Below are 115,343 nucleotides of genomic sequence, written 5' to 3'. Positions count from 1 at the left end.
ACGCTCGCACTGGCCGGCGGGGTCACCGTCCTGGCCACGCCGGCCGCGTTCCTCGAGTTCTCCCGGCAGCGCGGCCTCGCCCCGGACGGCCGGTGCAAGGCGTTCGCCGCCGCGGCGGACGGCACCGGCTGGGCCGAAGGGGCCGGGATCCTGCTGCTGGAACGGCTGTCCGAAGCTCGCCGCCGCGGTCACCCGGTGCTGGCGGTGATCCGCGGCTCGGCGGTCAACTCCGACGGCGCGAGCAGCGGCCTGACCGCGCCGAACGGACCCGCGCAGCAGCGCGTGATCCGGGCGGCACTGGCGAACGCCGGACTGTCCACTTCGGACGTCGACGCCGTCGAAGCGCACGGCACCGGCACGAAACTGGGCGACCCGATCGAGGCGCAGGCGCTGCTGGCGACGTACGGCCGGGACCGGCCGGGGGACCGGCCGTTGTGGCTGGGTTCGGTGAAGTCGAACATCGGGCACACGCAGGCGGCGGCGGGGGTGGCCGGGGTCATCAAGATGGTCGAGGCGATGCGCCGGGGTGTGCTGCCGCGGACGTTGCACGTCGACGAGCCGACCCCGCAGGTGGACTGGACCGAGGGGGCGGTGCGGCTGCTCACCGAGGCGGTGGCGTGGCCGGAGACCGGACGCCCCCGCCGGGCCGGGGTGTCGGCGTTCGGGCTGTCCGGGACGAACGCGCACGTGATCGTCGAGCAGGTGCCTCCGGACGAGGAACCGGCGCCGGGCCCGGAAACCGGGGTGGTGCCATGGGTGCTGTCCGGCAGGACCGCCCAGGCCGTGCGGGACCAGGCCGCCCGCCTGGCGTCCTTCGTGGCGGAGCGGCCGGAACTGTCCGTGGTGGACATCGCGCGATCACTGGCCGTCACGCGGTCCCGGTTCGGCTTCCGGGCGGTGGCCGCCGGAGCGGACCGGACGGCGCTGCTCGACGCGCTCGCGCGGGCGGAAGCCGAAGCGGCCGCCGAGGGCAAGGTGGCGTTCCTGTTCTCCGGCCAGGGCGCCCAGCGCGCCGGCATGGGCCGTGAGCTGTACGACCGGTTCCCGGTCTACGCCGAGGCCTTCGACGCGGTGTGCGCGCGGTTCCCGCTGCCGGTGCGGGAAGTCGTCTTCGGGGACGCCGAAGCCCTCGACCGCACCGAGTACGCGCAGCCGGCGTTGTTCGCCGTCGAGGTTGCCCTGTTCCGCCTGCTGGAGTCGTGGGGCCTGCTCCCGGACACGCTGGCCGGGCATTCGATCGGCGAGATCGCGGCCGCGCACGCCGCCGGGATCTTCTCGCTCGACGACGCCGCGACGCTGGTCGCCGCTCGCGGCGCGCTGATGCAGGCCCTGCCCGCGGGCGGGGCGATGACCGCCGTCGAGGCCACCGAGGCCGAAGTGCGCCCGCTCCTGGGGGCCACGACCGGGATCGCCGCCGTCAACGGGCCGCGGGCGGTCGTGGTGTCCGGGGCGCGGGCGGACGTCGAGCGGATCGCGGAGACGTTCGCCGGGCAGGGCCGCCGGACGAAGGCCCTCGCCGTGTCGCACGCGTTCCACTCACCGCTGATGGAGCCGATGCTGGCGGAGTTCCGCCGCGTCGTCGAAGGCCTCACCTTCGCCGAGCCGCTGATCCCGGTGCACTCGACGGTGTCCCGCGCCGCCGACATGGCCACTGTGGACTACTGGGTGACGCACGTCCGCGCGACCGTGCGCTTCGCCGACGCCGTCGAGCAGCTGCGGACCGCGGGCGTGACGACCGCCCTGGAACTCGGGCCCGGCGGCGTGCTGTCCGGGATGGGCCCGGCGTGCACCGGCGACATCCGCTTCGTGCCCGGGCTGCGGGGCGGGCGGCCGGAGCCGGAAACGCTCTTCGGCGCGCTCACGACGCTGGCGCCGGACTGGGCGGCGGTGGTCGCGGAGGGCCGCACTGTCGACTTGCCGACCTACGCCTTCCAGCGCGAGCACTTCTGGCTCCGGGAGCCGCCGCGGACGGGGGGCGTCGAAGCCGCCGGGCTCACCGCGATCGGGCACCCGCTGCTCACCGCGTGCGTGCCGGTGCCATCGACCGGTGCACTGGTGCTGACCGGGCGGCTTCCGGCCGCGGCGGGGTCGTGGCCTGCCGACCACGAGGTGCTGGGCAAGCGGCTGCTGCCGGGTGCCGCCGTCGTGGAGCTGGTGCTGCGGGCCGCGGCGGAAGCCGGGTACGGGCAGCTGGAAGAACTGACGCTCGAGGCCCCGCTGGTCCTGCCGGACGAGGCGACCCGCGTCCAGGTGGTGCTCGGCGCGCCCGAGCCGTCGGGCCGCCGCACGGTCGGCGTCCACGCGCAGACCGGCGAAGGGCCGTGGACGCGGCACGCGACGGGGTCCGTCGTCGTGGCGGCGGGCGAGGTGCCCGGCGAGGCACCGGACTGGCCACCGGCGGGCGAGGAGCTGTCCGTCCCGGAGCTGCACGACGACCTGGCGGCCGCGGGACTCGGCTACGGCCCGGCGTTCCAGGGCCTCGACGCCGCGTGGCGAGCGGGCGAGGAGGTGTTCGCCGAGGTGACGCTGCCGGTCGACGCGGACGGGTTCGGCATCCACCCGGCCCTGCTCGACGCGGCCCTGCACGCGGCGGCACGCCTCGCGTCGGCGGCGGAGCCGGGAGTACCCCGGCTGCCGTTCGCGTGGAGCGGCGTCCGCCTGCACGCGGAGGGGGCGACGAGCCTGCGGGTCCGGCTCGCCCCGGCCGGGGGAGAAGCGTTTTCGCTGGTGGCGTGGGATCCGGCCGGCCGGCCGGTGCTGACGGTGGAGTCCCTGGTCCTGCGCCCGGCCGGCCGGCCGGGCGACCGGCCCCGTGCGGGCGAGCTCCTGCGGGTCGACTGGTCCCGGCTGCCACTCGCGGCGGCCGAGCAGGCGGCGTGGCCGGTGGTCGGCCCGGCACCGGAACACGTGACGGTATCGGCGAAGTACGGCGACCTGGCGGAGCTGGGCCGGGCCCTCGACGCGGGGACGGCGGTGCCGCCGGTGGTGCTGGCCACGGTACCTGCCGGTGACCCGGGCCCGGCCGACGCCGGCCTGGGGGCAACGGTCCCGCGCGGTGCCGGCCCGGGCAGCGTCGGCTCGGCCGATCGCGGCGCCGCCCCGGCCGCGTCCGCCGTGAGCGCCGCCGCCGTTCGTGATGCCGTCCAGCGCACCCTCGCCCTCGCCCGTTTTTGGGTCGAAGAGGCGCGGTTCGACGGCTCGAAACTCGTGCTCGTCACCCGCAACGCGGTCGCCGCCCCCGCTCCCGATCTGGTCCAAGCTCCACTCTGGGGCCTGCTGCGGTCCGCGCAGGCGGAGCACCCGGACCGGTTCGTCCTCGTCGACAGCGACGCCACCGAAGCCTCCGCCGAAGCGCTCGCCGGCGCCGTGGCCACCGGTGAGCCGCAGCTCGTGCTCCGCGACGGCGCCGCCCGCGTGCCTCGGCTGACCGCTGCCGCCTCCGCTGCCGGGCCGGTCGCCTTCGACCGCGACGGAACCGTTCTCCTCACCGGCGGCTCCGGGGACCTGGCCCGCGTGCTCGCCCGGCACCTCGTCCGCGTCCACGGGGTGCGGCACCTGCTGCTCGCCGCCCGGCGGCCGGAACGGGCCGCCGACCTCGCCGCCGAGCTGACCGGCGCGGGCGCCGATGTGACCGCCGCCGCCTGTGACGTCGCCGATCGGGAAGCCGTTCGCTCGCTGCTCGCCGCGGTGCCCGCCGCGCATCCGCTCACCGCCGTGCTGCACACCGCCGGCGTGCTCGACGACGGCGTGCTCACCTCGCTGCGGCCCGGGCAGCTCGAAGCCGTCCTGCGGCCGAAGGTCGACGGCGGCCTCGTCCTCGACGAGCTGACCCGGGACCTCGGTCTGGCGGCGTTCGTCCTGTTCTCCTCGGCCGCCGGCCAGTTCGGCGCGCCGGGACAGGCCGGCTACGCCGCCGCGAACGCCTTCGCCGACGCGCTGGCCCGGCGGCGCCGGGCCGACGGCCTGCCCGCCACGGCCCTCGCCTGGGGCCTGTGGCAGCAGCACGACGGCATGGCGGGCGGCCTCGGCGCCGCCGACCGAAACCGGATGGCCCGCGCCGGCGTCGTCGCACTGTCCGAAGAGGACGGTCTGCGGCTCTTCGACGCGGCGCTCGCCGGTGAAGAGGCGGTCGTGGTGCCGATCGGGCTCGACCGGGCCGTGCTCCGGAACTCCGGCGAGCGGGTGCCGGCGCTGCTGCGCGGGCTGGTCCGGGCCCCCGTCCGGCGGGCGGCGAAAACCGCGCCCGATTCCGCCGGGTCGTTCGCCGGCGGGCTCGCCGAACTGTCCGAGGAGGACCGCCGGGCCCGCGTCCTGGAATTGGTGCGGCAGGAGGCCGCCGTCGTGCTCGGCCACGCGGGCGCGGACGCGATCACCGCCGGGCGGCCCTTCCTCGAAGCCGGGTTCGACTCGCTCACGGCGGTCGAACTGCGCAACCGCCTCGCCGCGGCGACCGGGACGCGGCTGCCCGTGTCGGTCGTCTTCGACCTGGCCACGCCCGCGGCGCTGGCCGGCCGCCTCGCCGGGGAGCTGGCGCCCGGCCGCCCCGCCGCCCCGGCGGACGCGGGCGACACCGTCAACGCCCTGTACCGCCAGGCCTGGGAACGGCGGGACATCGTCGCCGGCAACGAGTTCCTCCGCGCGGCGGCGCGGCTGCGGCCGAAGTACGACGACGCGGCCTACCTGGCGGAACTGCCGCCGCCGGTCACCCTGGCCACCGGCCCCGCGCGGCCGCGGCTGATCTGCGTCCCCACGCTGGCGGCGTCGTCGAGCCCGCTGCACTACGCGCGGTTCGCGGCCGAACTGCAAGGCGTCAGGGACGTCTCGGTCGTGTACCTGCCGGGGTACGCCGACGCGCGGGAGAAGCTGCCGGCGTCGTTCGACGCGATGGCCGGCCTGCTGGCGGATTCGGTGGAGCGGGCCGCGGACGGGGAGCCGTTCGCGCTGGTCGGCTATTCGGCGGGGGGCTGGCTGGCCACGGCGGCGGCCCTGCGCCTGGAGCACCGCGGCCGCACCCCTGCGGGCGTGGTCCTCGTCGACACGTACTTCTTCGACGCGGACCTGCCGCTGATCGAGCCGACCCTGGCCGACGAGATGTTCGCGCGCGAGGACTTCTTCGGCCGCATCGGCCACGCCCGGCTCACCGGGATGGGCGGCTACCTCAACGTGCTGGACACGTTCACCCCGCGCGCGACGAAGGCACCGATGCTGTTCGTCCGGGCGCAGGACCCGCTCCCTTCCGAGGGCGACGGCGTCGGTCCCGACCACCCCATCTGGCGGCACGAGATCCCCTTCGCCGACGAGACGGTCGAGGTGCCGGGGCACCACATGAACGTGATGGAACAGGAGAACGCGCGGGAGGTGGCACGCGCGGTCGACCGGTGGCTCGCCTGAGGAGGCCCGCTCAGTGCGGGGCCGGGGCGGGCGGGCCGGCCGGCGGGGCCTCGGCCCAGTTCGAGGGTGCAGGTGATGCCGTCCGGTGGTGTCGGCAGCGAGGCCGCGCGCCAGGACGAGTGATTCCACGACCCGGCCGCCGATCCGGTCCGCGCACGGTGCCGCCGCGTCCAGGTGCCCCCTATGCCGCGATCGTCACGGGCATGATCCTGCTCGGGCAGCGTTGTGAACCTTTCGAGTGCCTTCGCCGACTTAACTGGCGAAGGAGGGCAGATGAGCGATGGGACTTCTACGCCCCAGGTGAAACGCGGCTGGACCGGTGTTGACCCCGAGACGCGGAAGACTGCCGAAGTGGCCGGGTATGGGGGAGTTCGCACTCAGGACGGCTCCCATGCGGCCGGGCAGCAGCCGGCGACCGTGGTGCTGTCCGTCAACGCGCACGGAAAGGGCCGGAAGCCGGGGCTTCCGGCCCGTTCCGGGCTCAGTACCAGTGCGCGCGGCCGCCGATCCTGCGGCCGGTCCCGCCGAGGATCGCGAGGACGACGCCCGCGACGGCGAGCACGGTGCCGATCGTGTACAGCACCGGGATGCCGATGAGGAAGCCGATGATGATCAGGATGACGCCGAGGACGATCACGGTGGGGAACTCCTTTTCCGGGGGACCCGCCACCCCTGAGCGGGTGGCGGCTCGCTTCGAGCGCGGAGGTACCCCGGACCCCCTGCCGGTCAAACGGCCGTTCTCATCCGGAGGGCTGGACGGTGGGGACGATCTCGGCCCAGACCGTCTTCCCGGTAGGCCGCTGTTCCTGTCCCCAGGCGATGGTGCACTGCTCGACCAGTGCGAGTCCCCGTCCGCCGGTTTCCGAGGGCGGGCGCGGACACGCCGGGTCGCGGCACGAGTCGTCGACTTCGATGCGCAGCCAGCCCGCCCGGCGCAGCAGCCGCACCTGCCGCGGCGGGGTCCCGTGCCGGAGCGCGTTCGATACGAGCTCGTCCAGCACCATGATCGTGTCGGTCAGGTCTGCTTCGGACAGATCGCTCAGCGCGGAGCGGGCCCATCGGCGAACCCAGGACAGTTCGGCCAGGTCGTCCTCGACGTCCAGCACCCGGGTTTCGACCTGTTCGACAGTCGTCGGCGCGTATTCGGTCTGCATGGGACCCCCGCTTCCTTCGTCGGTCTTCGGTCTGCGGCTCGGGTACCCGTGATCGGTGCCACCACACCACGAAGGCTGCTTACGACATCCTGGCCCCGATGCTCAGGCGAGCATCTGCATGCCGGTGGCCAACGCGATGATCAGGACGCCGACTCCGAAGCCGACGAGCAGGGCGTCGCCGACTCGGGGGCGCAGCCGGACTCCCGCGTAGGCCACGCCCACGGCGAGGATCAGCCACGAGCATGAGGCCCTCGCCCGACCGAACGCATCCGCGCTCGGCCATCCGGGAACCAAGGCCCAAGCCGCGCAGCAGTCGAACCGCGTTCGGTCCCAAAGCGAGGCCGGCTCCGACCTCCTCGATGGCAGGCGCTTGCTCGAACACGGTCACCTCATGACCGTCCTGGGACATAGCGGCTGCGGCGGTGGCTCCGCCGACGCCGAGACCGACGATTCCGATCCGCATGGTCCTCATCTTTCATTGCTGCGGTTGACAGGAAAGGGCTCTGCCCAACCCGAGCCAGATTCAAGCTTGACCCCCTTGAGCAGCTTGATGTCCTGACCCCCTGCGAACACCAGCGCGACTAGCTGTCCAGAAGACGCGGCGACCGGGACGACCTCGTGCGCCGCCGCCGGACCGGCATGGAACGCCAAGCTAAGGGTCGGCGCCACAGCTCGGCGTTCCCGGGCGCATGACCCGGCGCCGCGACGGCCTACCCCCATGTGCAGGCAGATGCGCCCGGTGGGGCCGGCCTCACCCGGTGGTGGCATGGCCGGGCTTGATTCACAGCGCCGATGCGTGGGTGGCTGCGGCCTGGGGTCGCCGGATTCACCCGAGGTTCCCGGCTTCAGGGGGCGCGTACTCCGTCGGGGTGCACCCGGTGATCGCGCGGAAGTCGCGGTTGAGGTGGGACTGGTCGGCGTAGCCGCACCGGTGGGCGATCTCCGGCCACGGTAGCCGGCCGGCCAGTGACGTCGCGTGCTGAAGCCGGACGACGCGGGCGACGGTCTTCGGGCCGAACCCGAACGCCGCCCGGAAGCGGTTGGTGAGGTGCTGGCGCGTCCAGCCGGCTTCTTCGGCGAGGTCCTCGATCCGCACCCGGCCACGGGTGGCCAGGAGGCGGTGCCACGCGCCGAGCACCGGCCGCGGCGGCGTTGCCGGGTCGCGCAGCCGCGCGCCGAGGAAGGCGTCGAGGAGCCGGGGGTCCGGGTGTTCGCTGAGCCGCTCGGTCAGCAGTTCCGCCTCCCGGCCGAGCAGGTCGGCGAAGCCGGCGGTGGTGTTCGCCAGCTCCCGCAGCGGCATGCCGAACAGCGCGTACGCGCCGGGCGGCGTCAGGGCGACGGCGATCCCGCGGGACGGACCGGACTGGACCACCTCCAGGGGCCGGTCGCGCAGGCCGAGCACCGGTGATACCGGCAGGTCGTGTGTCGCGTCGACCACCCGTCGGATGGGCGCGGTGAAGTCGAGCGTCACGGTGACCAGGCCGAGCGGAGTGAACCGCCACGGCAGCGCGTCCGTGCGGTGGAAGTCGTGGTAGACGTAGCCGAGCACCGGCCCGGCCAGCCGGGGGTGGGGGCACGCGGAACGTCGTTCGGCGGGCGCGCGGACCGTGTCGCGCTGCGGCAGCACCAGCGTCCAGTTCGCCATGCCTCATCGTACTTTCGTCCGAGACGCTACCGGGAAGCTGCGCAAGGCCCAGCTGAGCGTGACACCATTGCGGCGGAACCAGAACTGGCAGAGCGCGCTCTCCTTGTCTGCGGCGGGCAGAGCGAGCCAGGTCGTGGCCGGTGTCGAGTTCCGCCGCCGGGGTCGGGGGCGACGGCGAGGCGGCCCAGCCGGGTCCTGGCGGACAAGGGCTACTCCAGCCGCGCCATCGGCATTTATCTGCGCCGACGCCGCGTCCCGGCGACCATTCCCGAACGCCGGGACCAGCGAGCCAACCGGCTGCGCCGCGGCCGGGCCGGTGATCGCCCACCCGCGGGGACGAGCGGGGGTGGAACGGCCTTCCCGGTGGTGATCGCCAAGAAGGCCGTTCTCGAACCTATTCGGGAAGGTCGTAGTCGGCGCTCACGGTTTCCCAGCCGGCCGGGCAGAAGGCCGTTGCGGGGTTGCGCGGCTGGTGCCAGTCGCTGAAGAAGACCTGCCAGTCACCGCGGGTTGACTTGCACCGGACACCCACCCGGAACGCGATGTCGTAGCAGTTGCCCCCGGCCCGGTCGGACAGCATCCAGATGGGATCGCAGCTCGCCATCACCTGGATCGGGGACGCCGCGCTGGTCGTGGTGGTGGCGGAGGCGGTGCCCGCACCCAGAACGGCCAGCGCACCGGCGGCGGGCAGCATGGCCAGCGCGAACAGGGACTTCTTCATCGTTCTCCCTTGACTTTTCTCGTTCTTCCTTGACTTGCGGATGGGTCTCGAAAGTCAGAAACCGACGTGTGGCTCCCTGCCGAAACACCCCCGGCGGACCCTGGTCACTGCCGGCCACGCCATATCCGCCGCGTCCCCGCACCGCGTGGCCCCCGCGCGCCCTTGATTGGGAAGTGACGGATTGCCATACCAACGATCTCGGGTCTGTTTTGTTGGATCCCCAGAACGCGTTTCTGGTACGACGAACTTTTCAGTCGAAACAATTCACATATTCAGGAATGTGCCGGATGTCGATGAGCGTAAAAGGGGCCCAAGGCGACGTCAACCCGTTTCAGGCCGGCCTGAAACGGGTTGACGGCGACGGCGAGCGCCCGCGAGCACCGGTCCCTGACGGGTCACCACCGGCGGAGGCGGTGGCCGGCAGCACCCCAGAACGAGGTGAGCCGGACCCCGTCTTCGGTGACGAAGAACCTGGCTCCCATCACCGCCGTGCCGAGGCCGAACACCGTGGCCAGCAGCGGCAGCACGTACGGCTGCGGGGGTGAGCCGCCGAGTGCGTCCAAGGCGAGCAGGCGGATGGTCGACGGCGTGGCGATCAACGCCCCCACCACGAACATCCCGGACCAAGCCAGCTTCCACCGCCGGCGCGTGGCGGGGCTGAACACCCGCACGGGCAACCGGCTCTCGCACGATCCGCAGGCCACCACGGCTTCGACGAGGCCGGTGGCGGGCCGCGGAACCGGGATGTCGCTCAGCGAGTACCGGACGGTGGTCGTGAACACGGAGGCGTGCTCGCGGTGCCGCTCGCCGTGGATGCAGGCCAGACGCACCTGTGGATATTCGCCTGTCTTGGCCACTGCTCCCCTCACGAATTCCCGTGCCGCGTGCCGCGTCCGCAGTATCGGGCGGGATCCGCGGGACCGGTCCCCGGCCGCGAGATCCAGGCCGTGGTGACGCGGCGTCAGCAGATCGATACGGCATTTCGTAGACTGCCCGGGTGACCAAGGGGCGAGTGGTGGCCGGCCGTTATCGGCTGGAAGAGGAGCTCGGCCGAGGTGGCATGGGCGTCGTCTGGCGGGCGGTCGATCTCGAGCTCGGCCGGCAGGTGACGCTCAAGCGGGCGCTGGGCGAGGACGCCGGGCAGATCCGGCGTGAGGCGCGGATCGGTGCCGGGCTGCTGCACTCGAACGTCGTCACCGTGTTCGACACGGTCGCCGACGGGGACGCCCAGTGGCTGGTCACGGAGTACCTGGCCGCCCGGAGCCTCGAGGAACTCGTCGACGACGGGGGGCCGCTGCCCGAGGACCGCGTCCGGCGCATCGGCGCGCAGCTCGCCGCGGCGCTCGCGGACATGCACGCCCGCGGCATCGTCCACCGCGACGTCAAGCCGGGCAACGTCCTGGTGACCGCGGACGACGTCGCCAAGCTGACCGACCTGGGCATCGCGCGCTGGACCGAGGTCACCCGCACCGGCGGCGCCCAGCTGACCGGCACGCTCGGGTACGTCGCGCCGGAGGTGGCCGACGGCGCCGAAGCCGGGCCCGCCTCGGACGTCTTCTCCCTGGGCGCCACCCTCTACGCCGCGATCGAAGGCCGGTCGCCGTGGGGCTCGGGCGAGGACGGCCCGTTCGCGCAGGTGCGCCGCGCCGCCGCCGGACGGCCCGCGCCCGCCGAGCGCGCGGGCCGGTTCGCGCCGGTGCTCGACGCGCTGATGGCCCGGCGCCCGGCCGACCGGCCCGGTGCCGCCGAGGCGGTCACGCTGCTCACGGCGGACGCGCCCGTGCCCCGGCGGCCGCGACGCCACCTGCGCCGCCGGTGGCTCGCCGGGGCCGCGGTGGCGGCGGTGGCCGCGCTGGTGGCGGGATTCGTCCTCGTCCGGCCGCTGTGGACCACCACTGACGGCTCCCCGGCCGGCCCCACCACCCACGGCGCACCGGCCGGCGCGAACACCCTCGGTGCCGACCCCGCCGGGACGGACCCGTGCGCGGCGATCTCGCTCAACTCGCTAACCGGGTTCGGGGAGCCGTTCGTCGACCCCGAGGTGCTGAACTTCGGCACCTGCGTGGTCACGACCACGCTGGCCGACAAGACCGGGCAGGTGCAGACCCGGCTCGAGCTGACCGGCCCGCTGCGGTACCCGCCCCGGCCGCCGGTGCCGGGCAAGATGGGCGAAATCGAGTATCCCGAAGCCCACGACGGCTCCTGCGAGCGTGCCATCTCGCTGGCCGACGCCAACCGGATCGTCGTCACCTCGTACCCGGTGACCCGCGCACAGGACGCGCCGCTGTGCAACTTCTCGGATTCGGTGCTCTCCGGCGTGCTGGCCAAGCTCGCCAACGGGCCCCTGCCCGCGCGCGAGCGGCCGTTTCCCGAGCGGTCGCTGGCCCGCGTCGACGCCTGCGGCCTGCTCGACGACGCCACGACGTCGGGTGTGCTCGGCCGGGCCAAGAAACCGGATCGCGGGTTCGGTGGCTGGGGCTGCACCTGGGAGCACGATCCCCGCACGATCACCGTGGAGTTCACCCGGGAATGGCCGATCGAGGCGGACGAGGAGGTGCCGGGCGACCGGATCCGCGTGGGGAACCGCAACGCCGTCGTCGCGCCGGTGCCGGGCGGGCATCCGGAGTGCGCCGTCAAGGTCGTGCACCGCCCGTACGTCCCGGCGTTGCCGGTGCTGCCCGGCACCCCCTCGGATCGGGAGGAGGTCGCCGTCGTCTCCGTCGAGGACACCACGGCGGCCGGTGGTGACGCGCTGTGCGCGACCGCGCGCTCGCTGGCGGAGGTCCTCGTCCGGCACCTGCCGTGAACCGGGGACCGGTCCCCGGCGGTCCCGGCTAGAAAGGGAGGGCCGAGGCCGGGTTCGCGGGCCGGAGGAGACGGGACGAGAAGTGGCGATACGGGTACTGGCCGGTGTGGCGCTCCTGGTGGGGGCCATGGCCGGTCCGACGGCCGAGGGGGCTGCCGGACCGGCGCCGCGCACCTGGCGGGTGGGGCCGCACGGGCAGTACGCCGCGGTGCAGGCGGCGGCCGACGTGGCCCGCCCGGGCGACACGGTCGCGATCGAGGCCGGCAGCTACCCGGGCGGGCTCACCGTCCGCCGCGACGGCGCCCCGGGCCGCCCGATCCGGTTCGCCGGCACGGGCGGCACCGCGGTGCTGACGGGCGCCGGCGGCCTGGTCGTCGGCGGGCACAGCTGGCTGGAGTTCACCGACGTGACCGTGTCCGGTTCGACCGGCTTCGGCGTGTACGCCGAGGGCGCGCACGACCTCGTGTTCGACCGCTTCGGCGTCGACGGCGCCCGTGACGGCGGGCTCGTGCTGGTCGGCACCCGGCGGGTGCGCGTCGCGCAGTGCGACATCCGCGGCACCAACTCCCGCGGCACGGCGGCCGACCACGAAGCGCTGAGCATCGCCTCCGGTTCGTCGGACGTCGAGGTGTCCGGCTGCCGCGTGCACGACAACGGCGAGGAAGGCATCGACGTGAAGTACGACGACGCCGCCCGGGTGAAGATCCACCACAACGTCGTGACCGGTAACCGGGGGCCGGACATCTACGTCGACTCATCGTCCACCGTGGACGTCTACGCCAACGTCGTCGGCGGTACCCGCGAGGCCACCAAGGCCGGGATCGGGCTCGCCGTCGAGGACTACTCGGAAAGCCGGCTGCTCTCGGACATCCGGGTCTTCGACAACCTGTCCACCGGCAACGCGCAGGCCGGGCTGAGCCTCTGGGTCGAGTCGGCCGGGACCATGCGGAACCTGACGATCGTCAACAACACCTTCGCCGGCAACGCCCGCGGCTCCCTGCTGATCGACGCCGACCGGTTCACCGGGAGGAACATCTTGCGCAACAACGTGTTCGGGGACGGGCCGGTCGACGCCGGGCCGTTCGCCGCCGACCACAACTTCGCCGGGAACCCGGGGTTCACCGATCCGGCCCGCGGCGACTACCACCTCGCCGCGGGCTCGGCCGCGGTGGACGCCGGCAGCCCCCGGCGCGCTCCCGCGTTCGATCTCGACGGCGTCGCCCGGCCCGCCGGCGCGGGCTTCGACATCGGCGCCTACGAACGGAGGTGGCCGTGAGCACCGGACGTCTCGACCCGCACCGCGGGCGCAGCCTGCGCCACGGCGTCGCCGACGCCGCGCCGGGCACGTTGAGCGCGCTCACCGTCACCGGCGGCATCGCGGTGCCGCCCTCGCCCGGCAGCCGGGTGACCTTCGGGCGCAACCGGCTCGAGGTCGACGTCTGCGTCGGCGAGGAGGACGTGCGGATCAGCCGGGTGCACGGGCTGCTCGTGCGCGAGCGGGGCCACTGGTGGCTGAGCAACACCGGCCGCTCGCCGATCCGGCTGTCCGACAACGTCCTGCTGCACCGCGACAGCGAACCGCTGCCGCTGGCCGACGGCTACACCGCGCTGTTCCTGCGCGGCACCCGTGAGCACGTGCTGGAGCTGCTCGTCTCCGGCGGCGAGGCCGGGGTGGCCACGCGCCGCCCGACGCAGCCGACGGCGCCGCCGAAACGGTGGCGGCTCTCTCCGGAGGAGCACCTCGTGCTGGCCGTGCTCGGGCAGCGCTACCTCGGCTACGACCCCCACCCGCTGCCGCTGTCCCGGCAGCAGGCGGCCGCCGAGCTCGCCGAACGGCGGCCGCACGAGAACTGGACGGTCAAGCGCGTCGAGCACCTCGTTTCCCGGGTCCGGCAACGGCTTTCCGACGCCGGCGTGCACGGGCTGCGGCGGGAGGAGGTGGGGGAGCCGGTGGGGCTGACCCTGACCGTGAATCTGCTGCGCGAGCTGGTGCTGTCGACGACGCTGGTGCCGATGGACCTCGAATGGCTCGAACTGCCCGAGCCACCGCCGTCCCCCGGATGAGGTGTGGCCGCCGCCTGAGGAGGTGAAATGCCGAAAACCCTGCGTCGCGCGTCCGTCATCTTGGCCCTGTCCGGACTGTGGCTGGCTGCCGTCTGGCTGATCGCCCTGTTCTTCCTGCCGTTGGACGAGACGATTCCCCAGACGTCCGGCCGGGTGGCCGAAGAACAGCGGACCGGGCTGCGGGTTTCGCCTTTGCTGGCCGCGGCCTTCGTGCATTGGATCCTCTGCGTGCTGGTGCGAACCGGGTTGAGGTCCGTCCGTGTCGTTCTCACGATCACGTCGGTCGTCCTGGGTCTGGTGGCGTTGCTGTCAACAGCCTTTTCCGTGCTCGAGTACCAGGACTTGATCGAGCGTGCGGCAGGGCGTGGCCGGCAGATGCCTCTCACGGGAGTGACTGTCTCCGTCATCGTCGTCGAGGTACTCGGCTTCGTGTCCACGGTGATCGGGGTGGTGCTGCTGTACTTGCCGGCGAGCAACGCCTACATCGAAGGTGTCCGCTCCCGCAGATCCCGGTCCCGCGAGCGGATGACCGAGTTCCTGGACTAGTGCGCCGGCGCGTCGGCGGTGAACCGGCGGTGAACCTGTCCCGGTCACCGTGGCTTGCGCGCGGCGGTCCTGTATGCGGCGCGCTGCGGTCCTAGGCGACCTCGGTGATGTTCCGGATGATTGTCCATCCCGGACTGCCGGAAGCGACTTCCGGTGGTTGAGCGGATGCAGCGCCGAGACGAGGAGGTCGCACGCTCGTGATCACCGGTGACGGATGGCATGCGGGGCAGACTCTGCCCGAACTCTTCCAGCGAACGGCGCTGCGGTGCCGGGAGCGGATTGCCCTGCGCAGTTCCGACGGCGCTGTGGAACTGACCTGGGGCCGGTACGCCGAGCACGTGGAGCGCATCGCCGGCGGCCTGGCCGCGCTGGGTGTCCGCAGGGGGGACGCGGTGGCGATCATGCTGACCAACCGTCCCGAGTTCCACCTCGTGGATACGGCGTCGCTGCATCTCGGGGCCGTTCCGTTCTCGATCTACAACACGAGCCCCGCCACGCAGATCGGGTACCTGTTCACCGATGCCGGCAACCGGGTGGTGATCACCGAACGGCAATGGGCGGACACGATCAAGGCGGCCGGTGGGCTCGTGGAGCACATCATCTGCGTGGACGACGGCGTCGAGGGCACCATCTCCTTGGCCGAACTCGAGGCACTGCGCCCCGACGAGTTCGACTTCGACGCCACCTGGCGGGCCGCCGGTCCGGACGACCTCGCCACGATCATCTACACGTCGGGGACGACCGGGCCGCCGAAGGGCGTGGAACTGGAGCACCGCGCGATCCTGGAGTCGCTCCGCAGCGGGCTGGCCTTGCCGGAGATGGCCGCCGGCGCCGCAGAGGGTCGGCTGATTTCCTACCTCCCCGACGCGCACGTGGCGAATCGCTACTTCAGCCACTACCTCGCGATGGCCGGTGGCGCCACCGTCGTCACCGTCGCCGACCTCAAGACGATCGCCGAGGTGCTCCCGGCCGTGCGGCCGACGGTCTTCCTGGGCGTCCCCGCGTTCTGGCACAAGATGCAAGCGGCGCTCGGTCAGGCGATCGCGGCTCAGCCCGCTTCGCGCCGTCGCCTGGTCGAGTGGGCCTTCGCCACGGGTCGTGCCGTTGCGGAGCGGCAGGCCGCCGGACGCCCGGTCTCCGCCCGGCTGGCCTTCCGGCGCGCGCTCGCCGACCGGCTGGTGCTGCGTCGGCTACGCACCCGGATCGGCCTGGACCGGTCGGGGCTGACCGCCACCGGCGCGGCCCCCATCGCCCCGGACATCGTCTGGTTCTTCCTCAGCTTGGGGATCGAGCTCTGCGAGGGCTGGGCGATGTCCGAGTCGGCGGCCGGGGGAGCGATCAACCGCCCGGGCGCGGTCCGGCCGGGGACGGTCGGGAAACCGATGCCCGGCATCGAGGTGAAGGTGGCCGAGGACGGTGAGCTGCTGATGCGCAGCCCGACCCTGATGCGCGGCTACCGCGGGAACCCGGCGAAGACCGCGGAAGCACTCGGCCCGGACGGGTGGCTCCGCACCGGCGACGTCGGCACGGTCGACGCCGCCGGGTACGTCACGATCGTCGACCGCAAGAAGGAGCTGATCATCAACGCGTCCGGGAAGAACATGTCGCCCGCCAACATCGAGAACGCCGTCCTGGCCGCGTGTTCGCTGGCCGATTCCGTCGTCGCGGTAGGCGACCGGCGCCCCTACGTGGTCGCCTTGGTCACCCTCGACGTCGACGCGGTCCGGAAGTTCGCCGCCGAACGGCGCTTGCCGGGTGAGCACGACTTGGCCTCCCTCGCGGCGATGCCCGAGGTGCACGCGGAAGTCGAGGCGAGCGTTCTGGCGGCCAACGCCACGCTGTCCCGCGTCGAACAGATCAAGTACTTCCGCATCCTGCCGGACAGCTGGTCTCCCGGCGGCGACGAGCTGACGCCGACGAACAAGCTGAGGCGGCACAACATCGTCGAGAAGTACGCAGCCGACATCGATGCGCTGTACCAGGCCAAGTCGCCTTCGGCCGGGTGAAGAGGGCCGATCAACGGCGAGCGGGTTCACCCGGGCGGTGAAACCGGCCCACCGGCGTCGGCGGCGCGGTACGCGCTGAGCGGCTGCCCCGTCCACCGACGGAACGCGCGGCGGAACGCACTGGCTTCGGAGAAGCCCAACCGTCGCGCCAGCGCCACGATCGACTCTTCACCGCGGGCCAAGCTCGCGATGGCGGCGTCGCGGAGGATGTCCTCCTTGATCTGGCCGATCGAGGTGTGCTCGCCGTGCAACAGCCGGCGCAGGTGCTGGGTGCTCACGTTGAGCTGGGCGGCGATGGTGTCCGGGGACGGCCAGTGGCCCCGGAGGCCACGCTCGAGGACCCGGCGCACGTGGTCGGCCGTCGACGATCCGTAGTCGCGGGTGGTGAACCAGACGTTCGGCTGATCGCGGAGGTAGTCCGCGAGTTCGTCTTCGTCCCGTACCAAGGGCAAGGTCAGCAGGCGCTTGTCGAAGGCGAAGCTGAGCCGGTCGGCGTCGAAAGCCGGGTGCCGGCCGAACACGCGCTCGTAGTCGGCCGCGTACTCGGGTGCCGGCCACGGCAGCCGCAGGTCCAGCAGGGCGATGCGGCGCCCGACGAGCCAGCCCAGCATGCGGTGCACGAGCGTGGCGAGGAGTTCGGCGCCGAGGTGATCGGGATCGTTCAGCCGGCTGACGTCGATTTCGACGTGCACGGTTTCGCCATCGACCGACACCGCCAGCCCGGGCATCCCGGGATGCACCTTGCCGGCCTCCGTCAGCCGCTGGAGAGCGGCCTGCAGGTCGGGCGCGTGGATCACCGACCGCATCACGAGCTGGAACAGGCCTCTCGGCGCGGCCGGGCCGAGGCCGAAGAGCTCGTCCCCGGTCAGGATCCACAGCTCCTGGGTCAGCTCGGCCACCTGCGTCGGCGTGGTCCTCGTGGTGAGCGGCTGACCCGACCCGTCGACCGGGATGCCCGTCCGGCGCAGCATCGAGGCGACGTCCAAACCTCGTTGCTCGCCGATGCGCGCCAATCGCCGGACGATGTCGCCCGGCAGCGTCGAACCGCTCACGCCCGCAATATAACTCCCGGTGGACCTGGCGACCTACGCGCCGGGCGGATGTCCTCCGCCGGGGTGACACGGCCCATGCGCACGAAGGTCCCCATATGCGCTAGGCACGGTTCTCGGAAAGAGCGCGGCCGGTCCTTAACGTACCGGACATGTTCACCACGAACCGAGTTGGTCTCTGGAGCGACCCGGCCGAGTTCCGCGTCAGTGCCGACCGGACAGTCGCCTATGCCGAAGCCACCAACGACCCGATTGCCGCCCACCTGGACGGCACCCTCGCTCCGCCGGTCTTCGCGGTCGTACCGGGCTTCTCGGCGATGGCCGGCCAAACCCTCGCGCTCGTGCCCGAGGAAGTCGCCGGCAAGATCCTGCACGGGCAGCACGACATCCACATCCGCCGGCCCATCGTGCCCGGCGACGTCCTGACGACCCGTGCGCAGGTCGTCGGCGTCCACTCGCGACGTTCCGGGGTCGTGGTGACCACGGTCGTGGAGACGCGCGACGAAGCAGCCGACCTGGTCAACGAACAGTACTTCACCGCGTTCTTCCGCGAGGCCGAGCACGAGGGCGACGTCGGGCGGACAGCGCCCGTCCACCGCACGCCGGAAGGGGTGCAGGACCTGGACGCCGTAGCCACCATCGTCCAGAAGTTCGACGATGACCAGACCTTCCGGTACGCGAAGGCGTCCGGGGACACCATGCCCATCCACCTCGACGAGGACTTCGCGCGCCGGGTGGGACTGCCCGGCATCATCGTGCACGGCTTGTGCACGATGGCTTTCGCTTCCCACGCGCTGATCAGGTCGTTCGCCGCGGACGACCCGAGCAGGCTGCGGCGGCTGGCGGTGCGGTTCAGCGCCCCCGGCCGGCCCGGTCAGGAGATCAGCACCTCTGTCTGGTCGCTCGGGGCGGACCGGTACGCCTTCACCACGGTCAACGGAGAAGGTGCGCGCCTCCTCACCGACGGCCGAGCCGAATTCGCTGCTTGACCGAGTCCGAAAGGCAGGAGATCGACATGCCACGCAAGGTGTTCGTCATCGGGGTCGGGATGACGAAGTTCGAAAAGCCAGGACGACGCGAAGGCTGGGACTACCCGGCGATGGTGGCCGAGTCCGGTACGGCAGCGCTCAACGACGCCGGCCTCGACTACTCGGCCGTCCAGGAGGTGTACGCGGGGTACGTCTACGGCGACTCCACCAGCGGACAGCGCGCCGTCTACGAACTGGGTGCGACCGGCGTGCCGGTCGTCAACGTGAACAACAACTGCGCCACCGGATCATCGGCGCTGTGGCTGGCCGCGCGGTCGGTCAAGGGCGGACTTGCCGACTGCGTTCTCGCGGTCGGGTTCGAGAAGATGGCGCCCGGCTCGCTGTCGGAGGTCTGGCCGGATCGGGAAGGGCCGCTGTCCCGGCACGTGCGCGCCCTCGCGGAGTCGCGCGGACCCGGGGCGCCGATGGCTCCGTGGATGTTCGCCGCCGCCGGGCAGGAACACATGGAGAAGTACGGCACGACCGCCGAGCAGTTCGCGAAGATCGCGCACAAGAACCACCGGCATTCGGTGGACAACCCGTTCGCGCAGTTCCGACGCGAGTTCTCGCTCGACGAAATCCTGGCCGCGCCGACGATCGTCGGCCCGCTCACCAAGCTGCAGTGCTCGCCGACCTCGGACGGCTCTGCCGCGGCGATTCTGGCGAGTGAGGAGTTCGTCGACCACCACGGCCTCGCAGCGCAAGCGATCGAGGTGGTGGGCCAGTCGGTGGTGACGGACAGGGAAGACACCTTCGACGGCACCGCGGCCGCGATCGTCGGAGCGCACATGTCCCGGACCGCGGCGCAGCGGGTGTACGACCAGGCGGGCCTCGGTCCCGAGGACGTGGACGTCATCGAGCTCCACGACTGCTTCTCGACGAACGAACTGCTGACGTACGAAGCCCTTGGGCTGTGCGCACCGGGCGAAGGCGGCGAGCTCGTCGACGCGGGACGGACGACGCACGGTGGCACGTGGGTGGTGAACCCGTCGGGAGGCTTGATCTCGAAGGGGCACCCCCTCGGCGCGACGGGACTCGCGCAGTGTGCGGAGCTGACGTGGCAGCTCCGCGGGACGGCCGGGAAACGGCAGGTTCCGGCCGCGGCGACCCGATCCGGTGTCGCACTGGCGCACAACATCGGGCTCGGCGGTGCTGCCGTGGTCACCGCCTACCGGCCGGCCGAGCGATGAACGCGCGACCAGGCGGCCGCCGACCGGCCCGGTACACCACTTCGGATTTCGCCTGCCCGGCAGGCCAGGTTGGGAGCAGCCATGTCGACCGACACCCTCGATAGCGCGCCGCCGAGCGGCGTCCGCCGCTTGCTCGGTTCGGTCCGCCGGACCGACGGCGGCCCGGCGCTCAGGCTTTCTCCGCACCGTCGGCACCTCTGGCTCGTCCTGGGGTTGATCTTTCACCTGTTCGCCGTCGGCGGCCGGTGGGACGTCGCGCTGGCCGTGTGGTTCTTCCCGGTTTTCCTGCTGAGGTTCCTCCGGGTCAGCCGGCCGGTGCGTGGCCTTGCGCCGGTGTTGCTGGTGCTGATCGCCGGCGGCCTCTTCTGGGCCGTGCAACTCGCCGTTCCGCTGACGTTGCTGGTGGTCGCCGGGGTGGTGTTCCTTTCGGCCGTGGTCGTGCTGCCCTACCTCACGGATCGCCTGGTGGCTCCCCGGCTGGGGTGGGTCGGCAGGCTGCTCGCTTTCCCCGTCGCGCTGACCACGGTCGCGTACCTGCTGGGCAGCTTCAACCCGTTCGGCACGGCCTACGGTCTGCTGGCGGTCACCCAGCACGAGAACCTCGCCCTGCTCCAGGTGATCTCGGTCTTCGGCCCCTACGTGATCACGTTCCTGGTCGGCCTGGTCGCCACCGCCGCCAACCACTTCTGGGAGCACGGCACGTCGTGGCGCAGCGCGAAGCCGGTCGCCGTCGTCGCCGCCGTGCTGGCCGCGGTCATCGCGCTCGGACAGGCATGGCTGGCGTTCGCGCCCGCACCGAGCTCGCCGACCGTGCGCGTCGCGGGCATCAACCCGAGCTCGGCTTCGTTGTCCTCAGCCGAACGGATCCTGGGTACGGCTCCCACCGATCTCGAAGCCGTGTCCAAGCTCGACGCGGCGAAAGTGCGCGCGGCCTCGGACGTGATCAACGCCCCGCTCTTCGCCGACACCCGGAAGGCGGCGCGGTCCGGCGCGAAGATCGTCTTCTGGTCGGAGAACTCGGCGCGGGTGCGAGTCGAGGACGAACCGGCGTTCCTCGCGCAAGCGGGCGCGCTCGCTCAGCAGGAAGGCATCTACCTCAACGTCGCGGCGAACGTCTACACCCATGACGCGCCGGCTTACGGACGCGACCAAACGGTGCTGCTCGGCCCGGATGGCCGGGTGTTGTGGACTTACCAGAAGCACCACCCGATTCCCGGTCTCGAGCGGTACGTCGCCGGCACCGGGCCGGTACCGGTGGTCGACACCCCGTACGGCCGCCTGTCCAACATCATCTGCTACGACGCGGACTTTCCCGCTGGGGCGCACGTTGCGGCGGACATCATGCTCGTTCCCGGGGGCGACTGGCCCGAGATGGGCCGCATCCACACCCAGATGGCGAGCTTGCGCGCGGTCGAAAACGGCTACGCCCTGGTCCGGTCGGACGTGAACGGCTCGTCGCAGGCCTTCGACCGGCAAGGGCACGTGCTGTCCCAGCAGGACACCACGACCGGGGACAACCTGCCGTGGATCACGGATGTGCCGACGAGGGGGACGGTGACGGTGTACCGGGTGATCGGCGATGCCTTCTCCTGGCTGTGTGCGGCGCTGACCGTGGTGGCGATCGGCTTGGCCATCCGGCGGCCGCGGACGGTCAGCTCGGCTGCGCGGAGGAAAACGACGTGAAAGAGAGGACTCGACCCATGGGGAAATTGGACGGCCGCACCGCACTGGTGACCGGAGCCGGACGGGGAATCGGCCGGGAGATCGCGTTCAAGCTGGCCGCGGACGGCGCCCGCGTCGTGGTGAACGACTTGGACCACGAACCGGCACTGGAAGTGGCCAAGGAGGTGGAAGCCCGCGGCGGGGTGGCGGCCGCGTGTGCCGGCAGCGTCACCGACCCCGCGTTCGCCCAGAGGTTCGTCGACACGGCGGTCGACACCTTCGGCGGCGTGGACATCATCGTCAACAATGCCGGTTACACCTGGGATTCGGTCATCCAGAAGATGACCGACGAGCAGTGGGAAGCCATCATCGACGTGCACCTGACCGCGCCCTTCCGCATCCTGCGCGCGGCCCAGCCGGTGATCGCGGCGGCGGTCCGCAAGGCCAAGGAGGCCGGCGAGCCCGTCCTTTGCCGCAAGGTCGTCAACGTCTCCTCCCTCGCCGGTACCGGAGGCAATGCCGGGCAGGTCAACTATTCCACCGCGAAAGCCGGAATCCTCGGGATGACCAAGACGCTCGCGAAGGAATGGGGCCGGTACAACGTCACCGTCAACGCCGTGGCCTTCGGCTTCATCCGCACGCGGTTGACGGACGCCTCAGCCGGCGGCGACAGCACGATCACCGTCGCCGGCCGGGACATCAAGGTCGGGGTGAACCCGCAACTGCTCGCGGCCGCCGAGCAGATGATCCCGCTGGGCCGTACCGGCACACCCGCCGAGGCCGCCGGCGCGGTTTCCCTGCTGTGCCTGCCGGAATCGGACTACGTGAGCGGGCAGACCGTCGTCTGCGGCGGCGGTATGACTCTCTGAAAGCGATCACAACCATGCGACGCACCTTGTTCGAAGCCGATCACGAAACGTACCGCGAGAGTGTGCGGACGATGCTGGAGAGGGAAGTCGTCCCGTACTACCCGGAGTGGGAGCGGGCCGGCATCGTCCCGCGTGCTCTGTTCGTGACGGCCGGTTCCCTCGGCATGTTCGCCGCGGTTCCGGAGACCTACGGCGGTGCCGGTGTCAGGGACTTCCGCTTCAACGCGGTGGTCCTCGAAGAGTCGGCGGCACTCGGCGTCGCCCCCGCCATGGCGGGTCCGTCGTTGCAAGCCGACGTCGTCCTGCCCTACCTTCTCCACCTCACGACCGAGGAACAGCGCGGGAGGTGGCTCCCCGGGATCGCGACCGGGCAGGTGATCGCCGCGGTGGCGATGACGGAGCCCGGCACCGGTTCGGACCTGTCCGGAATCCGGACCACGGCCCGCCGGGAGGGTGACCACTACGTCGTCAACGGGACGAAGACCTTCATCACCAACGGGATCAACGCCGACCTCGTCGTCACGGCGGTGCGCACGGGAGACCATCCCCACCGGGGACTCAGCCTGCTGGTGCTCGAACGGGGGATGGACGGGTTCACGCGTGGGCGCAATCTGGACAAGATCGGCCAGCACGCGCAGGACACCGCCGAGTTGTCGCTGGCCGACGTCCGGGTCCCCGTGGCCAACCGGCTCGGCGCCGAGGGGGCCGGATTCGCCGGGCTCACCGGCAATCTGGTGCAGGAGCGGCTTTCCGTGGCGATCGGGGCGGTGGCGCAGGCACGGGCGGCGTTCACGGCGACGGTCGGCCACGTCCGGGACCGGCACGCTTTCGGCGCCCCGATCGGCGCGTTGCAGAACACCCGGTTCCGGCTGGCCGAGATGGACACCGAACTCGACCTGGCGCAGCACTTCCTCGATCGGTGCGTGGAAGAGCTGAACGCGGGGGAGCTCTCCGCGGTCGACGCGGCCAAGGCCAAGTGGTGGAGCACCGAGCTGCAAGGACGGGTCGTCGACGCTTGCGTGCAACTGCACGGCGGCTACGGGTACATGCTCGAATACCCGGTCGCCCGGGCGTATGCGGACGCCCGGGTCTCGAGGATCTACGGAGGTACCACGGAAATCATGAAGGAGATCGTCGGTCGTGCCCTGGAGCTGGCGCCGTGAACGAGGCTGAGCCGGAGCCGGCCGGCGGCCCTCTCGCCGGTGTTCGTGTCGTCGAGCTGGCCGGTCTGGGGCCCTGCCCGTTCGCCGCCATGATCCTCGCCGAGATGGGCGCCGATGTCATCCGCATCGATCGCCCGTCCCGCGGCTTCCTGGAGATGGCGGGCCCCGGCTCCGACCTGCTGGGCCGCGGCAAACGGTCGGTTCTGCTCGACCTCAAGCGCCCGGAGTCCGTCCGGACACTGCTCGATCTCTGCGCCACGGCCGACGTGTTCCTGGAAGGATTCCGCCCCGGAGTCGCCGAGCGGCTGGCCCTCGGTCCGGAGGATCTGTGGGCCCGCAACCCCCGGCTCGTCTACGGCAGGATGACCGGCTGGGGCCAGAGCGGCCCGGCGGCCGCCACCGCGGGCCACGACATCACCTACATCGCGCCCACGGGTGCGTTGCACGCGATCGGCGAGGCCGGCGGACCGCCCCAAATCCCGCTCAACGTCGTCGGCGACATCGGCGGCGGCGCGACGTACCTGGTGATGGGCGTGTTGGCCGCGCTGTGGGAAGCGAGATCCACCGGCCACGGGCAAGTCGTCGACGCGGCGATCGTCGACGGGACAGCGCACATGCTGGCGATCGTCCACAGTCTGCTCGCCGAGGACCGGTGGACCGACCAGCGCGGAGCCAACCTGATCGACGGCGGCGCGCCGTTCTACTCCGTCTACCGCACGGCGGACGGCCGGTACATGGCCGTCGGTGCCCTGGAACCTGCGTTCTTCGCCGCTTTCGTGCGGCTTCTGGGTGTCGAGGCAGAGCCGGCAACCCAGTACGACCGCACTCGCTGGGACGACCTGCGCACGACGATCGCCGACGCCTTCGCCACCCGTACCCAGCAGGAATGGACCGATATCTTCGCCGGAAGCGACGCCTGCGTGGCCCCGGTCCTGTCCATGCGCGAAGCCGCTGGACACGCACAGCTGACCGAACGCCGCACCTTGCTCGAAGTGGACGGTGTCCTGCAGGCGATGCCCGCTCCGCGGTTTTCCCGTCACCTCGTGACCATGCCGGGCCGAGCGCCGAAACTCGGGGAGCACACGGAAGAAGTGCTTGCCGAGATCGGTGGTTCCGGCGAGCTCGACCGGTAGCCTGCTCCCGCCCGGCGCCGGCCCGAGCCGGTGGAGGCCGGCCACGGGCCGGCCGGAGATGCGGTCCAGTTCGGCGAAGGTCAGCCCATCGCGTCCTGACCAACGGCGACTTCGTCGGCGAGCTCACCCCGGGTGTGGCGCCACCAGCGCGCCGTTGCCGTCCGTGTCGGCGCGGAGGCCGGCGAACTTTTCTGGTGGACCTCTGTTCTATTAGATGTAGATCAGATAGAGTGCCTGGTGTGCACCTCATCCTGGACCTCGACAGCGAGACGCCGATCTACCAGCAGATCCGCGACCGCATAGTCGAGGCCATCGCCGACGGAGAACTGGCGGCCGGCGCCGACCTCCCCTCGACCAGGCAGTTGGGCGTCGATCTGGCGGTCAACTTCCACACCGTGAGCAAGGCGTACGACCTGTTGCGCCGCGAGGGGATCATCCGGATCAACCGGAAAAGTGGTGCGGTCGTCCGGCCGGACGTCAAGCAGCCGTCCGGTGACGCGGGGGCCGACGCCGACTGGAAACAGCGTGCCCGGACCCTGCTTGCCGAGGCCGACGTCCGTGGGCTGCCGAAGGCGGACGTCCTGGAGTTCGTCCGCGCGACCCTGTCCGGCTTCCCCGGTCGCGGCGGGGGCGGTGATCCGGGTGAACGGTGAACCGAGCACCACGACAAGGGCGGCCGCGGCAGGCCGCGTTCCCTCCCGCGATCTCCCGTCAACCGAAACAGGTGAACGTTGTGCTGATCATCGGAGCCTTCGACTTCGGCATCACCGCGATGGTGGGCGCCGTTCTCCAATTCGTCCCGCGTTCAGGCCTCAGTTCGCCGTCCATCGCCTTCGGAGTCCGGATCCCTCCGGACCTGAACGACGATCCGGTGATCCTTCGGCAGCGCCGCCGGTACGGCGGCACCCTCCTCGTCATCACCTCGGTGGTCTCGCTGCTCGCCGGTCTCGCCGGGGCGTTGCTCGACAGTGCTGCGCCCGTGGGCGTAGGTGTCGCCGTCCTCTGCTTCGCCGCCGCCGCCCTGTGGGCACGCGCTCACCGCGCGGTCAGCCAAGCCAAGGACGCGGGGAACTGGTACGGAGACCTGCGGCAAGGCGTAGTCACCGACACCTCGCTGCGCACCAGCCCGGTTCGCTTTCCCTGGTGGTGGACAATCCCCTCGGCGCTGATCATCGCCGTCACCGCGCTAGCCGGCGTCGTCGTGTACCCGGACCTGCCCGTCACGCTCAACCTGCCTCGGTATTCGCTCGGAGAAACCGGTTACCTGGAATATCCCACCACGGTCTGGAGTGCCTTCGGTTTGGTCTTCGGTCAGGTGCTGCTCACCGTGCTCACGGCCGGCATGGTCGTCTTGGTGTTGCGCGCCCGGCCGGAGCTGGACCCTGCGCGGCCTCGCGAAAGTGCCGCGCGATACCGCGACTATCTCGGCGGCACGGCTCGCGCCATCCTGGGAATAGCCACCCTGCTCGACCTCATGCTGTCAGGCCTTTCCGCCGCGATCTGGAGTGGCAACCGCTCCGGCTGGCTTCTGGTGACAATCGTCGGCGTTCCCGTGGCGGCGTCGCTCGCGGTGGCTGCGCACCTGGTTCTGCGGGTCGGAGGCGGGCGGCGCAGGGTGTCCATGGCGGACGCGGAGGCGCCAACCGGTTTCGTGCGCCGAGACGACGACCGTCACGCGATGGCTGCTGGGCTGTTCTACGTCAATGCCGACGACCCGGCGGTACTGGTGCCCAGCCGGGTGGGCGGTGGCTGGACCGTCAACCTCGGTAACCCGCGCTTCCTCGCCGGCGTGGCGGCGACGCTCGCCGCGGCGGGCGTCGCAGCAGGAATACTCGCCCTTTTGTAGAAACAAAGGGTAACTCTGGGTCTGTTTCCCGTAATTTCACCTGTGGTCATCACGGTTTGAGGCGTCTAGAAAGCGCTTTCGCGATGTAAACAGGACGAACAATGGTGTCAAAAATTCCATTCACGAAAGGAAAACCAATGGTTTCGCACGCAAATTCAACCCCGGTCAGTACCAAGAAGAATTTTGCGCTCGCCTCGGTTGCGACTGTAGTGGTGGCATCGGTTCTGGCCGCCGGAACCCCGATTTCGGACGCAACCACCCGCCCGTCGTCCGACACTCCCCGCGTCGTCGCACAACGCGACGCCGACGCGTTGTTGAAGTTCGGCGCCCCCGGGGTGCTGGTCGGCCTGGACGGCAAGAACGGCGACGTCAAAGTCCGCAGCGGGGTGGGGAACCGCATCACCCGGATGCCGGTGCCCTGGGAGGCGAAGTTCCGGATCGGCAGCTTCACGAAAACCTTCGTGGCGGCGACGCTGCTCCAGCTTGTCGGCGAGGGAAGGCTTTCACTCGATGACACCGTGGACCATTGGCTGCCTGGTCTGGTCGCGGGCAACGGCAACGACGGCGCCAAGATCACCGTCCGGCAGCTTCTGCAGCACACGAGCGGGCTGCCCGACTACACCCACTTCATGCCATGGCTCGGCGACAAGGAAAAGTTCCTGACCGAGCGCGCCACGACCATGACGCCCCGAGAGGCCATGGCCTTGGCCATGAAGTCCGCGCCGCTGTTCGAGCCGGGGGCGTCATGGAGTTACTCGAACACCAACTACCTGCTCGCCGGCATGATCATCGGTGCGGTCACCGGCAACAGCTGGCGCGACGAGGTGACCAGGCGCATCATCAAGCCGCTCAAGCTCGACAACACCTCCATTCCCGGAACGAAAACGACGCTTCCCGCCCCCCACGCCGTCGGCTACCAGCGATTCCCCGGGGACGGGGCCACGGCCGAGGACCCGAAGTTCGGTGCCGAGATCGACGCGACCGTGATGAACCCGTCGTGGGCGAACGCGGCGGGGGAAATGATCAGCACCGTCGACGACACCAACCGGTTCCTGCGCGCTCTGCTGGGCGGCAAGGTGCTCAAACCCGCCCAGCTCGCGCAAATGCGCACCACTGTCGACACCGATGACGTCTTCCGCAAGATCCTGCCGGGCGTGCGGTACGGGCTGGGTATCATGTACGTCCCCAACTCCTGCGGCGGTGCGTGGACGCACGGCGGCGACATCCACGGCTTCAAAACCCGCAACGGGGTGACATCAGACGGTTCTCGGAGCGTGGTCGTGTCCATCAACACCGACTCGCCGAAGCCGGATCCCGGCGTCAACCTGCCGGCGACGGACCTCGCGTACGACCTCGTCAACCACGCGCTCTGCGGCCCCGACACGGCGTCGGCCCGTTGACGCCGGCGTTCTGATTCCTCCAGCGTCGCCCTGGTTCACTTACCGCCACCAGGGGCGGTGGCGCTGGGCGGCCACCACGCCGGCCGGCTCGACGAGTTCGGCGAGACGGGCGGAGATGTGCTTGATGTGCTCGTGGACCCACAGTGCGCAGGCGAGGTCGCGCACCGAGGCGCCGGGTTGCCGGAGGAGGTCCGGGAAGACGGGTGGGGCGAGCATGGGGACGTCGCCGTGGTCGGTGCGGTCCAGGCGGGAGGCCAGGTGGTCGTACCAGGCGGCGAGCTGGCCCGCCTGGTCGCCGAGGAGCCGGCGGAACGGGTCCGGCTCGACGTGCGGGTTCGGGAGCCCGGCCAGCGAGTGCGCGGTGAGTCGCGCGCGGACGGTTCCCATCACCAGCCGCCACAGGTCGGGCTTGGGGACGTGCTTGGTGCCCTGCTCGCTGAGGAACCCGCGGAGTGCGTCGTCGAGGCGCGCTCCGGCCGCGGTCGCCGCGGCGGGGGAAGGTTGGTCGTGGCGGAGGCCGAGCGCCCAGTTCGCGGCCGCCGACAGGTACGCGCCGCCGGCGCGGAACGCGTCGGCGAGGTCGTCGGCGACCACGGCCCGGGCGCCGCGGGGCCAGAACAGCGCGCCCACCACCAGGCACACCGCGCAGCCGATCGCGACGTCCTCGATCCGCACGACCCCGATCTGCCAGCCGGCCGGGGCGAGCAGGTTGAACAGCACCGAGACCGTCACGGTGAAGGCCGCCTGGCCGGCGGTGAAGGGCAGCGCGCCCGGCGCGTAGCCGGCGACCAGCACCGCGATCGGGAGGGCGATCCACAGCGCGGGCGCGCTGGTGCCGATGACCAGCAGCAGCACCGCACCGGCGACGACGCCGAGCGCGGTGCCGATCAGCGCCCGCAGCGCGGTCGACCCGGTGGCCGCCGCGTTGCCGCGCAGCACGGACAACGTGCCCAGCACCACCCAGAACCCGTGCTCGACGCCGCTCGCCCCGGCGACGACGACCGCTGCGGTCAGGGCCACCGCGCCACGGAGGCTGTTGACGAACCACACCGACCGCAGGCTCGTGTGCGGCGAGGCGACCCGGGCCAGCGTGGCCATGGAGAGCCCGCCGGGAAGGCGCGATCGTCGTCCGCCGGGCACCGCGGCGCGGGCTTCGGTCACGGCCTCACGGACGGCGAAAGCGCCGGTGCGGGCGTGGAAGGAGAGGTGCACCGCGTCGACGTAGCCGGGGGTGCCGGAGCCCAGCGTGCGCAGCCGTTCCACGCTCGCCTGGATCCTGCGGTCCAGTTCGCCGGCGTCGAAGGAGCCGGGGCGACCGGCCATCAGCCGGGAGACTTCGCGCAGGCCGGCGCTGGTCTCGACGAGGAGCTCCCGTTCGACTTCGGGCGCTCCGCTCAGGTCCGGGTACTCGCTCGTCGTGTCGGCGATGACCGAAGCGCACCATTCGAGCAGGCCCACCAGGGTGTCGAGGGCCTGGTCTTCGGCGGCCAGCCCGGTGGGGCGGTAGGGCGTCGCGGTGAACTCGTCGATCAGGTGGTGCTTGGCTTCGACCGCCGCCTCGTGCGCCGCGTCCACGCCCGTGCCGCCGCGCAGTGCCGCGTCGAGGTGGTCGGCCAGCGCGCCGGCCGCCCGCGACGCCGCGTCCCGCAGCGCCGTGGCGGGGGACCGGGGCGACAGCAGCAGGACGGCTGCGGTGCCGACCACCGAGGCCAGCCACCAGCCGCCGAGGCGGGCCGGCACCATGCTCATCGTGCCGGGGGAGGCGGCCGGGAGGACGTAGGCGAGCAGCGCGGCGACGCCCCCGGCGGCCGCGTTCGGCCCGACGACTCCGCCGAAGAGCACCAGGAAGGTGACGACGAGCGTGACGACCGCCGCCAGCAGCAGCGACGCGCTCGCGGCGGTGCCGATGACCAGCAGGACGCTGCCGGTGACGGCGAGTCCGAAGTGGGCGCGCAGCTTGTCCCGCCGATCGCCGCCGAACGAGGCCATGACCAACGTGGCGAACCCGCCGAAGGCGGCGAACGTCGCCACCTGCAGGTCGCCGATCACCGTGATGCTGACCGCGAAGAGGACGGGAACCACGAGGGTGGCGCGGACGGCGCGCAGGGCGGCGGTCGACGACCACCGCGGGATCCAGTCCCGGGGCGCTGCCCGGCGGGTGTTCAGAGCGGGGGAGTCGATCGCCACCGGCCGAGCATAGACGGCGGTGGCGTCGCGAATGCCCTGGTGGCGAGACCGCGGCCGATCAGCCGGTGAAGCGGTCTTCGGCCCGGTTCCGCGGGTGTCCGGACCGCGGCTGCCCGGAACCGAAGCCGACGGCGGCACCGGCCGAGCGCGGGGTGAGCGCCACTGAGGGGTGCTTCGTCGCGTGCGCTGCCGCGATCACCGGCGCGGGTGGTGTTTCGGCCGGGTGGATGGGGTATCCGGCCGGCATGACGTCGATCGGCTACTTCCTTTCGTGCGAGCAGTACGGCCCCCGCGAGCTCGTCGCCCAGGCCCGCGCGGCCGAGCGCGCCGGGTTCCAGCGGCTGTGGATCTCGGACCACTTCCACCCCTGGAACGACGCGCAGGGCCAGAGCCCGTTCGTCTGGTCGGTGATCGGAGCGCTGTCGGAAGCCGTCTCGCTGCCGATCACGACGGCGGTCACCTGCCCGACCGTCCGGATCCACCCGGCTGTGCTCGCCCAGGCCGCCGCCACGGCCGCGGTCCAGCTGGACGGCCGGTTCGTGCTGGGCGTGGGCTCGGGGGAGGCGCTGAACGAGCACATCCTCGGCGACGCCTGGCCCTCGGCCGGGCAGCGTCTGGAGATGCTGGAGGAGGCCGTCGAGGTCATCCGCAAGCTCCACGAGGCGGGGGTGCGCGGCGAAGCCGTGAGTCACCACGGGAAGCACTACGAGGTGCAGGACGCGCGGATCTACACCGTGCCGGACCGTCCGGTGCCGATCTACGTGTCCGGGTTCGGGCCACAGGCCACGAAGCTCGCCGGACGGATCGGCGACGGGTACTGCACGGTCGTCCCGGACGCCGACCTGGTCCGGGCCTTCCGCGAAGCCGGCGGCGGGGACAAGCCGGTGCAGGCCGGGATGAAGGTCTGCTGGGACGCCGACGCCGAAGCGGCGCTGGACCGGGCGCACCGGCTCTGGGCCAACGACGTCCTGCCCGGGCAGCTGGCCCAGATCCTGCCGCGGCCGGAGGACTTCGAGGCGGCGACGTCGTTCGTTCCGCGCGAGGACGTCGGGGAGGCGATCGTGTGCGGCGACGACCCGAAGGCGCACGCGGAACGCGTCCGCCAGTACGTCGACGCCGGGGTCGACGAGATCTACGTGCAGCAGGTCGGCGACGATCACGAGGGCTTCTTCCGCGGCTGGCAGCAGCACGTCCTGCCCGAGTTCCACTGACGGCCACGCGTTCCTGCCCCTGCTGCGGGCGGCCGACCAGCCGCGGGTGGTCATGGTGTCCAGCGGCGTCGGTTCCTTCGCGGTCGTGACCGACCCGAACCAGGCCCAGGCGTTCCCGGACATCAGAGAAAGCGAGGGTGGTGCGTCAGGCCGCGGGGGAGCGCACCACGGTGAGGGTCGCGGGACCGACCCGCAGGATTCCGTCGTCGAGAGGAGCGCAGCGCACGCCGCCGCGCCCGCGGAGCCCGCGGAACGCGCCGGGCGCCAGCACCACGTCCATCCAGGCGCACGGGTGGGCCGGGCGGTAGGCCTGGAACCGGACTTCGCCCGCTCCGCAGTCGAGGCTGAAGACGGCTCCGGTCCCGCGACGCGGCGCGGCCAGTTCGTCGACGGGAAACCCGCGCACGACGATGTTGCGTCGCGGCAGGTGGGGGCCCGGGACCACGGCGAGGTCGAGGTCCCGGGCGAGAATGTCGAGGGACTCGGCGGCGAAGAGGGTGACGGCGGCCCGGCGGTGGGCGGGCTGGTTGAAGTACCGGTCACCGACGAGCCCGAGCGTGGCGCGCACGGTCACCTCGTCGCGCTCGGCGGGTTCCGGGTCGGGCCGCGGGCCGTCCGGGGGGCGGCCTTCGAAAGCGTGTGTGGAGGAGACCAGCAGCGCGACGATCTCCACGGGGGCTGAGATCGTGTCGGGCATGGGGTTCTCCTCGATCGGGCCGGCGCGCGAACTCCGGGTTCGCGCGCCGGTGTTCTCACTGGCCGTCGGTCTCGTCGGTGAACAGGGTGCGGTAGTCGCCGTAGCCCGCGTCTTCCAGGTCGTCGAGGTGGACGAAGCGCAACGACGCGGAGTTGATGCAGTAGCGCATTCCGCCCTTGTCGAGCGGGCCGTCGTTGAAGACGTGGCCGAGGTGGCTGTCCCCGTGCAGGGAGCGGACCTCCGCCCGGATCATCCCGTGGCTGAAGTCTTCCCGCTCGACGACGTTCGACTCGGCGATCGGCTTGGTGAAGCTCGGCCACCCGGACCGGCTGTCGTACTTGTCGACCGAAGCGAACAGCGGCTCGCCGGACACGACGTCGACGTAGATGCCCGGCTCGTGGTTGTCCCAGTACGCGTTCGCGAACGGACGTTCCGTGCCGTCCTGCTGGGTCACGCGGTACTGCTCCGGGTCCAGCCGCGACACGGATTCCGGATTCTTGTGGTACTCGGCCTGCTGAGGCACAGCTCTCCCTTCCCCGCCTTGCGGCGCGAAGCTGGGGCACCAGGTGGAACGCACCTGGACGTGCGGAGGTACAGACGTGCGGCGTGCCCGCGCTATTCCGCTGGGCGGCTGATCCACAACGCACAGACAGACCGGGCACGTAGTATCCGGATGTGCAGACACCGACCAAGCGGACCGGCACCCCGTCCCCGGCGGCCCGCCACCACGTGTGCTGGGGCTACCGGCGGCCGGCGGAGTTCGTTGCCGAAGCGCGGGAGTTCCTTGCCGAGGGCTTGGCCGTGGGGGAGCGGGTGCTTTACGTCGCCCCTGGCGACCAGAGCTTCCTCGAAGCGCAGTTGCGGACGGACGGGCGGTTCGACGAAGGCCTGCGACGCGGAGCGGTCCAGGTCGCGTCCGTGGACGCGACCTACACCACCGGCACCGTCGTCGACCCCGCCGGCCAGGTGGAGCTCTACGCCACGGCGACGGCGGAGGCGCTGGCGGCCGGGTTCAGCGGGTTTCGGGTGGCGGCCGACGCGACGTCGCTGGTGCGTACCCCGGCGCAGCTGGACGCTTTCGCCCGCTACGAGCACCTGGTCGACCGGTTCATGGCCACCCAGCCGATGTCGGCGATGTGCGGCTACGACCTGGCCGAGCTCGGCGGCGACGCCGTCGCGCAGCTGGCCTGCATGCATCCCCGGGCCCACGAGGTCGCGACACCGTTTCACCTGCACGGCCACACGCGGGACGGCAGCGCCGCCGCGCTGGAGGGAGAACTGGACATGGAAGCTCGCCAACTGTGGCCGCTGGCGCTGGAGCGGGCCGACCTGCGACCGACGGCGGGGGCGACCGTGATCGACGCCGCCGGGCTCGGTTTCATCGACCACCGCAGCCTGTCCGCACTGGCCGACTACGCCGGGCGGCGTGGCACCGAAGTGGTCTTGAAGACGCGGTTGTCCACTCCGGCGCGCCTGGTGGAGCTGCTGGACCTGACCGGTGTGCGCGTGGAGCGCGTGTGATGAGCACCGAACTGAACACCGCCCAGCGGGGCTACGACCACGCCGCCATCCACTACGCCTCCGACGCCGAACTGCTCGCCGTCGTCGTGCCGTTCCTCACCGCCGGGCTCACCGCGGGCGAGCCGACCGTGGTGTCCTTGGCGCCGGAACGGGCCGAGCTGGTGCGCAGGGCTCTTCCGCCGTCCGCGAGCACGCGGTTCCTGTCCACCGACGACCTGTACGCCCGGCCGGCCGCCGCGATCAAGTCCTATCGCGAGCTGATGGCCGGTTTCGTCGCCGACGGTGCCTCGGGTATCCGGATCGTCGGCGAGGTGCCGCCCGAGGCGATCGACACGTCCTGGGACTGGTGGGCCCGCTACGAGTCGGCGGTCAACCACGCCTACGACGAGTTCCCGCTGCGCAGCATGTGCGCCTACGACACCCGCACCACCCCGCGGCACGTGCTCGACGACGTCGCCCGCACCCACCCCTTCCTCGCTACCCCCGATGGGGGGCACCTCACGAACGCCGGGTACGTCGACCCTCCGTCCTTCCTGGCCGAGCCGCGACCGATGAAGCTTTACCCGATCCAGCACACCGTGCCGCTTGCCGAGCTCATCGACCCACAGCCGTCGGCGGCCCGTCGCGCCGTCGCGGACTTCGACAAGACCGGCCTGCCCGCCGCCGAGATCGACGACCTCGTCCTCGCGGTGAGTGAGATCGTCGACAACGCGCTGCGGTACGGCCGCTCGCCGGTCCGGATGCGGATCTGGGCCGACTGCGAGCACATGGTCGTCACGGTGCACGACACCGGCGCGGGGCCCGGCGACCCGTTCGCCGGCCTCCTGCCCGCCGGCCGCGACATCGGCGGACGCGGACTCTGGATCGCCCACCAGGTGTGCAGCCAGGTCGCCCTGCACCGCGACGACACCGGCTTCACCGTCCGCCTCACCGCGGGACGACCCGGGCTCGCCACGGGGCGCGCTGACACGTCTTCCCCGGTTGAGCGGGTCTCCCAGGTGCATACCGGCGAGTAGCATCCGGGTGGGCGACATCCGGCTGGAGCCGCCGCCGTGCCAGAACGGCCCCGGGGCGCTCCTTGATCGATGTGCCGGTCGCGGCTACATCGCCAGGAGCACGCGGCCGAACGGGCCGTTCTCGGCGAGGTGGCGTTGCGCCTGGGCGGCCTGCTCCAGCGGGAACACGCGGTCGACCACGGGCGTGATCTCCTTGCGGGCGACCAGATCGAGCAGGTGCGTGTTGGCGGCGTTGATCTGTTCCGGGGTGAACAGGGCGAACCGGAAGCCGTGGATGTGGGTGTTCTTCCAGATGAGGTCGGTGACGTCGATTTCGGTGCGGGTGCTCGCGGCGTAGCCGATGCTGACCAGGGTGCCGTCCACGGCGAGCGCGCCCAGCGCCGCTCCGGTCACTGACCCGCCGACGCCGTCGAGGACGACGTCGACGCCCCGGCCGCCGGTCAGCCGGTGCACGCCGTCGCGGAGGGACTCGGTGGTCAGGTCGATCACGTCGAACCCGAGCGCGCGGCCGCGGTCGGCCTTCGCGGTGCTGGTGGCCGTGGTGATCGCCGCGCTCGCGCCGAGCACGCGGGCGACGTCGACGCCGCCCTGCCCGACACCGCCGCCGACGCCGGGGGCGAGCACGGACTGCCCGGGGCGGAACCCGGCGAGTTCGGTGAGCGCGAGGTAGGCCGTGAGGTGCCCGGTCGCGGCGGTGAGCGCGGCCGCGGCGGTGTCGTCGACGTCGTCCGGAACGGGCACGACGTGCCGCGGGTCGACGGCGATGTACTCGGCCCACGCGCCGTCGGCGCCCACGCCGTACCGGCCGCCGCTGAGGATGACGCGGGTGCCGGCCGGCAGCCCGCTCGCCCCGGGCTGGGTGAGGACACCGACGCCGAACCCGCCGGGGCGGATCGGCAGCGGTTTGACGGCCGCGGCGGGGAGCTTGCCGCTGCGGACGGTGTCCTCGAGCGGGTTCACGCCCGCCAACGTGAGCCGCACGAGGGCTTGGCCGTCGGCCGGGACCGGAACCGGGACGTCGACGGCTCGGAGGACGTCGTAGCCGCCGAACTCGTCGTACTGGATCGCGCGCATCTTGCTGTCCTCTGCGGTAGGTGTTGCTCGGTCAGTTCTGTTCGGAACGCTGCCGGGCGCGGTAGGCGCGCAAGTTCGCGGGGTTACCGCAGACGCGCACGTCGTGCCAGGTGCCGCTGTTGTTGCGCGAACGGTCGAAGAACGCGGCTTCGCACCGGGTGTTGCGGCAGGTCTTGAGACGGCGCCACGTGTCGGCGGACTGCGCCTGCGCGATCGCGATCAGCGCGAGTGAAGCCAGGGCCCGCCAGCCGGTGCCGCGGGGTTCCGGCCGGACCCGGCCGTCCGGGCCCAGGCGGAGCACCACTCCGGCCTGGTGTCCTGCCGCACCCGTAATCGATCCGGCGACCTGGGCGTGGAGATCGACGCGAAGGTCGCGAAGCGGGTCGAGGTCGTCTTCGCCGAGAACGACGGCGGGAACGTCGAGCCCGGTCTCTTCGGTCCAGGCCACCAGCGCGCCGTCGGCCCAGCCCTGCGCCGACGTCACATCGGCGAGCAGGTCCGGCTGACGCGGGCGGCCGGCGGACCGGGTGTTGAGCAGGTCGTGGACGAACCCCAGGCCGCCGGGGGCGGGGGAGAGGCCGTAGCGCGCCGTCGCGAGCCAAGTCATGAAATAAGCATGACGCATTTGCCTATTTCTCAGCCACCGATGTGGGCGAGGTCACTGCCGCGGTGGGGCGGGCTCGGTCGCGCCCTCGATGAGCGCTTTCGCCAGCTCTTCGGCGTCTTCGAGCGGTCTCATGTCGTTGAGCGAGGTGGCCAGCGCCCGGGCGCCTTCGAACAGCACGGCCAGTTGCCGCCCCAGAGCTTCGGGCCGGGACGCGCCTGCTTCGGCGGCGGTTTCGACCAGACGCGCGGCGAACTCCCGCTTGTGCTGCTCGACCGCCGCCGAGGCCTCGGGCAGCGTCCCGGCCGACTCGACGGCGGCGTTGTGCATCGGGCAGCCGCGCACTACTTTCGCCGAAAGCGAGCCGGCCGGGCGTTCGGCGAACAGCCGCAAAAGGCGCTCGCGCGCGGCGAGGTCGCGGCGCTCCAGAACGGTCTCGCCGAGGATCGTCCCGTCGGACTCGATGCGCTGCAAATACGCGCTGACCAGCGCTTCCTTGCTGGGGAAGTGCTGGTAGAGCGTCCGCGTCGACACGTGGGCCACGTCGGCCAGCTTGGCGACGCCGGTGGCGTGGATGCCTTCGCTCGCGAACAACTCCACCGCGGCGCGCAGGATGCGCTCCCGTGCCCCGCGTCCACCCCGGGAGGTGCCGGCCGTCGCTTCACTCGTCTCCATGGCTCAAGTATATCGATCGTTTTACTTCTCGGGATCCGCCTGCTAGGTTCAAGTACAGCGATCGTTGTACTTCGCCGGAGAGGAGAACTCCCATGTCCACGCGGCAACTGGCCGAGACCCGCCACGAGGTGGTCCGGTGGTCGATCGACACCCAGTCGCCCTTCGGCGAATTCCAGGCGCGCTACGAGGCCGCCGTGCCGGCGGTGGACCTCGACCGCATGGCGCGGCTGCGCGCCGAGCACGCGAGCTGGGACATCGTGCTGGCCGACGCCACGGACAGCGCACCGCACGGGTTCCTGCGGTTCTGGAGCGCGGACGTCGGGGACCTCATGCGCCTTGCGGGCCATCGCGGCTCCTGCGCCACCTACCTGATGGGAAACCACACCATCGCCGAACGCATGTACCGGCACGACCCGGCCGTGATGCTCTATGCGCCCCTGCGCACGACGATCCACGAAGACCGGCAAGGCGTCACGCGATTCTCCCTCGACCAGCCGAGCAGCCGCTTCGCCGGCTTCGGTGACCCGGACATCACGTCCGTCGGACTCGAACTGGACCGCAAGGTCGTCAACCTCCTGCGGGTGCTGGACGTCCCGGTGCCCGCCGCCCTCACCGCAAGCGTTTCCCAGGACTAGCGAGGTACTCATGGCAGACGAAAACCTGGCCGGACTCGGCGTGGCGGCGGCGGCCGCCGCGATCCGCGACGGCGGCACCACCTCCGAGTCCTACACGTCCGCGCTTCTCCGGCGTGCCCGGGAAAACGCCGGACTGCACTCGTTCATCACGATCGACGAATCCGCCGTGCTGGAAGCGGCCGGTGCCGCGGACAAGGCACGCGCGGCCGGTTCCGTCGCACCGCTGCTCGGCGTCCCGTTCGGAGTGAAGGACAGCTACGCGACGCGGGGTCTGCGCACGACGCTGGGGGTGGGAACCCTCGCGGAGTTCGAGCCGCGCGAGGACGCCGTCGTCGTCCGTGCGGTCAAAAATGCCGGTGGCCTCGTCTTCGGCAAGAACAACCTCGTCGAAATGTCCTTCGGCCTGACCGGGAGCAACCGGCGCTACGGTCAAGTGCGGAACCCCTACGCCCACGACCGCGTGCCGGGCGGCTCGTCCAGCGGCTCGGCAGCGGCGGTCGCGGCCCGGATCGTGCCCGCGGCGTTCGGCGGCGACACGGTCGGCTCGATCAGGGTGCCCGCGTCCCTGTGCGGCGTCGTGGGGTTCAAGCCGACCACGGGCCGCTGGCCCGGTCACGGGGTCGCGCCGATCTCGCACACGCTCGACACAACGGGCATCCTGGCCCGCGACGTCGAAGACGTCGCGCTGATCGATCGGATCGTCACGAACGAGATCGGGCCGCCTGCCGCGGATCGCACCGATCTGAAAGGAGCGCGGTTCGCCTACGCGCCCAGGCAGTACCTCGAGCTGGTCGCCCCGGAAACCGAAGCCCGGTTCGGGGAAGCACTTCGACAGCTGCGGGACGCGGGCGCCGAAGTCGCCGAAATCGACCTCGGCGAGGACTTCTCCGTCCTCGCGGACCGGACGACGTGGAACATCCTCTTCCGCGAGACGCGGGATGCGGTGGCGAAGTTCCTGCTCGACAACGGGTTCCCGGTTTCTTTCGAAGAGATCCACGACGGACTCGAACCGGAGCTGCGGGAAGTGTGGGATCACCTGGTCCTGCCGACCGGGCCGGGTCACCTGGCACCAGAAGACTACGCCGCGACGCTGTCGGCGGATCGCCCGGAGCTGCGGCGCCGGTTCGGAGAGGTGTTCGGCCGGGGGTTCGACGCGCTGGTCCTGCCGACGACGCCCTGCCCCGCTCCGCTGATCGACCGGCAGGCGAAGTTCACGGTCGCGGGCGAAGAGGTCACTGAGCTGTTCCTCGCGAAGAACACCGTGCCCGCCAGCGGAGCGGGCTTGCCGGGCATCAGCATTCCCCTCGGGCTGACCGGAAACGGTCTCCCGATCGGCATCGAGTTCGACGGCGCACCCGGCCACGACCGTGCGCTGCTGGACCTGGCGCGTCGAGCGCAGGCCGTTTTCGGCCCTCTCCCCGCACCCGCGTGAGGAGGCGCCCAGGGCCCCGCGTCCGGAGCCGCGGACGAGCAGGCTCGCGAGCAGACGGGCCCCGGCCGGGACCTCCGGGCACCGCCTCGCGTCCAGCTGCCCCGGAAAGTCCACAAAGGACTTTTCTGCTCAGCCCGGCGCCCCGGGCCATCCGCGAGCTCGCGGCCCGGTGCCCGGCCGGGTGATCCGGGTTGGGCCGTTCGTGCGCTCCGAGGCGGCGAAGACGGCCCGCGTGGACGGTACGTGAGAGCCGCGGTCAGCCAACGAGGTCTGACGCCGACCCGTCCGGGTTGCGCGTCGCCCGTGCTGTTCCCCTGCCTGCCACCGACCTGCCACGATCCCAGCAGGTCGTCTTCTGCCGATCCGGATCGACAAGGGCCGCGCCGGATGCCGAAACAGTTCGCCTTGTTCCCCGAAGAGCTCCGGAGGTTGCCATGAGCTTGCAGCGCGTGATCACCGATGACCGCGACCTGCAGATAGCTCCGCTGTTCGCCCAGCGGATCGACGAGGACGTCATCCCCAAAGGACGGCTCGCGGAGAACCCGATGCCGGCGAGCGTCGCGGCCGGCATCGTGCGGTCCCGGCTCCTGCTCGACGGCCGGGCGGCGCTCAACCTGGCCACGTTCTGCACCACCGCCGCCGAGCCGGAACTGGAGCAGATCTACGCCGAGACGGCGCCGATCAACCTCATGAACCGCGAGGAGTACCCGGCGAGCTCCCACATCGAGCAGGAGTGCATCAACGCGCTCGCGAACCTGTGGCACGAAGACGACGGCTCGTTCGTCGGCTGCTCCACCAGCGGGAGTTCCGAGGCGGCCATGCTCGCCGGCCTGGCGATGCTGCGCCGCTGGCGGGAACGCGGTGGCACCGGGCGGCCCAACATGGTGTTCGGCACCCACGTCCACGTCTGCTGGCCGAAGTTCTGCAACTTCTGGGACGTGGAAGCGCGGATGGTGCCGCTCGCGCCGGGCCGGACAACCCTGGACCCGGCGCTGACCGCGGAGGCGGTCGACGAGAACACGATCGGCGTGGTCGCGGTCCTGGGCAGCACGCAGGACGGGCGCTACGACCCGGTCGCCGGCATCGCGGCCGCCCTCGACGGCGTGGCCGCCGGCCGGGGCGTCGACGTCCCGCTGCACGTCGACGCCGCGAGCGGCGGTTTCGTCGCGCCGTTCCTCGACGTCGACTTCGCCTGGGACTTCGCGCTGCCCCGGGTGGTGTCGATCAACGCGTCCGGCCACAAGTTCGGCCTGGTCTACCCGGGCTCGGGCTGGTGCCTGTGGCGCGATCCGGAGTACCTGCCGAAGTCGCTGATCTTCGACTGCAACGTGCTCGGCGGCCACCATCCCACGTTCACGCTGAACTTCTCCCGCCCGGCTTCCGGCGTGATCGCCCAGTACTACCAGTTCCTGCGCAACGGGCTCGCCGGCTACCAGCTGATCGCGCAGCGGTGCCAGGAGGTCGCACGGCAGGTCGCGGCGGGCATCCGGGCCATCGCCCCGTACGAGGTCCTCGCCGACGGCGAGGACCTGCCGGTGGTGGCGTTCCGCCTGCGCGACCCGGAAGAGCTGGGCTTCACCGTCTACCACCTGTCCGAGGCGCTCAAGGGCGACGGCTGGCACGTGCCCGCCTACAGCCTGCCGCCGGACCTGGAGCACGTCGACGTGATCCGCGTGGTGTGCCGGCAGGGGTTCACCCTCGACCTCGCGGAGAGGTTCCTCGAAAGTCTCCTCAAACACACCGAACGGCTGGCGAGCCACCCGTTCCCGCTCCCCGACGTGGCGACCGCGCTGACGTTCCAGGACTGACCCCGTGGTCTCCGTCGCGGAACTGGAGGCCGACCCGTATCCGGTGTACGCGCGGCTGCGCCGGAGTGAGCCGGTGAGCTGGCTGCCCGAACTCCGCCAGTGGCTGGTGACCGGCTGGGACGACGTCCACCGGGTCCTGACCGACGTGGCGCGGTTCACCACCGAGCAGCCCGGCTCGCCGATGCTGGAGGTGTGCGGCGGAACGCCGCTGCTGATGCGAGAGGGTGCGGCCCACCGGGACGTGCGGGAGGCGTTGCGGCCCGGCTTCGGCGCCCGGCAAGTCGGCGGTTTCGCCGACGCGGTCGCCCGGCCGGTCGCGTGCCGGGTCGCCGACGAAGTGTTTCCCGCCGGCCGAGCCGACCTCGCGGCGGACTACTTCGAGCCGGTCGCGGCGATCGCCGTGTCCGTCCTGCTCGGGCTGGGCCCGGGCCGCGGCGCGGAAACGCTGCGCCGCTGGGGGAGGCGGCTGACCGGGGTGGCGAACGACTTCGGCCGTGATCCGGCGGCGCGGGCGGCCGCGACCGCGGACCTGGCCGCCGACACGGCCCTGACCGCGGTCGTCCGGCGGCTCCGCGCCGAGCCGGACGGTTCGGTGCTCTCCGGCCTGCTGCACGCCCACCGCCCGTGCGGCGACCCCCGGCCGGACGCCGACGTGGTGCCGGTGCTCAAGCACCTCGCGCTGAGCGTGATCGAGCCCGGCTGGCTCGCGGGCTGGACGCTGGCGGCGCTGTGGTCGGAACCCGCCCAGCTCGCCGCGGTCCGCGCCGACCGGGCGTTGCTCGGCGCGGCGGTGTCCGAGGCGCTGCGGTGGAGCGGCCCGGTCGGCGTGCTGGGCAGGCGCGCGAGGTGCGCCACGACGCTGGGGGGACGCGAGATCCCGGCGGGCGGCATGATCGCGGTCGCCGTCGCCTCGGCCAACCGCGACGAGGCGGTGTTCACCGAGCCGGACCGGTTCGACGTGCGTCGCGACGTCCGCGGCCACCTCGGGTTCGGTACCGGACCGCACCACTGCCCGGCGTCCCTCCTGGTCCCCGCCCTGGCCCGCACCGCGCTGGACGTGCTGTTCGAGCGCCTGCCCGGCGTGCGCCCGGCACCCGGCCGCCGGGCGGCGCCCCACGGCTGGAAACTGCGGCTGCCGGGGCCGCTCGACGCGGTGTGGGACGCGAGGCCGGGCTCGGTGCCGTGAACCGCTGCTGTGAGGCGGCCGGAAGTGCGGACGCGCGGCGGGGAAACGGCTTGTCCTGACCGGGCTGTCAGCGCGGTGGATGTTCGGTCATGCCGGCGGCGATCCGCGTCAGCGGTTGGCGGCGGGCCTGCCGGCGGCGCACGCGAGCGAGCACATCGCAGTGTGGGAACAGCACCTGGCAGAGGCCCACCCGGAGCTGGATGCCCGCCAGGCGCGGATGCCGGCGCACGCGGGTTTCGGCGTGGTCGTCGAACCCGGCCACCTGTTGCGGTGGGAGGACCGGCCCGAGCACTGCGCGGAGATCGAGGCTCTGTTCGCGAGTGCCCGCTGACTCCGGAATCCGCCCGCTTCGAGCGACGGCCGGTCCTCCGGGTGGCCCCATCGGAACGCGGACAGCTGACCCGCGTTGCCGGTGATTCCGTCACGACGGGAAGCGTTCCCCCGCGTGGAGCAGCTCAGCTCACTCGCCGTCTTCGCGGCGGGGGCAAGAGGTTTGCGGTTGCGCGGCGGGGAAGCGAACGGCGGCCGGCCCGGGAAAGCGGTCCGCTTGGCGGCACGATTCTGCCTGACCGGGGGAAAACCGGGTCGAACGGGAAGCCGCTGTGACCCGCGGTGAGTGAAGCTCATCAGTTCGTGGACTGATGGTTGCGCGTCAATTCTGCGTAACGTGGCTGAGGCGTGAAACCCGGCGGCCGTCGAATCACGTTTCCACCCACCCATTTTCCTTCCCTTTTCTGGAGTTTCCATGGCCGGAAGGCTGAACCGTCCCGCCGCGGCGGATGGCGTCGTCGCGTACCAGGACAAGGACAAGCAGGACATGTTCCACTACTTCCCGCTGCGGATCGACTCGGTCCTCGGCGAAACGTTGCGCAGCTTCAAAGTCGACTACTACGGCATCAGCGCCGAGCCGTACTGGGTCGACATGGGCAACGAGAACTTCCAGAGCTGCGTCGGCGGCAACCTCTCCGGAACCGCCGTGCCGGAGCTCACCACCGACCAGCGGGCCAACATCACCAAGGTCATCGGCGAGGTCTACGGCGTCAAGAAACCGAACCTGGTGCCGCTGGTGCTGAACAACGTCACCGTGCAGCCGATCTTCGCCAAGCACATCGTGGACATGGGCACCGGCGGCTCCGCCACCTTTCCCAACGAGCTGACGCTGGGGGCCAGCACCGGCTACCAGATCGGCAGCGGCAACAGCCTGTTCGCCGAGCTGGTCGGCAGCGAACAGGACAACGCGGAGCCGCGGCCGGACTTCGCGATCAACCTCTCCGGCGAGGCCGAGCTGTACGCCGACCCGTGGGTGGCGGAGATCCACGCCGACCTGCGGAAGGTCTGGGAGTACACCCGGACGAAGGTGGACGTCGGGCTCAACCTCGGCTGGTTCAACCTCGGCACCAGCATCGACAAGATCACCCAGGAGCTGATCACGAACAACATCGTCGACATCCGCTACATCCAGGGCAGCGGCGGCAACGAGTTCGGCTGGCAGATGCTCAACAGCACGAAGACGCTGTTCGAGGCGATCAACAAGCAGATCACCGCGGGGGAGGGGCTGTTCAAGTTCGAACCGAATCCGACCCCGCAGGAGCCCACCAAGGACGAGAAGTGGGCGTCGAAGCTCCTGCCGTTCACCACGTCGATCAATGTCGGGTACGTCAGCAACTTCTTCAAGCAGGAGATCACCTTCGACCAGAGGGTCTCGTTCGAGGGGATGCTGCCGGTCCGGTTCAACAGCTCGATGGCGCTGGCGGTGCCGTGCGCGGCGAGCACCGAGAGCCACTTCTACGACCTGCAGGCGATGGCGCAGGGCTGCGTCACCAAGGCCAAGCACGACGGTCTGCAGAACCGCATCAACACCGAGAAGGAAGCCAAGCGGCAGAAGCTGCTCCTCTACATGGCGAAGGTCGAATCCGGTGAGTGGACACCGCAGCAGTACTCGACGATGGTCGCGACGCTGAACACCATCACGCTCACGGAATACCCGTCGGTCGCCGGCATCCGCGAAGACGGCAGCCCGGAGATCACCGCGGCTTCGCCCGAAGAGGTCGACCAGGTGCTGGCGCGCATCGAGGAAGCCGTCACCGGCGGCCTGGTGCCCGTGCAGCGCCCGCGCCGCTCGGCCGCTCCCCGCCGGGTCAAGGTCTGAAAACGAAACCCCTTGGAGGCATTGCCATGACCGTCACCCTGCCCGCGTTCCACCGGCCCGTCCGCAGCCACGTCCGGGTCGGGATGCCGTTCCCGCCCGACCGCCGGGAGCGGGTGCAGCAGACCACCCAGCCGCCCTGGTCGGGGCTCGGCCTGCTCTCGGCCAAGATGCCCGACGGCGAGGTCCTGGAGTCGACGGGCTTCGCGATCGCGCCGGACTACGTCGTGACCGCGGCCCACGCCGTCTACGACCAGGACTACGGCGGACGGGCCGTCGCGGTGACGTTCGAAGCCGCGCGGGACGCCAACCGGACGCCGTTCGGCGTGGCCAAGGCGACCGCGTGGACCTACCCGGGCCAGTACCCGTCCGGCGGCCGGCCGTACGACTACTGCCTGGTGAAGCTCGCGACGGCGCTGCCGTCATCGGTGACGCTCTACCGGCTGACCGCGGCCTCCGACGCGGATCTGAACGCCGGGACGTGGCAGATCGCGGGCTACCCGGAGGACAAGGTGCCGGAGAACTCGATGTGGTACGACAGCGGCAAGCTGCTCAGCCCGCCGGGCACCCGCATCCTGCGCTACCGGATCTCCACGTCCGGCGGCCAGAGCGGGGCACCCCTGTCGCCGTACCTCGAAGAGCGGTCGCCGGCCGCCGTCGGCATCCACGCCGGGGTGGCGGCCGACAAGCAGTCGAACGAAGCCGTGCGGCTGACCCGGGAGGTGATCGACGAGATCGAGTCCTGGAAGTAGCCCGCCGGGGTGGCCGCCGAGCCGGTACGGCGGCCACCTTCGTGGCGTGCGGCCCGGAGCACCGCGTTCTTCGGCCGGCCGGCCCGGATTGCCCGTGGCGAACGGCCTCTGAACCGGAGTGCGCGGGCTCCGGAACCGCGTGCCGGGCTTCGGCCGCTGGGCAGTGGCTTCAGCGCCGGAGGCCCTCAGCGGATCGCGTCGTGGGGGAGGACGGCGTGCACGCCCCACGTCTCGTTGGCGACCTGGGTGATCCGCAGGTCGACGACCGGTGAGGCCAGCGCGAGCGCGGTGGGCCGGTCCAGGGCGTGGAGCCGCTGCAGCCAGGTCACCATGGTGGCCAGCGCGTCGGCCATGGCCTCGTCGAGGCCGGCACCGAAGCCGAAGGTGACGCGGCCCTCGGGGGTTTCGGCGTGGATGCCCGGAACCGGCGCGTCCGCCGCCAGGGTGAGGGTCACTTCGGTGGTCATCGGGCACTCGATCGCCGTTCCGCCGACTTCGCCGTTGCCCTGGGCCGCGTGCCCGTCGCCCAGGTGCAGGAGTGCGCCGGGCACGGTCAGCGGCAGGTACAACGTCGATCCGGCGACGAGGTCCCGGCAGTCGAGGTTGCCGCCGCCGAGCGCCCGTGGCGGGATGGTCGAGTGCGGTCCCGGCTCGGCGGGTGGCACGCCGACGACGCCGAGGAAGGGGGCGATGCCGACGGTGTGGCCGAGGCTGCTGGTGGCGGTCTCGCCGGTGATGTCCCACGTCAGCCACGTGGCCGGGCCGTCGGCGACGCCGAGCCTGCGGTTGAGCGCGGTGTCCTTCACCCCGGCCGTGGTCCAGCCCCAGTCGCCGGGCGTGATCGACGTGAAGTGCACGCCCAGGACCATGCCCGGCTCGGCGCCGCGCACCGCGATCGGCCCGGTCAGGCAGTGCCCGCGCCGCTCCGGGTACAGCGCCGGGCCGTCCACCCGCCGGTCCAGGTAGCCGGCGGCGTCGAGGGAGCCGACCAGGACGGAGTCGCCCGGATCGACGGTGAGCACGGGCGGGGTGGCCCGGTCGAGGACGTCCACTGTGGTCTCCCGCGTCGCGGGAAGCCGGTACTCGGCCACGGTCTTTCCTTTCCGGTGCGGTGTTTCAGCGGAGCAGGGACCCGGCGGTCGGCGCCAGGCGCACCGTGGACGCGGGCGCCCCGGTCAGCGCGGCGACGATCTCGGCCAGGGCCGCGCACCGGGGATCCCGGTGGACGGCGTCCAGGGTACGTTCGCGGTCGGCGTCGTCGGCGAAGCGCCTGATCCAGACGACGGCGTCCTCGTCGCCGGCCACGGTGAACGAGCCCACCACGTCCATTCCCCGTTCGCGGTGGAGCGGGATGACGGCCTCGTCCAGGTAGCGGGCCAGTTCGGGGCCGCGGCCGGGGTGGGCGTGCTCGGTGCGGATCTCGTAGAACATCGGCAGTCCTCCTCGGGGGGCGGTCAAGAGCGGCGGGCGGCGGCGAGTGCGTAGGCGTCGGGGGAGCCCTCCCACGGCGCCGTGCGCAGGACGGTCCAGTGGTGGATGAGCCACCGCCCGTCGAGCTTGCGCAGCTTCAGCTCCCAGCGGCCGCGCATCGTGCAGTGGTCGACGACGCCGGGGTCGGCGGGGACGTGGTGGTAGGCGACCACGTGCGTGCGGCACGTCGCGCTGTCCCCGGACCGCCGCACGACGAGGTCGGTGGCGGTGTGGTGGGTGCTGTCGAAACCCTCCAGGGTCGCGCGGGCCAGCTCGACCAGGTCGTCGGCGGGCACGGTCGTCGGCGGTCTGCCGTGGTAGTGCGTCGACAGGTCCAGCGTCACCTCGTCGGCGAACAGGCGCCGCAGGGTGGTCCAGTCCCGGTCGTCCTGGGCGGGGGCGAGCCCCGCGACGACGTCGGCGATGGCCGCGCGGTCGAGAAGATCCGGCAAGGCGTTCATGGTCGGGTCTCCTCGGACGCGGGACGTTCGCTCACCGGCAAGATCAGCCGGCTGGGGTGCGCGGGTCCGTGGTGGACGTGGTTGACGGCGACCAGCACGTCGTCCGCGCCTTCGGTGGCGATCGTCGCGCCGGTGTTGGTGTTGCGGTCGTAGCGGGGGAAGTTGCTGCTCGACACCTCGAGCCGGATGCGGTGCCCTGACCGGAAGACGTTCGCGGTGACGCCGAGGTCGAGGGTGAGTTCGGCGTCCGTGCCCGGCGCCAGCGGCGCGGGTTCGGTGAGCGACTTCCGGTAGCGGACGCGCTGGATGCCTTCGCACAGCAGGATCGCCCGGCCGTCGGGGTGCACGTCGACGAGCTTGCCGGTGAAGTCGGTGTCCGGTGTGGACGATCGGATGTGCAGCACGAGGGTGACGTGCCCGATGACCTCGACCGGGCGCTCGAGCACCGGAGTGGTGAAGCACAGGACGTCCTCGCGCGCTTCGGCCGCGGCCTGGTCGGCCGGTCCGGGGTAGCTGCCCGGCGCGGTGGCGAGCACGGTGCCGCCCAGGCTGGGCACCGGATCGCGCGGGTCGTAGCGGAACGTGTCCGTCGCCTCCTCGGTCGGGACGTCGGGGGTCAGGATGCCGTCGCCGTGGGCGGTGTTGGCTCGCCCGCCGCCGTCGAGGAAGAAGCCGGCGTACCGGGTGTCCGGCAACGGCCAGTCCGGCTCGTCGCGCCACTCGTCGGCCCCCATGACGAAGATCCGGACCCGGTGGGTGTCCTCGGGAAGCTCGCGGCCGCGGACCCAGCGGTCGAAGAACCGCAGGTGCGCCTCGGTGATGCCGGCGGTCTTGATGCTGCCGGCGAGCCCGAACGACCGGTCGGGGTAGGTGCCGAGGTCGGTCCCGTCGGGGTGGGACCAGGGGCCGATGATCAGCCGCTGGCCGTCGCGGGCGGCGGCACTGCCACCGCGGCGGCGCAGCATCCGGTACGACCGCACGGTTTCGCCGACGAACACGTCGAACCACCCTCCGATGTGGAGGGCCGGGACGGTGATCCGCTCGCCGTGGTCGGTCGAGGCGATCTCCTGCCAGAAGGCGTCGCGCTCCGGGTGGGCGAGCACCTCGCCGAGCCAGGGCAGGGACCGGGTCACCACGGCGCGGCCGTCGATCGGCAACGGCTCGTGCAGCGACCGCGGGTCGGACAGGCCGGACAGCAGCGCCCCGGCGTCACCGCGGCCTTCGTCGGGTCCCCGTCGGAGATTGCGCAGGGCCGCGAGGGTGCTCCACGTCAGGACCGCGTCCTGGGACAAGGCGCCGCCGGGGGAGCGCCACGGGGCAGCGTACGGATCGGCGGAGGTCATCACCGGGGCGATCGCCCGCAGCGCCGGGACGCCGTGCGACGCGGCTTGCCACTGGCTGAACCCCATGTACGACCCGCCCCACATCCCGACCGCGCCGTCGCACCACGGCTGCGCGGCCAGCCAGGTGAGGGTGTCGACGCTGTCCGGGCCTTCGTGGGTGTGCGGCACGAACGTCCCGGGGGAGCGGGACGTGCCCCGGACGTCCTGCGCCACCACGGCGTACCCGGCTTCGACGAGGGTGAACACGTCGGGGAGCTTCGGGTTGCCGTACAGCCCGGCGTCGTCCTTGCCGTAGGGCGTGCGGACCAGCAACGCGGGAAAGGGGCCGGGTCCGTCGGGGAGCCACACGTTGGTGGCGAGCGCGACGCCGTCACGCATCGGCACCGGTACGTCCACCTCCACCGTGAAGGTCATGCACTCACCGGGTTCTGAGCGGACGAGGTGAGCATCCAGTGGCTGAACGCCGCGTAGTGCCGCGCGAACTCCTGCGGTGTGGGGGAGTGCTCCACGGCCGCCGAGAGTTCCGCGACACGGGCGTACCGGGGAATCCGGTCGGCCTCGTAGGCGGCCAGCGCCGCGGGCACGTCCGCGCCCGGGGCGAGCAGACGGCCGAGCAGCGCGGCGTCTTCGACGCCCAGCGTCGCCCCGGCGGTGATGTGCGGCGACATCGCGTGCGCCGCGTCCCCGGCGAGCACGACGCGCCCGGACGTCCAGTGCGGCAACGGCGGCACGAGCATGATCTGGTTGTGCAGGATCAGTTCCTCGGGCGTGGCGTGGATGAGCTGGGCGAGGATCCCGCCGTGCTCACCGTCGTCCAGGTGCGCGGCCCGGGCCAGGGCCTGCTCCTTGCGGGTGCCGGTCGGTTCCGGCGTGCCGAACTGGTTCACCAGCCAGTAGACGCCGCCGTCGTGGGTGCGCACGTACCCGCCGCGGCAGCGGTCGCCGCCGAGGATCACCCGGTTCCCGGTCAGATCGAGACCCGGGTCCGGGAGCACCGCGCGCCACGCGTGGTGGCCAGGGTGCTCCTCCGCCGGCTTCCCCGGCACCAGCTGCGCGCGCACCGCCGAGTACGCGCCGTCCGCCCCGACGAGCACGTCGGCGGTGTCCTCGCTGCCGTCGGTCAACCGGACGGTGACGTGGTCGGCGTGCTCGTCGTACGCGGCGAACCCGGTGGCGAGGCGGATGTTGTCCCGGCCGACGGCGTCGGCGAGCAGGTCGGTGAGCTTCGCCCGGTGCACGAGCAGGAACCGGTGGTCCTCGACGCCGAACTCCGGGGTCTCGAGCAGCCGTCCGGCCTTGTCGTGGAAGTACATCTCCGCGGGTTTGCCGATCGCCCGCACCCGGTCGCCGATCCCGAGTTCGTCGAACACCGCCAGCGCGTTGGCCCACAGCCCCAGTCCCGCCCCGGCCGCGCGGATCTCCGGCGCCACTTCGTAGACCACCACGTCGATTCCCTTGCGGCGTAGGGCGAGACCGCTCGTCAGTCCCACGATCCCGCCGCCGATCACCACAGCTCGCATCACTGTCCTCCTTCGTCCGAACTCGACGGTAAGGACGGCGGCCGGTTAACTCCAGTGCAACGTTGGTACGTACTCATTCCACCTGTGATAATCGGCGGGTGGACCACGACCTGAACCTCATCGAGGCGCTGGACGCGCTGCTCACCGAAAGCAGCGTGACGAAAGCGGCCGAGCGCCTGCACACCTCGGCCCCGGCGATGAGCCGCACGCTCGCCCGGCTGCGGCGCGCGTTCGACGACCCGCTGCTCGTCCGGGCCGGCCGCGATCTCGTCCCGACCCCGCGGGCGCTCGAGCTGCGCGGGGAGGTGCACGCGGTCGCCGCCCGGGCCCGTGCGCTGTTCGGCCCGTCGACCGCCGCCGATCCGCGGACCGCGGTGCGCATGTTCGACCTGCAGGTCACCGACATGCTGTCCACCACGTTCCTCCCCTCGCTGATCGACGACCTGCGGAGCCAGGCGCCGGGGATCTCCCTGCGGCTGCGGCCGGAGAACCTCCAGGACACCCCGGCGCTGCGCGAAGGACTCGTGGACCTGGAGATCGGGACGCTGCGCCCGGGCGACCCCGAAATCCACTCGGAAACCCTCGTCACCGAAACGCTCGTCGGCGCCATCCGCCCGGAACACCCCCTGGCCAAGGTCAAAACGGTCACCCCGAAGAGGTTCGCCGCGGCCGACCACATCGTCGTTTCGCGCCGGGGCCGCGCGCACGGCCCGATCGACGACCGGCTGGCCGAGCTGGGGCTGAGCCGCCGGGTGATCGCCGTCCTGCCGAGCTTCGCCGGCGCGCTGCACGTGGCGCGCGGGACGGACGTCGTCTGCGTGACCCCGGCCCGGCTGGGCCGGCCGATGCTGGAAACGCTGGGCCTGCGGACGTTCCCGCTTCCCGTGGCGGTGCCGGAAGTGGTGCTCGGGATGGCCTGGCACCCCCGCAACCACCACGACCGGACGCACGCGCTGCTGCGCGACCGCGTCCGCCGGATCATGACCCTCGCCGCGGGACCGTCGTGAGTGGGTCTCGCTGTTTTCGCGGCGCCCGGGAGCCGGCCGATACCCCCGTTCGCGGGTAATCCCCACGCCTGTCCGGCCGGATGCTCGACGGCACTCCCGCCGGTCGTTCCGCCGGCGACCGCGGAGCCAGAACGGAGAAAGCCGACCATGGACGTGACCGAGGCGTACCGAGCCGCTCGGGACCAGCTGATCTCGCTGCGCGGTGATCACGAGCGCGCGGTCGCCGAGTTCGCGTGGCCGGACCTCGGCGAGCGGTTCAACTGGGCGGTGGACTGGTTCGACGCCATCGCCCGCGGCAACGACCGGCCGGCGTTGGTGATCGTCGAGGAGGACGGGTCGGCGGTCGAGCGCACGTTCGCCGAGGTGTCGCGGGCGTCCGACCGCCTGGCGGCGTGGCTGGCGGCGCGCGGTGTCGCCAAGGGCGATCCCGTCGTGCTCATGCTCGGCAACCAGGTCGAGCTGTGGGAGTCGATGCTGGCGATCCTCAAGCTGGGCGCGGTGCTGCTGCCCACGACCACCGCCATCACGGCGGCGGACCTGGGCGACCGGATCGCCCGCAGCGGCACCCGCCACGTCATCTGCAACGCCCGTGACACCGGCGTGTTCGACGACGTCGCCGGCGGCTGCACGCGGATCAGCGTCGGGGCGGCCGACGGCTGGGCCGACCTGCGGGAGGCCGCCGAGCGGGACTGGGCACCGGTCGAGCACCCCGGGACGTCCGTCGACGACCCGGCGCTGCTGTACTTCACCTCCGGGACGACGTCGCGGCCCAAGCTGGTCGAGCACACGCAGGTGTCCTACCCGGTCGGGCACCTCTCGACGCTGTACTTCCTCGGGGTCCGGCCGGGAGACGTCCACCTGAACATCTCCTCGCCGGGGTGGGCCAAGCACGCGTGGTCGTGCTTCTTCGCGCCGTGGATCGCGGAAGCGACGATCTTCATCCACAACTACGGCCGGTTCGACGCCGCGGCACTGCTCGCCCAGCTGCGCGAGCGGCGGGTCAGCAGCTTCTGCGCGCCTCCCACGGTGTGGCGGATGCTGATCAAGGCCGAGCTGGGGGAGCGGCCGGGCAGCCTGCGCGAAGCGATCGGCGCCGGCGAACCCCTCAACCCCGAGGTGATCGACCAGGTGCGGCGGGCGTGGGGACTGACCATCCGGGACGGCTTCGGCCAGACCGAGACGACCGCCCAGGTCGGCAACACCCCCGGCGCCGAGGTCAAGCCCGGCTCGATGGGACGCCCGCTGCCCGGGGTGCCGGTGGTGCTCCTCGACCCGGTCACCGGCGAGCCCTTGGACGGTCCGGGGGAGGGGGAGATCTGCCTGGACCTGTCGCAGCGTCCGCTCCCGTTGATGAAGGGCTACCAGAACGACCCGGAACGCACGGCCGAGGCGATGGCCGGCGGCTATTACCACACCGGCGACGTCGCCTCGGTCGACGAAGAGGGGTACATCTTCTACGTCGGCCGCACCGACGACGTGTTCAAGGCGAGCGACTACAAGATCAGCCCGTTCGAGCTGGAGTCGGTGCTGGTCGAGCACCCGGCCGTGGCGGAGGCCGCGGTGGTCCCGGCGCCGGACCCGGTGCGGCTGGCCGTGCCGAAGGCCTACATCGCGCTGGCACCCGGTCACGAGCCGACGCAGGAGACGGCGCTGGCGATCCTGCGGCACGCGCGGGAGCGGCTGAACCCGTACCAGCGGGTGCGGCGGATCGAGTTCTTCGACCTGCCCAAGACGCTCTCGGGCAAGATCCGCCGGGTCGAGCTGCGCGGGCGCGAAAACGAGCTGACGACGCCGCCGGACGGGGAGTGGCGCGATAATCAGTTCCCGGAGCTGAAGGGATGAGCTGACAGACGCCGTTGCGGACACTTCGAGACCGACTGCAGGAGGACAAGGTGGACAACGACGTCGCCGCGACCGAGGTGCTCGAGAAGCTGCTGCCCGAACGCGTCCGCGGACTGCGGCGCCTGAGCGGCGTGCCGGTCGCGTTCGGCGGCCTCACGCGCCACCGCGCGGGCCGCCGGGAACTGGTGCTCGACCGGCTGGACGGCACCCTGGGCACGTCCCTGCGCGGCCTGGCCGTGCAACCCGGGCTCGGCCTGGGCGGCACCGTGCTGCGCGACGGCACCGCCCGCCGGATCGACGACTACGCCAGCACCGCGACGATCACCCACGACTACGACCGGGCCGTGGTGCACGAGGAACGCCTCACGTCGATCTTCGCCGTGCCGGTCACCGTGCACGGGTCGGTCCGCGGCGTCCTGTACGGCGCCGTCCGCGACCGCGGCCCGATCGGCGACCGGGCCCTGCACGCCGCCACCGTGCTCGCCGGCCAGCTCCAGCGCGACGTCGAAGCGGCGCTCACGCCCGAGCCGCGGCCGGACCCGGTGGCCGAACTCGCCGCGATCCTCGACGACGTCACCGACCCGGCGCTGCGGGCCCGGCTGGTCCGGGTCCACCGCGCGCTGCGCGGCGAGGCACCCGAGCCGGCGAACCGGCCGGCCTTGGCGCCGCGGGAAGTGGACGCACTGCGCTGGGTGGCGGTGGGCGCCACCAACGTCGAGATAGCGGCCCGGCTCGGCCTCAGCACGGAGACGGTGAAGGCGTATCTGCGCACGGCGATGCGCAAGCTCGACGTGCACACCCGCACCGCGGCCGCGCACGCGGCCCGGCGGGCGGGCGTCCTCTAGGCGTGATCTTCAGGGAGGTCGGTCAGCCGGGTGATCGGCGGCTTGCCGCCGGTTGAGCTGTGGGTCGGTGATGGTCGTAGAAGTGCTGCCAGCCCGGTAGCGCCGCCCGGCGCAGTGCCTCGGACGGGTGGAGGTGGGCAGCTGCGGTTCGATCCCAGCAGTCCGCGCGTGGGCACCTTCGACGCGCGGTCGCCCAGGCGGTCACCATGATCGGCCACGTCGTCGCGATGGCCGTGCTGGCGGTCCCGCAGGGACTGGCATCGATCCCGGGTTCGCGGGACCGGCCGGCGGGCGACCTCCGGCCCGACCTGACGCTGCGAGAAGCCGGCCGCCGGCTCGGTGCTGCGCAGCAACATCCGCGAACGGTCGGCGTGTGCGCTGACCACGCTTCGGTGGCGGAGGGAAGCGCCGGGCTCGGGGGTCAAGCGGACCGCGCGGCGGCCTCGGTCGTGGTGGCGAGGACCCGCTCGGCGCGCAACGCGATGCGCAGGGTGAGCCGTTCGCCCGGGTCGTCCAGGCGGGTTCCGAACAGAGCGCGGAGGCGGTGGAGGCGGTTGCGTGCCGTCTGCGGGTGGATGCCCAGCCGGCGCGCGACTTCGGGGGCGCCGCCGCGGGCGTCGAGGACCGCGTCGAGCGTTTCGGCGAGCTTGCCCCGCTGGTTCCCGGACAGCCCGGACAACGGCGCCAGGCTCCGCGCGGCGAGCGCGCCGGTCAGCAGCTCGTCCGCGACCAGCCAGTGGGTGGTCAGGTGCTCGGGCCAGCGGACGATGCCCTCGCGGGGGAAGACGCCGCGGTTCCGCAGCTCCCACGCCCGCCGGGCCCAGCGCAGCGACGTCGCCGCCTCGGCCGGGCGGACGGCCGGCCCGGTCGCGGCCGGGCCGGGGCCCAGCAGCCGGGGCAGGTCGGCGTCCGCCGGGAGCAGCAGGTGAGGCTGTTCGGCGGTGCGATCGGCGAGCACCGCGGGGTCGAACGGCGCGATGCGCACCCCGGCCGCCACGACGACGGCCATCACCCGTTCGGGTGGCTGCCACCCCGCGCGGGCGGCCAGGGCGGCCCACGGCCGGCCGGCCGTCAGCTCGCGCAGCAGGTCCCGGCGCAGGTCGGTGGCGGACGGTGCCTGCGCGGCCCGGAACGCCTCGGTGGACAGGTGGATCAGGACCTCGACGCAGCGGAACACGGCTTCCACCCCGGCGCCGACGACACCCGCGTGCCCGCGGCGGCCCAGCTCCGCCATGATCGGGAGGGCGCGGCGCCCGCCCGCCTGGTAGGCGCGGGAGAGCCGGTCCAGCTCGCCGGCCGCCGCGTGCTCCGCGACGCCGGCGCGGCGGAAGGCGTCGGCACCCGCGGCGATCCCGACCGGCGCCGGCCGGCAGCCGCCCAGCAGCGTGGCCACGAACTCCGCGGCGCCCGCGTCGAACAGCGCGGCGTGCTCGGGGACGGCGTGCCGGATGCCGGCGACGACCGCGCGGGCGATCGGCGCCACGGCCTCGGGGGGCACGGGCTGGGGAGTGGTCATCGTCGACCTCCGGAGCGGGCGGGCGGCACTGGGGCGCCGAGTCTGGTCCGCCGGTGCCGCCGGTCGCGTCGACAGAAGTACGCATTTACGGCCGCCGCCGAGTGGCGCAACGGTCACTGGGCCACATGGACACGGCGGCCGCGACCGATCAAGATGACCGGTGATGGGTGACGGCGGCCTGAGCACGCGACGGGACCTCACGACTTACGTGGGGCGCGCCGAGGACGAGACCGAGGTCCGGCGCCTGCTCGGCGCGGCCCGGCTGGTCACGCTGACCGGGCCCGGCGGGGTCGGCAAGACCCGGCTCGCCTTCCGGGTCGCCGGCTCGGTGACCCGCGCGTTCCCCGACGGCGTGGCCGTGGCCGGCCTCGCCGAGGTGCGCGACGGCACGATGGTCACCCGCACGCTCGGCGACTGCCTCGGCCTGCACGACACGGCCCCCCGGACCACCCGGGACACCGTGCTGGCCCACCTGCGCGACCGGCGGATGCTCCTGGTGCTGGACAACTGCGAGCACCTCGTCGCCGACTGCGCCGAGCTGGCCGACGTCCTGCTGCGGGGGTGCCCGGAGCTGGTGGTCCTGGCGACCAGCCGGTGTTCGCTGAGCGTCGCGGGGGAGCGCGTCCTGCCGATCGCGCCCCTGGCCCTGCCCCCGAAGAACGTCCGGACCGTCGAGGACGCGATCGCCTCCGACGCGGTACGGCTGTTCGTCGACCGGGCGCGCGACGTGCTGCCGTCGTTCCGGCTCACCGAGGACAACGCGGCCTCCGTCGCGGGCTTGTGTCGGCAGCTCGACGGCCTGCCGCTGGCCGTCGAGCTGGCCGCGGCCCGCGTCCGCGTGCTCTCGCCCGGCCAGATCGCCGACCGGATGACCGACAGCCTCGCGCTGCTGACCACCGGTGCGCGGTCGCTGCCCGAGCGCCACCGCAGCCTGCGGGCCACCATCGAGTGGAGCCACGCGCTGTGCACGGACGCCGAGCGCGCGGCCTGGGAGTGCTGCTCGGTGTTCGCGGGTGCGTTCGACCTGTCCGCCGCCGAAGACGTTTGCGCGTTCCCGGGCCCCGCCGGTTTCGCGGTGCTGGACGCCGTGGACGGCCTGGTGGACAAGTCCGTGCTGGCGCGCGTCGAAGGGGCGACCGGGGTCCGGTTCCGGATGCTGGAGGCGCTGCGCGAGTTCGGTCAGGAACGGCTGGCCTCGGCCGGGACCGCCGAGGCGGTCGCCCGGCGGCACCGCGACCACCACGCACGGCTGCTCGACCACGCCGACGCTGAATGGTTCGGCCCCCGGCGCCACGACTGGTTCGCACGGTTGTCCGACCGGCACGCGGACATCCGCGCGGCGCTGTCGTGGTCCCTGCGCACGCCGGACGAAGCCGTGACCGCCCTGGAGATGGCGAGCGGCGTGCTCGAGTACTGGCTGGCCAGGGGCGCCTCGGGGGAGATCCGGGAGTGGCTCGACCGCGCGCTCGCCGTCGCCGCCGAAGACGCCCCGGGCCGGGCGGCGGCGCAGGCCCGCGCGGCGCTCTGCGCCGCCCTGCACGCGGACCTCGACGGAGCCCGGCGACGGCTGAAGCTCGCCGAAGCCCTCGGCGACGAAGACGCGCTTCCCTGCATCCGCCACGCACAGGCGTTCGTGGCGCTGCTCGCGGTCGAGCCGCACGCGCTGGAGAAGGCCGCCGAAGCCGCGCGCGTCTTCGAGGAGCGCGGCGCCGTCCGCAGCCGGCTGCACCCGATGTTCATCCAGGCGGTGGCGACGGCCTTCCGCGGCGATCTCGCCGGTGCCCGGCGCCTGCTGGAGGCGATGCTGCGGCTGTGCGAAACGGCGGGGGACGAGTCCTACCGGTCGATGGCCCTGTTCGGGCTGGGCACGGTCGAGATCTGTTTCGGCGGTGACCTCGACGCCGGTGAACGGGCGATGCGCGACGCGCTGGCGATCGACCTGCGGGGCCCGGACGTGCTGTCGGCGGCGTACCGGGTGGACGGGCTGGCGTGGGCGTCGGCCCGGCGGGCGGACTGGCCGGGCGCGGCGAAGCTGTTCGGCACGGCGGCGACGTTGTGGGACCGGTGTGGGGCGGAGCCGGACATCGCCGTCTCGCTGGCCCACCGGGAGCTGCTGCGAGCCACTCGCGAAGCCCTGGGCGACCCGCGGTTCGAGGAGCTGTTCGCCGAGGGGCGGCGGCGGAATCCGCACGACGTCCTGGCCCCGGCGTCCCCCGGTGGACCGGCCGAGCCCCCGGCGACCGCGGTGCTGCCGCCGCTGACCCGGCGCGAGTCGGAGATCGCCCGGCTCGTCGCGACCGGCCTGAGCAACCGCGAGATCGCCGTCCGCCTGGTCATCGCCCAGCGCACCGCGGAAACCCACGTCCTGCACATCCTGAACAAGCTGGATCTCGCGAACCGGACCCAGGTCGCCGTCTGGGTGAACGAGCAGCTCGCCGCCCGGACGGGACCCGGATCCGGTCCGCGGTGATCAGCCGAGCGGGCAGGTGCCCTGGTAGGCGGCGATCGCCGGGTCACCCGTGGGCAGCGGGCAGAGGAACTGCTCGTACCGGGTGTCCTGGTCGACGAAGCGCTTCAGCCAGGAGAGGCTGTACTCCGCGATCGTCGTGTTCGGCTTGGTCGGCGCCAGGTGCCCGGCGCCGGCGAGCAGCAGGTACGCCTTGCCGGTCGTGGCCGGCAGGCTCCGGTAGAACGGGCGCGAGAACATCCCGTCCGGGGCGATGGTGCCGTTCTGGGCGCTCACGACGAAAGTGGGCACCGTGACATCGGAGAACGTGGTGTTGGGGCTCCAGCCGGTCAGCGGGATCGCGGCCTTCAGCGTGGGCGCCTTCCGGGCGGCGATCAGCGTCCCGCCCCCGCCCATGGAATGCCCCATCACGGCCAGGCGGTTCCGGTCGACGCGCGCCTTGGCCCCGCTCGAATCCGTGACGTAGCGCAGCGCGGCGAGCAGTTCTTCCGAGCGGGCGTCCGGGGTGTCCCACACGCTGTTCGTGGCGATCGTGATGACGACGAAGCCCTGCGAGGCGAGCCGCGGGCCGTACCAGGCGACAGCGGATTCGCTTTCGAGAAAGCCCGGCGCGACCGCAACGGCCCCGAACGTGCCCTGACCGGTGTCGGTCGGGAAGGAGATCGTCCCACCACCGAACCCGTTGCCGGCGCCCACTTTTTCCGTGGAGATTGCGAAGGGGCCTTGCACCGCCTCGATGGAGGCCTCGGTCGGGGCCGGTCCTCGCGCGAAGGGGTTGTCCGCCGACGCCGCCGCGGTGCCGGCGCCGTCGACGACCGTGGTGGCGAGCAGGACAGTACCCAGGGCGCCGGCGGCCCAGGAATTCCAGCGTTGGTTTCGCGGCATTGCGAACGTCCTCTCCGGGGAATCCTCCCGTGGAATACGGGAGGCCCAGGTATAGCGATCGCCCGGACGGCCGCGCGTCGGGGAAATTGCGTATTCACGGCCGGCCGGAGCCGCGCGACGACCGACGTACGCACCTCGCTCCGAGAAACGGGACGGCTTCTTCGGGCCGTTGGGGTGCGGGCCGGCGTGGTGGCGGCCGAGCTCGCCCGCCGGGGTGAGCTACTTCGCGGCCGGCGCCCGGCGGCGTCCTCGGGGCGTCCGGTCCGCGGGCACGATGTCGGCGAGGAGGGACGTCACGGTGTCGGTGATGGTCGTCAGGTCGGTGTCGTCGTCGCTTTCCAGCCACTTGCGGTAGGCCGTGCGGAAGATCTGGCTTCCCGTACTGGCCGCCAGCTCCGCGACGTCCGGATCGACTCCGCGCTCGCAGAGGGCCCGGCGGAACCCCTCGGCCATCTGGTGCTGCTTGTTCAGATCCCGTTCCAGCAACCCGGAATTCGACGCGATCAGCCGGCTTCGCCGGCGCAGGAGGTCTCGTGATCCGAGTTTCTCCCAGTCGTAGCCGGCCAAGGTCCGCACCACGGCCCGCAGTGGCTTTTCGAGGTCGGGCGTCTCCCGGAGTTTCTGGACGAGCGCCGTGCTGAGCAGGTCCGCGTCGGCGAAGAGGATTTCTTCCTTGTCGGGAAAGTAGCGGAAGAACGTCCGGGTGGTGACGCGGGCGCGTTCCGCGATCTGGACGGCGGTGGTGGCCTCGAAGCCTTGTTCCTCGAACAGCTCCATGGCGGATCGTTTCATCCGCTCCTCGCTGCCTTCTTCCCAACGGGGCATGGGCACCAGGATACCGGTGCCGATGACTCGCCGTGACATCGCGTGCGCTGCTCGGACCCCCGGGGAGTGGGGCATGTCACGCCGCGACATCGGCAGGGAATTCGATGTCACGATGGGACATCAGTGCTACGGTGATGTCACGTCGAGACAACACGACGGACGAAGCGTCATCGAAAGGAAGAACATGGCTCCCCACCCCGGCACAACCCAGACGTTCATGGTGGTCGGAACCCTCCGGGACGACACCGACCTCGCGGAATTCGCCGCGCTGAGAGAAGACGAGCACAAGCAGCTGGAAGTGTTGCGGTCGCAGGGAAAGATCGGCGCCCACTACGTTTCCCCGGCGCGGCGGACGACGTTCGTCGAGATCGTCGCCACCGATCAGGAGCAGGTGGCGGAGACCCTGGCCACGCTGCCCTTCGCCCGGTTCTTCGATGCCGACCTCTACCCGCTCGCACCCCCGGATGCCCGCTGAAAGGAGCCGATCATGAAGGAAGAAACGAACACCGTCTCGCCGCATGGCGTGGCGTTCATGACCGGGAGGGACACCGCGCCGGCGTACTGGGCGTTCGGTGTCCTCTGGGTCGTGCTGGCGGACTCGGCGCAGACCGGGGGAGCGTTCTCGGTGATGGAGCAGTGGATGCCGGCGGACGGTGGGCCGCCGCCGCACGTGCACCCCATCGACGAGTGGTTCACCGTGCTCGAAGGCGCCATCGAATTCCGGGTCGGGGACGAGCCGCCGATGCGGGCGACGGCGGGTGACTCGCTGTGGATTCCGCGTGGCACGGTGCACAGTTTCACCACCCGGAGCGCCGCGCACGTGCTCAACGGCTACACGCCGGGCGGCTTCGAGCAGGTCATCATGGGGCTGGGCACTCCCGCGGAGCGGCGGGAACTGCCGCCGCCCGGCCTCGGCTTCGATCCGCGCTCCGCGGCGCAGTTGATGGACAACTTCTGGTCGGCGAGCGCCGACACGGCCTGGGCCGGGAAGTGGACCCGCTGAACGATCAGGCCGCCTTCGGACGCAGGTCGACGACCGCGGGCGCTTGTTCCGCTGTGTGGACGTGCTGGCCGCTCGGGAACGAGATCCCGAGAATGCCGCCATGACGGCGTTGAACAACGAGACCGACTACGACCGGATGCGTGTGGCGCAGTGGCGGGCAGGCCGGGCACGCATGCCGGGGCTGAGCCGGCGCGGTCTGCTGCGGCTGACGGCGGCCGGTGGTCTGGCGCTGGCCGCGGCCGGGACGGCGACGCCCGCCGCGTCGGCCGCGGGACCGATCGTCAAGCCGCTGCCGCCCGAGCTGTTCGAGGTCTACGGCAGCAACGCCGAGACGCGCTGGGAAGCCATGCGCGGCCAGGGATATCTGACGCCGGTCGACCGGTTCTTCGTCCGCGATCACACCTCGACGCCGGTGCTGGACGCCGCGGCCTGGCGGCTGAAATTGTTCGGCGACGGGCTGCGGGGCGGGCCGGTCGAGTTCAGTTATCGAGACCTGCGCGCGCTGCCGTCCGAGACGATCACCGCGTTCATCGAGTGCGCGGGCAACGGGCGGAGTTTCTTCACCAGCCAGCAGGGCCAGGCCGTCGGCGGGACGGCGTGGAAGCTCGGCGCGGTCGGGGTGGCGCGCTGGCGCGGTGTCCGGCTGGCGACGGTGCTGGCCCGGGCGGGGCTGTCCCGCGACGCCGTGGACGTGCTCCCGGAAGGCCTCGACGCGGATTATCTGGCCTCGGGGGTGAACCTGGGCAAGGTGCGGCGGCCGCTGCCGGTGGCGAAGGCGCTGGAAGACGTCCTGCTGGCGTACGAGATGAACGGCCGGCCGCTGCTCCCGGACCACGGTTTCCCGGTGCGGCTGGTGGTGCCGTCGTGGGCCGGGATCGCGTCGATCAAGTGGCTGGGCCGGATCGAAGTGTCGGCGACCCCGCTGGTGTCGCCGTGGAGCACGCAGTTCTACCGGCTGCTGGGCCCGGACTACCCCGCGGAGGGCACCCTGGTCACCGAGCAGGTGGTGAAGAGCGCGTTCGAGCTGCCGTGGGGCGCGACGCTGGTGGCCGGGCAGCGGCAGGTGCTGCGCGGCCGGTCGTGGTCGGGCCACGGCCGGATCCGGCACGTCGAGGTGAGCACGGACGGCGTCACGTGGCAGCCTGCGAAGCCGATCGGCCCCGCGCTCGACCGCGGGTGGCTGCGCTGGGAGTTCCCCTGGCGGCCGCGCGAGGCGGGCTCGTACACGCTGCGAGCGCGCGCCACCGACATCACCGGCGCCCGCCAGCCGGAGGTCGCGCCCTACAACACGCAGGGCTACCTGTTCGGCGCGGTGATCCGGCACCCGGTCACGGTCGGTGCGGCATGAAACGGCTGATGCGCGCACTCACGCGGGCGTTGACCGGTGTGGGCTGGGTGCTGGCCCTGCCGGTCCCGCCGTTCGAACCCGGGCGGGCCGTGCCGGTGCCACGGCCCGCCGCCGACGCCCCGCGAGTGCCGCTTTCGCGGCAGGAACGGGAAACCTTCCGGCGGATCGTCTCGGGCTGAACGGTCAGCCTCGGGGGCGGGGAGCCCCAAGTGCCGAGGTAGGTGATGTCCTCGACAGCCGGGCCTGTGGCGGCCCGGAAGTCGCGCGCCGGCCGGTGGGCCGGGGACTTGCCGTCCATATCGTGAGACGGTGAATCGATCACTGGGTTCGGCGGCCCCACTTCCCTAAGGTCCTGACCGTCACTCGATAGGCTGAACCTTGAAGGTGCTGTGGTCAACCCTCCGCCGACACCCGCCGGTGTCCCGGCCCTCGCGGCACGTTCCCTGCCGGCCGCGGTGTGGCGCGCCGTCCGCTCCGGCTGGTGGACGTCCGTCTGCGCACTCCTGATCGTCGTCATCGCGCTGCTCGCCGCCGGGGCCGATCTCTTCGTCCTCCTCGAAGGGCAAAGCCTGACTCCCGACATCGCCACGCTCGGCCCGACCGGGCTCCCGGCCGGGGCGCTCGGCGGGGTGAGCGGGGCGCACTGGTTCGGCGTCGAGCCGCTGACCGGCGTCGACCTCTTCGCGCTCGTCGCCCACGGGGCGCGGACCTCGCTGCTGGTCGGCCTCGGCGCCACCGTCCTGGGCACCGCGCTCGGGGTGGTGATCGGGGTCAGCGCCGGCTACCTCGGCGGCTGGTGGGACCGCCTGGTGACCTGGACCGCCGACGTCGTCCTCGGCTTCCCGTACCTGATCTTCATGATCGCGCTCGGCGCGGTCCTGCCGGTCGACTTCCCGCGTCAGGTCACGCTGATCGTCGTCCTCGGGCTGTTCGGGTGGCCGCGAGTGGCCCGGATCGTGCGGGCGCAGACCTTGACCCTGGCCAAGCGCGACTTCGTCGCCGCGGCGAAAGTCGTCGGCGGCGGGCCGTGGCACGTGTTCACGAAGGAACTGCTGCCCAACCTGTGGGCGCCGATCATCGTGGTCGCCAGCCTGGCCGTCCCGTCGATGATCGGCAGCGAGGCCGCGTTGTCGTTCCTCGGCGTCGGCGTCCTCCCGCCGACGCCCAGCTGGGGACGCACCATCAGCACGGCGATCGACTTCTTCGAGACCGACCCGATGTACCTGGTCTTCCCCGGGCTGCTGCTGTTCGTGATCACGCTGGCGTTCAACGTCGTCGGCGACGCGATCCGCGACGGCCTCGACCCACGCTCCGGGAGTGCGGCCTGATGCGTACCGCGCGGTTCGTCGCCACCCGGTTCGCCGGGATGGTCCTGGTCCTGCTCGTCGTCGCGTTCGTGACGTTCGTGGTGTTCTACGTCCTGCCCGCCGACCCGGCCCGGATGGCCTGCGGCCGCCCGTGTTCGCCCGAAGGCCTGCAGCTCGCGCGGGAATTCATGGGCTACGACGTCCCGTGGTACGGCCAGTTCTTCGAGTTCCTCGGCGGGATCTTCGGCGGCCGCACGTTCGGCACCGGTGCCTCGGCCATCCACTGCACGGCACCGTGCTTCGGCTGGGACTTCCAGAACAACGTCGACGTGCTCGCCGAAATCGGCGGCCGGATCGAGGTCAGCTTCTCCGTCGCGCTGGGCGCGGCGGCGATCTGGATCATCCTCGGCGTCGGGCTCGGCGTGCTTTCGGCGCTGCGCCGCGGCACGGCCGTCGACCGGATCACGATGGCCGCCGCGATGGCGGGGGTGTCGATGCCCGCCTACCTCGCCGGGATGATCGGCATCACGATCTTCGCGTTCGCCCTCGACGTCGTCCCGAAGAACGGGTACGTGCCGCTGACCGAGGATCCCGCCCAGTGGGCGTGGCACCTGGTGCTGCCGTGGTTCGTGCTCGCGTTCCTGCACGCGGCGATCTACGCGCGGCTGACCCGCGGTCAGATGCTCGAAACCCTCGGCGAGGACTACATCCGCACCGCGCGGGCCAAGGGCCTGACCGAACGCAAGGTCGTCGGCCGGCACGCCCTGCGCAACGTCCTGTTGCCGGTGGTCACGGTGTTCGGCGTCGACCTCGGCGGGCTGCTCGCCGGAACCGTGATCACCGAGCGCATCTTCGGCATGGCCGGGGTCGGGCGGCTGCTCGTCGACGCCATCGCGTCGCTCAACCTGCCCGTGCTGCTCGGCGTGACGCTGTTCTCGGCCCTGCTGGTCACGGTCCTGAACTTCCTGGTCGACCTCTGCTACGGCGCGCTCGATCCGCGAGCGCGTCTCGTCTGAAAGGGACATGATGAAACTCAGGCTCGCGGCGGGCGTGACGGCTGCCGTCATGCTGCTGACGGCGTGCGGTGCCAACGACACACCGGCCGGGCCGGGCGGCACCGTCAAACCGGGCGGGAACCTCGTCCTGCTCAACGACGCGCCCTCGATCACGTGGGACCCGGCGAAGAGCTCGAACCTGGTCGTCACCACGCTCGGGCTGATCCACCGGCGGCTGACGTCGTGGGACGTCGCGCCCGGCAAGGACACCACGATCGTGCCGGACCTGGCCACCGACACCGGGCGGCCCGGTGACGGCGGCAAGACGTGGACGTTCACCCTCAAGGACGGTCTGAAGTACGCCGACGGCACGCCGATCAAGGCCGAAGACGTCAAGTGGGGCCTGGAGCGTTCCTTCGCGGCCGCCTTCTCCGGCGGCCTGGCCTACCACAAGGACCTGCTCTCGCCGGGGCTCGCGTACAAGGGCCCGTTCGAGGGCAAGGAGCTCGACTCCATCCAGACGCCGGACGCGAAGACGATCGTGTTCCACCTCGCCCGCCCCTACGGCGACTTCAACTGGGTCGCCAGCACCCCGGCGTTCTCGCCGGTGCCGAAGGGCAAGGGCGCCGAGGCGAACTACGGTGACCACCCGGTCGCGTCCGGCCCGTACCAGCTGGCGAGCTACGAGCGGGGCAAGTCGGCGAAGCTGACGCGCAACCCGAACTGGAGCCGCGACGAGGACAAGACGCGGCTGGCCAATCCGGACACCATCGAATTCGAGCTCGGCCAGGACACCGGGGTCATCTCCAAGCGCCTGGTCGACGACACGGGCAAGGACCGCGCCGCCTTCGGCATGTCCTTCGCCTCGCCGGCCCAGCTGGCCCAGATCCAGGGCAACGCCTCGGCGAGGGCGCGGCTGGTGACGTCGGAATCCGGCGCGCTGGCCTACCTCTCGCTGAACACCCAGCGCGGGAACCTGACCAACCCGAAGGTGCGCCAGGCGTTCCAGTACGCCGTCGACAAGGCCGCGTTCCAGGTGGCCAGCGCGGGCAGCGCCCAGCTGGCCGGCGACGTCGCCACCACGCTGATCACCCCGGGCCTGCAGGGCCGCGAGCAGTACGACCTGTACCCGGCGCCGCCGTCCGGTGACGTCGCGAAGGCCAAGCAGCTGCTGACCGAGGCAGGTTTTCCCACCGGGCTGGACGGCCTGGTGCTCGCCACCCACAACGAACGGGGCTTCCCGGAGAAGGCCGCGGCGATCCAGGCCTCGCTGGCCCGGGCGAACATCAAGGTCACCATCAAGCCGCTCGACGACGACACCTACACGTCCGAAGTGGACACCAAGGGCCTTTCGGACTTCGACCTGACGCTGACCTCGTGGCAGCCGGACATCCCGTCGGCGAACGCGAACATCCAGCCGCTGTTCCAGTCCACCGAGATCGGCAACGGCGGGTACAACGAGTCCCGCTACAACAACCCCGAGGTCGACAAGCTGATCGCGGAGGCGCAGGCCACCGTGGACCCGGCCGAGGCCGGCAGGAAGTGGGCGGCGCTGGACAAGAAGATCCTCGCCGACTCGCCGGTGGTGCCGCTGATCTACACCCGCAACTCGTTCCTGCACGGTTCGCAGGTGGGTGACGTGTGGATCGGGCGGTTCCCGGCCTACGTCGACTACCGCAAGTTCGGGCTCGTCCAGTGAGCGGAGCCGGGCTCCTGCGGCTGCACGACGTCGCGGTCTCGTTCGGGGACGTCGAAGCCGTCCGCGGGGTCGGCTACGAGGTCGGCGCGGGCGAAGTCGTCGCGGTGGTCGGGGAGTCCGGCTCCGGCAAGACGGTCACCGCGATGTCCCTGCTCGGCCTGCTCCCGCCCACGGCCCGCGTGACCGGCCGCGCGGAGCTGGCCGGGCGGGACCTCTACGCGATGCCCCCGGCCGAGCTGCGGGCGGCCCGCGGCGGCGAGGTCGGCATGGTGTTCCAGGAGCCGATGAGCGCGCTGAACCCGGTGTTCACCATCGGGGACCAGCTGGTCGAGGCCATCCGGACACACCAGCCGCTCGCGGTCCCGGCCGCGCGGGAGCGGGCGGTCGAGCTGCTCACCCTGGTCGGACTGCCCGACCCGCGCGAGCGGTTCCGGTCCTACCCGCACGAGCTGTCCGGCGGGCAGCTCCAGCGCGTCGTCATCGCGATGGCGGTGGCGAACGAGCCGAAGCTGCTGATCGCCGACGAGCCGACGACGGCGCTGGACGTCACGGTGCAGGCGGAGATCCTCGAGCTGCTGCGGGACCTTCGCGAGCGGCTGGGGACGGCGATCCTGCTGATCACGCACGACATGGGCGTGGTCGCCGACCTCGCCGACCGGGTCGTCGTGATGCACGACGGCCGCGTGGTCGAGCAGGGGCCGGTCGAAGAGATCTTTTCCGCACCGGCCGAGGACTACACCCGGCAGCTGCTCGGCTCGGTGATCTCGCTCAGCACCGCGGCGACGACCGGGCTCGAACGGGCACTGGCCGCGGAGGTCGAGGTGGCACCGGGGCACCTCGCCGCCTCCGAGCACCCCGCGACGGCGTCGGTCCCGGACGTGGCCGCCGCGGCGCCGCTGCTGCGCGTGGAGAAGCTGTCGGTGACCTACCGCGGCCGGTTCCGCGCGATGGCCGTCCACGCGGCCTCGGAGGTGAGCCTGCACGTGGAGCCGGGGGAGGTCCTGGGCCTGGTCGGGGAGTCCGGCTCGGGCAAGAGCACGGTGGCCCGCGCGGTCACCGGCCTGCTCGCGCCGACGGCGGGGTCGGTGCACATCGGGGACGCGGACATCACCCGGGTCCGCGGCCGGGCGGCGAAGGAGCTGCGGCGCCGGATCGGCGTGGTGTTCCAGGACCCGCTGTCGTCGCTGAACCCCCGGACGACCGTGGGGGAGAGCGTCGCGACGCCGTTGCGCCTGCACCGGGTGGCGCGCGGGTCCGAAGTGGACGGCCGGGTCGCGGAGCTGCTGTCCGCGGTGCAGCTGTCGCCGTCACTGGGTTCCCGCTACCCCCACGAGCTTTCGGGCGGCCAGCGGCAGCGGGCGTGTATCGCGCGGGCCCTGGCCCTGCGCCCGGACCTGCTGGTGGCCGACGAGCCGACCAGCGCGCTCGACGTCACCATCCAGGCCCGCATCCTCGACCTGCTGCGCGAGCTGCGGCACGAGTTCGGCTTCGCCTGCCTGTTCATCAGCCACGACCTGGCGGTGATCGAGCAGCTCGCCGACCGGGTCGCGGTGATGCACCGCGGGCACGTCGTCGAGCAGGGGCCCGCGAAGGAGGTCCTGACCGCACCGGCGCACCCGTATACGCGGCGGCTGCTGTCGGCGGCGCCGGTCGCCGACCCGGAGGCCCAGCGCCGGCGCCGCGAAGCCTGGCGGCAGCTGCGCTAGGTGTGCTGTCCGGGGAGGTGGGTCAGCCGGTTGAGCGGCGGCTTGCCGCCGGTTGAGCGGTGGGGTCGGTGATGATGGCAGAGCGGGCCCAGCCGCTGCCGCCACCGCACGATCGCCCGCACCAGGTGCTCGAGCGTGCGGGTGGGGCCACGATGCGGGCGGCAGCCGCTGCCGCGCAGGTGGCCGCATCGCAAGCGCCGGCACCTCACCTCGGCGGCGGTGCCGGCCTCGGAGACCAACCCGCGGGGGCCGCCCCGGACGTGAACCGGCTCAGTGTGGCCGCGTAGTCGAACAAGGTCACCCGGTCGGAAAGCTTCGTCTTGGTCATCAGGCTGGAGACGTGCTTCTCCACCGTTTTCGGCGAGATCAGTAGGCGCCGGGCGATGTCGGTGTTGCCCAGCCGGTGCGCGAGGAGCTGGAACACGTCGTACTCGCGCACCGTCACGCCGGCGTCGCGCAGCTCGCGCGGGAGCCGGTGCAGTCCGTGCCGTCGTTGCCGCACGGACTCCCCGGCCCGCCGCAGGATGGTGCGGCACGCGCCGGCGACCGCCGGGATCGCGGCGTCGTGGAAGTACTCCTCCGCCTTGCGCAGCCAGGTCACGGGGTCGCCCCAGCCGTCGGCGAGCGCGGCTTCGGCCACCAGGCGCGCGCCGAGGTGTCCGGCCATCCGGTACGGCAGCGCGGCTTCCCGGGCTTCCTTGGCCGCGCTTTCCGCGCGGGCGGTGTCGCCGTGGCGGCCGTGGAGCACCGCCTCCGCGAGGGCGGCGAACTGCCGGTTCCAGCGGAAGCCGCTCTCTTCGGCCGCGGCCACGGCGGACAGCTTCTCCGGGCCGAGGTCGCCGGCGAGGACGCCGAGCAGCAGCTCGATCCCGTGTCGCCCGGCCAGCGGCGAGCCGCCGGGCTCGTGGGCTCGGACCAGCTTCAGGTCGCGCCGGGCCCGGTCGTGGTCCTCCTCCAGCAAGGCGCAGAACGCCTGGCCCAAGCCGAGGCTCAGGGCGAGGTCCGGGTGGTCGTCACCGCCCGCCGCGCGGGAGCCGGTGATCGCCTCCGCCATGCCGGCCCGGTCGGCTTGGTGCGCCGCGGAGACCGCGCGGATGAGGTGCGTTCGCCGGACCAGGGCGTCGAAGTGGTGGCGTTCGGCGCCGGCCACCAGGTCCGCGAGCCGCTGCTCGGCGACGCGGTAGTCCCCGCCGAGCACCGGCCCGTGCAGGATCGCGGCGGCTTCGGCCGCGTACGCCGCGGCCACCGCGCCGCCCCGCTCGGCCTGCTCACGGGCGAGCTCCAGTTCTCCGGTGTCGCCGTCCGCCAGGGCCGCGTGCTCGCCCAGCCGTCGCAGGACGTGCGTGCGCCACAAGGGAAGCCGGTGGGTCTCGGTGAGCCGCCGCGCCCGTTCGAGGTGACCGCGGGCGACGGCCGGGTGATCGGCGACGGCACTCAGCCCCAGCAACGCCTGGACGGCGACGGCTGGGTCGTCGTGCCGCTCGGCCTGTTCCAGCGCGGCCGCGGCGAGCCGCCCGGCTTCACCCGGGCGGCCGGAGCGGGGTGCGTCGAGAAGAAGGTGGGCGTGGACGGCGTCGACCGCGGCGCGGTGCCGATCGCTGCCGGCGAGGCCGAGCCGGGTACGGGCCGCGGTCACCTGGGCGAGTCCGTCGCCGGTCCGGCCGGCCAGGTGCGCGACCCAGGCCAGCCGCGCGTGCAGTACCGCGGCCCGGTCGAACAGCCCGACCTCCGAGAACCGGCTCGCCAGGGCCACCGCGCGGCCGGTGTGCCCGGTCTCCCCGAGCGCGTGGACCAGTGATTCCAGGACGGCGCCCCGCAACGGCAGGTCGGGGCTCTCGGTCAGCAGCGCGTCGGCCTGGTCCAGCAGGCCGACCGCGGCCTCGGCGGTGCCGGCCGCCAGCGCCCGGTGCCCGGCGTCGGCGAACAACCGCCCGGCGGCGGCCCGGTCACCCGCGAGCTGCCGCAGCCGCGCGACCCGGGTGCACCAGTCACCGGGCAGGCCGGGGTGCAGCAGCTCCGCGGCGTCGGCGGCGACCCGGGCGAGTTCGGCGCGCCGGGTGGGGCCCAGCGGGGTGAGCACCGCTTCGACGGTCAGCGGGTGCCCGAAGACGTACCAGCCGGCCGCGGCCCGGTCCGGCTCGATGAGCTGCGCGTCGACCGCGGAGTCGAGGAACGCGGCCGCGGTCCGGTCGTCGGCGCCGACGGTCCGCTGGACCACCGGCGCGGGGAACCGGGTGCCGAGGACCGCCGCGGCGGCCAGCAGCTCCGCCCCGGCCGGCCCGAGCTTGGCCGTCCGTGCGGCGATGCCGGCGACCAGCGCGGCGGGTACGGTGCCGGCCGACCGGTCCGTCAGGTGCCAGCCGCCGGGTCCTTCGGCCAGCACCCCGTCCTGGATCAGCTCGTGCAGCAGTTCCTCGACGAGGAACGGGATCCCGGAGCTGAGTTGCCACAGGTGCGTGGCCGTGGCGGGCGGCACGCGCTCGCGGTCCGTGCCCAGGCACGCCGCGACCATCTCGTGGACGTCGCCGCGGCTCAGCCGGCGCAGTGTCCGCAGTGCGCAGGCTCCGTGCCGGGCGGCGGAGCGGGCGATGTCGTGGGCGGCGGAGGCGTCGTCGCGGATCGTGCCGATCAGCAGCACCCGGGCCGGACCCAGGTTGTCGACCAGGTATTCCAGCACGAACAGCGTTTCCGCGTCCGTGTCGTGCAGGTCGTCGAGCACGAGCACGCAGCCGCCGGCCCGGCCCACGACGGTGAGGAGACGCAGCACGGCTTCGGCGACGACGAGCAGGGGCGGCGCCGGGTCGTCCGCCGGACCCGTTCGCCAGTCGGGCACGAGGCGGCCCAGCGCCGGCAGGTACGGGCCGAGACCGCCGACGTCGATCGGTTCGCTGTCCCTGGTCAGCGAAAACAACGCCTCGGCCAGCGGCCGGAACGGCACCACCGGGCCGATGGCGCTGCCGCTGCCGCGCAGCACCCGGGCACCACGCCGGGCGGCCCGGGCGGCCAGCTCCCGCGCGAGGCGGGACTTCCCGATCCCGCTCTCCCCGACGAGGAACACGGCACCGCCGCGTCCGGCCAGCGCATCGTCGAGCGCCTTGGCCGATTCCCGCAGCTCACCATCGCGGCCGATGACTTCCGGCGAGCGGATCAGCATGCCGGTATGGCGCCATGCGCATCGGAACAATCGTATTCACGCATCAATCGACCCCCAGGTCTCCGGCCCGCGGTGCGGGCAGACCTTGAATACACGAACGCCGTGCCGTCGCCAAGCAAGACCGAATAGTGGAATTCGCGGCGGCGATACCGGTCGGTGTTCTGGTGAGGGGTGGGGCGGTTCCCCGCACATTCCCGTTCGGCCGGAGCGGTTTTGCGACAAGGCGAATCGTCCGTTCGGGGGTTGACAGGCTGTGGAGGTGTTCCGATCTCGGGGAAGGCGCGTGATCCGGGCGGTGGCCGGGAATTCGGGGGCGCGGCCCCCATGGCGCAGCGCCGCCCGGCATGGGCAGACTGGCGACGCCACGGCTGGGGTGACGTAACCGGGGCACTGGGGTGGCACGACGGAATACGACGCGGAGTGAGCCGTGCCGGAAACACCGTGAACTCGTTCCGGGCGGACGGGTGCCCTTCCGTGGGAAAGAACGGACATTTCGTTCTCGAACAGGTCAGCTCCTGCACGCGGTGACACGAATGCCGCGCACGACAGAATGCGGGGAAACAGTGGGTGCGAAGGAAATCACCCGGGTCGGCGTGGTCGGCTCCGGCACGATGGGCGCGGGGATCGCCGAGCTCTGCGCGACGCGAGGGCTCGACGTCCGGCTGGCGGTGTCCCGGGAGTCGTCCCTGAGCTCGGCTCCGCGGAAGATCGCGGCGTCACTCGGCCGCCGCGTCGAAAAGGGCAAGCTCACGCCGGCCGAGCGCGACGCCGCGCTGTCCCGGATCAGCGTGAGCACGGACCTCGCCGAGATCGGTGACCGGGACCTGGTCGTCGAGGCGGTTCCGGAGGACGAGCAGCTCAAGCTCGGTCTCTTCGCCACTCTCGACAAGGTCGCCGGCGACGGCACGATCCTGGCCAGCACCACCTCGGCCATCGCGATCACGCGGCTCGCCGCGGCCACCGCCCGGCCGGAGCGGGTGATCGGCCTGCACTTCTTCAACCCCGTCCCGGCGATGCGGCTCGTCGAGGTCGTTCCGGCGCTGCCGACGGCCGCGGAGGTGACCGAGCGGGTCACCGCCTTCGCCGAGCACACCCTCGACCGGCAGCCCGTCACCGTCGCCGACCAAAGCGGCTTCGTGGTGAACGCGCTGCTGATCCCGTACCTGCTCGCCGCGATCCGCATGGTCGACACGGGCTACTGCCCGGCCGAAGACGTCGACCGGGCGATGGAACTCGGCTGCGCGCACCCGATGGGCCCGCTGCGGCTGGCCGACCTGATCGGCCTCGACGTGGTCGCCGCGATCGCGGCCGCGCTGCACGAGGAGTTCAAACAGCCCCTCTACGCCGCCCCGCCGTCGCTTTCGCGGCTGGTCGAGGCGGGCCACCTCGGCCGCAAGACCGGCCGCGGCTTCCACATCTACTGAAACCGGGAGACCACCGTGCACTCGTTCCTCAACATCAAGAAGTCCGCCCGGATCAGCGACGACTTCTGGGACGTCACCGACAAGGCCGGCCTGTTCGACGTCGTCGTGGCCGGGCTCGGCGACGGCCGGCACCGCGCGCTCGCCGACGGCCACGAGTTCGTGAACATGTCGTCCTACTCCTACCTCGGCCTCGACACGCACCCGCGGCTGGTGCGGGCCGCGGCCGACGCCGTGCTCGCCGAAGGCGCGCTGAACACCTCGACGTCCCGGATGCGCGTGCGCTTCGGCGCGTTGAAGGACGCCGAAGCCGCGCTGTCGGAGTTGTTCGACGTCGAGGCCGTCACCCTCAACTCGTGCGCCGCCGCCGCGTGGGCGACGCTGCCGCTGGTCGCCTCCGGGATCTTCACCGAAGACGAGCCGCCGCTGATGGTGTTCGACAAGAACGCCCACTTCTGCCTCAACGCGATGAAGCCGAGCGTCGCCGACGAAACCGAAGTCGCCGTGGTGCCGCACAACGACGTCGAGGCGCTCGAAGCGTTGTGCAAGCAGCACAAACGGGTCGCCTACGTCGCCGACGGCGTGTACAGCACCGGGGGACAGGCGCCGGTGAAGGAACTGCTGCGGCTGCAGGAGAAGTACGGCCTGTTCCTCGTCTTCGACGAGGCCCACGGCATCTCGACCGTCGGCCACCGCGGCCGCGGTGTGGTCCTGGAAGAGCTCGGGCAGATCAACGACCGCACGATCATCATCACGTCGCTGAACAAGGGGTTCGGCGCGTCCGGTGGCGCCATCTTCCTCGGCAAGCGGGGCTCCCAGTGGCGGCTGGACACCGCGCAGCGCAACGGCGGGCCGCTGATGTGGTCGCAGCGGATCAACACCGCGGGCCTGGGCGGGCTGCTCGCCTCCGCCGAGCTGCACCGGACCGACGAGCTGACCCGGCTGCAGCAGCGGCTGCAGGACAACATCGCGCTCTTCGACCGCTTGGTGGAGACCGGCGAACGCGGGGACGGGCTGCCCATCCGGTTCGTGCGGGTCGGCTCGGAGGACGCCACGGTCCGGCTCGCCCAGGACCTCTTCCGCCACGGGTTCTACGTCTCCCCGATCTTCTTCCCGATCATCGGCCGCGGCAAGGCGGGCCTGCGGATCATGCTGCGGGCCGGCATGACCACGGCGGAGATCGAGCAGTTCGCCGCCTTGCTCGGCTCGCTGGGGGAAGCGTGACCGCGCTGCTCTCGCACGTCGACGTCACTTCGCCCGGCTTCCGGCGCAACGTCGAGGACTTCGAAGCCAACCGGGAGGTCATCGCCGCGGCCCGGGCCGCGGCGCTCGCCGGCGGCAGCGAAAAGGCCCACCGCAAGCACGCCGACCGCGGGAAGCTGACCGCCCGGCAGCGCGTCACGCGGCTCCTGGACCCGGGCACGCCACTGCTGGAGATCGGCCAGCTCGCCGCGCACGACGTCTACGACGAGCCGGTGCCCTCGGCCGCGCTCGTCGTCGGGATCGGGCTCGTGGCCGGCCGTCCGTTCGTGGTGTTCGCCAACGACGCCACGGTGAAGGGCGGCACCTACTTCCCGCTCGGCGTCCGCAAGCACCTGCGCGGGCAGAAGATCGCCCGGGAGAACGGCCTGGGCTGCATCTACCTGGTCGACTCCGGCGGGGTGTTCCTGCCGCTGCAGGAGGACCTCTTCCCCGACGAGGACCACCTCGGCCGCATCTTCCGCACCATCGCCGAGTTGTCGGCCGAGGGGCTGCCGCAGCTGGCCGCGGTGATGGGCTCGTGCACCGCCGGGGGCGCGTACATCCCGGCGATGTGCGACGAGACGGTGATGGTCCGCGGCACCGGCACGGTGTTCCTCGGCGGCCCGCAGCTGGTGCGCGCGGCGACCGGCGAGGTCGTCGACGCGGAGACGCTCGGCGGCGCCGAGCTGCACACCCGCGTCACCGGGGTCGCCGACCACCTGGCCGAGAACGACGACCACGCCCTGGAGATCCTGCGCGAGCTGGCCGCGCGCAGCCCGCGGCCGGAACTGTCCCCGCCGCCGCGGACACCGCGACCGCCGAAGTACGACCCCGCCGAGCTGCCCGGCGTGGTCAGCGCCGGGCTCAAGGAGCACATCCCGGCGCGGGAGGTTCTCGCCCGGCTGCTCGACGACAGCGAGTTCACCGAATACCGCGCCCGGTTCGGGCCGACGATCGTCTGCGGGACCGGGCACGTCGGCGGCTACCCGGTCGGCGTGCTGATCAACGACGGCGTCCTGTTCTCCGAAAGCGCGCAGAAGGCCGCGAATTTCATCGAGGTGTGCGCGCAGCGGGACATCCCGCTGCTGTTCCTGCACAACATCAACGGGTTCATGGTCGGGGCCGAGTACGAAGCCGGCGGCATCACCAAGCACGGCGCCAAGCTCGTCAACGCCGTGTCGTGCGCGAAGGTGCCGAAGTTCAGCCTGGTGATCGGCGGCAGCTACGGCGCCGGCAACTTCGCCATGTGCGGCCGGTCCATGGGCTCCCAGCTGATGGCGATGTGGCCCAGCGCGCGCTCCACGGTCGTCGGCGCGGAACAGACGGCCAAGGTCATGACGCTGATCCGCGGCGACCAGCTCGCCAAGGAGGGCCGCGAGCTCACGCCCGAAGAGGAGGAGGCGATCCGCGAGCCGATCCTGGCCGCCTACGAGCGGCAGGCGCAGCCGCTGTACTACGCGGCCCGGCTGTGGGTCGACGCCGTCGTGGACCCGGTCGAGACGCGGGACTGGCTGGCGTTGTGCCTGGCCATGGCCGCCGACGCGCCGAAGCGGGAGACCCGCTTCGGGGTCTTCAGGATGTGAGGGAACGATGCCGAAACGTGTGCTGATCGCCAACCGCGGCGAAATCGCCCGCCGCATCGCCCGCACCTGCCGCCGGCTGGACGTGGACCACGTGGCCGTGCACTCCGCCGCCGACGCCGGTGCGGCCCACCTCGACGGCGCGATCGAGACAGTCCACATCGGACCGGGACCGGCCGGGGAGAGCTACCTCGACATCGACGCCGTCGTCGAGGCGGCGCTGCGCACCGACTGCGACGCCGTCCACCCCGGGTACGGGTTCCTCTCGGAGAACCCGGAGTTCGCCGCCCGCGTCACCGAGGCCGGGCTGACCTACATCGGCCCGGACGCGGCCACGATCGAGGCCATGGGGGACAAGGCCCGCGCCCGGGACCTGATGGCCGCGGCCGGGGTCCCGGTGCTGCCCGGGTCCGAGCAGGCGACGGAGTCCGCGGACGTCCTGCTCGCCGACGCCCGTCGGATCGGCTACCCGGTGATCCTCAAGCCGGTCGCCGGAGGCGGCGGCAAAGGCATGCGCGTGGTGCACGGCGAAGCCGAGCTGTCCGCGGCCGTCGAGGAAGCCGTCCGGCTGGGCCGGGCCGGGTTCGGCGACGGCAGGCTGCTGGCCGAGCGGTACGTCGCCGCGCCCCGGCACATCGAGGTGCAGGTGTTCGGCGACCGGCACGGGAACGTCGTCCACCTGCTCGAGCGGGAATGTTCGCTGCAGCGGCGGCACCAGAAGATCGTCGAGGAGGCACCCGCGCCCCACCTGTCCGCGACGACGCGGCACGCCCTGCTGGACGCGGCGGTGCGCGGCGCCACCGCGCTCGGCTACGTCGGGGCGGGCACGTTCGAGTTCATCCTCGACGGCGACGGGCGGTTCTTCTTCCTGGAGGTCAACACCCGGCTGCAGGTCGAGCACCCGGTCACCGAGGAGATCACCGGGCTGGACCTCGTCGAGTGGCAGTTGCTCGTCGCCGACGGCGAGCCGCTCCCGCTGCCGCAGTGGCAGATCCGGGCCACCGGGCACGCGATCGAGTGCCGCGTGTACGCCGAAGACCCGGAGCACGGCTTCCGGCCCGCACCGGGGCGCGCCGAGGTCGTCCGCTGGCCTCGCGAAGTCCGGGTCGAGGCCGCGTTCGACGGTTCCGGCGACGTGCCCGGGTTCTACGACCCGATGGTCGCGAAGCTCGTGGCCACGGGAGCCGATCGGCCCACGGCGCTCGCCCGGCTCCGCGCGGCCGTCGAGGAAACCACGGTCGTCGGGCTGACCACGAACCTCGGGTTCCTCGCCGACCTGCTGGCCGAACCCCGGGTCGCCGATGGCCGCGTCGACACCCACCTCGTCGACGCCTTCACCGCCCGCCCGGTTCCGCACCGCCGGGACGCACAGGCCCTCGCGTGCGCGGCGGCGATGGCGGTGCCGGACCGGGCCGTGGCCGCCTCACCGTGGACCGGCACGATCGGAGCGTTCGACCGCGCCGCGCTCGACCCGGAAGCACCGCTCGGCCGGGTGGTCCTGCGCCACGACGGCCGCGACCGGGAAGCCCGGCTGCTGGCCCGCGACCGGGCCGGGCTGCACGTCGAAATCGGCGGCGGCCGGTTCACCGTCCTCGCCGAGCGGGGCGCGGACGGACTGTTCCACGGCACGGCGGGGACCAGCCGCTGGACGGGTTTGCCCACCGCGGACGGCTACGAAATCGTCGTCGGTGGTCATCGCGTCGCCCTGGCCCGCCGCACGTTCGACGAAGGCGGCGGCGAGACGTCCGACAGCGCGGTGCGCACGCCGATGCCCGGGGTCGTCGTCGGCGTGGCGTGCGAACCCGGTGCCCGGGTCGAAGCGGGGGAGCTGCTGGTGGTCGTCGAGGCGATGAAGATGGAGAACCGCATCCTCGCGCCGTGGGCCGGGACGGTCGAGCGGCTGTCCTGCGCCCCGGGCGACGGCGTCACCGCCGACCAAGTCCTCGTCACCCTGAAAGCCGAAGGAGAAACCCATGTCTGACGCACCGACCCTGCTGTTCGTCGGCGGCGCCCGGCCGCTGAGCTTCAGCCTCGACATGGCCGCCGAGGCACTCGCCCAGGCGGCGGCCCGCGGGATCCGCGTGCACGTCACGAACACCGCCGAGATCCTCGAGGCGACGGCGGACGTCGTCGCCAAGGCCACCGAAACGTCCGTGGTCGACGTGCTGCGGCCGGGCGAGTCCGCGGCCTGGGCGCGGCGCAGCGGCGAACACTTCGACGCTGTTTACGCTCTTCAAGAGCTGGCGCAGGTCGCCGTCGCCGAGACGGCCGAAGCGATCGGCGCCCCGGGCAACCCGCCCGAGGCCGTGCACCGCGTCCGGACCAAGGACGCCTGCCGCGAAGCCCTGGCCGCCGCCGGGTTCCCGCAGCCGGTCGTCCGGCTGTGCGCCGACCGCGCCGAGGCGGCGGCGTTCCTGCGCGAACACGCCGGGCCGTGGATCGTGAAACCCCGCGACGCCATGGGCAGCACCGGCGTCAGCCTCGTCACCGACGCCGCCGAGCTGCCCGCGGCCCTCGCCCTGCTGCCGGACGCGAAGCCGTTCCTCGTCGAACAGTTCGTCGAGGGGCCCGAGTTCAGCGTCGAGGGCGTGTTCCTCGGCGGTGAGCCGAAGATCCTCGCCGTCACCGCCAAGGAGAAGGTGCCGCCACCGTTCTTCGTCGAGACCGGGCACGTGCTGCCCGCGCCGCTGCCGGAGACGCGGCGGCGCGCGATCGAAGAGCAGGTCTCGGCCGCGCTGAAGACGCTCGGGCTGCGCGTCGGCGGCTTCCACGTCGAACTGTGGCTCACCCCGGCCGGAGTTGTGCTCGGCGAGGTGCACGGCCGCTTCGGCGGCGACTGGATCCACCGCATGCTCGCCCACGCCATCCCCGGCCTCGAGCTGTACGGGCTGGTCTTCGACGACATGCTGGGGCGCCCGCTCCCGGACGTCCCCCTGGAACCGAGCCGGGGCGCCGCCGTCCGGTACTTCACGCCGCCACCCGGAGGGCTCGCCGCCGTCGAGGGCTGGGACGAGGTCCTCGCGCACCCCGCCGTCCTGTACGCCGAGCTGGGTGTGCGGCCCGGTGACGAGATCCGGCCCCTGCACCGCTCCGGCGACCGCGTCGGCCTGGTCGTGGTCGGCGCCGACACCGCCGAAGCCGCGAGTGCGCTCGCCGCCGACCTCGTGCACTCGGTGAAGTTCGTGCCCGAATCCGGACCCGACCGCCTGCCGGGCCTGTGGGCCCTGCGCTGACCTGACGAACTGGGGACGAACATGACCACCGACATCGGCATCATCGGCACCGGCTCCGCCCTGCCCGACCGCGTCGTCACCAACGCCGAGATCGCCCCGGCGGCCGGCGTGGACGCGGCGTGGATCGAACGCAAGACCGGCATCCGCGCACGCCGCCGCGCCGCGGCGGGACAGGCCACCTCCAACCTCGCGGCGATCGCGGCCGACCGGGCGCTGCTCGCCGCCGGCCTGAGCCCGGACGACGTCGACCACGTCGTCGTCGCCACCTCCACCCCGGACCACCCGCAACCGGCCACGGCCAGCCTGGTCCAGCACCTCATCGGTGCCCGATCGGCGAGCGCGGCCGACGTCAACGCCGTGTGCAGCGGGTTCGTCTACGCGCTCGCGATGGCCGAGGGACTGCTGCACGCACGCGGCGGCGGCCACGCGCTGGTGATCGGCGCCGACATCTACTCCCGCATCCTGGACCCGCGTGACCGGAAGACGGCGATCCTGTTCGGTGACGGTGCGGGAGCGGTCGTGCTCGGTCCGGTACCGGCGGGAGGGGGCGTCATCGGCACGCGGTTGCGCGGACACGGCGCCGAACACGAGCTGATCGGCGTGCGCGCGGGCGGCAGCAGGCTGCCCGCGTCGGTGCGGTCGGTGCTGGACGGCGAGCACTTCTTCCGGATGGACGGCCGGGGCGTGCGCGAGTTCGTCAACGGGCACGTGCCCGGCGCGATCACGGCCGCGCTGCGCGAGGGCGGGGTGCCCGCCGGTGCCGTCGACCACTTCGTCCCGCACCAGGCGAACGGCGTCATGCTGCGCGAGCTGGCGGGCGCGATCGACCTGCCGAACGCGCGGCTGCACCTGACCGTCGGGGAGTTCGGCAACACCGGCGCGGCGTCCGTGCCGATCACCCTCGACGCCGCCCACCGCTCCGGCGCGCTGCGGCCCGGGGACGTCGTGCTGCTGGCCGGGTTCGGCGGCGGCATGAACCTCGGCGTCAGCCTGTGCCGCTGGACCGCCCCGCCGCCGCGACCGGCAGCCCGCACCGGGAAGCACGCCGACGCCCTGTCCCACCGCTGAGAAAGGCCGCTCATGCCCGCGCTCCTGCCCCGCGGCGGACCACCCCGCCTGCTCGCCGTGGCGACCCTGGTCACGATGACCGGTTACGGCGTCTACCTGACCGCCGGCGTCTTGTACTTCACCCGGGCGGTGCACCTGCCCGCCGGTCAGGTCGGCGCCGGCCTGACCATCGCCGGCGCGGTGTCGCTCGCCGCCGGGATCCCGTTCGGCCACCTCGCCGACCGCCACGGCGCCCGCACCGTCTACGCACTCACGCTCGTGCTCGGCGCGATCTCCATGACGGGTCTCTGCCTGGCCAGGGACTTCTGGTCCTTTGTGGCCTTCGCGAGTCTCGGCGCCGCGGCCCAGACCGCGGGTCCGGCGGCTCGCAGCCCCCTGGTCCAGGAGTACGGCGGCGACCGGCCGGCCGAGTTCCGCGGCTACCTGCGCTCGGTGACCAACCTCGGCATCGCGCTCGGCGCGCTGCTGGCGGGCTGGGGCGTCGCGGCCGACACCCGCAACGCGTACTTGCTGCTGATCGGCGGCAGCGCGGTGTCCTACGCGGCGAGCACGGCCATCGTGCTGTTCCTCCCGGCGGTCCCGCCTCGCCCCGCGGGCGCGGGTCCGCGCTGGATCGCCCTGCGGGACCGGCCGTACCTGGTGCTGACGCTGCTCGACGGCGTGCTGGCCATCCAGTACCGGGTGCTGACCGCGGCGGTCCCGCTGTGGCTGGTCGCCCGGACCACGGCGCCGAACTGGACGATCTCCGGCGTGATGGTGGTCAACACCGTGATCGTGGTGTTCTTCCAGGTCCGGGCGAGCCGCCGGATCGACACGACCCGCGCGGGCGCGGTCGCGTTCCGGCGCGCCGGCTTCGCGTTCTTCGCCGCCTGCGTCGGAATCGCGGCCATGGCGGGCGCGCCGACGTGGCTGGCTCTGGTTCTCCTGCTGGCCGCGGTGATCGTGCACACGATCGGCGAACTCTGGCAGGCGGCGGGCGGCTTCGAGCTGTCGTTCACACTGGCGCCCCCGCACGCGGTCGGCCAGTACCAGGGCCTGTTCGGGATGGGGCTGGGGCTCGGCGTGACGCTGGGGCCGGCGGTGCTGATCGCCCTGTGCATCACCTGGGGCACCCCGGGTTGGTTGGTGATCGGGGGCGTCTTCGCCGCGACCGGCCTGGCCGTCCCCGCGGTGGTCCGCTGGGCCGAGCACGACCGGTCACGACCGGGGGTGGTCGAGCCTCAGGTCGCTTGACCCGCTTGTGTGTCAGGGACGTCGTCGAGGGGCCGGGGAAGGGGACTCCGGTTCGTGCACCTGGAACGCCACCATGGGGCGCGAGGTCGCTCAGTGGCGGGTGATGATTGCGGAAGGCACTCCGGTAACTCGGCTTCGCTCCACGTCGACCAGGGTGGCCAGTGCTCACGCCGAACAGAACGTCAGCGCCGGGCGGCGAGGTGGATCGGTCCCGCTCCTGATCTTGCCCGTGCGGCGTTTGCGGCCTCGGGGGATTTCGGGCTTCAGGCGATGACCCGCCTCGGGCCACGGGCGGCGTCCGCGGCGCCGGAGGTGGTGGTTCTCGGCGCGGTCGAACGGGTCGCAGCCGCTAACCTGCTGGCGGAGGTGCGTCGCATGGTGGAGGAATCCGGCCCGGCCGGCCCGCGGTCGCGGGCGATCGACGCGCTCCGCGACGCGCTGGCGGCGGTCAACGGCGACATGTCCGGCCGAGTGCTGGGCGAAGACATCACGGCACTCGCCGAGGCCGTGGCGGCGGCTGCGCTCCCCGATCTGACCGATGACATGGATGCGCGATCGGTGCTCGGATCATGGCGCTGGGCGCGATTCCTCGCCAGGGCCCCGGAGGAGCAAGCCGAGCTCGAAGAAGCTCTCGACTTGTGGGCGCCGGTCGCCAAGGACTCACCGGAGGCCCTGCCCCCGGAGGTGCTTCCGCTGTTGGAGGCGCACGCGGTGGAACAAGTGAGCACGCACGCGCTCGAACTCGCTGCTACCTACGAGGTCAGCGATGACCCAGCCGTGCTCGATGAGGCCATCGACCTGTTTCGCGAGGTCGTGCGCGCCACTCCGGCGGATTATCACGATCGTGGGAGGTACCTCTCGAACCTGGCTGTCGCGCTGCGCAGCCGGTTCGAGGCGACCGGCGACCTGGGCGTGCTCGACGAGGCAGTCGACACCTTGCGCGAGGCGGCACAGGCCATGCCGGCCGACGACGAGCGGTTGCCGCTGGTGCTCGACGGCTTCGGCAATGTGCTGCTCGACCGGTTCGGGCGGTCCGGTGACATCGCCGATGTCCGGGAGGCCGTCGCGGCGGGGGAGCGCGCGGCCGGGCTCGCGGGTGATGGTGATCCGGATTTCGCCGTGTACCTTTCTCACCTCGGTGACGCGCTGAGGCTGTCCTTCGAGTACAGCGGAGACGAAGCCGCACTCGACCGGGCGATCGAGGTGGGCCGTCGCGCGGTATCCCACGCCGGCGAAAGCGACCTGAGCAACTGCCTCTCCCACCTCGGCGGCGCCCTGGAGGTCGGGTTCTGCCTATCCGGGAAGGAGGAACAGCTGGTCGAAGCGGTCGGATGTTTCCGTCGTGCCGTCGACGGCGCCGCCGTCGACGATGTCGCGTTCGCCTCCTACCTGACGAATCTCGGCGGAGCCCTGCAGAGATCGTTTCAGCGTACTGGCGAACCAGCCGCGCTGGACGAAGCCATCACCGCGCTTCGCCACGCGGTGGAAGTGGCTGCGGACGACGATCCCGATCTCGGCGACTACTTGTCGAACCTCGGCGGCGCGCTCCTCGACGGATTCGAAAAGACGGGTGACGAGACGCATCTGAACGACGCCATCGGGCTGCTGTTCCGTGCGGTGGACGGCACCCCCGCCGGCAGTCCCTACCTCGCCCGGCGTCTGTCGAACCTGTCCTCGGTACTGTTGGCCGGCTTCGAAGACGACGGGGACACCGTTCTGCTCGAGGGAGCGGTCAGCACAGGCCGCCGAGCCGTGGCGGCTGCGCTCGCCGGAGACCACAGCCTCGGGGCGTACCTGTCGAGCCTGGGCAACGCCCTGCGGACCTTGTTCCTGCGCACCGAGGGGCTGGGGCCGCTCGATGAGGCGATCGAAGCCTTCCGCCGCGCGGTCGAAGTCACGCCGGCCGGGCACACCGAGTCAGGCATGTACCTGACCAATCTCGGCGTCACGCTGCGGCTCAAAGCATCGAGAATGCGGGACACCGGCCTCTTGGCCGAGGCGGAAGACGTGCTGCGCCGGGCGACAGAAGCCACCGGCGAAGACGATCCCTTCGCCGGAAGGTACCTCGCCAATCTCGCCAACGCGCTGCACGGCGAGTTCGATCGCGGGGGCGACCTGCCTTGCCTGCAGGAGGCCATCGAGTTGTACCGCGAGGCCCTGCGCCGGACTCCGGCCGAGGACGCCGTCTTCGGCGGTCATCTGTTCAATCTCGGGTGCGCCCTGCGGAGCAGGTTCGGCGTCACCGGCGCTCGCGAAGACATCGAGCTGGCCGGCAAGCTGCTCGAGGAAGCGTGGTCCGCGGAGACAGCGCCCATGGAGGTACGCATCGCCGCCGCGCACCGTGCCGCGGACGCCGATCTGGCCGCGGGTGACGCCGGGCACGCCGTGACCATGGCCGAACGCGCGATCGCCCTGCTCGCCCTGTTCGCACCGCGCGAGCTGCCCCGGAACGACCGCGGCCACCGGATCACCGGCACAACGGGGATCGCGGCGACCGCGGCCACCGCCGCCGTCGTCGCCGGCCGAGCCGAGCGTGCGGTCGAACTGCTCGAGCAAAGCCGAGGTCTCCTGTTCGCCGAAACGCTCGACACGCGCGGTGACCTCACGCTCATCCGCCGTCGGGCGCCTGATTTGGCCGCCGAATTCGCTCGCCTGCGGGAAGAACTCGACACGATCGACCACAGCCTCAGCGCGAACGACCCGGCGGTCCGGGAAGGTGTCCTTCGCCGGTGGGAAGAGCTGCTCGCGCGCATCCGGGGCACGCCGGGGCTGGCGGGCTTTCTCGAGGCGCCGTCGATCAGTGCTCTCCGCCGTGCCGCGGCCGAAGGCCCGGTGGTCTACGTGGTGGTCCACGAGCACCTCGCCTTCGCCTTGGCGCTGCACGATTCGCCCCGCGATTGCGTGGACGTGATCGCGCTTCCCGAGGTGACCGAGGATGCGGTCTACGACAACGCCGATCTGTTCCGCGAAGTCGTCCGGACGGCCGCGGACGAGGAAAGCGTGGCGGAAGACCAGGAAGCCGCCCGGCGGCAGGCACAACAGGTGTTCGCCTGGACCTGGGACGCGGTGGCCCGGCCCGTGCTCGAGCACCTCGGTCATACCGCACCGCCACCGCCTGGCGCGCAGTGGCCGCGTATCCGGTGGTGCCCGGTCGGCATCGCCACTTACCTGCCGTTGCATGCGGCGGGACACCACCCGGAAACCCGGGCGGAAGTCGAACACAGCGTGGACACCGTGCTGGACCGGGTCGTTTCCTCCTACACGCCGACCGCCCGGGCGCTCCTGCACACCGCCTCCACCGGTCCGGCCCGCTCACAGGACGTGCTCGTCGTCGCGGCGGCCGGAGCGCCGGAATCCGCGGCGTTGCCGGGCGTCGCCAGGGAGGTCGAGTTCCTCCGCAGCCTGATGCCGACGGCGACCGTGCTGCCCGGTGCCGGGAGCGAGGTAACCCTCGCGGCCGTGCTGGAGGCTCTTCCCGCGCACGCCATCGCCCACTTCGCCTGCCACGGGCTCAGCGACTGGCACGATCCCATGGCGAGTCATCTCGAACTGGACGACCGCGGGCAGCAGTTGACGGTCTCCCAGGTCACCGCCCTGAACCTGACCGGTGTGCGGATGGCCTACCTTTCCGCGTGCAGTACGGCGGACACGAGTCCCCGGCACATCGACGAGGCGACGCACCTCACGTCGGCATTCTTCCTCGCCGGGTACCGCACGGTGATCGGCACCCTCTGGCCGGTCGGCGACCTCACCGCGCGGGCCGTCGCCCGGGACACCTACGGTGTCCTGACCAGCGGCGGCACCACAGACCCCGATCCTTCGCTCGCCGCGTTCGCTCTCCACCACGCGGTTCGCGGCTACCGGGAATTCCGGCCCGCACACGTGCTCCGGTGGGCCGCGCACGTGCACACCGGCCACTGAGGGCTGCACTCAGAGCGTCCCGATGACCGTCACCGCCGCCCATCGGTAGAGGGGAAGCCGCCGCAGAGAGGGCGCCCGCAAGATGGCAGCCAGCGCTGCGGCGGGCGAGCGAGTCACGTGGAGTTCCTGGTACAGCCGGGACAAGCAACTGCTCACGATGCGATCCTGGCTCCCGATCTCGAAGTGCGCGGAAACCACGTGCGTTGCGCCCGCGGCCAGCGCGGCCAACGCGAGGCCGAGGGGTTCGTACTGGTCGTCCCCACCGGGGAAGCCGCTGTGACAGGAGGCGAAGGACAAGTAGGGCGGCGGGGTCGTCGTCCCGTCGAGGAAGTCGGCGGCCGAGAGCACCACCGCCGGTCCCGCGAGGATGGCGTGCGCCAGACCTGGCTCGCGGTTGCCGTGTGCGGCCAGCACGGCCGTGCGCCAGCGGTCACCGCCGCGGATGAAAGCCGGCGCCACGTGCGCGGGTTCGGTGATCCGGTCGTGCCCGTCCGGATGTGCCGCCAGGCCGTCGAGTTCGGCCGCCGCGATGCCCGAGTGCGGATCGTGCCAGGACACCGCTGCCGGGGGTGGCTCTTCGGAAGGGGGCCGATCCTGCAGCGCGGTCAGGAACCGCAGGGACGGGGTAAGGACCACGTCGGCGTGGTCCACGAGCAAACCGTCGTCCGCTGTGGACAGAGGCAACGCCGCGAACGGCACCGCCCACAACCACCCCGTCGGGATCACCACCACGGGCACCGGACCGTTCGCGGAGTGCAGCCGCCGAACGAAGGGGTCCGGCAGGATCACGCTCAACGCGGTCAGGTCATCGGCTCGCAGCTTGAGCCGCTCCTCGTGGTCGTCACCCGTTAAGGCTTCCCTCAGCCGGACGACCTCGTCGGTCACCCGGACGTCCTTGGCCACACAGGTGCCGTCGGGTGAGCGCCACACCGAGACGATGTGCTGATGGCCCTCGACGGACTGCACAGGTACCGCGATGAGGACGTCGACCCGCACGCCGGCCAGCCTGTCCATGCGGAGCGGCTCGGCGCCGTAGACGTCGGCGAACAGTTCACTCGTCTGCTCGGCGAGCCGGGCGTAGAGCCCGTCCAGGCGCCGTCGCAGCTCGGCCGGGCTCTGGTCGTCGAGGTCGCCGAGATCGCCGAGGCCGTCGATGGCCGCGGCAGAGCGGACGCCCCGGCGGCTGGGGTCGCGCTCGGCCACAGCCGCTCCGACGCGGGCAATTTCAGTCAGCAACCCGGCCAGCCGGGCGGGGAGATCGGTCGCGCTGCGGCGCAGCAGGCCGGCCAGCCGGTCGGTGCGCAGGCGTTCGGCGAGCTCCATGACCAGGGGGCCGTCGCCGATCTCGACAGCCAGCAACATCGCGTGCTCGTATTGCGCGCGGACGGTGTCGGCGATGTATCGCCGTGCGCTTCCGGAAGCCACGGCGCCGCGGATCGTCTCGGAGTAGCGGATCGCGGACCGGATGTGCAGGGCGGTTCCGGCCGCGTCGTCCAGAGCGTGCGCCATCATCGCGCTCCCGGTCGCGGCGGCGACCGCGAACATCGTCGCGCCCGACTCGACGGCCTCGGTCTCGGCGAGCCGATAGGCTTCCAGAGCCGAAGCGGGGTCGCCTGCGATGTTCTGCTGCTCCGCGTGGAACAAGTGTTCACGGGCGCGATCGAGGGCGTTGCGTGCGGTGCTCGGCAGCTTTCGGGCACCTCGGGAGTGCCCGGAACAGAGAAGTTCGACGAGTGCGAGGTTACGGTGGATGCTTTCGGCTCCCGCCGTCAGGCCGGCCTCCTCGTAGATCCGAGCCGAGGCGCGGAACGTCTTCTGGGCCCGCCGCAGAGCGGCGAACGAGCGGGGCAGACGGAGGAATCCGCGGATCGACCGGCCGCCGTTCCTGGCCAGTTCCACACGGGCCCTGGCCTTGAGCAGGTTCGCCTCCCCGACGGCGTTGCCGCCCACGGACTCGTAGTACCGGCTGTAGGACTCCAGGTAGCGTTCCGCTTCGGCGAATTCGCCGGCAGTGGTGTGGAGGTGGGCCAGCGGCAGGCTGAGCTCGGCCACGGTGAACGGATCGTCCGCCGTCTCGAGGGCGTCGGTGATCGTGCCCTTGGCAGCCTCCCATTCTGGCCCGCCGACGGCCACCCCGCGCTGCAGGAACTGCGCCAGGAACACGACAGCGACCATCTTGAGCTCGGTCGAGCCGATCTCGGTGGCGATGGCGACCTGGGCCCGGACGAGGTCGACGGCTGCCGTCCGGTCACCGGCGGCGTTCAACGCCCGCCCCCTGAGCACGTCGGCGAGGCTGAGCAGATATCGGTCCCCGGCCTCGCGGTGCACGTCCGCGGCTCGGCCGGCCAGCGTCGCCGCCGTCTCGTGGTCCCCGACGAGCAGGCGCCACCCCGAACGTTCGCGGTCCAGATCGGCGTGCAAGTGGCGGTCCGCGCTGTCCGCGCCGGCGGCGATCGCGGCCTCGAGCACGGCTTGTTTATCGGAGGTGTAGGCGATCCGGGCCGAGCGCGCCAGGCCGATCCGCGCGGCGAAGACACCATCGTGGTCTCCGGCGGCCGCGTAGCCGCGCTCGGCGTACTTGTAGTGGTCGTCCGCTTCGGACGTGTAGCCCTGCGTCCAGTACGTATTGGCGGCGGCCAGCGCGGCCAACGGTGGGTTCCCGTCCTCGGGGATCAGCGAACGCAGCACCTCGCGCCCCTGCGTGCTCTTGCCACTCCGCCGCAGGATCTCGACGTACCGGACCACCGACACGACGTCGTCCGGTCCGCGGGAGAGGCGCTCGGCGCTCGCGAGGTCGGTGCCTGCCGACCGCCAGGCCGGATGCGAAGACCCGGTGCCGATCGGTTCGAGGTGCGGGTATTTCACTGATTGTCTCCGGATTCCGAAACGGAAGTGCTCGTGCTGCGAGGGTCAAAGCCGGTCGACGGGGAATTCGGCCAAGGTGCGGTTCAGGACGGCGTACTCGGTGGTGGTGTATCCGAGGAACGCGATTTCCCGCAGCAGGCTTTCCGGCGATCCGGACCAGTGGTCGAGGGCGGCGGCCACCATTTGCCGGGCCGTGGCTTCGATGTCGGCGCCGACCGCCGTGCCGGTGCCGAGCAACGGGAAGAGCACGGTGCGGACCTCCGGGTCCGTCGCGGCTTCCCCCTCCGCGCGGCGCAACACGTTCGTGACGCACTGGTCGATGTTGCGCACCTGGCGGAACCCCGCTCCGGGTTCTCCCTGCACCGAAGCGACGTGGATGATCCGCCGGACGTTGTTGCTGGCGCGCAACGCTCCGGACCCGGTCACCACGGCCGTTCCCGGCGCGACCGGCCGCGGGCTCGTCGCGGCGAGTTCATCGGCGACCAGATCGACGACCAGGCGGCCGGACGGATCGCGGAGGGCCCCCCAATACCGGATGATCGCCGACACCGAGAAGTCGTTGTGCCGGGCCATCTGCAGGTCGGTGTTCTCGCTGTTGACCCAGACGTCCGCGTCCCGCACACGGCGGATCGTGCCCGGGATGACGCTGATGGTGCGGCTGCCCAGGGGTTTTCCGCGCACGCCGTAGCGAACCGGCCGGCCCTCGGCCATGGTGCCGGTGGTGCGCCGGCGCAGCGCCGGCACGGTCTGGGCCAGTTCGTCGACCAGGGCGGACAGGTCGGCCTCGAACGAGTAGTGCCGCAGCCGTACGGCCTGGCAGTGGGCCAGGTCCGCGATTTCGCCGGGCAGGTCCGCTTCTCGGGGGAGTTCGGCGTCGTCGACCAGTACCGGGATCACCCTCGTCCGGGCGGCCAGCGCCTCGGCGATCTCGCGCCGCACCCAGTCCGGCCCGGTCGCGGAGACCGACCAGTGCTCGCCGATCAGTGCGAGCAGTACCGAGCACTCGCGGAGACGTGAGAAGACTTCCTGGACGAAGTCGTCGCCGGCGCGAACGGACTGCGCGGCGAGGAAGGCGCTACCGGGGCCGAAGCGCCGCTCCAGTTCGCGATGGAGCAGAGTGGCATACCCGGAGTCTTCGCGCACGCGGTAGTTCACGAACACCTCGGACATCGATCGCTCCTTCCGTCGGAATTATCGGCGGGAATCCGCGGAGCCTCGTCCGACCCTCGGGGAATGACCGTAAAGCGTCCTGTTTTTGTCCACTCCGATCGCTTCCCGCTCCGCGGCGCGGAGACGTGCTCTGGCGTACGATCATCCCGCCGAAGCCGAGTGCGGAAGGAACTTGATCATTGCCGGGTGAGGATTTGTTCCAGGACGACGCCGACACCCGCCGCATCCGCGAAGCTGCCGGCACCGTGCTCGCCGACGTGCTGGGGTGGTCGACGACACCCCAGCACTGGAACCGCATCGCCGACCTGGTCACGGCCATCGAACGGGCCGCCGACCGAGCGGATACCGGTGCCTTCGACGCCGCCGTCGCCGACCTCGAACTCGCGGTGCCGGTGCGGAGCAACCGGATCGAACGGTCCGCGCGCGAACGCGGCGGGATCGACGACGACCTGCGTGAACGGGTGAACAGCCTGCAGCACCGCATCGAGGGCGTCGCCGACGAGGAGAACGCTGATGACCACTCCGGTGAAAGTCACCGCTGAAGAGTTCGTCGTCCACGTCTTCATCGTGCTGGACGATGTCACCGTCACCGCCTCTTACGATCTCGCCCTGCGGCTGTGGGGATCTCTGCGGTCCTTCCTGGGCAGCCCGGTCGAAGCGTCCGGACTCCCCGTCGATCCGCCCGACGCCGCGGAAATCCGCGGCCGGACCGTCGAAGAAGAAGAGATCCTCGCTGTTCAGCAGAGCCGCACGTGTGATGCCCAGGCCGTCCTGCGCCGCCGGCACGACGTCCTGAACCTTTCGGCGTTGTTCACCGGCGAACCGGCCGGCTGGGCGGAGTTCGAGCGCCGGTGGGACCTGGTGGTCGATGGTGTTGCCCAGGCGTTCCTCGGCGAGGTGCGGATCTATTACGGGCTGACCGCCTCGGCTGCTGACGCGCTGCCTGCGACCGCCGACCTCGCCGTCTCCGTAGCCGGGCGGCTCCCGCCCGTCGCCTGTGCGCGCGGGTGGGAGCAGGCCGGGGTGACGACGAAGACGGGGTTCCCGCTCTGGGAACTTTCGCCCCGGGAGGACGGACGGCGGTTGCGCAGGGTCCTGACTCTGACGCCGGTGGCTCGCGACAGCGATCTCAGTGCCTGGGTCTGGTCGGACAAGGGACCCGACATGCCGATGTTCGCCCGGTACCTCGGACACGCAGCCAAGGTCAGGCATCACGTCCGGCTGTGGAAGCGGGGCAGAAGCCTGCGCGACCTGCGCCTTCGCGCCGCGGACATCGCGGCCCGCCTGCGCGCCGGCGATCCGAGCCTCGCCCCGGACCAGCCGGGCGCCGTGGAATTGGCGCTCACGTCGGCGCTGACCTCGGTGGCAGCGATGCGGCGCACCGTCGAGATCGCGGCCGACAACATGTCCCGCACAATCGCGGATGCTGTCGCGATCGGGGAAGGCCGGAACGTGTTCGCCGACGACCGGTCCCTCGTCGAGGACCTCCTGACCTGGTTCGACGACGAGACAGAATACCTTCGATTGGCCCGGGACCTGCTCCGTGAGCTCCGCCGCGCGGTCGTCCCGGTCGCGGGGCCGGCTCGGGCGGCTGCGGACGAACCGCTGATCGGGTTGCTCACCGCGATGCCCATCGAGTTCCAAGCCGTGCGCTCGCTGCTCGAAAACGTGCAGGACGCCTCCGCCGGCCGTGCCCACTACGTCCGAGGCGAGCTGCCGAGCCGGGAACCGAAGCGACCGCACAAGATCGTCCTGGTGCAGACGGGGGCCACGGCCACCAACGCCGCCGCCGAGAGTGCGGCCGGCTTGGTCCACAGCTTCCCGTCGATCTCCTGCCTGATCATGGCCGGGGTGGCGGCCGGGGTGCCCGCTCCGGCCGATCCGGCGCGCCACGTCCGGCTCGGCGACGTCGTCGTGGCCACCTGGGGGATCGTGGACTACGCCCACGTCGTCGTCCACGACGGAGGAGCGACCTCGCTGCGCGCGACGTTCCCGCGACCGTGGCCCTACCTGACCCGGGTGGCGGACCAGCTCGAGGCCGACGAGCTGACCGGCCTGCGTCCTTGGGAACAGTGGCTGGACTCGGCCGACGAACTGTTCCGCCGTCCGCCGGACAAGACGGACCGGCTGGTGTCCGGAGCGGGAAGCGTGCGGCACCCACGCCGGGCGGCAAGCGGGCACCGGCCGGACCGCCCGAAGATCCACAAAGGCCGAATCGGCAGCGCGGACATCTCGTTGCGTGACGCCGGCCTGCGTGACGGGCTGGCCGCCGAGCACAACCTCCGGGCGCTGGAAATGGAGGGTGCCGGCGTCGGGACCAGCGCGTTTCTCAACGACCGGCACTGGTTCATGGTCCGCGGCATCAGCGACTACGCCGACCGTTCATACACAGTGGCGTGGCGCCCGTACGCCGCACTCGCGGCCGCTGCGTACATCCGGGCACTCCTGGCGGCAGCGCTACCGTTCGACGAGCTGGGGTAGCGCCGTCCTAGGAGCAGGAAGTCGCCCCCGGTGTGAGCTGCATCGCCGCGTCGGTGTTCAGTGGAGCGGTTGCCGTCGCGGGGCCCGGAGAGTCCGCCTGACGTCAGGCCGGATTCGCTGTTCGCCGTGTCTTGGATGCCGCTTTGCGGTCGTGCCAGCGGCGCATCATCTCGCGGGTTTCCTCTCTGAGGAAGTGGATGAGTTCGAGCGTCTCGGTCAGCCGGTCGGCCGCCGGTGAGTCGCCCAGGATGGCGATGCCTTCGCGGAGGTCGGCTTCGCCTCGGTCGAGGAACGGGTTGGCGCTGACGGTGGACTCGTACCACGAGCTGTCGACGACGTAGGCGTGGCGGCGTGATCCCGGCTCCCGCTCGGTGCGGATGAGGCGGACCTGGACGAGGTAGCGGACGGCGCCGGAGACCCCGCCGGTGCTGGCCTTCAGTGCGTCCGCGAGCTCGGCCGCGGTCATCCGCCCGCTTTCGCTGACCAGGAGTGTCGCGAAGACGCGGGCCGCCAGACGAGGGAATCCGCTGTCGGTGAGGGTGCCGGCGAAGCGCTCGACGAACCCGCTGATGTCGTCCCTGGTGCCCACGTCACTTCCTCCAGTCACCTCGGCAGGGTACGGCAACCGCACAAACTTTCAGTAATCATTGAAAGTTGGTGTACGTTGAAGCGATGCCAAGAGAACTCGAGATCCCGCCGGCCGTGGAGCGGACCCCCGGGCAACGGTTCGCCGACTGGACGTGGACGAAGTACGCCCGGCTTCCCGCCCCCACGACCGGCTACGCCACGACTCGCGGCCTGCGGATCCCGATGAGAGACGGCGTCGAGCTGCTCGCGGACCTCTTCGAGCCGGCCGGACGGACCTCGGGCACCATCCTCGTCACCTCGCCCTACGGCTGGAACCTCTACGGCGCGGCCATGACCGGCGGCATGTTCGCCGGCCGCGGCTACCGTGTCGTGCTGGTCCGCTGCCGCGGCACCTTCGGCTCGGGCGGAACCTTCGAGCCGTTCATGCGGGAGGTCGACGACGCGGCCGACATCGTCGGGTGGCTGCGCGAGCAGCCGTGGTTCGACGGGCGCTTCGCCACCCACGGCTATTCGTACCTCGGGTTCACGCAGTGGGCCCTGCTGATGGACCCGCCACCCGAGCTGGTCACCGCGGTCATCGCGTGCGCGCCGCACAACCTGGGTGCTTTCGCGCACGCCGGCGGAGGATTTCTGCTGAGCACGATGTTCGAGTGGTCGTTCGTCACGACCAAGCAGGAGAAGCCGATTCTGCCGCGCATGGCCGCGGTGCTGTCCGCCCGGAACCGGATCAGGAAGGCCCTGGCCGCGCTTCCGCTGACCGACGCCGCGGAGAAGGTCATGGGCGGGCAGGCGCCCTGGTACCGCGAGTGGATCAGCCGGGACCCGGACGACCCCTGGTGGCGGCGCGCCGACCTGACCGCAGCGCTGGATCGGGTCCACGTCCCCGTACTGCTCCAAGGTGGCTGGCAGGACGTCTTCCTCCGCCAGACACTCGCCGGGTACACGCGGTTGACCGATCGGGGCATCGACGCGGGCCTCACCGTGGGCCCGTGGACCCATGCTCAGGGAGGCGGCGCAGGGACCCGCGTCCTGCTTCCCGACGCCCTCGCCTGGTTCGACGAACACCTGGCCGGTTCCCCCGTCCGGCGCCGCGCCATGCCGGTCGAAGTGTTCGTCGGTGGTGCGGACCGGCGGTGGCACGATTTGCCCGCCTGGCCGCCGACCACGGTCGAGCAGGCCTTTCATCCACGTTCCGGTGGGCTCCTCGCCACCCGACCGGCCGACCCCGGAGAGCTGCTCGAGTTCACCTACGACCCGGCCGACCCGACCCCCACCTACGGCGGTGCGTTCGTCACCCAGGTTTCGCCGGGTGTGGCCGCGGGCTACGTGGACGACAGCGCGCTCGCCTCGCGGTCCGACGTGCTGGCCTTCACCTCCGACCCGTTGACCGCCGACCTCGACGTCCTCGGCAGCCCGGTAGCCGAAGTGGGGCACAGTTCCGACAACCCCTTCGCCGACCTGTTCGTCCGGCTGTCGGAAGTAGACGCCCGTGGCCGCTCTCGCAACGTCAGTGACGGGTTCGTCCGGCTCGGCCCCGTGACCGCCCAAGGCGTGGTCCGGGTGGAGCTCGACCCCACCGCGCACCGCTTCACGCGGGGCAGCCGGATCCGGCTCTTCGTCGCGGGCGGGTCGCACCCACGGTGGGCGCGCAACCTCGGAACCGGCGACGACCTGGCCGGCGCGACGAAGATGCAGCCGTCCCACCGGACGATCGACCTGTCGATCTCCCGGGTTGTCGTCCCCGTCGCCCCACCGCCCGGAACGTGAAGGCGCGCGCCGCCGACGGATGTATAACGACGTGTACGTCGGCGCGAACACCATGACCGGGTGCGAAGGCCCGTCCGTGGGCGGGTCCGCGTTTCTCGGCAGGTCGAGGTGGTAGTCCCCGCCGATGACAGCGAAAAGTGTAGAGCGCACGGCGACGCACATCCTGCTGATCGCCATCGGGCTCGGGCTGGCGGCCATCGTCCTGGTGGAGTTCGTCCTGCGGGTCCAGCGCGTGCTGGTGTGGCTGGCGATCGCGGCTTTCTTCACCGCCGCGCTCTATCCCGCGACGAACTGGATCCAGCAGCGCATGCCCGGGCGTCGGCGGTCTTGGGCCACCGTGGTGGCGTTCCTGGCGATAGTCCTGGTGGTGGGCGGCGTGCTCGCGGCGTTCGCGGTGCCGCTGGCCAGAGAAGGGACGCAGCTGGCCGGTCAGCTACCCGGCATGATCGCCGATGCACGAGCCGGGCGGGGCCCGGTCGGCGACCTGCTCTCCCGTACGCATGCGGTGGAGTACGTCCAGCAGAACCAGGACCGGATCAAGCAGATCGCCACGGGGCTGGGCGCTCCCGCGCTGAACTTCGTGCAGAGTCTCGCCACGGGAGTCGTGGCCGCGGTGACGATCTTCGTGCTGTCGTTCCTGGCCGTGCTGGAAGGACCGAAGCTGGTCGCCGGCACGCTGACGCTGTTGCCGACGGGGAGTTCGGGACGCGTGCGCGACGTCGGCCGGGAATGCGTCCGCACGATCACCGGCTACATCACCGGCAACCTGATCATCAGCGTGGTGTGCGGGGTACTGACGTACGTGATGCTGAAGATCTTCGGCGTGCCCTTCGCCGGGCTGGTCGCGTTGTTCGTCGGGCTCGCCGATCTCATCCCGCTCGTGGGCGCGACGCTCGGTGCGATCGTCGCGGCCGCCGCGGCGTTCATCCACTCGGTGCCCGCCGGCATCGCGGTCGTCGTGTTCTTCATCATCTACCAGCAGCTGGAAAACCACTTCCTCCAGCCGCTGGTGTTCGCGAGGACGGTGAAGCTCAACCCACTCACCGTCCTGGTGGCGATCCTGCTCTTCACCGAGCTGGCCGGCATCCTCGGCGCGTTGCTGGCGATCCCGGTCGCCGGCATCATCCAGGTCATCCTGAAGGACCTCTGGCGACACCGCAAACGAAACCGCGCCGGCGACCCTGCCGAACCGGTGACGCCGGACCGGCCGACGACCGGGAACCGGCCGGCAACGGCGCCGGATGCCTGACGTCACAACGGTGTCGGCGGCTTCCGGGACAGCCGCCCGGACCGCGTATGCGGCGTAGCACGCACCGCATACGCGGTCGGGTCGGGGTTGGGGTATCGCTACGGAACGATAGGAGCCGGGACGGTCCGGGGGTCTCTCAGAGGATCCGGATCTGGTCGATCCGCACACCCCCGGGGTGGTTCGGCCACGTGAACGCCGTCCGCTTGGCGATCGGCGTCGACGGCTGCCACCGCCCGTCGCCGTGCCACTGGACACGGTTGTTCCCCGTCCAGACCTCGGTGATCCAGACCGGGTTCTTGAACAGGGTCTCGATGCTCATCGACCCCGCGTTCGCGAAACACAGAGTCTGCGTGGGGAAGTTGCTGGGGTGCACCCGGACCCGCACGAACTCGTCGCTGTTGCAGGAAACCCGGTTCGTGGCAGAAGCGGCGCCGGCCGGAATCGCCGCCGTCATCGCGGCGACCGCCAGCACGGTCAACGTCGACCTTTTGGCCAATGATGGGGATTTTCCGGACATGCGGACCTCCACGACAGTAATGCGATCAGTGGGAAATGACGGCGGCGAATCACGCCGACACCAAGATCGTAATGAGCGATCCGGCAAGAGGACCACGTGTGGCGCTACGACGTCGTCAGGGTCGAGTCGGAGATCGGTACAAGATCGCGTGAGAAGTGGTGCCTGCTGTACCACCCGCGGGGTGGCTGCGGGAGTGTGCGCGGCTCTGCCGGCTGATGTGCTGTTCCGCGTCGTGGACGGCCGGATGCCCCCGTCCCCTGGACGAGGTGAGGAGGCAGGCAGTGTCCGACCCGCGTGCGGACCAGCTCGCGCCGGTGGCCAAGCAGTTGCAGGACCAGGCCGAGGAACTGGTGGCCGCCCAGCTTCAGGTGATCGGTGCCATCGGGGCGTACGGCGTGACTCGCCCTGCGGAGATCCGCCCGTCCGCGTACCGGAACGTCGTCCGCGTGGTCGCCGCCCTCCGCGGCGAGGACCGCTTACCGGCCGGTGTGGGCGAAGAGGAAAGGGAGACCGGGCGTCGCCGGGCGCTGCAGGGCATACCCGGCGCTGACGTCCTGGCCGCTTACCGGAGCAGCATCTCGTTGCTGCGCGACGAATTCCTCCGGACAGCGCGGATCGAGGGAACGCCGGCCGACGCCGTATTACTCGGCACGCAACGGATCTGGCAGCTCGGCGACCACGGCAGCACCGAGCTGCTCGCCGGTCACCGGAAGGCCGAACTCGACCTGACCCGCAACCGGCGGCAGCAGCGGACGACCCTGCTCACCCGGCTGGTGGAGGGCACGATGACGGCCGATCAGCTGGTCGCGGCCGGGGCCGGGCTGGCCGCCGACGGGCGCTACTGGGTGCTGCGGGCCCGGTCCGCGAGCATCGACCGGTTCGCGCTCGCCGACATGCTGGAACGTGCGGCCGGTGCGCAGGAGACGGTTCTGGTCGGCACCTACGGCCGGGATGTGGCGGCCGTGCTGTCCGCCCCTCTCCACACCGGCCCGGCCGACGACGTGACGATCGGGCTGGCCGGCCCGACCCGGTTGTCGCGGCTGGGCGCGGGGTTCGCCGAAGCCACGCAACTGCTCGCGGCGGCCACCAGGTTCGGCCATCGCGGGATCGTGGACCGTCCGCGCATGGCGCTGCGGCTGGCGGTGGCGAACGAGCCGGAACTGGGGCACTACCTGCGAAGCCGCTATGTCGAACCGGTGGAGGCGCAGAGCGGCATCGGCGAGACCCTGCTCGCCAGCGTCGAGACGTACTTCTCCCGGCGACGCTCGATTCCCGAGGCCGCCGCCGCTTTGTCCGTCCACGTCAACACACTTCGCTACCGGCTGGAACGCTTCACCGCGTTGACCGGAGCGGATCTGCAGGACACCGAAGTCATGTTCGAGGTGTGGTGGGCCCTCCAGTACCACAACTCGGTGGCTCCCCGAAGTGACTCCGGCTGATCCGCTGCCGTCGGCGTGAGAAGTGGTGCCTGCTGTACCAGGGAGCGGGCGGCTGCGGGAGTGTGCGCGGCGCTGCCGGGTGATGTGCTGTGCACCGTCGTGAATCACCGGAATCGCTTTCCGGTGACCCTTTTCCCCTGCGAGGTTCCATGAGTGCCCCACCGACCGGCATCCGCGGCTTCGTCCGCGGTCACGCCCTGACCACTTTCTTCGTGCTCGCCAACGGGCTCAGCTGGCTGGCGTGGTTGCCGTATGTCCTGTCCCAGAACGGCCTGGGGGTGATCGGCCTGCGTTTCCCCGAGGTGCTCGGCTCCGACCAGGTGCTCGGCGTCCTGCCCGGGGCCTACCTCGGCCCGGTGACGGCGGCGTTCATCGTGACCGCCACGGCCGACGGCCGGGCGGGGCTGCGCCACTGGGCGGGCCGGCTCTTCCGCTGGCGGGTCAACTGGCGCTGGTACGCCGGCATCCTGACCGCCGTGCCGGTCATCACCCTGCTCGCGACGCTGGCCCTGCCGGGTGCCCTCGAGGAAATGCGGATGCCGGACGCCGCCGTGCTGATCGCCTACCTGCCGATGCTCGTCGGCCAGTTCTTCACCACGGCGGTCGCCGAAGAGCCCGGCTGGCGGGACTTCGCCCTTCCCCGCCTGCAACGCAGGTACAGCGCCACGATCGGCACCGTGGTCCTCGGCGTGCTGTGGGGCGTGTGGCACCTCCCGCTGTACCTGACCCACTGGGGCGGCTGGCCGGACGTCACCTGGTGGCAGCCGATCGAGTTCGTCGCCGCCTGCGTTCCCATCAGCCTCGCCATGACCTGGGTCTTCAACCGCACCCACGAGAGCCTGCCGATGGTCATGATCCTGCACGCGAGCATCAACACCGTCTTCTCCCTGCTCTGGCCCCAGATGTTCCCGAGCCTGACCAACCGCGACGGCACCCACGTGGTCCTGATCGCCTCCACCGCGGCGGCCCTGATCCTGCTCGCCGTCACCCGCGGAAAGCTCGGCCTGCGGACCGCCGGCACCGCCGGCCGGGCCGAGCCGGCGATCCCGGGTCCGGTCACCACGTCGCCGCGCGAGGTCGCGGAAAACCACGGCCGTGGACCGGGTTCCGCGTAACCGTCCTCTTCAGAACCAACTCTCAGAACTAAGGTTGTTGTGATGTCATTCCAGAATGCCCGTGCCGACGTTGCCGTTCCCGCTTCGGCGGTGCGGGTTCGAGGCCTCAGAAAGGTCTACGGATCGGATCGACAGGCGGTGACCGCCCTCGCCGGCGTCGACGCGATGTTCGAGCGGGGAACGTTCACCGCGGTGATGGGACCGTCCGGTTCGGGCAAGAGCACCTTGCTGCAGACCGCGGCCGGGCTGGACCGGCCGACCGGCGGCCAGGCGTGGGTGGGCGACACGGAACTGTCCCCGCTCTCGGAAACGGATCTGACGAAACTGCGGCGGTCGAAGATCGGGTTCATCTTCCAGGCGTTCAACCTCATCGGCGCGTTGACGGTGCAGGAGAACATCGTGTTGCCGCTGCAGTTGTCGGGCGAACGCGCCGACGCGGCCTGGATCCGGCAGGTCGTCGACCGGGTCGGGCTGACCGAACGGCTGTCGCACCGGCCGTCGGAGCTGTCCGGCGGCCAGCAGCAGCGGGTGGCGATCGCCCGGGCGCTGGCGACGCGCCCGGAGGTCATCTTCTGCGACGAACCGACCGGTGCGCTGGACACCCAGACCGCGGCCGAGGTGCTGAGCCTGCTCCGCTCGGTGGTGGACGAGGCCGGACAGACGGTGATCATGGTGACCCACGACCCGGTCGCGGCGTCGTACGCGGATCGGGTGCTGGTGCTGGCCGACGGCCGGATCGTGCACGACATGCCGCAGCCCGGCGCGGAACGCATCGCCGAGCACCTGGCGTCGCTGGGCCGCCGCCAGCGCGTGACGCAGGAGCGCTGAGCGATGCTGAAGCTGGCCGCGAAAATGCTGCGCCACCGCAAAGGCAGCGCCGTCGCCACCCTGCTCGCCTTGACGGCCGGAGTGGCGATCTTGACTTCGATGGGTCTGCTCGTGGAATCGGGCCTGCGCTTCGAAACCGCGCCGCGGCGCTACGCCGCGGCGGATGTGGTCGTCGCCTACCGCGACATCACGCTCACGTCCCCGGACGGCGAGGAGAAGGTCGCCGTGCAGCTGCCCGAGGGCGGCACCGTCCCGGCCGCGGTGGCCGACCGGCTCCGGCGGGTACCGGGCGTGGCCACCGCCGTCGCGGACACGTCGGTGACGGCGATCCTGCCCAACGGCGCCGCGACCGGACACGGGTGGAGCAGCACGGCTCTCACCCCCTACCGGCTGGTCGCGGGCGTGCCCCCGAAGGGCGACGACGAGGTCGCGGTGGACGAACGACTGGCCGGTTCGGTGGTGCCCGGCGGCGAGGTCCCCGTCCTGGTGGGCGGCACGGCCCGGGTGTACCGGGTCAGCGGGCTCGTGCGCGACGCCGGTCCCGGACCGGGCTCCGCCGCGTCGCCCGCGGTGTTCTTCACCGACGAGCACGCGGCGGCCGTGTACCCGCGGCAGGGCCGGGTCGACGCGGTCGGTGTCATCGCCGCACCGGGCGCCGCCGGGGCCGGCCTGGTCGCCGAGGTGCGCAAGGTGGCCGCCGAAGCCGGCGCCAAGGCCTACGCCGGTGCCGACCGGGGGCTGCTGGAACAGTCCGCGGACCAGGCGGCCGCCACCCTGCTGGTCCAGCTCGGTGCCGTCTTCGGCGGGTACGTGGCGCTGCTGGTGATGTTCGTCGTGGCCGGGACGATCGGCCTCGCGGTCCGGCACCGGCGGCGCGATCTCGCCCTGCTCCGCGCCGTCGCCGCGACCCCCGGCCAGATCGCCCGGCTGATCCTCACCGAAGTCGGGCTGATCAGCCTGCTGTCGGCCGCCATCGGGGTGCCCACGGGCTGGTTCGCCACCCGGTGGCTGCGCCGGGAACTGGTCGGCCGCGGATTCGTGCCGGACACCTTCCCGCTCACCGGCGGGGTACTGACCGCGGTCGCCGTGGTGGTGACGACCGTGGCGGTGGCCGTGGGGGCCGCCCTGATCGCCGCCCGCCGGACGGTGCTGATCCGCCCGACGGAGGCGCTCGGCGAGATCGCCGTGGAATCCGGGCGGAACAGCAGGATCCGCCTGTTCTCGGGGTTCGCCGCGCTGGCCGGGGGCATTTTCCTGACCACGCTCACCACCGCGCTGAAGGGGAACGCGGCCCTCGGCACCGCGATGGGCCTGCTGTGCCTGCTCGTCCTCGCGGTCGCCCTGCTCGCCCCGTGGATCAACCGGACGGCCGCCCGGCTGCTCGGCCCGGTGCTGCGTGCGGTGTGGGGCGACAGCGGCTACCTCGCCGCGGCGAACCTGCGCGCCAACGCCCAGGGCATGGTCACCGTCCTCACCGCACTGGTGCTGTCGGTCGGCTTCGGCGGCTCCCTGTGGTTCCTCCAGGACAACCTGGAGCAGCAGACCGTCGCCCAGAGCCACGACGGGATGCTCGCCCAGAACGCCGTGCTCTCCGCCGCCGGCCTGCCGGACACCGCGCTCGCGGAAATCCGGAAGATCCCCGGCGTGGTGGCGGCCACCGGAATCCGGAACACGTCGATCATCCCCGACCGGGGCGAGGACGCCGCCGGCGTGCAGGCGATCGATCCGGACGGTGCCGAGCGCACCATGGACCTCCAGGTGCGCAGCGGTCGCCTCGCAGACCTGCGCGGGCCCGCCATGGCGGTGTCGACCATGCAGGCCGATTCGAACAACTGGAAGGTCGGCGACCAGGTCAAGGTGTGGCTCGGCGACGGCACACCGGCCACCCTGCGCATCGTCGCGACCTACGCCCGCGGCATCGGCTTCGGCGACGTCACCGTCGCCAAGGACGTCGTCACCGGTCACACGGCCGCCCCCGGTTACGAGCGGATCCTCGTCCGCAGCGAACCGGGCACCGACGTCTCCGCCGCCCTGGCCGGCGTCACCGGCCGGTACCCCGGCAGCGCGGTGACGAGCACCGCCGCCCTCGCCGGCCGGCTCGCCGACGACGTGGCGCTGAGCGCCTGGCTGAACAAGCTGCTGATCGGCATCATGGTCGGCTACGCCGCCCTCGCCGCCGCCAACACCATGGTCATGGCCGCCCTCGCGCGGGGCCGTGAGCTGGCGCTGCTGCGCCTGGTCGGCGTCACCCGCCGGCAGGTCAAGCGCATGGTGCACGCGGAGCAGACCGGCCTGCTCGGCGTCTCGCTGCTCATCGGCGGAGCCATCGCCGCGCTCACCCTGGTCTCGGTGGTGCGCACGCTCACCGGGCAGAACGTTCCTTACGTCCCCGCACTGGGCTGGGTGGCCATCATCGGCGGCACGACGCTGCTCGCCCTGTTCACCACCGTCCTGCCCATCGCCCGGCTGCTGCGCGTCCCGCCGATCGCCGGCATCGGCGGCAAGGAATGACCGGCTGAACGGCACCGAAGGGCGTCTCCGCGATGCGGGAACGCCCTTCGGTGCCGGTGGTGTGTCCGGGCTACCGCGACGCTTCCAGGTACCGCAGCACAGCGGCCACCCGGCGGTCGGTCCGGTCCTCCGGGGCGAGGCCGAGCTTGGCGAAGATCCCGCGGATGTGCTTGTGGACGGCGCTCTCGGTGATGAACAGCTTCCCGGCGATGGTCGTGTTGCCCAGACCCTCGGCCATCAAGGCGAGCACCTCGAGCTCACGCCGGCTGAGCAGGGCGAGCGTGCTGTCCCGCCGGGACCGGGCGAGCAGCTGGCCGATCACCTCGGGGTCGACGGCCGTGCCGCCGTCGGCGACCCGGTGCAGCGCGGTGAGGAACTCCTCGACCCGGCCGACGCGTTCCTTGAGCAGGTAGCCGAGCCCAGCCGAACCGTGGGCCAGCAGGTCGGTGGCGAAGGCCTGTTCGACGTAGGCGGAGAGCACGAGCACGGCCAGGTCCGGCTGCCGGCGCCGCGCCTCCACGGCGGCGGCGATCCCCTCGTCGGTGTGGGTCGGCGGCATGCGGACATCGACGATCGCGACGTCCGGCCGGTGCTCGTCGACGGCGGCGAGGAAGGTGCCGGCGCCGTCGGTCGTGGCGACCACGTCGAGGCCTTCGGCGCGCAGCAGCAGCGCAAGCCCCTCGCGCAGCAGGGATTCGTCCTCGGCGATCACGATCCGCACGGCAGCTCCACGTCCATTCTCGTCGGCCCACCCGGCGGGCTGCTGAGCACGAGGCGGCCATCGTAAGCCTCGATGCGCCGGCGGATGCCGCGGAGCCCCGACCCGCCGTTCTCGTCCGCGCCGCCGTGACCGTCGTCGGTGACCCGCAGGTGCAGCCGATCGCCCTCGCGCCACACCGTGACCGCGGCCGAGTTCGCGCCACTGTGCTTGACGACGTTGGTCAGCGCCTCGGCGACCACGAAGTACGCGGTCGCCTCGACGGACACCGCGCACCGGCCGGGTACGTCCACCTCAAGCTCGCACGGCACCGAACAGGTAGCCGCGAGCCCGGCCAGGGCCGCGCCGAGGCCCCGGTCGCCGAGCACCGGCGGGAGGATGCCCCGGACCACCGCGCGCAACTCGGCGAGAGCCTGCTCGTTCGCCTCTTGAGCGCGTTCGAGAATGCCGGCGACCGCGGCCGGATTGCGGTCGACCGCCCGGCGCGCGGCCCCGACCAGCACGTTGACCGCCACCAGCCGGTTCTGGGTGCCGTCGTGCAGTGACCGCTCGATGCGTCGGAGCTCGGCGGCGTGCGCGTCGAGAGCCGCGGCGCGCGTGGCGGTCAGCTCGGCCACGCGCAGCGACAGGTCGACGTCACCGGCCGGGCCGAGCAGCCGGCGCCCGGGCAGGGCCTGCAGCTTGGCGATACCGGGGCCCAGGCCGAGGATCGCGACCGCGAGTCCCACGCCGGTCAGCCCCACCCCGAGTGCGTCGGCGAACCCGTCGATCCGCCACCCGATGAGCCCCGGCCCGCCGACGTCCGGGTCGAGTGCCCAGTAGTAGAGGGGGAACGTGCCGTTCTGAACCGCGTACAGCGGCAGGGTGAACGCGGCGACGCTGAGCACGAGACCCAGCGTCCCGTGGACGGCCAGCCAGGCCAGCTCACGCCGGACCGCCAGGTCCCGCAGCGCTTCCCGGACGGTCGCCGGCAGTGGCGGCGGCCCGATCACGGCCGGGCCCCACCGGCTCAGCCGGGCCCGCTCCCGGTTGGCCACGGCGCGGCTCACCCGGAAAACGGCCGGCGCCAGCAGCAGGCCGACGCCGAGCACGCTCGCGGCCGCCACCGTGGCCAGCCAGAGCAGGGTCAGGAAGGCCAGCAGCGAGGTGCCGAGACCGCCGACGATGTGCTCGACCGCGGTGACGCCCGCACGCAGCCGCTCTCTGAAGTGGTCACGCCAGGTCGTGGTGCCGGTATCGCGCAGCATCGTTCACCTCCCCCCGGTGCGACGACAGCCGACGATCAGTTTAGCCGGTCGGGGGAGGGGACGATCCAGGAAACTCCTCCCTCGGCCTCCGCCCGACGGAGCCCGGCCGCCTTCGAGTGCGAGTTTCGCACGAGAAGTGAGGTCGACAGGTCGCCGCCGGAAGAGCCGCCCGTGCCGTAGGTCCAGCGCACGGTCCCTTCGTGTGGACCGTCCGTTGTGGATGATCCGGAGTGGCGGCGTCGTGCAGGGCCGATGGCCACGGCAGCACCGCGGCCGCGCGGCGCCGGACCGCCCAGCTGACCGTGGCCGGCAGCCACGGCCACGGCGGCTTCGCCGGGATGCTGCTCGGCTCGACCAGCCAGGCGCTGGTCCAGCACCGAGTCTGGCGAGGCTCGCTGAGAACACCCGGTCGAAGCCCCCTGTTCGGACTGCCGCGGGGTCTCTTGGATGCGGCCTCGCAGGCCCGGACGATGTCCCCGGCCACGCGGCTGTCCACTTCGGACTGACAGGTCCACGACACCCGCGTGGACGTGCCCGGCGGTTGACCTTGGTCCTCCGGGATGGGGACGAACGACCGCGTTCCGGGACAGCCGGCGGGCCCTAATGTCGGCCTGGGTGCGCGGCCGGCGCATCCGGACGACGAAGGAGCCGACATAGCTCACCGGGGTGGACGTCGCTCCGACGCTGACCTTCGCCCGCCGGCTGGCCGAGCTGGGCAAGCCGATGTGGATCCGGTTCGTGCTCGTGCCCGGCCTCACCGACGACCCGGACGACGTCGAAGGCATCGCCTCCTTCGTCAGCGGGCTGTCCTCCGTGGAACGGGTGGACGTGCTGCCGTTCCACAAGCTCGGCGCGGCCAAGTACACCGCGCTCGGTCTGCCGTTCCCGCTCGCCCACGTCCCGGCCCCCGGCCCGGAGCTCGTGCAGCGGGTCCGCGACCAGTTCGCCCGGCACCACCTGACGACAACCTGATCTCGCGGACCCGCGCGCTCGTGCGTTCAGGGACGCCGATGGGCTGCCCGGGGTCGTCGGTGTAGTGGAAGTGCGCCACGACGAAGGAGGAGCCGGTGACGTGGAACGTCCCAGTCGAGGGGAACGCCGAGGGCCGCCGCGCCGTCATCGACGACGTTGTGCCCACCGTCGGCGCCTATCAGCAGGTGGCCCTTCGGAGAAGCAAGTGTCTCGTTGAGCCGGATGAGAGGCCCTGCTTACGTGAGAGCTTCAACGAAGGAAACGTCGAGTGTCGGCCACGTCAACCGACCCAATTCTGGATGTCGTCGTCGGCCTGGTGGCGGCTGCGGTACCGGCCCGGCGAGTCGCCGTGCTCGCGCTTGAAGGCCGCGGCGAAGGCGAACGGTGAGGAGTAACCGCAGCGCTGCGCGACCGAGGGGAGCGGCAGGTCCGTCTCGCGCAGCAGCCGCGCGCCGAGGGTCAGGCGCCAGTACGTCAGGTACGCCATCGGTGGCTGCCCGACCAGCGCGGTGAACTTGCGCGAGAACGCCGCGCGGGACAGCCCCGCCCGGGCGCCCAGTTCCTCCACCGTCCACGGCCGCAGCGGATCGTCGTGGAGGCAGCGCAGGGCCGTCCCGATCGCCGGGTCGGTCAGGGCCGCGCACCACCCCGCCGCGTCGCGGCCCGGCTCTTCGGTCAGCCACTCGCGCAGCAGGAACAGCAGCAGCAGGTCCAGCAGCGACGGGATCGCCGCGTCCGCGCCGAGACCGGGCGCGGTCAGCTCCCCGCCCAGCAGGCCGACCACCGCCGACACCGTGGGGTGACCGCCCGCGCGCGCCCGCAGGTGGATGACCTCGGGCAGGTCGGTGAGCAGCGGGTGCAGCCGGCTCCGGTCGAGCTGGTAGGCGCCGCACAGCAGCTGCGTGGCGTCGTCGAGCCCGGTGTCGGTGAGGGCGTGGGCGGTTCCGCGCGGGGTGAGCACCACGTCGCCGGCCTGCAGGACGAGCGGTGCCGCGCCGGGAGTCACCATGCGGCAGCTGCCCTCGAGCACGAGGTGGAAGCCGATCCCGGCGAAGGCGGCGAAGTCGGTCCGCCACCCGCCACGGCGGTCCTCCCGGTTGGCGAACGGGCGGCCGGTGCGCACCGCCCCGATCACGTCACTGAGCACATCCACGCAGCCAATGTACGCCTGTCGAAGACGATCGCGTATTGAAGCGGCACTCTGAACTATCGATCGTGCTCCAGTACCGGCCTAGCGTGGCGGTATGGACACCATCAACCTTGGCGACGTCGAGATCACCCGTGTCGTGGAGTGGCAGGGCCCGATCGCTCCGATGCCCGTGCTGTTCCCCGACCTGGACCAGCACCCCTGGCGCACGGACGACCGGCTCACGCCCCACTTCTGGAACCCCGTCACCGACGACTACCTGGCGGCCGTGCAGACCTGGGTGCTGCGCAGCGAGGGCAGGGTCATCCTCGTCGACACCGGTGTGGGCAACCACAAGGAACGGCCGTACATGCCGCCGTGGCGGCACCGCGACGAGGACTTCCTCGGCCGCCTGGCCGCGGCCGGCGTCCGCCCCGAAGACGTCGATCTCGTGGTCAACACGCACATCCACGCCGATCACGTCGGGTGGAACACCCGGCTCGTCGACCGGGCGTGGGTGCCGACGTTCCCCAACGCCACCTACCTCATCGCCCGCCCCGACTTCGAGTACTGGAACCCGCGCCACGACATCCCCAAGCACGGGTCGGTCAATGGCATCAACTCCCGGCTGGCGAACGGGAACACGTTCGAGGACAGCATCGACCCGGTGCACGAAGCCGGGCAGACCCTGCTGTGGGAGGGCCGGACCCACCGGATCGACGGCCACCTGAGCCTCGAACTCGCCCCCGGCCACACCCCCGGCTCGGCCATCGTGCGCCTGGAGTCGGGCACCGACCGGGCGTTCTTCGTCGGCGACGTCGTGCACACCCCCGCGCAGTTCGCCTACCCCGGCTGTGACACCTGCCTCAGTGAAAACCAAGCGGAGGCGGCCAAGTCGCGGATGCGCGTACTCGCCGAGGCCGCCGACACCAACGCACTGGTGATCCCGGCCCACTTCCCCGGCGCGGGCGCGGCCGAGATCAAGCGGGCGGGGAACGCCTTCGAGGTGCACCGCTGGGCGCCGTTCACGTCGTCGGCGTCACCTTTTGTTGACGTGTCCACAAGTCGCGGCTAGTTTGCGGACACATCAACAAACTCGACCGAGAGGAACCCCGCATCGTGACGTCTCTGGCCATGCCCACCACCGCGGCTGTCGCGCTCGAAGGGGTCAGCCGCACCTACGGCACCGGCCCGGCCGCGGTCCGCGCGGTCGACGACGTGACCATCGGCTTCCCCCGCGGCAGCTGGACGGCCGTGATGGGCCCCTCGGGGTCCGGCAAGTCGACCCTGCTGCACCTCGCGGCCGGGTTGGAACGGGCCGACAGCGGCCGGATCCGGTTGGGTGACACCGACATCGCGGCCGCCGGCGACGACGAGCTGACGGCGTTGCGGCGCACCCGGATCGGGTTCGTGTTCCAGTCGTTCAACCTCATCGGGTCGCTCACCGCGGCCGAGAACGTGGCCCTGCCCCTGCGGCTGGCGGGCCGCGAGCCGTCCAGCACGGAAGTCACGGACATCCTGGCCGCCGTCGGGCTCGCCGAGCGGGCCCGGCACCGGCCGCGCGAGCTGTCCGGCGGGCAGCAGCAGCGGGTGGCGATCGCCCGCGCGATGATCACCCGGCCCGAGATCCTGTTCGCCGACGAACCGACCGGCGCGCTCGACACCCGCGCCGGCGACCGGGTGCTCGAGCTGATGCGCGCGATGACCGCCGCCGGCCAGAGCATCCTGATGGTCACCCACGATGCCGCCGCGGCCGCGCGGGCCGACGCTGTGGTGTTCCTGCGCGACGGACGCCTCGCCGGGCGGCTCGAGGGCGCCGGCGCCGCCACGGTCGCCGAGCACCTCGTGGCACTGGAGGGCTGAGCGATGCTTCGGTTGAGCTGGGCCGGGTTTCGTGACCGCTGGCCGCTGTTCCTCGGTGCCGCGGTGACGACGTGCCTCGGGGTCGCGCTCGTGCAGTCGTCGCTGCTGGTGCTGCTGGCCGTCGCCGGGCTGCGGCCCGCGCCGGGCGCCTCTGCGCTGGAGGCGACGACGCTGGCGGCCGCCCGCGAGACCGGCGTGGCGCTCATGGGCGTGACGCTCGGGTTCGGGGCGTTCCTGGCGGTGTTCGTCATCGCCTCGACGTTCGCCTTCACGGTCGCGCAGCGGCGCCGCGACCTCGCTCTGCTGCGGCTCGTCGGCGGTTCGCGGCGGCAGCTGCGCCGGGTGCTGACCGGCGAGGCCGTGCTCCTCGGCGCGGTGGGCGGGCTGGCCGGGATCCCGGCCGGGCTGGGTGTCCTGGCCGTGCAGACGCGGATGCTGCGGGACCTCGGGTTCGTCCCGGCGGGCTTCGCGGCCCCGGTGCTGCCGTGGGTGTTCGTGGTGTCGCTCGGCTCCGGAGTCGCGCTCGCGGTCGCCGGGGTGCTCGTGGCGGCGCGGCGCGCGGCGGCCGTCCGGCCGCTGGAAGCGTTGCGCGAGACCGGTTCCGCGGCCCGGGTGATGACCCGCGCGCGCTGGTGGCTGTTCGCGGTGTCCGCCGCGGGCGCGGTCGCGCTCGTCGTGCTGGCCCCGGTGGGCGGCGCGGCCGGCGGCCAGGCCATGGCGATCTCGGTGAGCGTGTGCGCGTCGCTGGCGTTCACCGCGATCAGCCCGGTCTTGGTGCCCGCGTTCGCGAGAGCAATGCCCCGGCGAGGTGTGTTGGCCGGCCTGGCGGCGGCGAACCTGCGGGACGGCGTCCGGCGCAGCACCTCGATCGCCGCGCCCGTGATCGTGCTGACCGGCCTGGTGCTCGGGCAGGCGACGGCGATGGCGTCCTTCGCCGACGCGGGACAGCGCCAGGCCGCGCGGGACACCGTGGCCGACTTCGTGGTGGCGGGGCCCGTCGCGGCCGGCGTGCCCGGCGTGGCGGTGGCCTCGGCCGAGACGGAAGTGCCGGTGGTGCTCACCGTCGGCACCGGCGACCTCGCCTACACCGAGACCCGGACGGCGCTGCTCGTGGATCCCACGGCCTACGAACGGGTCCACCCCGCTACCGGCTCGCTGGCGGCCTTGCGCGGACCCGTCGCCGTGGCGGGGCCGGGCGGGGACGACGTGTCGGCCGGCGACACCGTCGGCGTCCGCTTCGGCGACGTCGACCTGGGTCGGCTTCCGGTCGTCGCCGAGGTCCCGGCCGGCGCCGGTGGAGGCCCGGCGCTGCTGCTGCCCCGGGCTCTGCTGCCCGCCGACCTCATCACCGGGGCTTCGGAATGGACGTTCGTGACCGTCGCTCCCACGGCCGATCGCGCGGAGGTGGCCGCGCGGCTGGGCAGCGTGCTGCCGGTGGCCGAGTGGCTGACGCGGAACGCGACAGCGCAGAACGGCACCACGGACGGGGTGCTGCTGGTGGTCATGGGACTGGGCGGGTTGTTCGCCGCGCTCGGCGTCGTCAACTCGGTGGTGATCGCCACCGGGGAACGCCGCCGGGAGTTCGCCGCGGCGCGCGTGACCGGGCTGACGCGGCGTCAGGTGCTCCGCGCCGCGCTGCTGGAGTCGGCCGCGGTCACGGCGGCGGGTCTGGTGCTGGGGCTGCTGGCCGCGGCGGGAACGCTGCTCGCGGTGCTGGCCACCACGGCGGCGGTGACCGGCACCGCGACGGCGGTCGTGTCCTGGCCCCTGCTCCTCGGCGTGGTCGCCGGCGCGGTGCTGCTCACCGGGGTGAGCAGCCTGCCGGCGGCGTGGTCGGCGACGCGGACCAGCCCGGTGACGCTGCTCGCCGCGCGGGACTAGCCGTCTTCGCCGAGCCCGTCGAGCAGGCGCTCGAACAGCCGGGTCAGCGTGGCCTGGTCACGCTCGGAGAGCCGGTCGAAGAAGTGCCGGCGGACGGCGGCGACGTGCTCTGGTGCGGCCGCTTCGATCGCCGCGCGGCCGGCGGCGGTGACCCGCACCATCGCGCCCCGCGCGTCCTCGGCGCAGTCCTCGCGCGTCACCAGGCCCCGCTTCTCCATCCGCTTGACCTGGTGGGACAGCCGGCTGCGGTCCCAGCCGACCTGGCGGCCGAGCTCGCGCATGCGGATCACCCCGTCCTCGGCCTCCGACACCGGCGCCAGCACGGCGTACTCCGCCCCGGACAGACCCGCGTCGCGCTCCAGTTGCTGCTCGAAGGCGCGCTGCAGTTCGCGGGTGAGTCCCCGGTACGCCTGCCAGAGCCGGGCTTCGCGGTCGTCGAGCCATCGGACGTCAGCCATCCCGGCACCCTACCGCTTTGTTGACGCATCATCAAAGCCCGGCTAATTTGTGGACACATCATCAAACGGGAAGAGGGACATGACACGCATCGCGATCATCCTGGGCAGCACGCGCCCGGGCCGGAACGGGGAAGCGGTGGCGCGCTGGGTCCACGAGATCGCCGCGGCCCGCGGTGACGCGGACTTCGAACTGGTCGACATCGCCGAGTACCGGCTGCCGCACCTGGACGAGGCCGCGCCGCCGTCGCTCGGGCAGTACGCGCACGAGCACACGAAGGCGTGGGCGGCGAAGATCGCCTCGTTCGACGGCTACGTCTTCGTCACGCCGGAGTACAACCACTCGACTTCGGGCGCGCTGAAGAACGCGATCGACTTCCTCTACGGCGAGTGGAACGACAAGGCGGCCGGGTTCGTCAGCTACGGCAGCGCGGGCGGCACCCGCGCGGTCGAACACCTCCGGCTGGTCATGGGCGAGCTGCAGGTCGCCGACGTCCGCAACCAGGTCGCGCTCTCGCTGTTCACCGACTTCACGGACTTCGCCACGTTCACCCCCGCCGAGCGGCACACCGCGGCGGTCGAGGCCTTGCTGGACCAGGTGATCGCGTGGAGCCGGGCGCTGGCCTCGCTGCGCACCGACGCCAAGGAGGTCGTGCGCCGCAACACCGAACGCGTGCAGTCCGGCGGCGACTTCGCCCTCTTCGAGGAGCTGTTCGCCGACGACTTCGTCGACCACACCCCGCAGCCGGGCACCACCCCGGACAAGGACGGCGTCCGCGTCCTCTACCACGCGCTGCGCTCGGCGTTCCCCGACTTCTCGGCGAAGATCCACTGGCAGACCGTCGACGGCGACGTCGTGACGACCTACAAGACCTACTCGGGCACGCACCGGGGCGAGTTCCTCGGCCTGGCCGCGACCGGCGAACACGTCGAGTTCGAGACCGTGGACGCGATGCGCGTGGTCGACGGGAGGATCACCGAGCACTGGGGCGTGGCCAACCTGTACTCGGTCCTGCAGCAGGTCGGAGCGCTGAAGTGACCGCCGTGCCCCGAGCAGTGCGGTTCTCCCGCTACGGCGGTCCCGAGGTCTTGGAGATCGCGGAGGTCGACCGGCCCCGCGCCGGCCACGGCCAAGTGGTCGTCGAGGTCGTCGCCGCGGCCCTCAACCCGGGCGAGATCGGCATCCGGGAGGGCGTGTTCGCCGAGATCTGGCCCGCGCGGTTCCCCGAAGGGCAGGGCAACGACTTCGCCGGACGGGTCGCCGAGACCGGCGACGGCGTGCCGGCGTTCGCGCCCGGGGACGAGGTCCTCGGCTTCGCCCCGCGCGCGGCGCAGGCCGACTTCGTGGTGGTCGGTCCCGGCGCGCTCACCGCCAAACCCGCCGGGCTCGGCTGGGCCGAAGCGGCGAGCATCGCCGGGGCCGGAGCCACCGCGTGGGCCGGGATCGAGGCCGTCGGCCCGCGCCCGGGGGAGACGGTCGTCGTCTCGGCCGCGGCCGGCGGGGTCGGCGTGCTCGCCGCCCAGCTGGCCCGGCTGCGCGGGGCCACGGTGATCGGCACCGCGAGCGAAGGCAACTTCGATTTCCTGCGCGACCTCGGCATCCGGCCCGTGGCCTACGGTCCCGGGCTGGCCGACCGGCTGCGGTCCGCGGCGCCGGACGGCATCGACGCGTACGTGGACACCTTCGGCGCGAGCAACGTGGACGTCGCCCTCGCCCTGGGCGTCCGCCCGGACCGGATCAACACCATTGCCGACGGCCTCGCGGTCCAGCGCCACGGCGTGCACTCGGCCGCGCAGGAACAGGCCGACGACCCGGCGATCTGGGCCGTGCTGGCCGACCTCGTGGCGAAGGGCGAGCTCACCGTCCCCATCGCCGCGGTCTACCCCCTGGAGCGGGTCCGCGACGCCTACCGGGACCTGGCCACCCGGCACGTCCGCGGCAAGCGCGTCCTGGCCGTGAAACCCCTGTCCGACTTCGAAGGAGACCACCGATGAAGGCCCTGCTCGCCCGTGCCTACGGACCGCTGGAAGACCTGGAGATCGCCGAGGTGCCGCGGCCCGAACCCGGCGCGGGGCAGGTCCTGGTGCGCGTCGAAGCCGCCGCCGTCAACCCCGTCGACCTCGCCCTGATCACCGGCGCGATGCGGGACGCGCTCCCGGTGCCGCACCCGTTCGTGCCCGGTGTCGACGTCAGCGGCGTGGTCGAGGCCGTCGGCCCCGGCGCCGACCGCTTCCGGGCCGGGGACGCGGTGCTCGCGTGGAACGGCGTCCCCTCCGGCGCCTTCGCCGAATACGCCCTGGTGCGCGCGGACGACTCCGCCGCGCCGCGGCCGGCCGCGCTGGACGCCCGCCACGGCGCCGCGCTGCCGACCGGGGCGCTCACCGCGGCCGCCCTGCTGGACGAGGCCGAACCCGGCCCGGGCACGACCGTGCTGATCGTCGGCGCCACCGGCGGCCTCGGCGGCTACGCGGTCCAGCTCGCCAAGCGCGCCGGCGCGACCGTGCTCGCCACCGGCCGCGACGGCGACCAGGACCAGCTCCGGACGCTGGGGGCGGACGGCGTCATCGACTACCGCGCCGAGAACGTCGCCGAACGGGTGCGGAACTGGGCTCCCGAAGGCGCCGACGTGGTGCTCGACCTGGCCCAGGCCGGTCCCGCGCTGGCCGGCTCGGCGGCGGCCGCGAAGCCCGGCGGCCTGGTCGTCTCCCCGCTCGGCGGACCGCCCGCGTTCGACCGGGACGTCCGCGCCCGCTACACCGGGACGACCACCCCGGCCGGCCGGCTGGCCGAGCTCGCCGGGCAGGCCGCCACGGGCGCGCTGCACATCGGGATCGGGGCGGAGTACCCGTTCCCCGAAGTGCGGCAGGCGCTGCTGGACTTCGCCGCGCGGCGCGTCCGCGGCAAGGTCGTCATCACCTTCTGAAACCCCGCACCGTCCTGATCGGAGAGACCATGACCACCACCGTGCGGCGCAACGACACCGAGAGCCGCTACAAGATCACTGTGGACGGTGACCTCGCCGGGTTCGCCGCCTACGCCGACCACGACGGCCGGCGGATCATGTACCACACCGAGATCTTCGACGCCTTCTCCGGCCGTGGCCTGAGCAGCACCCTGATCGCCGGCGCCCTCGACGACCTCCGCGGCTCGGGCACCCGGGTGGTTCCCGTCTGCCCGCTCGTCGTCGCCTACCTGCGCAAGCACCCCGACCAGGACGACATCGCCGACCCCGCCGGGCCGGAGACGCTGCGCTGGCTGCAGACCGTTCTGCGCTGACCCGGCCGGTCAGGTGACGAGCGTGCTCAGCAACGTCAGGGCCTCGGCCGAGGGCGACCGGGGTTCCGCCGGCTGGGCGACCAGCCGCTGGCCGGGGGCGCTCGCGATGGCCAGGACCTCCGTGCGCAGCTCCAGCTCACCGACGTCGGGGTGGCAGAAGTGCCTGCCGTAGGGGAGAACCCCGCGGCGTTCGCCTTCGGCCCACAGCCGGCGGAAGTCCGGGCTGGTGATCGACAGCTCGCCGATCAGTTCCCGCAGCCGCCGGTCGTCGGGCGCGCGGCGGGCCGCCCGGCGCAGGTCGTGGACGGCCGCGCGGGCCGCGGCCGGCCAGTCGCGGAAGAACTCGCGACCGGCCGGGTCGAGGAACACCATGCGGAGCAGGTTGTCGTCGTGGACGAAACCGCTGTGGAGCGCGACGGCGAGCGCGTTGCGCGCCAGGATGTCGTCCGACCACCCCAGGATGTAGGCCGGGGCCGCGGTCCAGTCGTCGAGCAGCGCCAGCACGGACGGGCTGACGCGCTCGGCGTGCCCGCGTGGCCGCCGGTCCACCGTGGGGCGGGCGAGCCGGTGCAGCTCGAGCGCGCCCGTTTCGTCCAGACACAGGGCCCGGTTCAGGCTCGCCACCGTCCGGCGGGTCGGGCGGCCGTGTCCGCGTTCCAGCCGGGCGTAGTACCCGGGGCTCAGCCCGGCCCGTCGCGCGACCTCGTCCCGGCTCAGGCCGGGGACGCGGCGGCGGTCCCCGTCGCTCAGCCCGACCTGCTCGGGCCGCAGGAGCGCACGACGGGTGCGCAGGAATTCCCCCAGCGCCGTGTTGCGCTCACCGTCCATGCGATCGAGAGTAGGGAACGCGACGGCCCGTAGCCTGGGTGCGTCATGCCCAGCCACCCGTCCACGAGAGCGGAGGAACGACCATGACCGGCACCCCGCTGGGCGACTTCCTGCGCGCCCGCCGCGAAGCGCTGACGCCGTCGGACGTCGGGCTGCCCGAGCACGGCCGCCGCCGCGTCAAGGGCCTGCGCCGCGAAGAGGTCGCGATGCTCGCCGGGATGAGCAGTGACTACTACATGCGCCTGGAACAGGGCCGCGAGTCCAGCCCGTCGGCCGCGGTCGTCGATGCGGTGGCCCGGGCGCTGCGGCTCGACGCGGCCGCGACCGAGCACCTGTGGCTCCTGGTCCGGCCCGCCGAGGCGCGAGTGTGGCGCCACTCCGGCGGTCTGCCGGTCAGCGCCGGGCTGCGGCAGCTGATGGACGGCTGGACCGGCTCGCCCGCGTTCGTGGTCGGGCCCGCGCTGGACATCCTCGCCGCCAACGCGATGGCCGACGCGCTCCACGAAAGCTTCACCCCGGCGGACAACCTGGCGCGCATGGTCTTTCTCGATCCCGCCGGGCGCGAGTTCTACCGGGAGTGGGAACGGGCGGCGCACTCCTGCGTGGCCGAAATCCGTGCCGCGTACGGCCACGACCCCGACAACGCGCGCATCGCCCAGGTCGTCGCCGAACTTTCGGCGCGCAGTCCCGAGTTCGCGCGGTTGTGGGGCCGGCACGACGTGAAACCCAAGACGCAGGAGAGCAAGCTCCTGCGGCACCCGCGGGTGGGTGAGCTGCACATCGGGTTCGCCACCTTCACCGTCAGCGGCGCCGCCCACCAGCAGCTCGTCGTCTACCAAGCCGAGCCGGCGTCCCCGACCGCGGCCGCGTTCGAACGGCTGCGCGCCCTCACCTCCGCGGTGGCCTTGTCCGACTAGCCTGGGTGCGCTGTCCCCAGGAAACCCGCGGCCTTCTTCCGGCACTCCGGCCAGGACAAACTCGGTTTTGTCAGCAGCGAGAACCCCTCGCCGCACACGGAGAACAGCCGGAAGGACAAGATCGTCATGGCCACCTGGTTCATCACCGGAGCATCCCGCGGCCTCGGCGCGGAGATCGCCCGCACCGCACTGCGCGGCGGCGACGACGTCGTCGTCGCGGTGCGCAACCCCAGCCGCGTCCCGGAAGACCTGAAGTCGGCGGCGAACGCGCTGGTCGTCGAGCTCGACGTCACCGATGCCGAGGCCATCCCGGCCGCGGTCCAGGCCGCGACGGACCGGTTCGACGGCATCGACGTGCTGGTCAACAACGCCGGCCGCGGCCTGCTCGGCGCGTTGGAGGAAATCACCGACGCCGAGGCCCGGTCGCTGTTCGACCTCAACGTCTTCGGCCTGATCACCATGACCCGCGCGGTGCTGCCCGTCATGCGGCGCCAGGGGTCCGGCAAGCTCGTCCACATCGGATCCCGGTCGGGCTTCGAGGGCGAACCGGGCGTGAGCATGTACAGCGCGTCGAAGTTCGCCGTGGCCGGCATCAGCGAAGCGCTCTCGGCCGAGCTGGCGCCGTTCGGCATCCAGTCCATGGTGGTCGAGCCGGGCGTGCTGCGCACCGACTTCCTCGACACCAGCTCGCTGTCCCTGGCGGCCGAGCGCATCGCCGACTACGACGGCACCCCGGCGCACGTGACCCTCGACTGGGCCGGCACCGCCAACCACACCCAGCTCGGCGACCCCGTCAAGAGCGCCGCGCTGATCCACGAGGTCGCCACGGGGGAGACCCTGCCCACCCACCTGTACCTGGGCCCCGACACCCTCGAGCGGCTGCAGGTCAAGCTGGCCCGGATCGAGAGCGACCTGGCGCCGTGGCGGGACAAGTCCGCCGCCACGGCCCACGAAGACGCCTGATCCCCTTCTCGTGAAAGGAAAACGACCATGTCCGCTGCCCTGCTCACCGGCACCCCGCTGACCGGCCGCGTGGCCGTCGTCTCCGGTGCCTCCAGCGGTATCGGCGCCGCCACCGCCACCCGCCTCGCCGAACTCGGCGCGAAGGTCGCCGTGCTGGCCCGCCGCAAGGACCGGCTCGACGCCCTGACCGAAGCCGTCCGGGCCGGCGGCGGCACCGCCATCGCCCTGCCCGTCGACGTCACCGACCGCGAAGCCGTCCAGGCCGCCGCGCGGCAGGTCGCCGACCAGCTCGGGCCGGCCGACCTCGTGTTCAACAACGCCGGCGTCCAGCTCGTCAGCCCGATCACCGATCTGCGGCAGGACGACTGGCAGCGCCAGATCGACCTCAACGTCACCGGCGTCATGAACGTCATCGGGGCGTTCGTGCCGCACCTGACCGCCGCCGCGGAAGCGGGCAAGCCCGCCGACCTGATCACCACCTCCTCGATCGCCGCCACCCGGATCCTGGAAAAGTTCTCGGTCTACTCGGGCACGAAGGCCTACATCAGCCAGCTCACCCGGCTGCTGCGCGTCGAGCTCGGCCGCAAGAACGTCCGCGTGGCGACCATCGAACCCGGCATGGTCGACACCGAGCTGCCCGACCACGTCACCGACCCGGACGCCACCAAGCTGATGGCCGACCTCATCGACCGGATCGACGTGCTGCAGTCCGCCGACATCGCCGAAACGGTCGCCTTCATGGCCGCCGTGCCCCGGCACGTCAACCTCACCGAAATCACCATCCTGCCGACCGCCCAGGCCATCTAGGCGACGGCACCGTCCGAAAGGCCCCGGAACCGTGTTCAAGCTCCAGCTGTT

The 115,343-nt window shown here is 72.0% G+C and carries 94 protein-coding genes and 2 pseudogenes (1 of these 96 only partly in view); 65 read left to right on the top strand and 31 right to left on the bottom strand.

The window, feature by feature from the left end; all coding sequences use genetic code 11:
* A pseudogene (locus DV20_RS12810) lies at window positions 1-5,391 on the top strand (type I polyketide synthase); its annotated part reaches 675 nt to the left of the window's first position; the annotation flags it as partial.
* Between the two features lie 481 nt (window positions 5,392-5,872).
* On the opposite strand, the gene DV20_RS12805 reads toward DV20_RS12810, so the two are convergent.
* From DV20_RS12805 to DV20_RS12780, 6 genes and pseudogenes are all read right to left on the bottom strand, one after another.
* Complete coding sequence (locus DV20_RS12805; protein ID WP_043779752.1) at window positions 5,873-6,028, bottom strand: hypothetical protein; 156 nt, start codon at window positions 6,026-6,028, stop codon at window positions 5,873-5,875.
* 103 nt (window positions 6,029-6,131) lie between these two features.
* Window positions 6,132-6,545 carry an ATP-binding protein gene (locus tag DV20_RS12800; protein WP_043779749.1) on the bottom strand — a complete coding sequence of 138 codons (414 nt, stop codon included), beginning with the start codon at window positions 6,543-6,545 and terminating at the stop codon, window positions 6,132-6,134.
* 286 nt (window positions 6,546-6,831) lie between these two features.
* Window positions 6,832-7,008 (bottom strand): annotated as a pseudogene (locus DV20_RS47320) (NAD(P)-binding protein); the annotation flags it as partial.
* Between the two features lie 363 nt (window positions 7,009-7,371).
* Complete coding sequence (locus tag DV20_RS12790) at window positions 7,372-8,190, bottom strand: helix-turn-helix domain-containing protein (RefSeq protein WP_043779748.1); 819 nt, start codon at window positions 8,188-8,190, stop codon at window positions 7,372-7,374.
* A 394-nt stretch (window positions 8,191-8,584) separates the two neighbouring features.
* Window positions 8,585-8,911 carry a hypothetical protein gene (locus DV20_RS12785; RefSeq protein WP_043779745.1) on the bottom strand — a complete coding sequence of 109 codons (327 nt, stop codon included), beginning with the start codon at window positions 8,909-8,911 and terminating at the stop codon, window positions 8,585-8,587.
* Between the two features lie 395 nt (window positions 8,912-9,306).
* Entirely contained in the window at window positions 9,307-9,741 is a 435-nt protein-coding gene (locus DV20_RS12780; protein WP_043779743.1) for a hypothetical protein, read from the bottom strand.
* 167 nt (window positions 9,742-9,908) lie between these two features.
* Between DV20_RS12780 and DV20_RS43070 the strand changes: the two genes are divergently transcribed.
* The 5 genes from DV20_RS43070 to DV20_RS12755 all read left to right on the top strand — a co-directional run bounded on the left by DV20_RS43070 (window position 9,909) and on the right by DV20_RS12755 (window position 16,333).
* Window positions 9,909-11,717 carry a serine/threonine-protein kinase gene (locus DV20_RS43070; RefSeq protein WP_152603694.1) on the top strand — a complete coding sequence of 603 codons (1,809 nt, stop codon included), beginning with the start codon at window positions 9,909-9,911 and terminating at the stop codon, window positions 11,715-11,717.
* A 127-nt stretch (window positions 11,718-11,844) separates the two neighbouring features.
* Window positions 11,845-12,993 carry a right-handed parallel beta-helix repeat-containing protein gene (locus DV20_RS12770; RefSeq protein WP_152603693.1) on the top strand — a complete coding sequence of 383 codons (1,149 nt, stop codon included), beginning with the start codon at window positions 11,845-11,847 and terminating at the stop codon, window positions 12,991-12,993.
* Window positions 12,990-13,781, top strand: coding sequence for an FHA domain-containing protein (locus DV20_RS12765; protein WP_051735952.1), 792 nt, complete (start codon window positions 12,990-12,992; stop codon window positions 13,779-13,781). Before DV20_RS12770 ends, DV20_RS12765 begins: the two co-directional genes overlap by 4 nt.
* A 27-nt stretch (window positions 13,782-13,808) precedes the next feature.
* A complete protein-coding gene (locus DV20_RS12760) occupies window positions 13,809-14,327 on the top strand; it encodes a hypothetical protein (RefSeq protein ID WP_043779739.1) in 519 nt (172 codons plus the stop codon).
* 197 nt (window positions 14,328-14,524) lie between these two features.
* On the top strand, window positions 14,525-16,333 hold the full coding sequence (locus tag DV20_RS12755) for an AMP-dependent synthetase/ligase (protein WP_268747412.1): 1,809 nt from the start codon (window positions 14,525-14,527) through the stop codon (window positions 16,331-16,333).
* Between the two features lie 26 nt (window positions 16,334-16,359).
* Here DV20_RS12755 and DV20_RS12750 read toward each other — a convergent pair whose 3' ends face one another.
* The gene (locus DV20_RS12750) at window positions 16,360-17,385 is read right to left on the bottom strand and encodes an AraC family transcriptional regulator (protein WP_043779736.1); all 1,026 of its coding nucleotides are present in this window, start codon (window positions 17,383-17,385) and stop codon (window positions 16,360-16,362) included.
* A gap of 149 nt (window positions 17,386-17,534) precedes the next feature.
* On the opposite strand from DV20_RS12750, the gene DV20_RS12745 reads away from it, so the two are divergent.
* The 9 genes from DV20_RS12745 to DV20_RS12705 all read left to right on the top strand — a co-directional run bounded on the left by DV20_RS12745 (window position 17,535) and on the right by DV20_RS12705 (window position 27,673).
* Window positions 17,535-18,371 (top strand): MaoC/PaaZ C-terminal domain-containing protein, encoded by an 837-nt coding sequence (locus DV20_RS12745; RefSeq protein ID WP_043779733.1) that lies wholly within the window; start codon window positions 17,535-17,537, stop codon window positions 18,369-18,371.
* A gap of 26 nt (window positions 18,372-18,397) precedes the next feature.
* The gene (locus tag DV20_RS12740; RefSeq protein WP_043779732.1) at window positions 18,398-19,600 is read left to right on the top strand and encodes a lipid-transfer protein; all 1,203 of its coding nucleotides are present in this window, start codon (window positions 18,398-18,400) and stop codon (window positions 19,598-19,600) included.
* Window positions 19,601-19,681: 81 nt separating this feature from the next.
* Window positions 19,682-21,283 (top strand): nitrilase-related carbon-nitrogen hydrolase, encoded by a 1,602-nt coding sequence (locus DV20_RS12735; protein WP_051735950.1) that lies wholly within the window; start codon window positions 19,682-19,684, stop codon window positions 21,281-21,283.
* Entirely contained in the window at window positions 21,196-22,131 is a 936-nt protein-coding gene (locus tag DV20_RS12730; RefSeq protein WP_235190806.1) for an SDR family NAD(P)-dependent oxidoreductase, read from the top strand. The genes DV20_RS12735 and DV20_RS12730 overlap by 88 nt, the downstream gene beginning before the upstream one ends.
* Before the next feature lie 14 nt (window positions 22,132-22,145).
* Entirely contained in the window at window positions 22,146-23,294 is a 1,149-nt protein-coding gene (locus tag DV20_RS12725; protein WP_043779729.1) for an acyl-CoA dehydrogenase family protein, read from the top strand.
* Complete coding sequence (locus tag DV20_RS12720) at window positions 23,291-24,427, top strand: CaiB/BaiF CoA transferase family protein (protein WP_043779727.1); 1,137 nt, start codon at window positions 23,291-23,293, stop codon at window positions 24,425-24,427. The genes DV20_RS12725 and DV20_RS12720 overlap by 4 nt, the downstream gene beginning before the upstream one ends.
* Window positions 24,428-24,666: 239 nt before the next feature.
* On the top strand, window positions 24,667-25,080 hold the full coding sequence (locus DV20_RS12715; protein WP_043779726.1) for a GntR family transcriptional regulator: 414 nt from the start codon (window positions 24,667-24,669) through the stop codon (window positions 25,078-25,080).
* An 80-nt stretch (window positions 25,081-25,160) separates the two neighbouring features.
* The gene (locus DV20_RS12710) at window positions 25,161-26,273 is read left to right on the top strand and encodes a DUF1648 domain-containing protein (RefSeq protein ID WP_152603692.1); all 1,113 of its coding nucleotides are present in this window, start codon (window positions 25,161-25,163) and stop codon (window positions 26,271-26,273) included.
* A 137-nt stretch (window positions 26,274-26,410) separates the two neighbouring features.
* The gene (locus tag DV20_RS12705) at window positions 26,411-27,673 is read left to right on the top strand and encodes a serine hydrolase domain-containing protein (protein ID WP_084093449.1); all 1,263 of its coding nucleotides are present in this window, start codon (window positions 26,411-26,413) and stop codon (window positions 27,671-27,673) included.
* 39 nt (window positions 27,674-27,712) lie between these two features.
* On the opposite strand, the gene DV20_RS12700 is transcribed toward DV20_RS12705, so the two are convergent.
* Window positions 27,713-29,860 (bottom strand): FUSC family protein, encoded by a 2,148-nt coding sequence (locus DV20_RS12700; protein ID WP_043779718.1) that lies wholly within the window; start codon window positions 29,858-29,860, stop codon window positions 27,713-27,715.
* Between the two features lie 152 nt (window positions 29,861-30,012).
* On the opposite strand from DV20_RS12700, the gene DV20_RS12690 reads away from it, so the two are divergent.
* A complete protein-coding gene (locus tag DV20_RS12690) occupies window positions 30,013-31,071 on the top strand; it encodes a TIGR03557 family F420-dependent LLM class oxidoreductase (RefSeq protein ID WP_235190805.1) in 1,059 nt (352 codons plus the stop codon).
* Between the two features lie 145 nt (window positions 31,072-31,216).
* Here the strand turns inward: DV20_RS12690 and DV20_RS12685 are convergent, their stop codons facing one another.
* Window positions 31,217-31,768: an MOSC domain-containing protein gene (locus DV20_RS12685; RefSeq protein WP_043779711.1), complete on the bottom strand. Its 552-nt coding sequence runs from the start codon at window positions 31,766-31,768 to the stop codon at window positions 31,217-31,219.
* A gap of 55 nt (window positions 31,769-31,823) precedes the next feature.
* A complete protein-coding gene (msrB, locus tag DV20_RS12680; RefSeq protein WP_043779709.1) occupies window positions 31,824-32,291 on the bottom strand; it encodes a peptide-methionine (R)-S-oxide reductase MsrB in 468 nt (155 codons plus the stop codon).
* A gap of 152 nt (window positions 32,292-32,443) precedes the next feature.
* Between msrB and DV20_RS12675 the strand changes: the two genes are divergently transcribed.
* On the top strand, window positions 32,444-33,289 hold the full coding sequence (locus DV20_RS12675; protein WP_051735949.1) for an MEDS domain-containing protein: 846 nt from the start codon (window positions 32,444-32,446) through the stop codon (window positions 33,287-33,289).
* Window positions 33,289-34,305, top strand: coding sequence for a sensor histidine kinase (locus tag DV20_RS12670; RefSeq protein WP_051735948.1), 1,017 nt, complete (start codon window positions 33,289-33,291; stop codon window positions 34,303-34,305). The genes DV20_RS12675 and DV20_RS12670 overlap by 1 nt, the downstream gene beginning before the upstream one ends.
* Before the next feature lie 84 nt (window positions 34,306-34,389).
* Here DV20_RS12670 and DV20_RS12665 read toward each other — a convergent pair whose 3' ends face one another.
* From DV20_RS12665 to DV20_RS12655, 3 genes are read right to left on the bottom strand one after another with little or no spacing between them, the layout of a single operon-like run.
* Complete coding sequence (locus tag DV20_RS12665) at window positions 34,390-35,379, bottom strand: quinone oxidoreductase family protein (RefSeq protein ID WP_043779708.1); 990 nt, start codon at window positions 35,377-35,379, stop codon at window positions 34,390-34,392.
* 31 nt (window positions 35,380-35,410) lie between these two features.
* Window positions 35,411-35,986 carry a CGNR zinc finger domain-containing protein gene (locus DV20_RS12660; RefSeq protein WP_043779705.1) on the bottom strand — a complete coding sequence of 192 codons (576 nt, stop codon included), beginning with the start codon at window positions 35,984-35,986 and terminating at the stop codon, window positions 35,411-35,413.
* Window positions 35,987-36,037: 51 nt separating this feature from the next.
* Window positions 36,038-36,658 (bottom strand): TetR/AcrR family transcriptional regulator, encoded by a 621-nt coding sequence (locus DV20_RS12655; RefSeq protein ID WP_043779702.1) that lies wholly within the window; start codon window positions 36,656-36,658, stop codon window positions 36,038-36,040.
* Between the two features lie 92 nt (window positions 36,659-36,750).
* Here DV20_RS12655 and DV20_RS12650 point away from each other — a divergent pair, with 92 nt between their 5' ends.
* The 7 genes from DV20_RS12650 (at window position 36,751) to DV20_RS12620 (ending at window position 44,617) form a co-directional block, all read left to right on the top strand.
* Window positions 36,751-37,293: a DUF302 domain-containing protein gene (locus tag DV20_RS12650; protein WP_152603691.1), complete on the top strand. Its 543-nt coding sequence runs from the start codon at window positions 36,751-36,753 to the stop codon at window positions 37,291-37,293.
* 10 nt (window positions 37,294-37,303) lie between these two features.
* Window positions 37,304-38,725: an amidase family protein gene (locus DV20_RS12645; RefSeq protein WP_043779699.1), complete on the top strand. Its 1,422-nt coding sequence runs from the start codon at window positions 37,304-37,306 to the stop codon at window positions 38,723-38,725.
* 434 nt (window positions 38,726-39,159) lie between these two features.
* Entirely contained in the window at window positions 39,160-40,533 is a 1,374-nt protein-coding gene (locus tag DV20_RS12640) for a glutamate decarboxylase (RefSeq protein ID WP_043779696.1), read from the top strand.
* 4 nt (window positions 40,534-40,537) lie between these two features.
* The gene (locus DV20_RS12635) at window positions 40,538-41,719 is read left to right on the top strand and encodes a cytochrome P450 (RefSeq protein WP_051735947.1); all 1,182 of its coding nucleotides are present in this window, start codon (window positions 40,538-40,540) and stop codon (window positions 41,717-41,719) included.
* A gap of 79 nt (window positions 41,720-41,798) precedes the next feature.
* A complete protein-coding gene (locus DV20_RS12630; RefSeq protein WP_043779693.1) occupies window positions 41,799-42,050 on the top strand; it encodes a hypothetical protein in 252 nt (83 codons plus the stop codon).
* Between the two features lie 414 nt (window positions 42,051-42,464).
* Window positions 42,465-43,868 carry a hypothetical protein gene (locus tag DV20_RS12625; protein ID WP_043779691.1) on the top strand — a complete coding sequence of 468 codons (1,404 nt, stop codon included), beginning with the start codon at window positions 42,465-42,467 and terminating at the stop codon, window positions 43,866-43,868.
* Between the two features lie 26 nt (window positions 43,869-43,894).
* The gene (locus tag DV20_RS12620) at window positions 43,895-44,617 is read left to right on the top strand and encodes a trypsin-like serine peptidase (protein ID WP_043779683.1); all 723 of its coding nucleotides are present in this window, start codon (window positions 43,895-43,897) and stop codon (window positions 44,615-44,617) included.
* 185 nt (window positions 44,618-44,802) lie between these two features.
* Here the strand turns inward: DV20_RS12620 and DV20_RS12615 are convergent, their stop codons facing one another.
* From DV20_RS12615 to DV20_RS12595, 5 genes are read right to left on the bottom strand one after another with little or no spacing between them, the layout of a single operon-like run.
* Window positions 44,803-45,708 (bottom strand): acetamidase/formamidase family protein, encoded by a 906-nt coding sequence (locus DV20_RS12615; RefSeq protein ID WP_043779680.1) that lies wholly within the window; start codon window positions 45,706-45,708, stop codon window positions 44,803-44,805.
* Window positions 45,709-45,733: 25 nt separating this feature from the next.
* Window positions 45,734-46,048: an NIPSNAP family protein gene (locus DV20_RS12610; RefSeq protein WP_043779678.1), complete on the bottom strand. Its 315-nt coding sequence runs from the start codon at window positions 46,046-46,048 to the stop codon at window positions 45,734-45,736.
* 23 nt (window positions 46,049-46,071) lie between these two features.
* A complete protein-coding gene (locus tag DV20_RS12605) occupies window positions 46,072-46,548 on the bottom strand; it encodes a nuclear transport factor 2 family protein (RefSeq protein WP_043779676.1) in 477 nt (158 codons plus the stop codon).
* Window positions 46,545-48,305 carry a CocE/NonD family hydrolase gene (locus DV20_RS12600; RefSeq protein ID WP_043779674.1) on the bottom strand — a complete coding sequence of 587 codons (1,761 nt, stop codon included), beginning with the start codon at window positions 48,303-48,305 and terminating at the stop codon, window positions 46,545-46,547. The genes DV20_RS12605 and DV20_RS12600 overlap by 4 nt, the downstream gene beginning before the upstream one ends.
* A complete protein-coding gene (locus DV20_RS12595; RefSeq protein WP_043779672.1) occupies window positions 48,302-49,411 on the bottom strand; it encodes an FAD-dependent monooxygenase in 1,110 nt (369 codons plus the stop codon). The genes DV20_RS12600 and DV20_RS12595 overlap by 4 nt, the downstream gene beginning before the upstream one ends.
* Window positions 49,412-49,509: 98 nt before the next feature.
* On the opposite strand from DV20_RS12595, the gene DV20_RS12590 reads away from it, so the two are divergent.
* The 3 genes from DV20_RS12590 to DV20_RS12580 all read left to right on the top strand — a co-directional run bounded on the left by DV20_RS12590 (window position 49,510) and on the right by DV20_RS12580 (window position 53,105).
* Window positions 49,510-50,418, top strand: coding sequence for a LysR family transcriptional regulator (locus tag DV20_RS12590; RefSeq protein ID WP_043779669.1), 909 nt, complete (start codon window positions 49,510-49,512; stop codon window positions 50,416-50,418).
* A gap of 147 nt (window positions 50,419-50,565) precedes the next feature.
* Window positions 50,566-52,260: an AMP-binding protein gene (locus DV20_RS12585; RefSeq protein ID WP_043779666.1), complete on the top strand. Its 1,695-nt coding sequence runs from the start codon at window positions 50,566-50,568 to the stop codon at window positions 52,258-52,260.
* A 50-nt stretch (window positions 52,261-52,310) separates the two neighbouring features.
* The gene (locus tag DV20_RS12580) at window positions 52,311-53,105 is read left to right on the top strand and encodes a LuxR C-terminal-related transcriptional regulator (protein ID WP_051735946.1); all 795 of its coding nucleotides are present in this window, start codon (window positions 52,311-52,313) and stop codon (window positions 53,103-53,105) included.
* A gap of 421 nt (window positions 53,106-53,526) precedes the next feature.
* On the opposite strand, the gene DV20_RS12575 is transcribed toward DV20_RS12580, so the two are convergent.
* Window positions 53,527-54,621: a helix-turn-helix domain-containing protein gene (locus tag DV20_RS12575; RefSeq protein ID WP_051735945.1), complete on the bottom strand. Its 1,095-nt coding sequence runs from the start codon at window positions 54,619-54,621 to the stop codon at window positions 53,527-53,529.
* Between the two features lie 163 nt (window positions 54,622-54,784).
* Between DV20_RS12575 and DV20_RS12570 the strand changes: the two genes are divergently transcribed.
* On the top strand, window positions 54,785-57,091 hold the full coding sequence (locus DV20_RS12570; protein ID WP_043779663.1) for an ATP-binding protein: 2,307 nt from the start codon (window positions 54,785-54,787) through the stop codon (window positions 57,089-57,091).
* Here the strand turns inward: DV20_RS12570 and DV20_RS12565 are convergent, their stop codons facing one another.
* Complete coding sequence (locus tag DV20_RS12565) at window positions 57,092-57,973, bottom strand: dienelactone hydrolase family protein (RefSeq protein WP_043779660.1); 882 nt, start codon at window positions 57,971-57,973, stop codon at window positions 57,092-57,094.
* A gap of 219 nt (window positions 57,974-58,192) precedes the next feature.
* Complete coding sequence (locus DV20_RS12560) at window positions 58,193-58,798, bottom strand: TetR family transcriptional regulator (protein WP_043779658.1); 606 nt, start codon at window positions 58,796-58,798, stop codon at window positions 58,193-58,195.
* Window positions 58,799-58,871: 73 nt separating this feature from the next.
* Between DV20_RS12560 and DV20_RS12555 the strand changes: the two genes are divergently transcribed.
* From DV20_RS12555 to DV20_RS12520, 8 genes are all read left to right on the top strand, one after another.
* Window positions 58,872-59,273, top strand: coding sequence for a muconolactone Delta-isomerase family protein (locus tag DV20_RS12555; protein WP_235190804.1), 402 nt, complete (start codon window positions 58,872-58,874; stop codon window positions 59,271-59,273).
* A 12-nt stretch (window positions 59,274-59,285) separates the two neighbouring features.
* Window positions 59,286-59,801 carry a cupin domain-containing protein gene (locus DV20_RS12550; protein WP_235190803.1) on the top strand — a complete coding sequence of 172 codons (516 nt, stop codon included), beginning with the start codon at window positions 59,286-59,288 and terminating at the stop codon, window positions 59,799-59,801.
* Between the two features lie 100 nt (window positions 59,802-59,901).
* Window positions 59,902-61,149 carry a sulfite oxidase gene (locus tag DV20_RS12545; RefSeq protein WP_043779653.1) on the top strand — a complete coding sequence of 416 codons (1,248 nt, stop codon included), beginning with the start codon at window positions 59,902-59,904 and terminating at the stop codon, window positions 61,147-61,149.
* An 8-nt stretch (window positions 61,150-61,157) separates the two neighbouring features.
* Window positions 61,158-61,328, top strand: coding sequence for a hypothetical protein (locus DV20_RS45490; RefSeq protein ID WP_160169717.1), 171 nt, complete (start codon window positions 61,158-61,160; stop codon window positions 61,326-61,328).
* Between the two features lie 210 nt (window positions 61,329-61,538).
* Window positions 61,539-62,477: an ABC transporter permease gene (locus tag DV20_RS12535; RefSeq protein WP_043779648.1), complete on the top strand. Its 939-nt coding sequence runs from the start codon at window positions 61,539-61,541 to the stop codon at window positions 62,475-62,477.
* Window positions 62,477-63,472 carry an ABC transporter permease gene (locus DV20_RS12530; protein ID WP_043779646.1) on the top strand — a complete coding sequence of 332 codons (996 nt, stop codon included), beginning with the start codon at window positions 62,477-62,479 and terminating at the stop codon, window positions 63,470-63,472. Before DV20_RS12535 ends, DV20_RS12530 begins: the two co-directional genes overlap by 1 nt.
* 7 nt (window positions 63,473-63,479) lie before the next feature.
* Window positions 63,480-65,150, top strand: a complete 1,671-nt coding sequence (locus tag DV20_RS12525) for an ABC transporter substrate-binding protein (RefSeq protein ID WP_152603690.1) — start codon at window positions 63,480-63,482, stop codon at window positions 65,148-65,150.
* Window positions 65,147-66,856 (top strand): dipeptide ABC transporter ATP-binding protein, encoded by a 1,710-nt coding sequence (locus tag DV20_RS12520; protein ID WP_043779644.1) that lies wholly within the window; start codon window positions 65,147-65,149, stop codon window positions 66,854-66,856. The genes DV20_RS12525 and DV20_RS12520 overlap by 4 nt, the downstream gene beginning before the upstream one ends.
* Before the next feature lie 205 nt (window positions 66,857-67,061).
* Here the strand turns inward: DV20_RS12520 and DV20_RS12515 are convergent, their stop codons facing one another.
* Window positions 67,062-70,010 (bottom strand): helix-turn-helix transcriptional regulator, encoded by a 2,949-nt coding sequence (locus tag DV20_RS12515; protein ID WP_051735944.1) that lies wholly within the window; start codon window positions 70,008-70,010, stop codon window positions 67,062-67,064.
* 563 nt (window positions 70,011-70,573) lie between these two features.
* On the opposite strand from DV20_RS12515, the gene DV20_RS12510 reads away from it, so the two are divergent.
* The 8 genes from DV20_RS12510 (at window position 70,574) to DV20_RS12475 (ending at window position 83,708) form a co-directional block, all read left to right on the top strand.
* Window positions 70,574-71,434, top strand: a complete 861-nt coding sequence (locus tag DV20_RS12510) for a 3-hydroxybutyryl-CoA dehydrogenase (protein WP_043779643.1) — start codon at window positions 70,574-70,576, stop codon at window positions 71,432-71,434.
* Window positions 71,435-71,449: 15 nt separating this feature from the next.
* Window positions 71,450-72,655 (top strand): 8-amino-7-oxononanoate synthase family protein, encoded by a 1,206-nt coding sequence (locus DV20_RS12505; RefSeq protein WP_043779641.1) that lies wholly within the window; start codon window positions 71,450-71,452, stop codon window positions 72,653-72,655.
* Entirely contained in the window at window positions 72,652-74,256 is a 1,605-nt protein-coding gene (locus tag DV20_RS12500) for a carboxyl transferase domain-containing protein (protein WP_051735942.1), read from the top strand. The genes DV20_RS12505 and DV20_RS12500 overlap by 4 nt, the downstream gene beginning before the upstream one ends.
* 7 nt (window positions 74,257-74,263) lie before the next feature.
* Complete coding sequence (locus tag DV20_RS12495; protein ID WP_043779639.1) at window positions 74,264-76,234, top strand: acetyl/propionyl/methylcrotonyl-CoA carboxylase subunit alpha; 1,971 nt, start codon at window positions 74,264-74,266, stop codon at window positions 76,232-76,234.
* Window positions 76,227-77,486, top strand: a complete 1,260-nt coding sequence (locus tag DV20_RS12490; RefSeq protein WP_043779638.1) for an ATP-grasp domain-containing protein — start codon at window positions 76,227-76,229, stop codon at window positions 77,484-77,486. The genes DV20_RS12495 and DV20_RS12490 overlap by 8 nt, the downstream gene beginning before the upstream one ends.
* A 21-nt stretch (window positions 77,487-77,507) precedes the next feature.
* Window positions 77,508-78,554 (top strand): 3-oxoacyl-ACP synthase III family protein, encoded by a 1,047-nt coding sequence (locus DV20_RS12485; RefSeq protein ID WP_043779636.1) that lies wholly within the window; start codon window positions 77,508-77,510, stop codon window positions 78,552-78,554.
* A gap of 12 nt (window positions 78,555-78,566) precedes the next feature.
* A complete protein-coding gene (locus DV20_RS12480) occupies window positions 78,567-79,787 on the top strand; it encodes an MFS transporter (RefSeq protein ID WP_043779633.1) in 1,221 nt (406 codons plus the stop codon).
* Window positions 79,788-80,057: 270 nt separating this feature from the next.
* Complete coding sequence (locus tag DV20_RS12475; RefSeq protein WP_084093447.1) at window positions 80,058-83,708, top strand: CHAT domain-containing protein; 3,651 nt, start codon at window positions 80,058-80,060, stop codon at window positions 83,706-83,708.
* Between the two features lie 9 nt (window positions 83,709-83,717).
* Here the strand turns inward: DV20_RS12475 and DV20_RS12470 are convergent, their stop codons facing one another.
* Both DV20_RS12470 and DV20_RS43065 read right to left on the bottom strand, forming a co-directional pair.
* Window positions 83,718-86,573, bottom strand: coding sequence for a CHAT domain-containing protein (locus DV20_RS12470; RefSeq protein WP_043779628.1), 2,856 nt, complete (start codon window positions 86,571-86,573; stop codon window positions 83,718-83,720).
* A 45-nt stretch (window positions 86,574-86,618) separates the two neighbouring features.
* Entirely contained in the window at window positions 86,619-87,743 is a 1,125-nt protein-coding gene (locus tag DV20_RS43065) for a TIR domain-containing protein (RefSeq protein WP_051735941.1), read from the bottom strand.
* Window positions 87,744-87,922: 179 nt separating this feature from the next.
* On the opposite strand from DV20_RS43065, the gene DV20_RS12460 reads away from it, so the two are divergent.
* Window positions 87,923-88,285 (top strand): CATRA system-associated protein, encoded by a 363-nt coding sequence (locus DV20_RS12460; RefSeq protein WP_152603689.1) that lies wholly within the window; start codon window positions 87,923-87,925, stop codon window positions 88,283-88,285.
* Complete coding sequence (locus DV20_RS12455) at window positions 88,257-90,224, top strand: CATRA conflict system CASPASE/TPR repeat-associated protein (protein ID WP_084093446.1); 1,968 nt, start codon at window positions 88,257-88,259, stop codon at window positions 90,222-90,224. The genes DV20_RS12460 and DV20_RS12455 overlap by 29 nt, the downstream gene beginning before the upstream one ends.
* Before the next feature lie 103 nt (window positions 90,225-90,327).
* Here DV20_RS12455 and DV20_RS12450 read toward each other — a convergent pair whose 3' ends face one another.
* On the bottom strand, window positions 90,328-90,813 hold the full coding sequence (locus DV20_RS12450) for a GbsR/MarR family transcriptional regulator (protein ID WP_235190802.1): 486 nt from the start codon (window positions 90,811-90,813) through the stop codon (window positions 90,328-90,330).
* Between the two features lie 83 nt (window positions 90,814-90,896).
* Here DV20_RS12450 and DV20_RS12445 point away from each other — a divergent pair, with 83 nt between their 5' ends.
* On the top strand, window positions 90,897-92,579 hold the full coding sequence (locus DV20_RS12445; protein WP_043779616.1) for a CocE/NonD family hydrolase: 1,683 nt from the start codon (window positions 90,897-90,899) through the stop codon (window positions 92,577-92,579).
* Window positions 92,580-92,703: 124 nt separating this feature from the next.
* Window positions 92,704-93,828 carry an AI-2E family transporter gene (locus tag DV20_RS12440; RefSeq protein WP_051735939.1) on the top strand — a complete coding sequence of 375 codons (1,125 nt, stop codon included), beginning with the start codon at window positions 92,704-92,706 and terminating at the stop codon, window positions 93,826-93,828.
* A gap of 136 nt (window positions 93,829-93,964) precedes the next feature.
* Here the strand turns inward: DV20_RS12440 and DV20_RS12435 are convergent, their stop codons facing one another.
* Window positions 93,965-94,324, bottom strand: coding sequence for a beta/gamma crystallin domain-containing protein (locus DV20_RS12435; RefSeq protein WP_200876403.1), 360 nt, complete (start codon window positions 94,322-94,324; stop codon window positions 93,965-93,967).
* A 302-nt stretch (window positions 94,325-94,626) separates the two neighbouring features.
* Here DV20_RS12435 and DV20_RS12430 point away from each other — a divergent pair, with 302 nt between their 5' ends.
* From DV20_RS12430 to DV20_RS12415, 4 genes are all read left to right on the top strand, one after another.
* Window positions 94,627-95,784: a PucR family transcriptional regulator gene (locus DV20_RS12430; RefSeq protein ID WP_043779613.1), complete on the top strand. Its 1,158-nt coding sequence runs from the start codon at window positions 94,627-94,629 to the stop codon at window positions 95,782-95,784.
* 149 nt (window positions 95,785-95,933) lie between these two features.
* Window positions 95,934-96,899: a CPBP family intramembrane glutamic endopeptidase gene (locus DV20_RS12425; RefSeq protein ID WP_063607796.1), complete on the top strand. Its 966-nt coding sequence runs from the start codon at window positions 95,934-95,936 to the stop codon at window positions 96,897-96,899.
* Between the two features lie 42 nt (window positions 96,900-96,941).
* A complete protein-coding gene (locus tag DV20_RS12420) occupies window positions 96,942-97,727 on the top strand; it encodes an ABC transporter ATP-binding protein (protein ID WP_051735938.1) in 786 nt (261 codons plus the stop codon).
* A 3-nt stretch (window positions 97,728-97,730) separates the two neighbouring features.
* Window positions 97,731-100,238 (top strand): ABC transporter permease, encoded by a 2,508-nt coding sequence (locus DV20_RS12415; RefSeq protein WP_043779611.1) that lies wholly within the window; start codon window positions 97,731-97,733, stop codon window positions 100,236-100,238.
* Window positions 100,239-100,308: 70 nt separating this feature from the next.
* On the opposite strand, the gene DV20_RS12410 is transcribed toward DV20_RS12415, so the two are convergent.
* Complete coding sequence (locus tag DV20_RS12410) at window positions 100,309-100,959, bottom strand: response regulator transcription factor (protein ID WP_043779609.1); 651 nt, start codon at window positions 100,957-100,959, stop codon at window positions 100,309-100,311.
* Window positions 100,947-102,203, bottom strand: a complete 1,257-nt coding sequence (locus DV20_RS12405) for a sensor histidine kinase (protein ID WP_043779606.1) — start codon at window positions 102,201-102,203, stop codon at window positions 100,947-100,949. The genes DV20_RS12410 and DV20_RS12405 overlap by 13 nt, the downstream gene beginning before the upstream one ends.
* Window positions 102,204-102,433: 230 nt before the next feature.
* Between DV20_RS12405 and DV20_RS12400 the strand changes: the two genes are divergently transcribed.
* The gene (locus tag DV20_RS12400; protein ID WP_043779605.1) at window positions 102,434-102,709 is read left to right on the top strand and encodes a universal stress protein; all 276 of its coding nucleotides are present in this window, start codon (window positions 102,434-102,436) and stop codon (window positions 102,707-102,709) included.
* A 160-nt stretch (window positions 102,710-102,869) separates the two neighbouring features.
* Window positions 102,870-103,175 (top strand): pyruvate formate-lyase-activating protein, encoded by a 306-nt coding sequence (locus tag DV20_RS12395; protein ID WP_051735937.1) that lies wholly within the window; start codon window positions 102,870-102,872, stop codon window positions 103,173-103,175.
* A gap of 280 nt (window positions 103,176-103,455) precedes the next feature.
* Here the strand turns inward: DV20_RS12395 and DV20_RS12390 are convergent, their stop codons facing one another.
* Window positions 103,456-104,328, bottom strand: coding sequence for an AraC family transcriptional regulator (locus tag DV20_RS12390; protein ID WP_043779602.1), 873 nt, complete (start codon window positions 104,326-104,328; stop codon window positions 103,456-103,458).
* A gap of 91 nt (window positions 104,329-104,419) precedes the next feature.
* Between DV20_RS12390 and DV20_RS12385 the strand changes: the two genes are divergently transcribed.
* The 3 genes from DV20_RS12385 to DV20_RS12375 are packed head-to-tail and all read left to right on the top strand — an operon-like array spanning window position 104,420 to window position 108,045.
* The gene (locus DV20_RS12385; RefSeq protein ID WP_043779600.1) at window positions 104,420-105,376 is read left to right on the top strand and encodes an MBL fold metallo-hydrolase; all 957 of its coding nucleotides are present in this window, start codon (window positions 104,420-104,422) and stop codon (window positions 105,374-105,376) included.
* Window positions 105,377-105,435: 59 nt separating this feature from the next.
* Window positions 105,436-106,164 carry an ABC transporter ATP-binding protein gene (locus DV20_RS12380; RefSeq protein ID WP_043779599.1) on the top strand — a complete coding sequence of 243 codons (729 nt, stop codon included), beginning with the start codon at window positions 105,436-105,438 and terminating at the stop codon, window positions 106,162-106,164.
* A 3-nt stretch (window positions 106,165-106,167) separates the two neighbouring features.
* Window positions 106,168-108,045, top strand: coding sequence for an ABC transporter permease (locus DV20_RS12375; protein WP_043779597.1), 1,878 nt, complete (start codon window positions 106,168-106,170; stop codon window positions 108,043-108,045).
* Here DV20_RS12375 and DV20_RS12370 read toward each other — a convergent pair.
* Entirely contained in the window at window positions 108,042-108,503 is a 462-nt protein-coding gene (locus DV20_RS12370) for a MarR family winged helix-turn-helix transcriptional regulator (protein ID WP_043779595.1), read from the bottom strand. The genes DV20_RS12375 and DV20_RS12370 overlap by 4 nt on opposite strands.
* A gap of 79 nt (window positions 108,504-108,582) precedes the next feature.
* Here DV20_RS12370 and DV20_RS46975 point away from each other — a divergent pair, with 79 nt between their 5' ends.
* The 4 genes from DV20_RS46975 to DV20_RS12350 are packed head-to-tail and all read left to right on the top strand — an operon-like array spanning window position 108,583 to window position 111,777.
* On the top strand, window positions 108,583-109,539 hold the full coding sequence (locus DV20_RS46975) for an NAD(P)H-dependent oxidoreductase (RefSeq protein ID WP_084093445.1): 957 nt from the start codon (window positions 108,583-108,585) through the stop codon (window positions 109,537-109,539).
* Window positions 109,540-109,544: 5 nt separating this feature from the next.
* Window positions 109,545-110,495, top strand: a complete 951-nt coding sequence (locus DV20_RS12360; RefSeq protein WP_043779927.1) for an NADP-dependent oxidoreductase — start codon at window positions 109,545-109,547, stop codon at window positions 110,493-110,495.
* Window positions 110,492-111,424 carry an NADP-dependent oxidoreductase gene (locus tag DV20_RS12355; protein WP_043779593.1) on the top strand — a complete coding sequence of 311 codons (933 nt, stop codon included), beginning with the start codon at window positions 110,492-110,494 and terminating at the stop codon, window positions 111,422-111,424. The genes DV20_RS12360 and DV20_RS12355 overlap by 4 nt, the downstream gene beginning before the upstream one ends.
* 29 nt (window positions 111,425-111,453) lie before the next feature.
* Window positions 111,454-111,777, top strand: coding sequence for a GNAT family N-acetyltransferase (locus tag DV20_RS12350; protein WP_043779591.1), 324 nt, complete (start codon window positions 111,454-111,456; stop codon window positions 111,775-111,777).
* Window positions 111,778-111,786: 9 nt separating this feature from the next.
* On the opposite strand, the gene DV20_RS12345 is transcribed toward DV20_RS12350, so the two are convergent.
* Complete coding sequence (locus DV20_RS12345) at window positions 111,787-112,605, bottom strand: helix-turn-helix domain-containing protein (RefSeq protein ID WP_043779588.1); 819 nt, start codon at window positions 112,603-112,605, stop codon at window positions 111,787-111,789.
* Between the two features lie 83 nt (window positions 112,606-112,688).
* Here DV20_RS12345 and DV20_RS12340 point away from each other — a divergent pair, with 83 nt between their 5' ends.
* The 3 genes from DV20_RS12340 (at window position 112,689) to DV20_RS12330 (ending at window position 115,292) form a co-directional block, all read left to right on the top strand.
* Window positions 112,689-113,522 (top strand): helix-turn-helix transcriptional regulator, encoded by an 834-nt coding sequence (locus DV20_RS12340; RefSeq protein WP_043779584.1) that lies wholly within the window; start codon window positions 112,689-112,691, stop codon window positions 113,520-113,522.
* Between the two features lie 126 nt (window positions 113,523-113,648).
* Window positions 113,649-114,485, top strand: coding sequence for an SDR family NAD(P)-dependent oxidoreductase (locus DV20_RS12335; protein ID WP_043779581.1), 837 nt, complete (start codon window positions 113,649-113,651; stop codon window positions 114,483-114,485).
* 27 nt (window positions 114,486-114,512) lie between these two features.
* Complete coding sequence (locus DV20_RS12330; RefSeq protein ID WP_043779578.1) at window positions 114,513-115,292, top strand: SDR family oxidoreductase; 780 nt, start codon at window positions 114,513-114,515, stop codon at window positions 115,290-115,292.
* Window positions 115,293-115,343 lie beyond the last annotated feature (51 nt).

This window comes from Amycolatopsis rifamycinica (genome assembly GCF_000695625.1).
GTDB classification, from domain to species: domain Bacteria; phylum Actinomycetota; class Actinomycetes; order Mycobacteriales; family Pseudonocardiaceae; genus Amycolatopsis; species Amycolatopsis rifamycinica.
Note: the sequence above shows the minus strand (reverse complement) of the source record. Positions and strands in the feature narration are given on the sequence as shown.

Coding starts and splice junctions, on each gene's coding strand:
- DV20_RS12800 (WP_043779749.1), bottom strand. CDS start 6,545: ATGCAGACCGAATACGCGCCGACGACTGTCGAACAGGTCGAAACCCGG.
- DV20_RS12790 (WP_043779748.1), bottom strand. CDS start 8,190: ATGGCGAACTGGACGCTGGTGCTGCCGCAGCGCGACACGGTCCGCGCG.
- DV20_RS12785 (WP_043779745.1), bottom strand. CDS start 8,911: ATGAAGAAGTCCCTGTTCGCGCTGGCCATGCTGCCCGCCGCCGGTGCG.
- DV20_RS12770 (WP_152603693.1), top strand. CDS start 11,845: ATGGCCGGTCCGACGGCCGAGGGGGCTGCCGGACCGGCGCCGCGCACC.
- DV20_RS12760 (WP_043779739.1), top strand. CDS start 13,809: ATGCCGAAAACCCTGCGTCGCGCGTCCGTCATCTTGGCCCTGTCCGGA.
- DV20_RS12745 (WP_043779733.1), top strand. CDS start 17,535: ATGTTCACCACGAACCGAGTTGGTCTCTGGAGCGACCCGGCCGAGTTC.
- DV20_RS12740 (WP_043779732.1), top strand. CDS start 18,398: ATGCCACGCAAGGTGTTCGTCATCGGGGTCGGGATGACGAAGTTCGAA.
- DV20_RS12735 (WP_051735950.1), top strand. CDS start 19,682: ATGTCGACCGACACCCTCGATAGCGCGCCGCCGAGCGGCGTCCGCCGC.
- DV20_RS12725 (WP_043779729.1), top strand. CDS start 22,146: ATGCGACGCACCTTGTTCGAAGCCGATCACGAAACGTACCGCGAGAGT.
- DV20_RS12705 (WP_084093449.1), top strand. CDS start 26,411: ATGGTTTCGCACGCAAATTCAACCCCGGTCAGTACCAAGAAGAATTTT.
- DV20_RS12685 (WP_043779711.1), bottom strand. CDS start 31,768: ATGCCCGACACGATCTCAGCCCCCGTGGAGATCGTCGCGCTGCTGGTC.
- DV20_RS12670 (WP_051735948.1), top strand. CDS start 33,289: ATGAGCACCGAACTGAACACCGCCCAGCGGGGCTACGACCACGCCGCC.
- DV20_RS12665 (WP_043779708.1), bottom strand. CDS start 35,379: ATGCGCGCGATCCAGTACGACGAGTTCGGCGGCTACGACGTCCTCCGA.
- DV20_RS12660 (WP_043779705.1), bottom strand. CDS start 35,986: ATGACTTGGCTCGCGACGGCGCGCTACGGCCTCTCCCCCGCCCCCGGC.
- DV20_RS12655 (WP_043779702.1), bottom strand. CDS start 36,658: ATGGAGACGAGTGAAGCGACGGCCGGCACCTCCCGGGGTGGACGCGGG.
- DV20_RS12650 (WP_152603691.1), top strand. CDS start 36,751: ATGTCCACGCGGCAACTGGCCGAGACCCGCCACGAGGTGGTCCGGTGG.
- DV20_RS12645 (WP_043779699.1), top strand. CDS start 37,304: ATGGCAGACGAAAACCTGGCCGGACTCGGCGTGGCGGCGGCGGCCGCC.
- DV20_RS12640 (WP_043779696.1), top strand. CDS start 39,160: ATGAGCTTGCAGCGCGTGATCACCGATGACCGCGACCTGCAGATAGCT.
- DV20_RS12630 (WP_043779693.1), top strand. CDS start 41,799: ATGTTCGGTCATGCCGGCGGCGATCCGCGTCAGCGGTTGGCGGCGGGC.
- DV20_RS12625 (WP_043779691.1), top strand. CDS start 42,465: ATGGCCGGAAGGCTGAACCGTCCCGCCGCGGCGGATGGCGTCGTCGCG.
- DV20_RS12620 (WP_043779683.1), top strand. CDS start 43,895: ATGACCGTCACCCTGCCCGCGTTCCACCGGCCCGTCCGCAGCCACGTC.
- DV20_RS12610 (WP_043779678.1), bottom strand. CDS start 46,048: ATGTTCTACGAGATCCGCACCGAGCACGCCCACCCCGGCCGCGGCCCC.
- DV20_RS12605 (WP_043779676.1), bottom strand. CDS start 46,548: ATGAACGCCTTGCCGGATCTTCTCGACCGCGCGGCCATCGCCGACGTC.
- DV20_RS12600 (WP_043779674.1), bottom strand. CDS start 48,305: ATGACCTTCACGGTGGAGGTGGACGTACCGGTGCCGATGCGTGACGGC.
- DV20_RS12595 (WP_043779672.1), bottom strand. CDS start 49,411: ATGCGAGCTGTGGTGATCGGCGGCGGGATCGTGGGACTGACGAGCGGT.
- DV20_RS12585 (WP_043779666.1), top strand. CDS start 50,566: ATGGACGTGACCGAGGCGTACCGAGCCGCTCGGGACCAGCTGATCTCG.
- DV20_RS12575 (WP_051735945.1), bottom strand. CDS start 54,621: ATGACCACTCCCCAGCCCGTGCCCCCCGAGGCCGTGGCGCCGATCGCC.
- DV20_RS12570 (WP_043779663.1), top strand. CDS start 54,785: ATGGGTGACGGCGGCCTGAGCACGCGACGGGACCTCACGACTTACGTG.
- DV20_RS12565 (WP_043779660.1), bottom strand. CDS start 57,973: ATGCCGCGAAACCAACGCTGGAATTCCTGGGCCGCCGGCGCCCTGGGT.
- DV20_RS12560 (WP_043779658.1), bottom strand. CDS start 58,798: ATGCCCCGTTGGGAAGAAGGCAGCGAGGAGCGGATGAAACGATCCGCC.
- DV20_RS12555 (WP_235190804.1), top strand. CDS start 58,872: ATGTCACGCCGCGACATCGGCAGGGAATTCGATGTCACGATGGGACAT.
- DV20_RS12550 (WP_235190803.1), top strand. CDS start 59,286: ATGAAGGAAGAAACGAACACCGTCTCGCCGCATGGCGTGGCGTTCATG.
- DV20_RS12545 (WP_043779653.1), top strand. CDS start 59,902: ATGACGGCGTTGAACAACGAGACCGACTACGACCGGATGCGTGTGGCG.
- DV20_RS45490 (WP_160169717.1), top strand. CDS start 61,158: ATGCGCGCACTCACGCGGGCGTTGACCGGTGTGGGCTGGGTGCTGGCC.
- DV20_RS12530 (WP_043779646.1), top strand. CDS start 62,477: ATGCGTACCGCGCGGTTCGTCGCCACCCGGTTCGCCGGGATGGTCCTG.
- DV20_RS12525 (WP_152603690.1), top strand. CDS start 63,480: ATGATGAAACTCAGGCTCGCGGCGGGCGTGACGGCTGCCGTCATGCTG.
- DV20_RS12515 (WP_051735944.1), bottom strand. CDS start 70,010: ATGCTGATCCGCTCGCCGGAAGTCATCGGCCGCGATGGTGAGCTGCGG.
- DV20_RS12495 (WP_043779639.1), top strand. CDS start 74,264: ATGCCGAAACGTGTGCTGATCGCCAACCGCGGCGAAATCGCCCGCCGC.
- DV20_RS12490 (WP_043779638.1), top strand. CDS start 76,227: ATGTCTGACGCACCGACCCTGCTGTTCGTCGGCGGCGCCCGGCCGCTG.
- DV20_RS12485 (WP_043779636.1), top strand. CDS start 77,508: ATGACCACCGACATCGGCATCATCGGCACCGGCTCCGCCCTGCCCGAC.
- DV20_RS12480 (WP_043779633.1), top strand. CDS start 78,567: ATGCCCGCGCTCCTGCCCCGCGGCGGACCACCCCGCCTGCTCGCCGTG.
- DV20_RS12475 (WP_084093447.1), top strand. CDS start 80,058: ATGACCCGCCTCGGGCCACGGGCGGCGTCCGCGGCGCCGGAGGTGGTG.
- DV20_RS43065 (WP_051735941.1), bottom strand. CDS start 87,743: ATGTCCGAGGTGTTCGTGAACTACCGCGTGCGCGAAGACTCCGGGTAT.
- DV20_RS12455 (WP_084093446.1), top strand. CDS start 88,257: ATGACCACTCCGGTGAAAGTCACCGCTGAAGAGTTCGTCGTCCACGTC.
- DV20_RS12445 (WP_043779616.1), top strand. CDS start 90,897: ATGCCAAGAGAACTCGAGATCCCGCCGGCCGTGGAGCGGACCCCCGGG.
- DV20_RS12440 (WP_051735939.1), top strand. CDS start 92,704: ATGACAGCGAAAAGTGTAGAGCGCACGGCGACGCACATCCTGCTGATC.
- DV20_RS12425 (WP_063607796.1), top strand. CDS start 95,934: ATGAGTGCCCCACCGACCGGCATCCGCGGCTTCGTCCGCGGTCACGCC.
- DV20_RS12420 (WP_051735938.1), top strand. CDS start 96,942: ATGTCATTCCAGAATGCCCGTGCCGACGTTGCCGTTCCCGCTTCGGCG.
- DV20_RS12415 (WP_043779611.1), top strand. CDS start 97,731: ATGCTGAAGCTGGCCGCGAAAATGCTGCGCCACCGCAAAGGCAGCGCC.
- DV20_RS12405 (WP_043779606.1), bottom strand. CDS start 102,203: ATGCTGCGCGATACCGGCACCACGACCTGGCGTGACCACTTCAGAGAG.
- DV20_RS12385 (WP_043779600.1), top strand. CDS start 104,420: ATGGACACCATCAACCTTGGCGACGTCGAGATCACCCGTGTCGTGGAG.
- DV20_RS12380 (WP_043779599.1), top strand. CDS start 105,436: ATGCCCACCACCGCGGCTGTCGCGCTCGAAGGGGTCAGCCGCACCTAC.
- DV20_RS12375 (WP_043779597.1), top strand. CDS start 106,168: ATGCTTCGGTTGAGCTGGGCCGGGTTTCGTGACCGCTGGCCGCTGTTC.
- DV20_RS12370 (WP_043779595.1), bottom strand. CDS start 108,503: ATGGCTGACGTCCGATGGCTCGACGACCGCGAAGCCCGGCTCTGGCAG.
- DV20_RS46975 (WP_084093445.1), top strand. CDS start 108,583: ATGACACGCATCGCGATCATCCTGGGCAGCACGCGCCCGGGCCGGAAC.
- DV20_RS12355 (WP_043779593.1), top strand. CDS start 110,492: ATGAAGGCCCTGCTCGCCCGTGCCTACGGACCGCTGGAAGACCTGGAG.
- DV20_RS12350 (WP_043779591.1), top strand. CDS start 111,454: ATGACCACCACCGTGCGGCGCAACGACACCGAGAGCCGCTACAAGATC.
- DV20_RS12345 (WP_043779588.1), bottom strand. CDS start 112,605: ATGGACGGTGAGCGCAACACGGCGCTGGGGGAATTCCTGCGCACCCGT.
- DV20_RS12340 (WP_043779584.1), top strand. CDS start 112,689: ATGACCGGCACCCCGCTGGGCGACTTCCTGCGCGCCCGCCGCGAAGCG.
- DV20_RS12335 (WP_043779581.1), top strand. CDS start 113,649: ATGGCCACCTGGTTCATCACCGGAGCATCCCGCGGCCTCGGCGCGGAG.
- DV20_RS12330 (WP_043779578.1), top strand. CDS start 114,513: ATGTCCGCTGCCCTGCTCACCGGCACCCCGCTGACCGGCCGCGTGGCC.